The sequence below is a fragment of the Rodentibacter ratti genome, assembly GCF_002000485.1.
Lineage (GTDB): Bacteria > Pseudomonadota > Gammaproteobacteria > Enterobacterales > Pasteurellaceae > Rodentibacter > Rodentibacter ratti.
Genome location: NZ_MLAJ01000001.1, coordinates 1 through 115343, shown reverse-complemented (window position 1 = coordinate 115343; position 115343 = coordinate 1). Strand labels below are relative to the sequence as shown.

Genomic DNA, 115343 nt, shown 5'->3' with positions numbered 1-115343 from the left:
AAATGCTTGTGAAACTTTCTCGCAGGTCGTGTTTTGAACGCTACAATAAATAACGAGTTTGCCTTGTGCTTCTGCATGATTAGGTAAACTGAAACCTAAAAGGGCGCAAAGTGCGGTAAGTTTTAAAGTGTTTTTTAAATGCGCATAATGGGTCATCATGCATCCTTACTTATTTATGAATCAGAGAAAAAAGTAAGTCAGCCCTTGAGGAAGAGAAGATTAGTTTCCTACGTCAGTGCTAACTGCTTCAGGTTCACGGGTATCTCTCAGCGATTTTCGCACCCCGACTAACCAGGTCGAGACTATAAGTGGTAATTTTATCTTTGTAAAGTCTGATCTGATTATTGTTGCTATCGTTGTGATATTAAAAAATAATGTCTATAATAACTGTAAATTTAAACAGATAAAATGATGTTATGGATATTTCTGAATTACTTGATGGTTTGAATGATAAACAACGTGAAGCGGTGACTGCTCCACTTGGCAATCATTTAGTGTTAGCAGGGGCGGGGAGTGGAAAAACCCGTGTATTAAGCCATCGTATTGCCTGGTTGGTGGCGGTGGAAAATATTTCCGAAGGTAGCATTATGGCAGTGACTTTTACCAATAAAGCCGCGGCAGAAATGCGCCACCGTATTCAAACTACACTGAGCCAATATTCCAGCTCTAATTTATTTGGTATGTGGATTGGTACTTTCCATAGTATTGCTCACCGTTTATTGCGCGCCCACCATTTAGATGTCGGGTTACCGCAAGATTTTCAAATTTTAGATTCAGAAGATCAACTTCGTTTAGTGAAACGTTTGTTGAAATTACATAATTTTGATGAAAAAGCCTTTCCGCCAAAACAGGCTTGTTGGTACATCAATAACAAAAAAGATGAAGGCTTACGACCACAAGAAATTGAGGATTTTAATGATCGTCAAGAGCGTGAGTGGATTAAAATTTATCAAATTTACCAAGATACTTGTGATCGTGCTGGATTGGTCGATTTTGCAGAGTTGTTAATTCGTGCTTATGAATTATTTGCTAAAAAACCTTTGATTTTGCAGCGTTATCAACAACGTTTCCAACATATTTTGGTGGATGAATTTCAAGATACCAATAAAATTCAATATCAATGGCTTAAAATTTTTGCAGGACAAACGGGCAAAATCATGATCGTGGGGGATGACGATCAGTCTATCTATGGTTGGCGTGGAGCTCAAGTTGAAAATATCCAAAAATTCCTCAAGGATTTCAACGGGGAAACCATACGTCTTGAGCAAAATTATCGCTCTACCGCCAATATTCTAAATAGTGCGAATGAATTGATCTCCAATAATACGGATCGTCTCGGTAAAAATTTATGGACCGAGGGGGAAAAGGGCGAACCGGTTGGTATTTACGCGGCTTTTAATGAACTTGATGAGGCAAAATTTGTGGCATCTCAAATTCAAGATTGGGTTGAGAAAGGGGGACAATTAGATGATTGTGCGGTGCTTTATCGGAGTAACAGCCAATCCCGTGTGATTGAAGAAGCTTTAATCCGTTGCCAAATTCCTTACCGTATTTATGGTGGCATGCGATTCTTTGAACGACAAGAAATTAAAGATGCGTTGGCTTATTTACGCTTGATCAATAACCGCCAAGATGATGCGGCTTTTGAACGTGTTATCAATACACCGACACGTGGTATTGGCGATCGTACCTTAGATATTTTGAGAAATCTCACCCGTGAGAGACAAATTACCTTATGGCAAGCGATACAGGTCGCTATCCAAGAAAATATGCTCACAGGCCGTGCCAGTACTGCTTTGTTACGTTTCCAAGAGTTGATTAATTCCTTGTCATTGGATACGGCAGAGATGCCGCTTTTTGCCCAAACGGACTTTGTGATTAAACACTCCGGTTTATATGAAATGTATAAACAAGAAAAGGGTGAAAAAGGTGAAGTTCGAATAGAAAACTTGGAAGAGTTGGTTACCGCAACTCGTGAATTTGTGAAACCGGATGATGCCGATGAGATGACGGAACTGACAGCCTTTTTAACCCATGCCTCCCTTGAGGCTGGCGAAGAGCAGGCATCACCACACCAATCTTGTGTGGAAATGATGACACTCCATTCTGCCAAAGGATTAGAGTTTCCACGGGTATTTATGGTGGGAGTAGAAGAAGGGTTATTTCCAAGCTTCCGTTCTTTTGAAGAACCGGGACGGGTGGAAGAAGAGCGTCGCCTAGCTTATGTGGGGATTACCAGAGCGAAGCAAAAACTCACGATTTCTTATGCGGAAAGCCGCCGCTTATACGCAAAAGAAGAACGGCATTTACCTTCCCGTTTTATCGCAGAGTTACCACAAGATTGTATCCAAGAAATTCGTTTACGGGGAACAGTGACACGTGCAATGAATTTAGCCAAAGTCGGATCGCTGGCACAGTCCATAGAAAGTGAAAATGAGTGGAAAATGGGGCAGAAAGTCAAACATGAAAAGTTTGGTTTGGGGACAGTGATCAATGTTGAAGGAAGTGATAATAACACAAGATTACAAATTGCTTTTCAAGCGCAGGGCATCAAGTGGCTCATTGCCCATTTGGCAAAATTGGAGAAAGTGCGTTAGATTTTCTTCCTAATTAAAGAGTGTTTTGATTCAACAATGAAAATTTGTATATTCTGGAAAAGAATGACTAATAGCAATTGGTGATTTGGAAAAATTAGAAAAAGTGCGGTAGAATCCAAGCGCGTTTTATTTTGGGTCTAAAGGATTTATTTTAAAAGTGCGGTGAAAATGACCGCACTTTTCCTTTCTATTACAGAGTGATTGAATGTTTAAATTTATCTTCAAACGAATTTTAATGGTGATTCCGACATTTATCGCTATTACTTTTGTTACCTTTGCCCTTGTGCATTTTATTCCGGGTGATCCGGTAGAGATTATGATGGGCGAACGTGGGCTAACACCTGAGGTTCATCAGCAAATGATGCATCAATTAGGCTTAGATCTTCCCTTGTATCAGCAATATTTCAACTATATTGGTAATGTGATTCAAGGGGATTTTGGTGCATCATTTCGTACCCAACAGCCTGTTCTTACCGAGTTTTTTACCCTTTTTCCCGCTACGGCTGAGTTGGCCTTTTTTGCATTGTTTTGGTCGCTACTCGGTGGCGTGATTCTCGGTACAATCGCTGCGGTAAAAAAAGATAGCTGGATTTCTCATACTGTCACCACACTGTCATTAACCGGGTATTCAATGCCGATTTTTTGGTGGGGCTTAATCCTTATTTTATATGTGTCCCCCTCCCTTGGTTTGCCGCAAGGAGGGCGTTTAGAAAACGATTTTTGGATTGATACTCCAACAGGTTTTATGCTGATTGATACTTGGCTTTCCGGTGTGCCGGGTGCCTTTACCAATGCGGTGAAATCCTTGATTTTACCTGCCATTGTATTAGGCACTATACCGCTTGCCATTATTACAAGGATGACCCGTTCTGCTATGTTGGAAGTGTTAGGTGAAGATTATATTCGCACGGCGAAAGCGAAAGGGCTAAGTTATACCCGCATTGTGATTATACATGCTCTGCGTAATGCGTTGATTCCGGTGGTGACCGTAGTCGGGTTAATTGTTGGTCAACTGCTTTCCGGGGCGGTCTTAACGGAAACCATTTTCTCATGGCCGGGTATTGGAAAATGGATTATTGATGCCATTCATGCTCGGGATTACCCGGTGTTACAAGGCTCGGTTTTAATTATCGCCACGATTATTATTGTGGTGAATTTAACCATTGATTTACTTTACGGCGTGGTGAATCCGCGTATTCGTCATTAATTGTGGGAGAAACAATGACAGACACGATGTCAATATTAGCGCCTCGAACGCCTCTACAAGAATTTTGGTTTTATTTTAAGCAAAATCGAGGCGCACTTATCGGTTTAATTTTTATTTTAATTGTGGCATTGATTAGTTTATTTGCTCCCTATATTGCCCCTTTTGATCCGGCTGAGCAAAATCGAACCGCTTTATTATTACCGCCGGCTTGGTATGACGGTGGCAATGCTGCTTATCTACTTGGCACCGATGATATCGGCCGTGATATTCTTTCTCGCATTATTTATGGCACGAGAATTTCCGTTTTTGCCGGATTTGTTATCGTACTGCTTTCTTGTTTATTAGGCACCAGTTTAGGTTTGGTTGCCGGTTATTATGGTGGGGCATTAGATACGGTTATTGTGCGTTTAATTGACATCATGCTCGCTATTCCCAATTTATTGCTGACGATTGTGGTGGTGTCGATCCTTGAACCTTCTTTAGTGAATGCGACGCTGGCCATTGCGGTGGTTTCCATTCCAAGTTATGTGCGTTTAACCCGTGCTGCGGTGATGAATGAGAAAAATCGTGATTATGTGACCTCATCCAAAGTAGCGGGAGCAGGTGTTTTACGTTTAATGTTTATTGTGATTTTGCCTAATTGTTTAGCACCGCTCATTGTGCAAATGACAATGGGGATTTCTAATGCCATCTTGGAGCTTGCCACCCTTGGTTTCCTTGGTATTGGGGCGAAACCACCGACACCGGAACTCGGCACAATGCTTTCCGAAGCCCGTAGTTTTATGCAGGCGGCGAATTGGTTAGTCACGATTCCGGGCTTAGTGATTTTATCCTTGGTATTGGCATTTAATTTAATGGGTGACGGTTTGCGTGATGCCCTCGATCCAAAACTCAAACAATAGGGGGGCAGAATGGCATTATTAGAAGTAAAAGAACTTTCTGTTCATTTCGGTGAGAAAAAAAACGCCTTTAAAGCCGTAGATCGGGTGAGTTACCAAGTGGAACAAGGTGAAGTGCTCGGCATTGTCGGTGAATCCGGTTCCGGTAAATCAGTGAGTTCTCTTGCGATTATGGGATTAATTGATTATCCAGGAAAAGTTTCGGCAGAATCTTTAGTCTTTGAAGATAAAGATTTATTAACGCTGAGTGACAAAGACAAACGCACCTTGATTGGTGCGGATGTGGCAATGATTTTCCAAGATCCGATGACCAGTCTAAATCCTGCCTATACGGTGGGGTTCCAAATTATGGAAGCGCTCAAAATTCACGAGGGCGGTTCAAAGCAATCACGCCGTGAACGTACGTTAGAACTACTACGTTTGGTTGGCATTCCCGATCCACAATCCCGTATTGATGTTTATCCCCATCAACTTTCAGGTGGAATGAGCCAACGGGTGATGATTGCCATGGCGATTGCCTGTAAGCCAAAATTATTGATTGCCGATGAGCCGACCACGGCATTGGATGTGACGATTCAAGCGCAAATTGTGGATTTATTACTCGATTTACAGAAAAAAGAATGTATGTCGCTCATCTTAATTACCCACGATCTTGCACTCGTTGCCGAAGCAGCACATCGCATTGTGGTGATGTATGCCGGTCAAGTGGTGGAAGAGGGGCGTGCTGAGGATATTTTCCGTGAACCCAAACATCCCTACACACAAGCCTTGTTACGATCTTTGCCTGAGTTTGCCGAAGGTAAATCCCGTTTGCAATCTCTACCCGGTGTTGTGCCGGGGCGTTATGACCGACCAAACGGCTGTTTATTGAATCCTCGTTGTCCTTATGCCACGGAATATTGTCGCCAAGTTGAACCAGAATTACACCACATGGGTGATCGTAAAGTGAAATGCCATACACCCCTGAATATCAATGGTAAACCGACTGAATGGCGTAAAGGAGAATAATCAATGACAAATCATATCAAAGAGAATACCCCTTTACTGAATGCGATAGGGTTAAAAAAATATTATCCGGTTAAAAAAGGTTTCTTTACAAAACCTCAGTTGGTGAAAGCTTTGGACGGTGTTTCTTTCCAACTAGAGCGAGGGAAAACCCTTGCGGTGGTGGGGGAGTCCGGTTGCGGTAAATCCACCTTGGGGCGTTTGCTTGCCATGATTGAACAGCCCACAGAGGGTGAATTGTATTATAACGGACAGAATTTTTTAGAAAATAATTCGGAAACCAAAGCTTTACGCCGTAAGAAAATTCAAATTGTCTTCCAAAATCCTTATGCTTCATTGAACCCACGTAAGAAAATCGGTTCAATTTTGGAAGAGCCGCTTATCATCAATACGAAATTTTCCGCTCAACAACGTAAGGAAAAAGTCCTTTCTATTATGGAAAAAGTGGGGCTACGTCCGGAATTTTATGATCGTTATCCCCATATGTTTTCCGGTGGGCAACGTCAGCGTATTGCCATTGCTCGTGGTTTAATGTTAGAACCGGATATTGTAGTGGCGGATGAACCGGTGTCTGCATTAGATGTTTCTGTGCGGGCACAAGTGCTTAATCTGATGATGGATTTGCAAGATGACTTAGGGCTTTCTTATGTGTTTATTTCCCACGATCTTTCTGTGGTGGAACATATCGCCGATGAAGTGATGGTGATGTATCTTGGCCGTTGTGTGGAAAAAGGCACAACCGCTCAGATTTTTTCTAATCCACAGCATCCTTACACGCAAGCTTTACTTTCGGCGACACCTCGTCTTTCACCTCATTTACGCCGTGAACGTATTAAATTGACTGGGGAATTGCCAAGCCCAATTAACCCGCCAAAAGGCTGTGCTTTTAATCCCCGTTGTTGGAAAGCCACAGAAAAATGTCGTGAAGAAAAACCAACATTATCGCCCTATCCTGATGGTAAGCTCATCGCTTGTTTTCACATTGATTGAGAAAAACAAGAGAAAAATCAACCGCACTTTTGTAAAGTGCGGTTATTTTTTTAGCTATTTTTTTGAGTGTTGCGGAGTTGGAAAAAGGCGAAAATGGTTAATCCAATGAAACCAAGCATTGCGCCGCTAAATCCGATATATTCCAATCCCACATAATTCATGATTTGGCTACCGAATAATGCACCGGCTCCGATGCCCGCATTAAATATGCCGGAATAAATGGCGGTGGCAACATCAGTGGCATCCGGCGCAAGTTTCAGCACCTGCATTTGTAGTGCCAAACCGATACAGGAAATCCCGATTCCCCAAATGAAGGCAAGGGAAAATATTGTGGCAGTATAGTGGGTTGCGTTGAGTAAAAGCGAGAGCGAAGTCATGAATAATATCATTGCGACTAAAATAAATTTTGTGGGCGCAAAGCGGTATAGTCGGCTGAAAAGTAAACTTGCGCTAATCCCTGATAATCCGAACACAAGCAAAATAAGGGTGGCAAGGTTCGGATCGAATTGCCCGATTTGAATCATAAAGGGTTCAACATAAGTATAGGCGGTAAAATGCGCAGAGATGATGATTGCAGTGCTGAGATAAATCCCGATTAATAAGGGGCGCTTGGCAAGTAGCGGTAAACTGGCGAGTGAGCCGGCATTTTTGCTTGGCAGACGAGGTAAAAGTCGGATAAGCAAAAACATCAGGGCGAGCGCAAGGACGGCGATAATGCCAAAAGTGGTTTGCCAGCCGACAAGTTGCCCGACTAAACGTCCGAGGGGTAAACCTAAAATTGTGGCAAGGGACGAACCAATCGCCAGCATTCCGATCGCCTGAGTTTTTTTATTTTTAGGGGCAACTCGCATCACGAGAGAGGCGGTGATAGACCAAAAAATAGAATGGGCTAGTGCGATACACATACGGGCAATCAGTAATACCCAAAAATTCCACGCAATAATAGAGAGGATATGCCCGAAAATGAAAATCGCAAAAAGTTTAATAAGTAAACCTTTTCGTTCCATTTTACCGGTTGCCAGCATTGCCGGCAGAGACAACACTAGCACGGTCCAAGCATAGACTGTCATCATCAGCCCGACTTCTGAGGTTTGCATATTAAAACTTTGTGCAATATCCGTGAGTAATGCGACCGGTACAAATTCGGTCGTATTGAAAATAAAGGCGGCGCAAGCCATGATAATGACACGCCAAGTTTGGATTTTTTCAGCTTGTTGGTAAAAGGACATTATTTCAATTTTTCTTTAATGAGATCTTTTAACTGTTTCCGAAAGTTTTTATTTATTTCCAGTTTGTACTGGGGAGAATAGCAACTACCAAAAAAGCGAATAGGAAGTTTAAGGTTTTGGTACTTTTCATTTGCGGCAGAAAGGTTGAGGTTAATGTCGCATTGCATGGTGTGTAAATCAATCGCACCGTTGCCCTCACCTAAAAGTGCGGGTGTTTTTAGGCTGATTTTATTGACGGTGAATAAATTATTTTCAAGGCTCAGTGATGAAACAAAGCTTTGATAAGGGGTATTCATTGTTTTGCCTTGTAGCAGTTCATCATTGTAATTAATCGGAAAATACTGTGTGGCGAGATCGAGTAAATTTAATCCTAAAAGCTCGCCATCTCGGGCATTAAAATCGAATTTTCCTTGTATTAATTCGGCATTGGAAAAGGCAAGTTGAATATTGAAATCCGTTGTGCCGGTCATGGTATTCGGGAAACTTAGCAAGGTAAGTAAGCGTTCCATTGGGAAATTTTTACCGGAAAATTTGACCGCACTTTTTTCCCCTAAGTTATTGAATTTCAATACGGCTAGACAATCTGTACTACAAGCAGGTTTTATATATGCGATAAGTGCTTTTTGTGTTTTAAAAAAATCTGCATGGACTTCAATATACCCTAGGGTTTGACCATTGAGTTTTGCATTATCAATTTGGATTAAGGATTCTTGATCTTGGCGAAGATCAATATTGGCCTTATTAAATGAGAAATCAAATGTTGTATTTTTTCCATAAATCGGTTTTTCAAGTTCAATCGCGATTCGATTTTGTCCATTAAATGGAATACTTTTTGCCAATAATTTTTTCAGGAAAAAGTCTGAAAAAAACAGGGTTATTTTTGCTGAATTGAGCGAATTTTCACTCAATTTGACTTGATTTATACTGAGCTGTTCAAGTTTTGGCTCACCGATAATTAAAGGTAAAAATGCGAGTTTCCCCTCAATTTGTTTGAGAGAAATCTCGTGATAGTTCAGTTGCTCAATAAAAAAATAAGGTTGAGGAATGAGGTTGAACTCAAGGGATTTTACTTGAATATTGTGTTGGGCTAATTGTTCTGTGAGTTGTGTTTTCGCTTGTTGGAGTTGGATGTAAAAAAAAGCAAAGATCGCAACAAGCACGATCAACAGGCTTATTGCGATCTTTTTCATTTATTTATCCTCATCAATGCGACTTGCCACGGCATTTTGTTGATTGCGATATTTTGCGTCTTTGCGGCTGTTATAAGGGCGGGCTGCATTGCCGCTTAACACTTCAAAACTGAGTGCGCCGATCACCATATTCGGGCGCAAGGCTAAAGGCAGTTTACCGGAGTTGTAAAACTCAAGCACGATTTTGCCTTCCCAACCCGGGTCAATACGGTGTGCGGTGACATGTACCATCAATCCTAAACGTGCAAGGGAAGAGCGTCCATCCAGCCAACCGATAATATTCGCCGGTAATTTGACGGATTCTAACGTCGTCGCTAGGGCCAATACGCCGGGGTGGAGAAAAAATGCCTCGTTATCAGGAATGATAATTTCATCACTCATCACAGATTCTAATTGGGCAGAGACTTCCTCTTTCGGGCCGCTTAAATCAATGTAAGGCGCGGAATGTTCACGAAACACTCGGAAGGAATTACCTAAACGCACATCAATGGTTGCGCCGTTAATTTTACTGTTATCCGGACGGGGGGTTAAAGAAATAATGCCATCGTCAAGATAGCGTTCAATATCGGTATCGCAAAGACGCATAATTTCTCCTACTTTTGATTTAATAAATGAAGAATTTGAGCTTTTAACATATTGATCGCAATACGATTTTTACCGCCACGTGGAATTACAATGTCAGCATATTGCTTAGACGGCTCAATAAATTGTAAGAACATCGGGCGTACTGTTGAGCGATATTGCTCAATAACAGATTGGAGTGAACGACCTCGTTCTTCCATATCACGTTGCAAGCGGCGGATAAAACAAATATCGAGTGGGGTATCCACAAAAACGGAAATATCCGCTAATTGGCGCACTCGTTCATCGGTGAGGAGTAAAATGCCCTCTAAAATCACGATACGTTTAGGGGTGAAATGAGTGGTTTCAGCAGTTCGGGTGTGTTCTACATAGCTATAAACGGGAATATTTACCGCTTTATTGGCTTTTAAATCTTTTAAATGCTGGATGAGTAAATCGCGATCCATTGAGTTGGGGTGATCATAATTGGTTTTTACGCGTTCGCTCATTTCTAAATGGCTTTGGTCTTTATAATAGCTATCTTCTGCAATAATACCGATTTGCTGACAACCTAGTTCGTTACAGAGTTCTTTATGAACAGTGGAGGCAATGGAACTTTTACCTGAGGCAGAAGCGCCGGTAATGGCAATGATGATACAAGATGAATCTGGCATGAATATAACCTGAAGGCTGAGAAAATTCCCTGAATTATAAATAAAAGTGCGGTCAATTTCACCTTTATTTTTCGCTACCAATTTACAAAATTGTGAGGGGCGTCACGGTATTATTTTTCGTTTTCGCGTAGTATTTTATCGTTTTCATCCAGTAGGAGTATTTACTATGAAATTCAATAAAATTTCTCTTTCAATTTCAACCGCTCTTTTAGCGGGCGGTTTAATGATGTCTTCTGCAGTGAACGCTAAGGGACGCTTGGTGGTGTACTGTAGTGCCACGAATATTTTATGTGAAACGACCACGAAAGCTTTTGGTGAAAAATATGATGTGAAAACGTCGTTTATCCGCAATGGTTCGGGCAGTACCTTTGCAAAAGTCGAGGCGGAAAAAAATAATCCGCAAGCGGATGTTTGGTTTGGCGGCACCTTTGATCCACAGGCTCAAGCGGCAGAATTAGGGTTGATTGAACCTTATAAATCTAAACATATTGATGAAATTGTTGAACAGTTCCGCGATCCGGCAAAAACCAAAGGTAATTATGTTTCCGCCATTTATATGGGGATTTTAGGTTTTGGGGTAAATACCGAACGTCTCGCTAAATTAGGCATTAAAGAGGTGCCGAAATGTTGGAAAGATTTAACGGATCCTAAGTTAAAAGGGGAAATCCAAATTGCCGATCCGCAAAGTTCCGGTACGGCTTATACCGCCATCGCCACTTTTGTACAACTTTGGGGTGAAGATAAAGCCTTTGATTTCTTTAAACAATTACATCCGAATGTCTCTCAGTACACTAAATCCGGTATCGCACCATCTCGTAATGCAGCAAGGGGTGAAACGGCAGTGGGGGTTGGTTTCTTACACGATTATGCATTAGAAAAACAACAAGGTGCACCATTAGAATTAATCGTTCCTTGTGAAGGCACCGGCTATGAATTGGGCGGTGTAAGTATCCTTAAGGGTGCTCGTAACCTTGATAATGCCAAACTATTTGTAGATTGGGCGCTTTCTAAAGAAGGGCAGGAGTTAGCATGGAAGAAAGGCGAGTCCTTGCAAATTTTAACCAACACCACAGCAGAACAATCTCCAGTGGCATTTGACCCGACCAAACTCAATTTAATCAATTATAACTTTGAGAAATACGGTGCCACAGAAGAACGTAAACGCCTTATTGAAAAATGGGTTCAAGAGGTTAAATTGGCGAAATAACGTTCTCAAAGTGCGGTGAAAATTCATCAATTTTTGACCGCACTTTTTATTTTTTCCTTTTACTAAAACTAACTATAAGTATGGTCGGGAAAAAATTAGAGAATAGATGGCTTAATTATTTTGGAGGGGATGATGAAAATCTCAAAATTAGCTTTAGTCATTTCTAGTGCTTTGGTGAGTCTTTTTCTTACGCCAAATACGATGGCGGAAGGTCGTTTAACCGTATATTGCAGTGCGCAAAATGCGGTATGTGAAAAGGAAGTGCAGGCTTTTGCAAAGAAATATGATGTAAAAACTTCTTTTATCCGTAATAGCTCGGGCAGTACTTTAGCAAAACTGGAAGCCGAGAAGAATAACCCACAGGCTGATGTGTGGTATGGTGGGCCTTTTGATACGCACGCACAGGCGGCTGAAATGGGGTTACTACAACCTTATCAATCAGAAAATTTACAATATGTGATGCCTCAATTTAAAGACCCCGGCAAACTAAAAGGCAATTATAGTTCAGTGGTTTATATGGGCGTATTAGGGCTGGGGGTTAATACCGAACGCCTTGCTAAACTAGGCATAAAAGAAGTGCCGAAATGTTGGAAAGATTTATTAGATCCACGTTTAAAAAATGAAATTCAAATCGCCGATCCACAAAGTTCGGGAACGGCTTATACCGCCATTGCTACATTTATTCAGCTTTGGGGTGAAGATAAGGCATTTGATTACTTGAAGGAATTGGATAAAAATATTTCTCAATATCCAAAAGCGGGGACGGCACCTTCACGCAATGCAGCTCGTGGAGAAACTGCAATTGGTATTGGTTTTTTACAAAATTATTCCTTTGAAAAAGAAAATGGCGCACCGATTGAATTAGTTGTACCTTGTGAAGGCAGCGGTTACGAATTGGGCGGAGTGAGTGTTGTTAAGAATGCACGGAATGTAGAAAATGCCAAATTGTTTGTAGATTGGGCGTTATCTAAAGAAGCACAGGAATTATCTTGGAGCGAAGCTAAATCCCACCATATTTTAACAAATACGACTGCGGTGGGTTCTCCTTTTGCACAGAAACCACAAGAATTAAACCTGATTAATTATGATTTTGCCACTTATGGCTCCAATGAAGTACGCAGAAGATTAATTGATAAATGGGTGACAGAAGTCAAATTAGCCAAATAGTCTTTCGGAGGTTTTAATGAGAAAGCAGGCGTTTTTAAGTAGAAATTGGTTTTGGATTGCCATTGCATTAGTGGGATTTATTTGTTTACCTTATACCGCACTTTATTATGGACTTTGGGAATCCACATCAGATGAATTGTTGGAGGCTATGGGGTGGGCTGCACCCAATTTAAGTTGGCTATGGTTTGGCAGCTTGTTACTTATGCCTATTGTGTCGTATTGCTTTAAACAAAAGAAACATCAACAAGGTTTGTTTGAATTTCTGCTGGTTTGCACGATTTTTGCTTTTATTTTTGTGTCGGCAACCATCGCTAAAATTAGCCTTGGCTATTCGATTTTTGTGTTAGTTGTGGTGTTGATTGCAATGGCAACAAATGCCTTGGCTAAGATGAAGGTGATGCAAGGTGATAAATTTATTATTGCTTCGCTTATCAGTATTGTACTGATGATTTTCTTCTTTATTGTCTATCCAACGCTCGCCATTTTTATTTCTATGTTTTATGACGGTACTGAGTTTGTACCGACTCAATTCTTAACCATTATTAAACAACCTTATATTGTCCGTATTATTCTCAATTCTTTAAGCGTAGCGGCAACGATTGGTGTGTTGGCGACTTTATTTGGTTTAATTTTTGCCCTTTATACGACGCGTATTGCTAAGCGTACCGCTTTTATCGGTAAAATTTTCTCCATTTTACCTATTGTTACCCCGCCGTTTGTAGTGGGACTGGGCGTGACATTAATGCTTGGGCGTTCAGGTTATGTTACCCAGTTTTTAGTGGAGTATCTTGGTTTTAATAATAACTGGTTATACGGTTTTACAGGGATTGTCATCGCTCATACACTTGCACTGACACCGATGTCTTTTATGATTTTAGAGGGCGCACTCAAATCTGTTCACCCTTCCATTGAAGAAGCCTCATACACCTTGCGTGCAAACCGTTATCAAACTTTCTTCAATATCATTTTTCCGTTATTAAAACCGGCATTAGGGAATTCATTCCTTGTGGTCGCCATTCAATCTTTAGCGGATTTTAGTACGCCGTTGGTGCTTGGTGGCAGTTTTGATGTGATTTCTTCACAAATCTACTTCTTTATTGCAGGATCACAACTTGATTATGCCTCTGCCAGTACATTAGGTAGTTTATTGCTGATTTTCTCGCTATCAATTTTCGTGATTCAGTATTTATGGATTGGTAATCGATCATACGTGACGGTTTCCGGGAAATCCTATCGCGGTGATGTGCAAGATCTGCCAAATCTAATGAAATACGCCATTATGCTGATTTTAGGTTTTTGGGTGTTATTCAATGTGGTTTTATACGGCAGTATTTTCTACGGTAGTTTTACCGCCAACTGGGGCGTGGATTACACTTTAACATTGAAACATTATCTTGCGCTATTTGGTCAAGGGTTTAGTGACGGGGCGTGGCCATCTCTTATCCAAACCGTACTATTTTCTGCGGCAGCGGCGCCGATTACCGCGCTCTTTGGTTTATTGATTGCCTATATTACTGTACGTCGTGATTTTAAAGGTAAGAAAACGCTGGAATTTCTAACCTTACTCTGCTTTGCCGTACCGGGTACGGTGGCGGGGGTATCCTATATTCTTGCGTTTAATAGTGCACCGATTTATATCACAGGAACGGGGTTAATCATCATTCTTTCCATGGTGATGCGTAATATGCCGGTAGGGATGCGAGCTGCGATTGCAGGGCTAGGACAGTTGGATAAATCCCTTGATGAGGCCTCGCTTTCGCTTAAGGGAAGTTCATTTAAAACCCTTGTGTTTATCGTGTTGCCATTGCTTAAACCGGCACTGTTATCCGCATTAGTTACCAGTTTTGTGCGCTCGATGACAACGGTGAGCGCCATCGTATTCCTCGTTACCGCTGACACTCGTGTTGCGACATCCTATATTCTAAATAGGGTAGAGGACGGTGAATACGGCGTAGCGATTGCCTATGGTTCGATTTTAATCGTCGTGATGATGGCGATTATTCTATTCTTCGACTGGATCGTAGGGGATACCCGCATTAGTCGCTCAAAAGCGAAAAAAATGAATTAAACACCGCCCCAAAATGGATAAAAGTGCGGTATAAAAATGAAAAGTTTTTAAAAGGTAGTAAATATGAACAATGATTTTTTAGTATTGAAAAACATCACCAAAGCATTTGGTAAAGCGGTTGTCATCGATAATTTAGATTTAACCATTAAACGTGGCACGATGGTCACTTTGCTTGGTCCGTCCGGCTGCGGTAAAACCACCGTATTAAGATTGGTGGCTGGCTTAGAAAATCCTACATCCGGTCAAATTTTTATTGACGGTGAAGATGTGACGAAATCGTCTATACAAAATCGTGATATTTGTATTGTGTTTCAGTCTTATGCGTTATTTCCCCATATGTCTATTGGCGATAACGTGGGGTATGGCTTAAAAATGCAAGGTGTGAGCAAAGAAGAACGTACTCAACGGGTTAAAGAAGCTTTAGAATTAGTGGATTTAGCCGGTTTTGAAGATCGCTATGTGGATCAAATTTCCGGCGGGCAACAACAGCGTGTGGCATTAGCCCGAGCTTTAGTATTGAAACCAAAAGTATTGTTATTTGACGAGCCATTGAGTAATTTGGATGCGAACCTCCGTCGTTCCATGCGTGAAAAAATCCGAGAGTTGCAACAGCGATTAGGCATTACATCCTTATATGTTACCCATGATCAAACAGAAGCATTCGCCGTCTCTGATGAAGTTATCGTAATGCATAAAGGTAAAATTATGCAGAAAGCACCGGCGAAAGAACTTTATCTTCGTCCAAATTCCCTATTTTTGGCAAATTTTATGGGAGAATCCAGTATTTTCGAAGGGAAATTGCAACAGGATACGGTGGAGATTAACGGTTATCAAATCACCCTCTCTAATGCAGAACAATTTGGTTTGGCAGATGGCGAATGCTTGGTGGGGATTCGTCCTGAAGCTGTTTATTTGAGTGTTGAAGGCACGGATAATCAACGCTGTGAGATTAAAAGTGCGGTCTATATGGGCAACCATTGGGAAGTAGTAGCGATTTGGGCTGGGAAAGAATTACTGGTGAATTGTAAACCGGAAGATTTTAATGCCGAGCTCAAACAAGCCTATGTAAATTTGTCAAAACATGGCATTTTCTTATTGAAGAAAGAATAGTTCATTTTAGTTTATCTAAAAAAGTGCGGTTAATTTTAACCGCACTTTTCCTTTCTAAAGGTGTTTTACACGACGTTTTACTTCTTCTTGTTTCCCCGCATTAAACGGACGGGCATCCGGGCTGCCTAAATAACCGCATACACGACGGGTAACTGACACTTTGCTACTATCGTGATTGCCGCATTTCGGGCAAACAAAACCTTTACTCGTACAGTCAAATTCGCCGGTAAAACCACATTCGTAGCATTCGTCGATAGGTGTATTGGTGCCATAATAAGGGACACGGTCGTAGCTGTAATCCCACACATCTTCCAGCGCTTTTAAGTTGTGTTGAATATTCGGATATTCGCCATAGCAAATAAATCCGCCACTGGCTAAAGGCGGGTAAGGCATTTCAAAATCCAATTTATCGTAAGGATTGACTTTCTTTTCTACATCCAAGTGATAACTGTTGGTGTAGTACCCTTTATCTGTGACACCTTCAATAATGCCAAACTGTTTGGTGTCCAAACGGCAGAAACGATCACATAAATTTTCACTCGGTGTGGAATAGAGGCTAAAGGCATAACCTGTTTCTTTTTGCCATTGTTTCACTGCATGATGCAAATGACGAACAATCTCAATCCCTTTTTCACGCAATTGTTCATCATCAAAAATATGACCTTTTTTATAAAGGGCATTGACGGTTTCATGAATACCAATGTAGCCGAGTGAAATAGAAGCTCGCCCGTTTTTGAAAATTTGAGCCACATTATCATCGGCATTTAAACGTACACCACAAGCACCTTCCATATAAAGAATCGGTGCGACACGGGCTTTGGTATTTTCAAGGCGGGCAATTCTTGTCATTAAGGCTTTTTTGGCGATAGCAAGGCGCTCATCCAAAGTGCGGTAGAATTCCGTTTCATTTTGTGATTCTAAAGCGATACGGGGCAAATTCAGGCTCACCACGCCCAAATTGTTACGCCCATCGTGAATTTCCTTGCCTTGTTCTTCATAAGCCCCTAAGAAACTACGGCAGCCCATTGGTGCTTTGAAAGAGCCTGTTACTTTCACGACTTGATCGTAATTAAGAATATCCGGGTACATCCGTTTAGAGGCACACTCAAGCGCCAACTGTTTAATATCGTAATTCGGATCGCCTTTTGCTTGGTTAAGCCCTTTTTTAATGGTGAACACGAGTTTAGGGAAAACCGGTGTTTTATGGTTTTTACCCAAACCACGAATGCGGTTTTTTAAAATAGATTGTTGAATTAAACGAGCCTGCCAACTTGTGCCTAAACCAAATCCAAAGGTCACAAAAGGGGTTTGCCCATTTGAGGTATGCAAGGTGTTCACTTCATATTCTAGGGACTGAAAGGCATCAAAACATTCTTTTTCAATCAACGCTTTTGCATAGCCTTCTGCATCCGGTATTTGCCATTCTTGCGCATTTTTTAAATGTTTTTCATAGCTGATTTGAACATAGGGCGCCAGCACTTCATCAATGCGATTAATAGTGGTGCCGCCGTAAATATGGCTGGCAACTTGTGCAATGATTTGTGCCGTCACAGCGGTTGCGGTACCAATGGATTTTGGTGGTTCAATTTCAGCATTGCCCATTTTAAACCCTTGGGAGAGCATACCTTTTAAATCCACTAACATACAATTAAACATCGGGAAAAACGGCGCATAGTCTAAATCATGATAATGAATTTCTCCTTTCTCGTGTGCTTCGACCACATCACGTGGCAGGATATGATGTTTGGCGTAATGTTTTGCCACAATACCGGCAAGTAAATCTCGTTGGGTAGGAATGACTTTCGCATCTTTATTCGCATTCTCATTCAACAATTCCACATTACTTTGTTCAATGAGCCCCTCAATTTCTTTAGTGAGTTTGCTGCGTTTTTCACGGGCTAAATCACGATCGTGGCGATATTCAATATAAGCTCGTGCGATTTGAGGATAGCGGCTGGCCATTAATTTATCTTCAACGATTTTTTGAATTTGATTGATGTCGATTCGTTGTTGATGGTGGGTAAAAATCTCGTTTCCCACTTCGTGTCCAATTTGATGACAATAAAATTCATCGTGAATATTGACCGCACTTGCGGCTTTTTTAATCGCCTGGATAATGCGTTGTATCTCAAAATCAGCACGTGAGCCATCACGTTTAATCACACTAAAAGCGTTCATTGTATGCTCCAAAATATAGTATTGTTAAAATGTGATGTATACTATATATAGTTGTAATTATATAATCAACGCACAATATGTGGTGTTTTGTTGGGTTTTATAAATGAAAATCGGAATAGAGTATTGATTTCAAAGGAGAGAATGAGGCGACTATGTATGAGAATTAATCTCAAATAAATGTTATTTTTGTGATCTTGATCAAGATTTTATAGAAAAAGGGGAGAGAAACAAAAAACGGTCGAAAAATCGACCGCACTTTTATTCTAAATTTTTAAAATTATGCGGCAACCATGACCATTGCCGGGCGAATGACACGACCATTTAGCGTATAGCCTTTTTGTAATACCGCCGTAATTTGATTAGATTCAAATCCTTCAGCCGGTTGCATTGAAATGGCTTGGTGTAAATCCGGGTTGAACGTTTCACCTACAACACCAACGGCTTCTACGCCAAAACGACCGACAGTTGAAATGAGTTCTTTTAAAGTAAGTTCTACACCGTCAAATAAAGCCTTTATACTTTCATCTTCCGTATTGGCCGGTGTGGCAAGTGCACGTTCTAAATTATCAATCGTATTTAAAATGTCTTTTGAGAATTTTTCTAAAGCAAATTTATGTGCTTTTTCTACATCTTGTTCAGTACGGCGGCGGATATTATCAATTTCTGCTCGGCTACGAAGTAAAAGATCCTGTTCTTTTTTGGAAGCCTCCTCCACCTGTGTTTTTAGTTGTTCCTCGAGTTCTTGAACTCGTGCAATGGCTTCCTCTAAAGGATCATCAGATTGTACTAGCTCAACTTCTTCCTTTTGAACTTCTTCAATAGGCTCTTTAGTAGTATTAATTTTTTGTTCTTGTTCAGACATTTTGTTCTCCATTAATTCAAAAATTGGCAGTATTTTAGCAAAATTAAAGCGCTATGTAATATAATGGCAAAAATTTTGAATTCAAGGGCGGTTAATATTCCGCTTAAATTGATTAAACATGAACGAACTACATAATTCTTTTAAAATTATTGGCTTAGCAGGAAAACCACGTAATGACGTGAATCTTCAAATGCACAAAAATGTCTATCATTGGTTGACCGAACGTGGTTATCGGGTGTTGGTGGAAAAAGAAGTGGCAGAAAAACTTGAATTGCCTGAACACGCAGCGGCGACATTAGAACAAATTGGACAATCGGCGCAACTTGTGATCGTCATTGGGGGCGACGGTAATATGCTTGGGCGTGCGCGTATCCTTGCAAAATATAATATTCCTCTTATCGGGATTAACCGCGGAAATCTTGGTTTTTTGACAGATATTGATCCTAAAAATGCCTATGCACAATTAGAGGCCTGCTTGGAACGAGGCGAATTTTTTGTGGAAGAACGTTTTCTTTTAGAAGCCCAAATTGAGCGAAATGGTGAAATTGTGGCGAGAGGAAATGCCATCAATGAAGCGGTGATTCATCCGGCAAAAATTGCACACATGATCGATTTCCATGTATATATAAATGATAAATTTGCTTTTTCTCAGCGTTCTGACGGATTAATTGTTTCTACTCCGACCGGTTCGACAGCCTATTCTCTCTCGGCTGGTGGACCTATTTTGACACCCAATTTAAATGCGATTGCTTTGGTGCCAATGTTTCCTCACACCCTCTCATCACGTCCGCTCGTGATTGATGGCGACAGTAAAATTTCTATCCGCTTTGCAGAGCATAATACTTCCCAATTGGAAGTGGGGTGCGATAGCCAGATTGCATTGGATTTTTCGCCGGATGATGTGGTTCATATTGAAAAAAGCGAACATAAATTACGTTTGCTTCATCTAAAAAATTATAATTATTACAATGTATTAAGTACCAAATTAGGTTGGTTAAAAAATTTCTAAATAAAATCTTAAAAAATGCTTTACTGTATATTGATTCAGTATTAATATGACAAACATACAGTAAATAAGGATTTTATTATGCTTACCCAACTTACCATTAATAATTTTGCGATTGTTCGTCAGTTAGATATTGAATTAGCCAAAGGCATGTCTGTGATTACCGGTGAAACCGGTGCCGGTAAATCCATTGCGATTGATGCGTTGGGTTTATGCTTAGGGCAACGTGTCGAAAGTGCGATGGTAAGAGAGGGGCAGGAACGTGCGGAAATTTGTGCGAGCTTTCATCTTGAATCGCATAATCCTGCTTATCATTGGCTGCAAGAACAAGAATTACAAGATTCTGAAAATCCCTCCGAATGTATCTTACGCCGAGTGATCAATGCAGATGGTCGCTCCAAAGCATTTATCAATAGCATGCCTGTTTCTGCGGCTCAACTTAAAGAAATTGGGCAACATTTAATTCATATTAACGGCCAACACGCCTCTCAACTTTTACTCAAAAACGACTACCAACTTCAATTAGTGGACAGCTTTGCCCAACATTCTGATTTGCTCAACCAAATGCGTGACGATTATCGGGCATGGAAAAATTTGCAAACTCAAGTGAAGACATTTCAGCAAAAAATAGCGGAAAATGAATCAAGAAAACAACTGTTGCAATATCAAGTTGAAGAGTTGGATGAGTTTAACCTTCGTCCGAATGAATATCTTGAATTAGAAGAAGAGCAACGCCGTTTATCGAACAGTGAACAGCTTACTCAGCTTTCTCAATCCGCTTTACAAATTTTAAGTGAAAACGAAACGGTGAGTATCGATACCATGCTATATCGTGCTACGCAATATATTGATGAACTTGTCGAACTTGATCCCCGTTATGCCGATGTGCAAAATTTATTGAATGAAGCCTTGATTCAAGTGCAGGAAGCCACAAATGAAGTGCAACATTTGTCATCAAATATTGAACAAGATCCAATGTTATTGCAGGAAATCGAACAGCGTATGGGGCAAGCATTACAGCTGGCAAGAAAACATAATGTAAAACCTGAAGAATTAGTCGAGTGGCATCAAAAATTAAAAGTAGAATTGACCGCACTTTTAGATTTTTCTGAAAGTGAAGAATTACTCATTGCACAAGAAAAAGCGGCGCTCTCCAAAATGCAGGCAACAGCAACGGCATTAACAGCAAGTCGTCAAAAATCAGCTAATGCATTGGCAAAACAAGTGACGGATTCTATTAAACAACTTGCAATGGAAAATGCGGAATTTTATGTAGAAATCAAAACCGATGATGAAAAAATCACCGCTAACGGTGCGGATCAAATTATTTTTACTTTACGCAGTAACTTAGGACAACAACCGCAACCCTTGGCAAAAGTCGCCTCAGGTGGTGAGCTTTCCCGAATTTCATTGGCTGTTCAAGTATTAACTTCAGATCAATCTGCGATTCCTACGCTCATTTTTGATGAAGTAGATGTGGGAATTAGTGGTTCAACCGCAAGTGTTGTAGGGAAATTGTTACGTCAGCTGGGAAATAAATGCCAAGTGCTTTGTGTAACCCATTTACCGCAAGTCGCCTGTTGTGGACATCATCAATTTAATGTCGAAAAATTCACGGTAGAGGGAAAAACGGAAACCAAAATGACCGCACTTTCTCAAGCTGAACGTATTCCGGCGTTGGCTCGTTTATTAGGAGGAAGCCAAGTGACAGAGCTTGCCTTGGCAAATGCGAAAGAAATGTTAGATTCAGTGGTGTAGTAAAAATCGTGGAGAATAAAAGACACAGCTAATTCAGAAATTGCTATAATTCACCGGTTTTTATAATTATTTAGGATGAGGTATGTCATTACAATTCAATATGATCGCCTTATTATTGGTGATCCTGATTATTCTCGGTATTGTAAGTCATAACAGTGCCATCACCATTTCCGCTGCTGTACTGTTGATTATGCAGCAAACTTTTTTATCTGAATATATTCCCTTGGTTGAAAAATATGGTTTAAAAATTGGGATCATCATTTTAACTGCCGGTGTTCTAAGCCCGTTAGTTTCAGGAAAAATCCAATTACCCAACTTGGCGGGTTTACTGAGCTGGAAAATGGCTCTTTCCATTGTTATTGGTGTATTTGTTGCCTGGTTGGCTGGCAAAGGTGTATCGCTAATGGGAGAACAACCGGTGTTAGTAACCGGACTATTAATTGGCACCGTTGCCGGTGTTGCTTTCCTTGGTGGGATTCCGGTTGGACCACTTATTGCCGCTGGTATGTTGGCACTATTACTAGGAAAATGATAAATGAAAAATAAATGGCTATTTATCGCTGCATTAAGCGGTTTTTTCAGTGTGGCTTTGGGAGCATTTGCCGCACATGGTTTGACTCATATTTTGGATGCCAAAGCACTGGAATGGATTGATACCGGTTTGAAATACCAACTATTTCATACTTTAGCGATTTTAGCTGTCGGGCTGTCCGTGTGGCGAAATGATAAATTTGCAAACTTGGCTGCCACGGCATGGACTGTGGGAATGTTGTTGTTCAGCGGTAGTTTATATGCTCTTGCCTTGGGTGTGAGTAAAGGAATTGTCTGGATCACACCGATTGGCGGTACGCTATTTTTAGTTGGTTGGCTCTGCTTGGCTTACGGTAGTATAAAAAGTAAATCAGAATGAAGAAAAGAACGATAAAATCCGAATTTAATCCTTTACAACAATCTCTTTTTTCTCAACTTGATAACCTGATGCTTGTAGAACAGCGTCGGTTATTTTCACGTATTCAGGGTATCGCTAAAATTAAACATCAAGAGGCTCAACAAGCGGTAGCATCGGAAATTGAACAACAAATTCAACAGGCAAAATTGCGTGTTGCGCAGCGTAAAAGTGCGGTCAAAAATCCGATTGTTTTTCCTGAAGATCTCCCGGTTAGCCAACGCAGAACGGAAATTGAAAAACTGCTATCGGCACATCAAGTTATTGTCGTGGCTGGGGAAACGGGATCGGGCAAAACTACACAATTGCCGAAAATGTGCTTGGAGCTGGGATTAGGGCATTTAGGTATGATTGGGCATACCCAGCCCCGCCGCATTGCCGCCCGTTCTGTTGCCACACGCATCGCAGAAGAATTACAAACAGAATTGGGCGATTTGGTGGGGTATAAAGTCCGTTTTAATGACCAAATCAGTGAGAATACCCAAATTAAACTGATGACCGATGGAATTTTGCTGGCGGAAATTCAAACGGATCGTTTTCTTAATCAATATTCCTGTCTAATTATTGATGAAGCCCACGAACGCAGCCTCAATAACGATTTTATTCTCGGTTATCTCAAACAACTTTTGCCACGCCGTCCTGATTTAAAAATTATCATTACTTCCGCCACCATTGATGTGGAACGTTTTTCTAAACATTTCAACCATGCCCCGATCATTGAGGTATCCGGTAGAACCTATCCTGTGGAAGTGCGTTATCGCCCAATTGTTGATGAAGAGGATCAAGATCAGCTACAAGGCATTTTAAATGCAGTGGATGAGCTTCAGGCAGAAGGCAGAGGCGACATTTTAATTTTTATGAATGGTGAGCGGGAAATTCGTGATACGGCAGAAGCGTTACAAAAGCAAAATTTAAAACACACAGAAATTTTACCGCTCTTTGCCCGTCTTTCGACTCAAGAACAAAATAAAATTTTTCATCCTAGCGGATTGAATCGCATCGTCCTTGCAACGAATGTGGCAGAAACTTCTCTCACCGTACCGGGGATTAAATATGTGATTGACCCCGGCACCGCACGGATTTCCCGTTATAGCTACCGAACAAAAGTTCAACGTTTACCGATTGAGCCGATTTCACAGGCTTCCGCTAATCAGCGCAAGGGGCGCTGTGGTCGTGTGAGTGAAGGCATTTGTATTCGTCTTTATTCGGAAGAAGATTTTAATTCTCGCCCGGAATTTACCGATCCGGAAATTCTACGCACGAATCTGGCTTCCGTTATTTTACAAATGTCGGCATTGGGTTTGGATGATATTGAAGCATTTCCCTTTGTTGACGCGCCGGATAGACGGCATATCCAAGACGGCGTGAAATTGTTGGAAGAATTGGGGGCATTTGAAACCATTAAAACAAAGTTTGGCGAAAAACGCCGATTGACCCAAACCGGTCGCCAGCTCGCCCAACTTCCGGTTGATCCCCGTCTGGCAAAAATGTTGTTAAGTGCGGTCAATTTTTCGAGTGTTTATGAAGTGATGGTGATTATTTCTGCACTCTCCATTCAAGATCCTCGTGAACGCCCAATTGAAAAACAGCAAGCGGCAGATGAAAAACATCGCCGCTTTGCCGATAAAAAATCGGATTTTTTGGCATTCTTAAATCTTTGGCACTATATTCAAGAGCAACAAAAAGCACTGAGCAAAAATCAATTTCGACGCCAGTGCCAAAAAGATTTCTTAAATTATTTACGCATCCGAGAGTGGCAGGATATTTATCACCAAATTCGTCTATCGGTGCGTGAAATGGGCTTACCGATTAATTCTGAAAAAGCAGAATATCAGCAAATTCATACCGCACTTTTAAGTGGTTTATTGTCCCACATCGGGCTGAAAGAAGTAGAAAAACAACAGTATCTTGGCGCACGTAATGCCCATTTTGCGATTTTTCCTAACTCTGTCCTTTTCAAAAAACAACCGAAATGGGTGATGGCGGCAGAGTTAGTGGAAACCTCAAAACTTTGGGGTCGCATGGTGGCAGAAATTGAACCTGAATGGATTGAGCCATTGGCAGAGCATTTAGTGAAAAAATCTTATGCCGAGCCTCGCTGGTCAAAGTCAAGAGGGGCTGTGATTGCGGATGAAAAAGTGAGTTTATACGGTGTGCCAATTGTAATGGCAAGGCCGGTAAATTATGGCACTATCGACCCTGTTGTGAGCCGAGAGATTTTTATTCAATCAGCTTTGGTGGAAGGAAATTGGCATACAAAACATCATTTCTTCAAACAAAATCAACGGTTGATTAATGAAATAGAGGAATTGGAACATAAAAGCCGTCGTCGGGACATCTTGGTTGATGAGCGAACCCTTTTTGAATTTTACGATCAACGTATCGGCACAGAGGTGGTATCGCAAAAACATTTTGATACTTGGTGGAAGAAAGTTTCAAAACAGGATGCGGAATTACTGAATTTTGAACGGGCTTTTCTCATAAATGAAGGGGCGGATAAAGTCAGTAAACTGGATTTCCCCAATTTTTGGCATCAGGGGAATCTGAAACTTAAGCTCACTTATCAATTTGAACCGGGAACAGAAGCCGACGGTGTGACAGTACATATTCCGTTGCCATTGCTTAATCAAGTGGAAATGACAGGTTTTGACTGGCAAATTCCGGGGTTACGGGAGGAATTAGTGATCGCTTTGATTAAATCGTTGCCAAAATCATACCGACGTAATTTTGTCCCGGCTCCAAATTATGCTCAGGCTTTTTTAGGTCGTGCTATTCCTTTAGAAAAACCGTTATTGGATACTCTTATCTATGAATTGCGGCGGATGACGGGGGTTACCGTAGAAGCAGAACATTGGAATTGGGCACAGATTCCAAGCCATTTAAAAATGACTTTCCGTGTTATCGATGAAAAAGGAAGGAAAATTGCCGAATGCATGGATTTGGATACGCTCAAATTTGAACTCAAAGAGCGTGTACAAGAAAGCATTGCTGCCGTAGCGGATGATGCCATTGAACAGACAGGTGTGCATATTTGGAATTTTGCTGATTTACCGCAATTTTATGAACAAAAAAAACAAGGTTTCAGCGTGAAGGCGTTTCCTGCTCTGGTGGATGAAAAAGAATCGGTGGGGATCAAACTTTTTGAAACGGAGTTTGAGCAAAAGGTGGCAATGCAGCAAGGGTTACGCCGATTATTACTACTTAATGTCCCTTCACCGATTAAATATCTACACGAAAAATTGCCAAATAAATCCAAACTTGGGCTTTATTTCACGCCTTTTGGACGGGTATTGGATTTAATTGATGATTGCATTGCTTGTGCGGTGGATAAACTCATTATGGATTTTGGTGGTTTTGTCTGGAGCGAAGAGGGCTTTGAAAAATTACGGGATTTTGTGCGTGAAAATTTGAATGATGTGACGGTTGATATTGCACAAAAAGTGGAACAAATTCTCACTTTTAACCATGCATTAAACCAACGTTTAAAAGGCAAAATGGATTTTACTATGGCGTTTGCCCTTTCAGACATTAAATCACAACTGAGTGGTTTGGTGTATCAAGGCTTTGTGCAAAAAAGCGGCTATAATCGTTTGTCGGATTTATTGCGTTATTTACAAGCTATTGATAAACGTATCGACAAACTCACTCAAGATGTAAACCGTGATCGTGCGGCAATGTTACGCGTGGAACAAGTGCAACAAGCCTATCAGCAATTATTGGCAAAATTACCAAAATCCAAACCGATTTCTGATGAAGTGGCAGAAATTCGCTATATGATCGAAGAATTGCGAGTGAGCTTATTTGCCCAGCAGTTGGGTACGAAATATCAAGTATCGGATAAGCGGATTTTGAATTTGATTCAATAGTTTTGATTAACAAATATTTATTTATTCTATGGAGGACATAAAATCATGACAAACAAACAAACAAACAAACAAACAAACAAACAAACAAACAAACAAACAAACAAACAAACAAACAAACAAACAAACAAACAAGACTGTAGCAGTTATTACATCTACCATCGGGCGTGATGAATTGGTTCGTGCGATTGAAAGTGTAAAAGCACAAACTTATCCATGTCGTCATTATATTTTTGTTGATGGTGAACAATTTTCGGAGAAAGTAAAAGGACTTGTTGAGCCTTATCAAGATCTTGTTATTACCTATCTTCCTATGAACACAGGGAAAAATGGTATGGTGAATAGTGGTATTAATGCGATAGCTTCATTTTTGGTTGAAGAAGATATTATTTGTTATTTAGATGATGATAATTGGTACAAACCAAATCATGTTGAAGCTCTTGTTGAAGTGTTAGATAAGGGGGCTGATTTTGCTTATTCATTAAGAGATTTTTACTCCCTAAATGGAGAGGAGTTTATTTGCTCGGATGATTGGGAATCTCTTGGTTATTGGAAACTTAGTAAGCCTGTTGATATAAATATTATTTACTCTGATAAAACATACCCTCTAGTTTTTAATTTTAATAATCAGGAATGTCATATAGATACAAATACTTATGCATTTCCTCGACATTTAGCTATAGAGATATCACGAAGTTGGTATTCGGGAATCCTTAATGACCGACACGTCTATAAAAAATTACAAGAGCTAGGTAAAGTTGGCGTAGGATCTGCTAAATATACTGTGAATTACAGTACTGACTTGACGAAAATGATAAATATACAAGGTAATGAGGAGTTAGAGTCTTTATTAGCAGTGCCGGGAGTGAGAGAGGCCTTGATTAAAAGATTATGTGAAGTAAATATTCAGCATCACGGGAATCGGAAGCCTTGGGCTGAAGAACATTAGTATTATTCATTTGAGAAAAATGCCATGATTGGTGAAGAAACGATCATGGCATTTTATTTTTTGTGAGCCATGTCAAAGTTTCAACAAAAAGTATAAACCTTTTATTTGTTTTATCGTCTTTTGAGCGTATGATTTTTTACCGCAGTATTTGGAGAAAAAGATGTCTGAAATTCAACAGTTTAATCAGCGTGATATTGAAATTCTTAATGAGGACGTCGTGTATGACGGATTTTTCACGCTCAAGAAAATTCAATTTAAACACAAACTTTTTGCCGGTGGTGAAAGTGGAATTGTCACACGCGAATTGCTTATTAAAGGTGCTGCTGCAGCTGTAATTGCTTATGATCCGAAAAAAGATGCGGTGGTGTTGGTCGAGCAGGTTCGTATTGGGGCGGCTTATCATCCTGAGCCAAATCGTTCCCCTTGGTTGTTGGAGTTGATTGCCGGTATGGTGGAAAAAGGTGAACGACCGGAAGATGTTGCTTTACGTGAAAGTGAAGAAGAAGCCGGTGTGAGTGTAACGAATTTAACGCATTGCTTAAGTGTATGGGATAGTCCTGGTGGTGTCGTTGAAAGGATTCATTTATTTGCAGGGAAAGTGGATAGTACAAAAGCAAAAGGGATTCATGGTTTGGCTTGCGAAAATGAAGACATTCGAGTACACGTTATGAAACGTGAACAAGCGTATCATTGGATGTGCGAAGGGAAAATTGATAACAGCATTGCAGTGATGGGTTTGCAATGGCTTCAATTAAATTATGCTCAGTTGCAACAACATTGGCAATGAAGTTAGGAGTCATCTATGAAAAATACGTTTGTCTATCGGACTGAAAAGCCGATGGTGAAATTGTTACAAATTACCGATCCACATTTATTTAAAGATGAAGAAAATGAATTATTGGGTGTGAATACGCAGGCGAGTTTTGCACAGGTTTTGAAAGAAATTCAACAAGAAAATACTGAATTTGATGCCATATTGGCGACAGGTGATTTAGTGCAAGATAGTAGTGATGAGGGATATCAGCGTTTTGTGAACATGGTAAAGCCTTTCGGATTGCCGGTATTTTGGATACCCGGTAATCATGATTTTCAACCCAAAATGGTCGAAAATTTAAATCAACCTCCTATGGAAAAGGCAAAACATATTCTGTTGGGAAAGTATTGGCAGGTTTTATTGCTGGATAGTCAAGTTTACGGCGTGCCTCATGATGAATTGAGTCAATATCAACTGGATTTGTTGAGAACAACATTGGAACAATATCCCGAACGTCATACGTTAATTGTGTTCCATCACCATGTATTGCCAACCAATTCGGCGTGGCTCGATCAGCATAATTTACGTAATTCCCATGATTTATTTGATGTGCTTTCAGACTTCAAAAATGTGAAAGGGATCTTATATGGGCATATTCATCAACAGGTGGATAGCTTTTGGCAGGGTTATCAAGTTATGGCAACACCTTCAACCTGTATTCAATTTAAAGCGGATAGTCAGCATTTTGCCTTGGATGAAGCACAGCCCGGTTGGCGGGAAATTGAATTGCATTCGGATGGTTCGATTGTAACGACGGTGAAACGAATCCGACAGGCAGTATTCTTACCGAATATGCAGGAAGAAGGGTATTAGAGATGATAAAAGTGCGGTCAAAAATGACCGCACTTTTTTACTTGCAAAGACCGCAAGACGTAAATTTTGGCTGGTAAGAATGAGTACAAATTTGTACAATAGACGACTGTTTTTATTGGATTGACTCACAATTGTAGAAAGATGACGCAAAAATTACATATTAAAACTTGGGGCTGCCAGATGAATGAATATGATTCGTCAAAAATGGCGGATTTGTTATTAAGCACCCATGGACTTGAATTGACAGAGATTCCTGAAGAAGCGGATGTATTATTATTAAATACTTGCTCTATCCGTGAAAAGGCGCAAGAAAAAGTATTTCATCAGTTAGGACGCTGGAAAGAACTAAAGAAGAATAATCCAAACTTAGTCATAGGTGTGGGCGGTTGTGTCGCATCACAAGAGGGTGAGCATATTCGTCATCGTGCACCTTATGTAGATATTATTTTCGGGCCGCAAACATTACACCGCTTACCGGAAATGATTAACCAAATTCGTGGTGGTAAAAGCTCGGTAGTGGATGTCAGTTTCCCTGAAATTGAAAAATTCGATCGCCTACCGGAACCTCGTGCGGAAGGGCCGACGGCATTTGTTTCTATTATGGAAGGATGTAACAAATATTGTACTTTCTGTGTAGTGCCTTACACTCGTGGTGAAGAAGTCAGCCGTCCGGTGGATGATGTATTATTTGAAATTGCTCAGTTAGCGGAACAAGGTGTACGCGAAGTCAATTTACTCGGTCAAAATGTGAATGCTTATCGTGGACCGACTCATGATGGTCAGATTTGTAGTTTTGCGGAATTACTTCGTTTAGTGGCTTCCATTGACGGCATTGACCGTTTACGTTTTACCACAAGCCATCCGATTGAATTTACCGATGATATTATTGATGTCTATCGTGATACGCCGGAATTAGTGAGTTTCTTGCATTTGCCGGTTCAATCCGGTTCTGATCGTGTGCTCACAATGATGAAACGTAGCCATACCGCATTAGAATATAAATCCATTATTCGTAAGCTACGTGCAGTCCGTCCCGATATTCAAATCAGCTCGGATTTTATTGTGGGCTTCCCAGGAGAAACCGCAGAAGATTTTGAGCAAACCATGAATCTTATCGCTCAAGTGAATTTTGATATGAGCTTTAGTTTTGTTTATTCCGCCCGTCCGGGAACACCGGCTGCCGATATGCCGGATGATGTGACGGAAGAGGAGAAAAAACAACGCTTATATGTCTTGCAAGAACGTATTAATCAGCAAGCGGCACAATTTAGCCGTCGTATGTTGGGAACAGAGCAACGGGTGCTGGTTGAAGGTCCATCGAAAAAAGACATCATGGAACTTACCGGAAGAACGGAAACGAACCGTATTGTGAATTTCCAAGGTTCGCCTGAGATGATCGGAAAATTTGTTGATGTGAAAATCACTGATGTCTATACCAATTCTCTACGAGGTGAAGTAGTTCGTACTGAAGAGGAAATGGGATTGCGTATTGCGCAATCACCACAAGAAGTGATGAACCGAACACGAAAAGAAGATGAGCTAGGCGTAGGGCGTTATCACGGATAGTTTTAGTAGGCTGGGTTTACCGGCCTTTATTTTGCTTGATGACTTTCCTTTACCCGCCAGTAAGTGGCAAATCGAGGTTTACCGGAATTTGTTAATCCACGGTATTTATAGGTGATAACTGAGCCTACTGCAGGGGGATTTTCGCGTTCTCCTAAATTAAATCCTGAGCCGATTTTAAATTCGCCCCGATGATTTTTACAGGTTAATGATCCCATCACATTTTCAAATTGTCCCTTGCCTTTGTGATGTGCAATCACAGTACATTCTTCATCGTGAGCTGTTTTTAATTTGAGTATTTGTGCACTACGCTTTCTCTCATAGGGGGTATTGGGATTTCTTACTACCACTCCTTCTCCTTGTTGGCTTTCGACTTCTTTTAGAAATTCATACAAGTGGGCTTTATCTCGTACAGGGATTTGTTCGATGATTTGAATATAGGGCGTAGGGTGTGATGAAAGATAAGTTTTTAGTACATTCAACCGTTCAAATAAATTTCCTTCTGCATTCGGCACATCAAATACATATAGCTTGAGTTTTTCCCAATGCTCACCTTTAAAGGATTTAGTGATAGAAGATATTTCTTCAAAGTGATTACGTTCGCTAAACAGTTCACCGTCAATAGCAAAAGGCGGAAAATCTTTGATAAAGTAAGCAGGCGGAGACAGCAGTTGCCCTTGCCGTGTTAATAGTTGTGTGCCATCCCAATAGCTACGAACTCCATCAAGTTTTTCGGACATCACCCATCCTTCCACATTTTGATCTTCATAGTTTTTCAAAAGCATTACATCAATATTGGCATAAGCGGTTATGCTAAAAAATAATATGAAGAGGGTACGGAGTAAGCTCATAAGATTCCTTTTTATTTCTAGGTCAAAATTGGTTAAAGACTAAAAAAGTGCGGTTGCTTTTAAAAGTGTTTTGAGTTTGCTTTGCGATCTTGTTCGAAAAAATAATGTTTAATGAAGCAAAAATGTTGAATATGTATTTCAGTCTAGATAAAAGGCATTATCTGCTATACAATGTTGCGAAAATTTCTCATTTTCTAAAAGGAGCAAAAATGTACTTGGAGCAAATCAAAGCAGAACTTGTGGAAGCACAGGATGTATTAAATAAATTTATTTCAGATGAAAATAACATTAAATTAATTCAGCAGGCGGCACTGTTAATTTCTGACAGTTTCAAACAAGGTGGCAAAGTTTTATCTTGTGGTAATGGCGGTTCACATTGTGATGCCATGCATTTTGCGGAAGAGCTTACGGGGCGCTATCGTGAAAATCGCCCGGGATATCCGGCAATTGCGATTTCTGATGTGAGCCATTTAAGTTGTGTAAGTAATGATTTTGGCTATGATTATGTGTTTTCACGCTATGTTGAAGCGGTAGGGAAAGAAGGCGATGTGTTATTTGGTTTATCCACATCCGGCAATTCTAAAAATGTATTGAATGCGATTGAGGCAGCGAAAGCCAAAGGGATGAAAGTGATTGCGATGACAGGGAAAGACGGTGGAAAAATGGCCGGGCTTGCTGATGTGGAAATTCGTGTACCGCATTTCCGTTATGCGGATCGTATTCAAGAAATTCACATTAAAGTGATCCATATTTTGATGATGCTCATTGAGTTTGAAATGGCAAAAGGCGCCTAAAGTGCGGTCATTTATAGTACTGTTTTGTAAAATCCCAAAATATTTTTGGGATTTTTTATTTTAAAGTATTGCATAAATATGCATAAAAACGTAATATTTGTTCATATTGTAAAGCAAAGAGAATTGAAATGGCTATTCGTGTTAAAAATTTAAACTTTTTCTATGGGGCTTCCCAAGCATTATTTGATATTAATTTGGAGGCGGAAGAAGGGGATACCGTGGTATTACTTGGCCCCAGTGGGGCGGGGAAAAGTACGTTAATCCGAACCTTGAATTTATTAGAAGTGCCGACATCGGGACAACTCAGTATTGCGAATAATGAATTTGATTTATCAAAAGCGACGACCAATCCGAAAGCAATTCGTCAGTTACGTCAAGATGTGGGAATGGTATTTCAACAGTATAATCTGTGGCCGCATTTGACTGTGATTGAAAATTTAATTGAAGCACCGATGAAAGTGCTAGGCGTAAATGAATCAACGGCAAAAGCAGAAGCAATGGAATTATTAAAACGTTTACGCTTGGAAGAATATACTGATCGTTTCCCGCTACATTTATCGGGTGGTCAACAACAACGAGTGGCGATCGCTCGGGCGTTGATGATGAAACCGCAAGTGCTGCTATTTGATGAACCGACGGCAGCGTTGGATCCGGAAATCACTGCGCAAGTGGTAGATATCATTAAGGAATTGCAGCAAACCGGCATTACACAAGTAGTGGTGACGCACGAGGTGAATGTAGCCCAAAAGGTCGCGACAAAAGTGGTATATATGGAACAAGGCAAGATTGTGGAAATGGGATCTGCAGACTGCTTTGAACATCCGCAAACCGAGCAATTTAAACAATATCTTTCCCATTAAGGAATAAGGAGAAATTATGAAAAAATTACTTTTAAGTGCAGTATTATTGGGTTCCGCAGCAATGGCAAATGCACAAGAAATTACTTTTGCGATGGAGCCAAGTTATCCGCCATTTGAATTTACCAATGAAAAAGGTGAGATTATTGGCTTTGATGTTGATGTAGCAAATGCAATTTGTAAAGAAATTCAAGCCACCTGTAAATTTAAAGGCGAGTCGTTTGATGCATTAATCTCAAATTTAAAAGCAAAACGTTTTGATGCGGCGATTTCTGCTATGGATATTACCGAATCTCGCTCAAAACAAGTGTTATTTTCCGATGCTTACTACGACAGTACGGCAAGCTATGTGGCATTTAAAGGTAAGGCTACATTGGAAACGGCAAAAAATATCGGTGTACAAAATGGCACCACTTTCCAACAATATACGGTAGCCGAAACGAAACAATATTCACCAAAGGCTTATACTAGCTTACAAGATGCGATCTTGGATTTAAAAAACGGACGTATCGACATTATTTTCGGTGATACTGCCGTGCTTGCGGATATGATTAATAAAGAACCTGAAATTCAATTTGTCGGTGATAAGGTGACCAATAAAAAATATTTTGGTAATGGTTTAGGCATTGCAATGAATAAATCAAACAAAGCACTCGCTGAAAGTTTGAATAAAGGTTTGGCAGCAATTAAGGCAAATGGTGAATACCAAAAAATCTATGATAAATGGATGACGAAATAATCTATGTTTGCTGATTTTCTTTCTTTAATGTTTACCGCATCCCTAATGACATTAGGGCTTGCGGTTTGTTCCTTAGTGTTTGGTTTGCTATTGAGCGTGGTATTCGCTGTATTGGAAGCAAACCGATTTGTAGGAAAGCCGGTAGCAGTTTTTGTTGCATTATTGCGGGGATTGCCGGAAATTCTTGTCGTACTGCTTGTGTATTTCGGTTCAACTGAAATTGTTGAAATGTTAACCGGAGAATACATTGAGTTTGGTGCATTTGGCTGTGGTGTGTTTGCGTTATCTCTTATTTTTGCCGCTTATGCCTCACAAACTTTACGCGGTGCGATTCAGGCTATCCCTAAAGGTCAGTGGGAATCGGGTGCCGCACTGGGATTGAGCAAAGGTTATACCTTTATTCATATTGTTATGCCGCAGGTTTGGCGTCACGCCTTGCCGGGATTGAGTAACCAATGGCTGGTGCTCCTGAAAGATACTGCATTAATTTCCCTTATCGGTGTTGATGATTTAATGCGTCAAGCTCAATTGATTAATACCAATACCCATCAGCCTTTTACTTGGTATGGAATTGCCGCATTAATTTATTTGGTTGTGACATTAGTAAGTCAGTTCGGTATTCATCGTCTAGAACAACGTTTTACCCGTTTTGAAAGAGGAGTGAAATAATGTTTCAAGAATATTTATCGGTGATTGCACAGGGAATTCCAACGAGTTTGTTACTCACCTTTGTTTCATTATTGATTGCATTTTTTTTAGCGTTGTTCCTCACATTTTTGCTTTCTATGGAAAATAAATGGGTAAAAAGTGCGGTCAATTTATATCTGACTTTGTTTACCGGTACACCATTGCTTGTGCAATTCTTTTTGATTTATGCCGGCCCGGGTCAGTTTGAATGGATAGTGAATAGCCCTTTTTGGCATATATTATCGAATGCTTGGTTTTGTGCCGCATTGGCGTTGGCATTAAACAGTGCAGCTTATTCAACACAATTGTTTCATGGCGCAGTAAAAGCCATTCCAAAGGGACAATGGGAAGGTTGTGCGGCATTAGGTTTAAGCCGTGTGCAAACATTGAAGATTTTGATTCCTTATGCATTAAAGCGGGCATTGCCTTCTTATAGTAACGAAATTATTTTAGTGTTTAAGGGAACCGCATTGGCTTCAACCATCACGATTATGGATATTATGGGGTATGCACGTCAGCTTTACGGTACAGAGTACGATGCTCTCACGATTTATGGTATTGCCGGGGGGATTTATCTTGTGATTACAGGGATCGCAACCTTATTATTGCGTAAACTCGAAAACAAAGTCCTCGCTTTTGAACGTTTAGATGTGAAAAAAGCATAAAGTGCGGTCAATATTTTAAGAGAATTGATGGGTTGCAACGGCAACCCATTTTTTATGATTGGGTAATGAAAGCAGCAATGACGATAAATAAAGCAAAGATACAAAGCCAAATTAAGTGTAATTTGATACTTTTTCGGTTAATTTCCGCATTTTGCAAACGTCTTTCTTCTAATTTTTGCTTATAGATTACGATGTCTTCTGGTTTAAAAGAAAAGCCACAATGCGGGCAACTTTGGGCGTGTTCGCTGATTTTTTGACGACATTCCGGACAGCGGATAAGAGCCATTTCTATTCCTTATTAAGTAAATAATATATTTTGATTTTGTTCTTTGCCGGCTAGATATATTGAATATTCATTCGTACAGTAGTCTATCAGCGAACGATAGAATTACCAAATAAGATCAGTCATTATGACTTGATAGTAGGCATACAATTTTAAAGGTTAGATAAAAAACAGGGCTATTGGGACTCGTTACACTAATACAGTACCTTAAACAGTATTTTTTTACGATGTTTAAAATTTAACTATTAAATGTGATACTCATCACAAAATTATGAGAATTTTGTAAATTAAATTTTTTGTTTATTGAAATTTATCATAAAATACGCTCGCTTGTTCAGAGCGTGATTTCAATAACATAATGATTATTTTTGAGGTGCTTTTATGTTGTGGTTTTTCTTCTGCGTAGCCATTTTGATTCTTGGCTATCTTATTTACGGAAAAATTATTGAAAAAATCTTTGTCATTAATCCTAAGCGTCAAACGCCGGCTTATCAAATCAATGATGGCGTGGATTATATGCCAATGTCTAAAACCAAAATCTGGTTGATTCAATTATTAAATATTGCTGGTACAGGGCCGATTTTCGGACCGATTCTTGGTGCGTTATACGGACCTGTTGCTATGCTTTGGATTGTTATCGGATGTATTTTTGCCGGTGCGGTGCATGACTATTTTTGTGGTATGTTAAGTATTCGTCACGGTGGGGCAACAATGCCTTACTTGGCCGGGAAATTTTTAGGTCGTCCTGTAAAAGTCTTTATCAATGTTCTTGCTTTAGTGCTTTTATTATTGGTTGGGGTGGTATTCGTTGCAAGCCCTGCACAATTAATGGGTACAATTACCATGGATGTTTTAGGGGCTTCTCAAGGCGCATTACAACTGGGTGATGCTGAAGCTGTTCATCAGGCGGTAGAGGCCGGTGGTATAAAAGTATGGGGAATGGATAAAGCAACGGTGGTGGCTGTGTGGACAGTGATTATCTTCGCTTATTATATTCTTGCTACTTTATTACCGATCGATAAAATTATTGGTCGAATTTACCCGCTCTTTGGTGCATTATTGCTCTTTATGTCTGTGGGAATGGTATATGGTTTGGTATCCGCACACTTCAGTGCCGTTGACCCAATTGAATTTTTCCGTACCGTTAATGCCGACGGACAAGGTTTAACTTGGGATAAATTCACACAAAACTTCCAAGTGAAAGGCGATGTACCGATTTGGCCATTGTTATTCTTAACTATCTCTTGTGGTGCATTATCCGGTTTCCACGCAACGCAAACTCCGCTAATGGCACGTTGTGCAGAAAATGAGAGCGAAGGTCGTTTCATTTTCTATGGTGCAATGATTACAGAAGGGATTATTGCATTAGTATGGTGTATGGTCGGACTTGCATTCTATGAAAACCCACAAGCATTACAAGATGCGATTTCTGCAGGTTCTCCGTCTAAAGTCGTATATGACAGCTCATTGCACTTCCTTGGCTTCATCGGCGGTATCTTTGCTGTGCTGGGTGTTGTGGTGCTTCCAATTACATCAGGTGATACGGCGTTCCGTGCGGCACGTTTACAATTAGCTGAAATCTTCAATATTGATCAACGTTCGCTTTCCAAACGTTTAGTGATCGCGATCCCATTGTTCGTATTAGGCTATTTTGTTTCAACGATTGATTTCAGTCTTTTATGGCGTTACTTCACTTGGGCAAACCAAATGACTGCAATGGTAATGTTATGGACTGCAGCAGCGTATTTATATCGTTATCACAAATTCCACTGGGTTGCTTCTATCCCTGCTTGGTTTATTACGACCGTATGTGCGACTTATTTGTACTACAATAAAATTGGTTTCAACTTAGATTATCAATTATCAGTGTACTTAGGTTTCGCAACCACAATTTTATGTATCGTTTTATTCTTCGTCCTATTAAAACCACTAGGTGAGCGTGATGAAGAAGCTTATGTAAATACGACAAACGTCTAGTTTTTCAAAATCTTATAAAATCAAACCGTCCAAGTGAATGCTTGGACGGTTTTTTCTTATCTGAAATTTATCATATTTTATGTATTGGAATTGCTTGCAAGTTTGCTTTATAACCGATAGACTTACACTTTAGTGGTGAAAAGTGGTTTTTTGTGGTGTTTTTTACCAAAATTTTAGTCTTAAAGGGTTAGAACAAATGTTTCGTGGTGCAGTAGCGGTAAATTTAGATTCTAAGGGAAGAATTGCTATCCCGACTCGCTATCGCGCAGAGATCATTGAAAAAAACCAAGGCCAGATGGTTTGCACAGTAGATATTCGTCAACCTTGCCTATTACTTTATCCTTTAGACGAATGGGAAAAAATTGAGCAAAAATTACTCGCATTATCTAACTTTGACCCTAACCAACGCCGTTTACAGCGAGTGATGCTGGGATATGCCACTGAATGTGAAATGGATGCGCAAGGACGTATTTTACTTAGTGGGCCATTACGTCAACACGCAAAATTAGAGAAAGGCTTAATGTTGGTTGGTCAATTGAACAAATTTGAAATTTGGAGCGATACTGAGTGGATCGCACAAATTGATGAAGACATTGCTGTGGCGGGAACAGCCGAATTTGCAATGGACACGAATTTAAATATGCTGTCACTCTAATTAATTTAGAAAAAGAACAGCAGCACTAGCAAGATAGGCGGTGCTTGCACCGCATTATCTTTTTTCAGACTTATTTTATTAACGTTTACGAATATGCAGAATTCCTTTTCTTCGACTGAACACATTACAGTTTTACTCCATGAGGCAGTGGATGGTTTGGCATTGAAAGAAAATGGAATTTATATTGATGGCACTTTTGGGCGGGGGGGACATTCTCGTTTAATTCTTTCAAAACTCTCTCGTCATGGTCGTTTAATTGGTGTTGACCGTGATCATTATGCCATTGCTGAAGCGGAAAAAATTCAAGATCAACGATTTCAAATTGAACACAATAGTTTTTCCCAAATTCCTGAAATTTGTGAAAAATTAGGTTTGGTCGGTAGAGTTGATGGTATTTTGCTTGACCTTGGTGTGTCATCTCCGCAATTAGATGAGGCTGAACGTGGTTTCAGTTTTATGAAAGATGGTCCGCTTGATATGCGGATGGATACGAATCAAGGTTTATCTGCGGCAGAATGGTTAAAAAAGGTTTCTGTAGAAGATTTAACTTGGGTTCTGAAAACTTTCGGTGAAGAACGTTTTGCTAAGCGTATTGCAACCGCAATTGTGGAATATAACAAAAGAGCGGTCAAAAATGGTGATGAATGTTTATCGCGAACAGTGCAACTTGCGGAACTTATTTCACAGGCTGTGCCTTTTAAAGATAAGCATAAACATCCTGCAACCCGTAGTTTTCAAGCAATTCGAATTTTCATTAATTCAGAATTGGATGAGTTAGAAAGTGTATTACATTCAGCATTAGAAATGCTAGCGCCCGAAGGGCGTTTATCGATTATTAGTTTCCATTCTTTAGAAGATCGAATGGTTAAGCATTTTATAAAAAAACAAAGCAGAGGGGAGCCGATTCCAAAAGGTTTGCCATTGCGGGAAGATCAAATTCAACGTACTCAAAAGCTGAAAGCTATAGGCAAAGCAATTCAGCCGTCGGAAGCTGAAATTCAGGCGAATCCTCGCTCTAGAAGTGCAATATTACGCATTGCAGAGAAAATTAGTTAGGGTAAAAAATGTTAGAAAATAATGAACGTTATCCTTTACAGAATCTTTTAGTAGAAGATTTATTTTCAGCAAATAAATTGGTTTCTTTGCTACTTCTATTAATTTTAATTTCTGCTATGTCGACAATTTGGCTAACACACCAAACGCGTGGGCTCATTTCAGAGAATGGTCAATTGGTTTTACAGCATCAAGCCTTACAAGATGAATATCGCAATCTGCAGTTGCAGGAGGCTACTGAGGGCGATAGCACAAGAGTGGAATTTATTGCCATTGGCACATTAAAAATGAAAAGAATCGATAGCGACCAAGAAGTTGTTATTTTGGAATAGAAATAAGTTAGGGTTGAGCAAATGGTTAGATTTAATTCATCAAAAAAATCAAATAAATCTAAGAAAACAATTAGAAAACTCGTTGTACCGACAACAACGGCTATTAAACCCAACAAACCTAAAATGGTGTTTGAAAGATGTTTTATACGCTGGCGTTATTTAATTGCAACAGGTCTTATTTTCTTTGGATTAGGCGCTTTAGTTGCTCGAGCAGCTTATGTCCAAGCAATCAATTCGGATATTCTCTCAGGTGAAGCGGATAAACGCTCTTTACGTAAAGACGAAATTCTTTCGGTTCGCGGTTCGATTTTGGATCGTAACGGTCAGTTGCTGTCTGTAAGTGTACCAATGAGCGCAGTGATTGCCGAACCTAAACGTATTCTTAAAGAAGGCTCGCTTAATGATAAAGAAAGAATCAAAGCTTTAGCAGATGTATTAGGTTTAAGCTATAACGAACTCGTGAAAAAAATTGAGAAAAATCCAAAATCAGGTTTTTTATATTTAGCCCGCCAAGTTGAAGCAGGTAAAGCGCAGTATGTCAAAGAGCTGAAAATTAAAGGGATTAGTTTGGAAAGCGAACCACGTCGTTTCTATCCAAGAGTAGAAGAAACTGCCCATTTGCTCGGTTATACCGATATTGATGGAAATGGAATTGAAGGCATTGAAAAAAGTTTCAACACGATGTTGGTGGGTAAAGATGGTTCCCGTTTAGTTCGAAAAGATAAACGAGGAAATGTGGTTGAACATATTGCCGATCAGAAAAAATACGATGCACAAGATGTAACGCTCAGCATTGATGAAAAATTACAATCTATGGTGTATCGTGAGATCAAAAAAGCGGTAACGGAAAACAAAGCGGAATCCGGTACTGCGGTACTTGTTGATGTGCGTACCGGTGAAGTGCTGGCAATGGCGAATGCGCCTTCCTATAATCCGAACAATCGTGTCGGCGTGAAAGCGGAACTCATGCGAAATCGTGCGATTACCGATGTTTTTGAACCGGGTTCAACAGTAAAACCGTTCGTTGTTTTGACCGCACTTCAGCGTGGTGCTACACAACGTAATGAGGTGATTAATACGGGCTCTTTCACGGTAAGTGGTAAAGAAATTGTGGACGTAGCACCTCGTCCTCAACAAACGTTGGATGAAATTTTAATTAACTCCAGTAACCGTGGGGTAAGCCGTCTCGCATTGCGTATGCCGCCAAGTGCGCTGATGGATACTTATCAAGCGGCGGGATTGGGAAAAGCCACAGATTTAGGCTTGGTTGGTGAACAAGCCGGCGTGTTAAATGCAAATCGCAAACGCTGGGCAGATATTGATCGTGCAACGGTAGCTTATGGATATGGTATCACCGCAACGCCACTACAAATGGCGAGAGCTTATGCAACCTTAGGGAGTTTTGGTATTTATCGTCCGCTTTCTATCACAAAAGTTGATCCGCCAGTGATTGGTCAGCGCGTTTTTTCTGAGAAAACGACAAAAGAAATTGTGAATATGTTAGAAAAAGTGGCGATCAAAAATAAACGTGCGATGGTCGAAGGGTACCGGGTTGGTGTGAAAACCGGTACTGCACGTAAAATCGAAAATGGGCGCTATGTGAATAAATATGTGGCATTTACCGCAGGGATCGCACCAATTAGTGATCCGCGTTATGCGCTTATTATTTTGATTAATGATCCGAAGGCAGGTCAATATTACGGCGGTGCCGTGTCTGCACCGGTGTTCTCTAGCATTATGGGTTATGCTTTACGCACCAATGGTATTGCACCAGATGCGGAACCTACGGATAAAACGGCAAAACGTACGGTTCGTCTTACTTCACGTAAAACAGAACAAAATCATGTGAAACAGGCAAATTAAGGAAAAAATAATGAAAAAATTAACCGCACTTTTTAATTTGCCCTCGCTTCCTGCGGATATTGAAATCAATGAATTAGTTTTAGACAGTCGCAAAGTAAAGTCCGGCGATCTATTTGTTGCGGTAAAAGGGCATCAAGTTGATGCAACGAATTTTATTGAACAGGCAATTTTAGCCGGTGCGAGAGCAGTTATTGCTGAAACCGATGTCATTGATATACATTTAAACATAGAATATCGGCAGCAAAAGCCGGTAATTTATTACTATAATTTGTCAGCCAAGTTATCGGAAATTGCAGATAAGTTTTATGATTCGCCTTCTAAAAAACTCACCCTTGTTGGTGTTACCGGCACAAATGGGAAAACCACAGTATCTCAACTATTAGCACAATGGGTTCAGCATTTAGGTGGTAAACCGGCTGTAATGGGAACGATTGGAAACGGTTTATTAGGGCAAGTTGTTGAGGCAAAAAATACCACCGGTTCCGCCATTGAAATTCAATCTTCCCTTGCTTCTTTTGTTAATCAAGGGGCTGATTTTGCTGCAATTGAAGTTTCTTCTCACGGCTTAGTTCAACATCGTGTAGAAGCATTAGATTTTAATGCTGCAATTTTTACAAATTTAAGCCGTGACCATTTAGATTATCACGGTACGATGGAAGCCTATGCGCAAGCGAAAAAACGTTTTTTCTTTGAATTATCTTCCGATTTGAAAATCTTAAATGTAGATGATCCGATTGGGGCCGAATGGCTGAAAGCACTACCAAATGCCATTGCGGTGAGCTGCGAGGCAAATTATCAAGCAAATTCCAAACAATGGCTCAAAGCGACTTCAGTACGTTTTACTGATGAAGGCACGTTCATAGATTTTTCATCTAGTTGGGGAAACGGCACGTTAAACAGCCCATTAATCGGCGCATTTAATGTGAGTAACTTATTGTTAGTCATGGCGACATTGCTCTCACTAGGTTATTCATTAGAGAGTTTAATCGGTAGCGTTTCCACTTTGCAAGGTGTTTGTGGCAGAATGGAAATGATTAAAGTAACGGGTAAGCCCGCTATTATTGTTGATTATGCCCATACGCCGGATGCATTGGAAAAAGCCCTTGTTGCCGCACGTGAACATTGTAATGGCAAATTATGGTGTGTTTTTGGTTGTGGTGGCGATCGTGACAAAGGTAAACGCCCATTAATGGCAAAAGTTGCCGAGAAACTTTCCGATATGGTCATCGTAACAACAGATAATCCGCGCACAGAAGATCCTGATAAAATTGAAGCGGATATTGTTGCCGGTTTTAGCAATATGGATAAAGTCGGGTTAATTTCTGATCGTGCGCAGGCGATTGAGTTTGCGATTCAAAGTGCGCAGAACAATGATCTCATTTTGATTGCAGGAAAAGGTCACGAGGATTATCAAATTGTAGGGAATGAAGTCTTACATTTTTCTGATCAAGAAACAGCCAAGTTTTATCTAAACCAATAAATTTATTCAATTAATTTATGATTAATTTAACGACGCAACAACTTGCCCAAATTCTTAATGCAAAATTAATCGGGAGTGAGCAGGTTACAATTGAAAACATCAATACGGATACACGTCATCCTGTTCCCAACCATCTGTTTTTTGCCTTAAAAGGCGAAACATTTGATGCCCATCAATATCTCCATCAAGCTATCGAACAAGGTGCGGTAGCTTTAGTTGTTCAACAAGCAGACCCTCATATTTCTATCCCTCAAATTGTAGTAGAAAATACACGTATAGCTTTAGGTCGATTGGCTAAGTGGCTAAGAGAAAAAATTAATCCTAAAGTTGTGGCGATGACGGGCTCTTCCGGAAAAACCACAGTAAAAGAAATGACGGCAAGTATTTTGCAACAAATGGCAGGAAATCCGGATGCGGTGCTTTTTACACAGGGCAATTTTAATAATGATATTGGTGTGCCGCTTACATTGTTGCGTTTGGAAGAAAAACATCGTTTTGCCGTGATTGAGCTTGGGGCAAACCACCAAGGGGAAATTGATTACACCACTCACCTTGCTCAACCGAATGTAGCGCTAGTCAATAATGTTGCCGCGGCACATTTAGAAGGGTTTGGTTCGTTAGAGGGCGTAGCACTGGCTAAGGGTGAGATTTATCGCGGTTTAACTTCCAATGGTGTTGCCATTATCAATGCTGAACATAATCATTTTGATCTTTGGCAAAAAGAAATCGGCGATCATGATATTCAATATTTCAATGGCAAAGATTATACCGCTAAAAATATTCAGTATAATGCGCAGGGGGCAATCTTTACATTAGTTTCTCCACAAGGTGAAATTGAAATTAATCTTCCATATTTGGGTGAACATAATGTAAAAAATGCCTTGGCGGCGACCGCACTTTCCATGAATGTCGGTGCGACGTTGGTCGATGTAAAAAATGGATTGGAACGGCGTTCTCAAGTCAAAGGGCGTTTATTCCCAATTCAAGTCAATGAGAATTTATTATTATTAGATGATACCTACAATGCCAATCAAGATTCCCTTTGTGCGGCAATTGATGTATTGAAATCCTATAACGCCTTTCGTATTTTATGCGTAGGAGATATGAAAGAGCTGGGGGAAAACTCCCTCGAAATTCATCGTCAGGTGGGGCAATATGCCAAAATTGCCGGGCTTGATTTAGTTTGCTCTTTTGGTTATGAAAGTGCGGTCATTTCTGACGCAGTTTTAGGAAAACATTTTACTGATAAAGCGGAAATGGTGGATTTTTTGGTTCCTTTTATTAAGGCGCAATTAAAACAAAATCAACATATCGTTGTGCTTGGCAAAGGCTCTCGCTCAATGAAAATGGAAGATGTGATTTATTCATTAAAGGATAAAATAAAATGTTAGTTTGGCTTGCTGAATTCCTTGTTCGTTATGAAACCGCATTTAATGCAATTTCATACATTACTGTGCGTGCAATTCTTGCATTATTGACCGCACTTTTTATTTCCCTTTGGATTGGTCCAAAAGTAATTAAACGTTTACAAATTTTAAAATTTGGTCAAGAAGTACGTAATGACGGACCGGAAAGCCATTTTGCGAAAAAAGGTACGCCGACTATGGGTGGCGTGATGATTCTTTTTGCGATTGGGATAAGTACATTGTTATGGGCAAATTTAGCCAATCCCTATATTTGGATTTGTTTATTTGTGCTATTTGGCTATGGTGCAATCGGTTTTGTGGATGATTACCGCAAAATTACACGTAAAAACACAGACGGCTTAATTGCGCGCTGGAAATATTTCTGGATGTCCGTTGTCGCACTAGTGGCGATTATTTGGTTATATTGGCTTGGGCATGATACGGATGCAACCCGATTAGTTGTACCGTTTTTCAAAGATATTATGCCACAGTTAGGTTTATTTTATATTGTGTTGTCTTATTTTGTGATTGTGGGAACAGGTAATGCGGTTAATTTAACAGACGGATTAGACGGGTTAGCGATTATGCCGACTGCATTGGTTGCCGGTGCTTTTGCTTTGATCGCATGGGCAACGGGTAATATTAATTTTGCTGAATATTTGCATATCCCTTATATCAAACACAGTTCTGAAGTTGTCGTATTTTGTACAGCGATTGTGGGAGCCGGATTGGGTTTCCTATGGTTCAACACTTATCCGGCACAAGTATTTATGGGGGATGTCGGTTCATTAGCATTGGGCGGTGCATTAGGCGTAGTCGCCATTTTGGTAAGACAGGAATTTTTGCTTGTCATTATGGGAGGCGTATTTGTAGTAGAAGCGCTTTCGGTAATTTTACAAGTCGGTTCCTACAAATTACGCAAACAACGAATTTTCCGAATGGCACCTATTCATCATCATTTTGAATTAAAGGGATGGCCGGAGCCGAGAGTGATTATTCGATTTTGGATTATTTCGTTAATGTTGGTGTTGATGGGGTTAGTGACACTTAAATTGAGATAGTCGGTTTCGCTCTTTCTCTTGAAAGAGCGAGTTCATTTTTCTGTACCCAAATAAAACAATGCAAAAAAGTTAAATATTATTTAAAAAATGCGGTTAAATTTGACAGATAATTCTTATCTACATAAGAAAGTAGATTTCTCATTAAAACGAAAACCGATATAGAAAACAGAATTAGACATTAAAAGTAAAACAAAATGGACAGTTACCAACATAAAACCGTTACAGTCATTGGACTGGGTAAAACCGGCTTGTCGTGTGTTGATTATCTTCAAGCTCAACAGGCAAATATCCGTGTGATTGATACCCGAAAAAATCCGATCGGTGCGGATAAACTTCCTAAAAATATTCCCCTCCATACGGGCAGTTTAAATCAACAATGGTTAAATGAAAGCGATATTATTGTCATCAGTCCGGGGCTTTCGGTAAAAACAGCGGAAATTCAGACCGCACTTTCAGCCGGTGTAGAAGTGGTTGGTGATATCGAATTATTTTGTCGTGCAGCCACAAAACCCATTGTCGCGATAACCGGTTCAAATGGAAAAAGTACCGTGACTACGCTGGTTTATGAAATGGCAAAAGCAGCGGGGCTGAATGTGGGAATGGGTGGAAATATCGGTATTCCTGCACTATCTCTATTGAATGAGGATTATGATCTTTATGTATTGGAACTCTCTAGCTTTCAATTAGAGACAACGTACAGTTTAAAAGCTGCAGCCGCAACGGTATTGAATGTTACAGAAGATCATATGGATCGTTATGTGGGGTTAGACGATTATCGTCAAGCTAAATTGCGTATTTATCATCATGCTGAAACAGCAGTGGTGAATAACGAAGATAAATTGACTTTTGGCGAAGGCGAAAATCAAGGGGAGAAGGTTCTTTCTTTTGCTGAACATAATGCGGATTATTATATCAAAGCAGAAAACGATAAACCGTATTTAATGGCAAAGGATAAAGTGATTTTACCTTGCAATGAAGTTATGCTTGTTGGTCGTCATAATTACATGAACGTTCTTGCGGCAACGGCATTAGCGCAAGCCGTCGGGATAAATTTAGAGGCAATTCGTCGCGCACTTCGACAATTTAGAGGATTGGATCACCGTTTTCAATTAGCCTATCAGGCAAATGGGGTGCGTTGGATTAATGATTCTAAGGCAACCAATGTGGGAAGTACAGTCGCTGCACTAACAGGTTTGGTTGTTGAAGGTAAATTGCACTTGTTATTAGGTGGGGACGGAAAAGGCGCAGATTTTTCTGAATTGGCTGCCCTGATTAATCAACCTCATATTATTTGTTATTGTTTTGGTCGGGATGGCGCGGAATTAGCAAGACTTTCTTCACAAAGCTATTTGTTTGAAACGATGGAGAATGCGATAGATTTTCTACGACCGACATTAAAAGCAGGCGATATGGTATTATTATCACCGGCTTGTGCAAGTCTTGATCAATTCACTTCTTTTGAAAAGCGCGGTGAAGAATTTACTCGTTTAGCACAATTAAATTAAATATAGAGCAATGGAATTTTTTCAAAAAATTAGACAGAATTTTGATAATTGGACCAGAATTACGCCACAGGGGTTATTATATGACCGTGCATTATTCTGGCTTTTTGTAATTTTATTGATCATTGGTTTGATCGCAGTAACTTCTGCATCGATTCCGTACAGCTCAAGATTATTTAATGATGCCTTTTATTTTGCCAAACGTGATGCATTTTATGTGTTTCTCTCGCTCTTAACTTGCTACTTCAGTATGCAAATTTCGACCCAACAATGGGAAAAATGGCATGTTAAAATTTTTTTCTTAGCGATTATATTACTATTTGCCGTGCTCATTATCGGCTCTTCGGTAAATGGTGCAAAACGCTGGATTTCTCTCGGTGTACTTAATTTTCAACCGGCTGAATTTGCTAAATTGGCACTTGCTTGTTTCTTAGCGAGTTATTTTACCCGCCGTTACGATGAAGTGCGGTCAAATAAATTGAGTGCTTTTAAACCCTTTATTGTTATGGGAATAATGGGTGGTTTTCTATTGGCTCAACCGGATTTGGGTAGCACAGTCGTATTATTTGTAATTACTTTTGGGATGCTTTTTATTGTCGGTGCAAACTTCTGGCAATTTATCGGTTTAGTCGTAACCGGCGTATTATTATTTGTATGGTTGGTGCTTTCCGCCTCTTATCGTTTAAAACGTTTTACCGGTTTTTTGGAGCCTTTTAAGGATCCTTATGGTACAGGATTTCAGTTGACTAACTCACTTATGGCATTCGGACGGGGTGAAATTACCGGGGAAGGGCTAGGCAATTCTATCCAAAAACTAGATTATTTGCCGGAAGCACATACTGACTTCATCATGGCGATTATTGGTGAAGAATTCGGATTTATCGGTATTTTTGTCGTCGTCACTTTATTGGGTTTGTTGGTTTTCCGGGCATTAAAAATAGGGCGTGAATCCCTACAATTAGAACAACGTTTCCGCGGTTTTTTTGCTTTCGGTATAAGTTTTTGGATTTTCTTTCAAGGGTTTGTAAATTTAGGGATGGCGCTTGGTATGCTTCCGACAAAAGGTTTGACTTTCCCATTAGTAAGTTACGGCGGCTCAAGTATTATTATTATGTCGGCAACGATTGGTATTTTATTGCGTATTGACCATGAAAACCGTTTACAGCGGGGTGGACAAGCGCGTTTGCGTGATGATTAGGAATAAAAATGAATAAATCCAAAAAATTATTAGTCATGGCCGGCGGTACGGGCGGTCATGTTTTTCCGGCTATTGCGGTGGCTCAAACTTTACAGCAACAAGGCTGGGAAATTTGTTGGCTTGGTACAAAAGATCGTATGGAAGCCAAACTTGTCCCGGAACATGGTATCCCGATTCGTTTTATTCAAATTTCCGGTTTGCGGGGAAAGGGTATTAAAGCCTTATTAAATGCACCTTTTGCGATTTTACGTGCCATATTTCAAGCAAAGAAAATTATCCAAGAGGAAAAGCCAAATGCTGTGTTAGGTATGGGCGGTTATGTTTCCGGACCGGGCGGAGTGGCTGCAAAACTCTGTGGTGTGCCGATAATTTTGCATGAACAAAATGCCGTCGCAGGATTAACCAACAAATGGCTGGCAAAAATCGCTACCCGTGTATTACAAGCTTTTCCTAATGCATTTCCTAATGCGGAGGTTGTCGGTAATCCCGTTCGTCAAGCACTATTTCAAATGCCATCGCCGGAGGAGCGTTTTTCTCATCATGGCGAAAAATTACGTGTACTGGTAGTCGGCGGAAGTCAAGGGGCTCGAGTATTGAATCAAACCCTGCCAAAAGTTGTCTCACAACTAGCAGATAAACTGGAGGTTCGCCATCAAGTCGGGAAGGGCGCAGTAGAAAATGTGACCGCTCTTTATGGCGAAAACGCCTCAAAAGTAAAAATCACCGAATTTATTGATGATATGGCAGAAGCCTATGCCTGGGCGGATGTCGTGATTTGTCGTTCCGGTGCGTTAACGGTGTGCGAACTCGCTGCGGTCGGTACGCCGGCAGTTTTTATCCCCTTCCAACATAAAGATCGGCAACAATATCTTAATGCAAAATATTTGGCCGATGTCGGGGCGGCTAAAATTGTAGAACAAATCGATTTAACGCCGGATATTTTAATTAATTATTTACAGAGTTTTACGCGTGATGAGCTTTTACAGATGGCGGTCAAGGCAAAATCGATGTCAGCCCCATTAGCTGCGCAACGTGTTGCAGATGTGATTATTGAAAACGCAAAATAATAAAATAATGATGTAAAAAACTCTTTGGAATTTGACCGCACTTTTTAAATGGTCAGATATTTTCCAAAAGAGAGAAGGAAATAAGATGAAACATTCTCACGAAGAAATTAGAAAAATTATCCCTGAAATGCGTCGGGTTCAACAAATTCATTTTATTGGTATTGGCGGTGCCGGTATGAGCGGTATTGCCGAAATTCTTTTAAATGAAGGATATCGAATTTCAGGTTCGGATATTGCAGATGGCGTAGTTACCCAACGTCTTGCGCAGGCAGGTGCGAAAGTTTTTATTGGTCATGCCACTGAAAATATTGATGGAGCAAGTGTTGTTGTTGTATCAAGTGCGATTCATGAAGATAATCCTGAATTAGTTGCGGCACAACAAAATCGGATTCCAGTGATCCAACGCGCACAAATGTTAGCGGAAATTATGCGTTTTCGCCACGGTATTGCGGTAGCTGGAACCCACGGAAAAACCACCACAACGGCAATGTTGTCGATGATTTATACGCAAGCAAAATTAGATCCTACGTTTGTAAATGGTGGGTTAGTAAAATCAGCGGGAAAAAATGCCCATCTTGGGGTGAGCCGCTATTTAATCGCAGAAGCAGATGAAAGCGACGCCTCTTTCTTGCATCTACAACCCATGGTTTCTGTTGTGACGAATATTGAGCCGGATCACATGGATACTTATGAAGGCGACTTCGAAAAAATGAAGGCCACGTATGTGAAATTCCTTCATAATCTACCGTTTTACGGCTTAGCGGTGATGTGTGCCGATGATTCAGTGTTGATGGAATTAGCGCCGAAAGTGGGGCGTCAGGTTATTACTTACGGCTTTAGTGAAGAGGCTGATTATCGTATTGAAGATTATGAGCAAATCGGTTTTCAGGGGCATTACAGAGTAATTTGCCCAAATGGGGAATGTATTAATGTGCTGCTAAATGTGCCTGGCAAACACAATGCGTTAAACGCCACTGCGGCATTGGCTGTCGCCAAAGAAGAGGGCATCAATAACGAAGCGATCTTGGAAGCACTTGCAGATTTCCAAGGTGCCGGACGTCGTTTTGATCAACTTGGTGAGTTTATTCGTCCAAATGGAAAAGTGCGTTTAGTCGATGATTATGGCCATCATCCAACTGAAGTAGGGGTAACCATTAAAGCGGCTCGCGAGGGCTGGGGAGATAAACGTATTGTAATGATTTTCCAACCACATCGTTATTCCCGTACCCGTGATTTATTTGATGATTTTGTACAGGTACTTTCACAAGTAGATGCGCTTGTGATGTTAGATGTTTATGCTGCCGGTGAAACGCCGATTGTCGGTGCTGACAGTAAAGCACTGTGCCGTTCAATCCGTAATTTGGGAAAAGTCGATCCTATTTTGGTGTCGGATACCATGCAATTAGGGGAAGTGCTTGATCAAATTATTCAAGACGGTGATTTAATTTTGGCACAAGGGGCGGGGAGTGTGAGCAAAATTTCTCGTAGTTTGGCCGAGGCTTGGAAAAATTAGTGTAGAGTACGAAAGTGTAACTTACACTAATGTGAAAGTTAATTAGGGTGAAGAGGATATAAAATGAATTTAAAACAAGAAAAAATTGCGGTATTGTTAGGTGGTACATCCGCAGAACGTGAAGTTTCTTTAGATTCCGGTAAGGCGGTTTTAGAAGCGCTTATCAGCCAAGGTTATAATGCCCATGCTATTGATCCGCAAGAATATGATGTGATAAACCTTAAAAAAGACGGTTTTGATCGTGTATTTAATATTTTACATGGTCGTGGCGGCGAAGACGGAACCATGCAAGGCTTATTAGAGCAAATCGGTTTACCTTATACCGGCTGTGGCGTAATGGCATCTGCTTTGACGATGGACAAAATGCGTACCAAAATGTTATGGAAAGCTTTTGGTTTACCTGTTGCTGAGATGGAAGTGGTAACTCGTGATAATTTTGCGCAATTAGATCCGCAATTAGTTGTAAAAAAATTGGGGCTACCGTTAATGGTTAAGCCTTCTTTAGAGGGGTCTAGTGTAGGTTTAACAAAAGTTAAAAGCGTAGAAAATTTAAAAAGTGCGGTCGAATTTGCGCTTAAATTTGACAACACTATTTTGATTGAAGAGTGGCTTGCCGGTGATGAATTAACGGTGCCGGTGTTAGATGGTCGGGTATTGCCGGCAGTTCGCATCGTGCCGGAAGGTGAATTTTATGACTATGAGGCAAAATATATTTCTGATAATACACAGTATTTTTGCCCTGCCGGGTTATCCCCTAAACGTGAACAAGAGTTAGCTTTATTGGTGAAACGTGCTTATGATGCAGTGGGCTGCCGTGGTTGGAGCCGTATTGATGTGATGTGTGATGCGAAAGGGGATTTCCGTTTGGTAGAAGTGAATACCAACCCGGGAATGACCAGCCATAGTTTGTTCCCAAAATCGGCTGCAACAGCAGGCATTTCTTTTGAGCAACTTGTTGTGAAAATTCTGGAGTTGAGCGCGCAATGAATGTGCTGAAGCGTAAAAGCACACCAAATACCCGGTATGGTGAAGCAAAGTTTAAATATTTTTTACAACTTCGTTTATTGATCGCCATATTATGTATCGGATTTGGGTATTTTGTTTACTCAAATTGGCAAAATTGGTTAGAGAGTCTTGATTCTAAGCCGATTAGTGCTTATGCGATCGTTGGTAAAACCGAATTTACCGATTATGCAGATGTTCAGGATGTTTTGCTTAAAATGGGAACCTTAAAAGGTTTCTGGGGACAAGATGTTAAAGTTATTCAAGAACAAATTGAAACCTTACCTTGGATAAAAGGTGCGGTGGTTCGTAAAGTTTGGCCAAATCGTTTAAGTATTTGGTTAACTGAATATACTCCTGTTGCTATTTGGAATAAAACTGAGTTTGTTACAAAAGATGGCGTTGTTTTCCAATTACCGATGGAGCGCTTAAAAAATAAAGTGCTGCCTTATTTAGGCGGTCCTGATTATCAGAGTCAAAAAGTGCTTGAGGCGTGGAATCAGATTTATGCTGATTTTAAAGCAAAAAATTTAAATGTAAAAGGTGTGACAATTGATGCTCGCGGTGCGTGGCAAGTTACACTTGATAATGATATAGTGTTGAAATTAGGGCGTGGGGAATGGAAATCAAAACTCGAACGTTTTGTGACAATTTATCCACAAATTGAAGTAGAAGAAGGCAAACGAATTGACTATGTCGATTTACGATATACATCGGGTGCAGCAGTCGGAATGACGGATGAATAAGATTCAATGGGTGTAGTAAAATATGGCAAAAGTGATTGAAACAAAAGCAATTGTTGGACTTGAAGTTGGTACGTCAAAAGTCGTCGCAGTCGTTGGGGAAGTGTTACCGGATGGTGTGGTGAATGTATTGGGTGTGGGGAGCTGTCCTTCAAAGGGGATTGATAGCGGAAGTATTACCGATTTAGATGCGGTTGTAAATTCTATTCAACGTGCTATTGAATCGGCAGAGTCCATGGCTGATTGTCAGATTATGAGTGTCACTTTAGCAATTACCGGTGAACATATTCAAAGTTTAAATGAAAGTGGATTTGTTCCTATTGGCGAGAGTGAGGTGACGCAAGAGGAAATTGATTCTGCCTTACATAATGCAAGCACAATTAAATTGCCTGAAGGTGTTTCTTTATTACATGTTATTCCGCAAGAATATGCAGTGGATCGCCAATTGAATATTAAAAATCCCCTTGGATTACAAGGTGTTCGTTTGAATGCCCATGTACATTTAATCGCTTGTCACCAAGATTGGCAAAATAACTTAAAAAAAGCGGTAGAGCGTTGCGGATTACAAGTAGATAAAGTCGTGTTCTCTGGATTTGCTGCCACCCATTCGGTTTTAACCGAAGATGAGAAGGATCTTGGTGTCTGCTTGATTGATTTCGGTGCAGGTACAATGAATGTGATGGTTTTCACGAATGGCGCTTTACGTTTTAGCAAAGTGATTCCTTATGCCGGAAATATCGTCACAAATGATATTGCTCATGCCTGTACTATTTCACGTGCAGAAGCAGAACGAGTGAAAGTGAACTATGCAAGTGCGGTATATCCGGCACGTTTACACGGCGATAAAAAGATTGAAGTTGCCAGTATTGGCGGTCGTGCTCCCCGTTCTTTAACAACAAGTGATTTATCTTTAATCACTTCCGCACGTTATACGGAACTTCTTGGCGTTGTGAAGGACGAATTAGATAAGCTAAAAACGAATTTAGAAAGTAATCATATTAAATTTGAATTAATTGCCGGTGTTGTTATTACCGGTGGTGGTGCTCAAATTAAAGATTTAAAAGAGTGTGCGATGGATGTGTTTGGTTGCCAAGTAAGAATAGGCAGCCCATTAAACATTACAGGGTTAACGGATTATGTAAATCGCCCACAATATTCAACGGTAATAGGATTGTTGCAGTATAGCCACAGTAATAGCGATGATGATCTGATCGGCAGCGGTGATGATTCTGAAGAAAATATTTTCGGTACAATTTGGTCCGGAATTAAAAAAATCGCAAATAAAGTGCGGTCAGAATTTTGATTATTTTAAATTTTCATCTACAATACGAGACAATTTAACTTTATTAATATGCTAGCAGAGTATTAGCAGAACGGAGAACGCAAATGTTATACCCAGATTATGGTGATTTTGAAGAACAATCAGGTGCACTGATTAAGGTTGTCGGTGTTGGCGGCGGCGGCGGTAATGCTGTAAACCATATGGTTGCCAATATGATTAAGCAAGACATTGGCGGTATTTTTCTTGGTGAGAATACTCTTGATAGCGAAGAACATGGAAAAATTATTTTCTATGCGGTAAATACCGACGCACAAGCATTACGGAAAAGCCAAGTTCAACAAACTGTGCAAATTGGCGGTGCGACCACAAAAGGTCTTGGTGCCGGCGCAAATCCTAATGTGGGTCGTAAGGCTGCAGAAGACGATCAAGAAGAAATCCGTAAAATGCTTGAGGGTGCCGATATGGTCTTTATTGCTGCCGGTATGGGTGGCGGTACCGGTACCGGTGCGGCTCCTATTGTTGCTAAAGTCGCAAAAGAATTGGGTATTTTAACCGTTGCCGTTGTTACTAAGCCATTCGTTTTTGAGGGTAAAAAGCGTATGCAATTCGCTGAATTAGGGATTAAAGATCTTGCTCAATATGTTGATTCAATGATCATTATTCCTAATCAGCAAATTCAAAAAGTTCTCCCTAAAAATGCGACACTAATTGATGCATTTGCTGCAGCAAATGATGTGTTACGTAACTCTGTTATGGGTATTTCAGATATGATTACCTCGCCTGGCATGATTAATGTTGACTTTGCTGATGTGAGAACAGTTATGTCAGAGATGGGGCAAGCGATGATTGGCTTTGGGGCTGCACAAGGAGCTTCTGGTGAAGGTCGAGCTGAAGAAGCAGTGAGAATTGCGGTTCGCAATGATTTACTTGAAAAAGTTGATTTGACTGATGCGAAAGGCATCTTAGTAAATATCTCTGCGGGTATGGATCTTACTCTAGAGGAATTCACTGTTGTTAATGAAACGATTAGCAGTTTTGCTTCAGATGATGCAACTATTGTTATAGGTACAACTTTAGATACCAATATGTCCGATGAAATTCGTGTCACTATCGTTGCAACTGGTTTGGGGAGTAATGATGTGTCTGAAACAACTATTCAGATACAAAAAACGGCTCAATCATTATCACCGCTTCATCAACCGGTAGATGGAAATTCGCACGTAATTCCATTAAGAACGCAAGAGCAACAAACTATTACAACATTTAAACAGCCTGAGCCGATACGTTCTCCAGAGCGAAATCTGCAACCAACAGATTATCGTGGCGGGTTGGAAAGACCAATTACTGAACGTCTATCTTCTTTTAAAAAGTTTGATCCAAACGAAATAGATCAAAATGATAAGTAACAAATAAAATCTTGTTGTGAAACAATAAGGTAGAAAATGATGATTAAACAAAGAACATTAAAACAAAGTGTTAAAGTAACCGGTATTGGTTTGCATAGCGGCAAAAAGGTGACTCTAACATTACGTCCCGCAATGCCAAATACCGGTGTAATTTATTGTCGTACCGATTTAAATCCGCCGGTAACATTCCCGGCAAATGCGGATTCTGTACGTGATACTATGCTTTGTACTGCACTTGTCAATGAGCAGGGCGTTCGTGTTTCAACAGTTGAACACTTAAATGCTGCATTGGCTGGACTTGGTATTGATAATATCATTATTGAAGTAGATGCCCCTGAAATTCCAATTATGGACGGTAGTTCCAGTCCATTTATTTATTTATTATTGGATGCAGGTATCGAAGAACAAAATGCACCGAAGAAATTTATTCGTATCAAACAAAAAGTACGGGTAGAAGATGGCGATAAATGGGCTGAATTTACCCCTTACAATGGTTTTCGTTTAGATTTCACTATTGATTTTGAGCATCCTGCAATTGGTAAAAATGTACGCAACTATGTGATGGATTTTTCTGCCCAAGCATTTGTTCATCAAATTAGTCGTGCGAGAACCTTTGGTTTTATGAAAGATATTGAATATCTTCAATCCCAAGGTTTGGCGCTTGGTGGTAGTTTGGATAATGCAATCGTATTGGATGATTACCGTATTTTAAACGAAGAGGGATTACGTTTTAAAGACGAGTTGGTTCGCCATAAAATGTTAGATGCCATCGGGGATCTTTATATAGCTGGTTATAATATCATTGGTGATTTCAAAGCCTATAAATCAGGTCATGGTCTAAATAATAAACTGCTTAGAGCGGTAATTGCAAATCAGGAAGCCTGGGAATTTGTTACCTTTGAGGATAAGGAGCAAGCACCACATGGATATGTGACACCTGCCCAAGTGTTGATTTAATTGTTTTCGGCTAAAAAGCTATATTTCCTTAAAAGAAGTATAGCTTTTTTATTTTTGTTTGCTCTATAAAGAGCGGTTAATTTAGGATGAGTTTTTTCATGAAAAAATTATTCACAGTTTTACCTTTAGTTTTAACAACATCTGCTGTAATGGCATATGAGCAGGATAAAACTTATCATTTCACACTTCTTCACACTAATGACACTCATGGGCATTTCTGGCCTAATAATAAAGGTGAATATGGCTTCCCAGCACAAAAAACAATTATTAACCGAGTGAAAGCCGAGGTAGAAAAGAAGGGTGGCTCGGTTATTTTACTCAATGCTGGTGATTTCAATACTGGTGTTCCTGAATCTGATATGCAAAATGCCGAGCCGGATATCCAAGCGATGAATGCTATGGGCTATGAGGCGACAGTATTAGGAAATCACGAATTTGATAATCCACTACAAATGCTTGCTATGCAAGAGTCTTGGGCTAACTTTCCATTTTTATCGGCTAATGTGTTAAACAAGAAAACGAATCAACCTCTTGTTAAACCTTATATCGTCTTAGATAAACAAGGGTTAAAAATTGCTGTTGTTGGGTTAACGACAGAGGATACGGCAAAACTTGGTAACCCTGAATATACAGGTAATGTGGTATTTAAAGATCCGACGGAATCCGCAAAGGAAACATTAAAAGCGTTAAATGAAAAGGAAAACCCGGATGTAAAAATTGCATTAACTCACATGGGATATTATTACGATGCACAATATGGCTCCAATGCCCCGGGTGATGTATCGCTTGCTCGCAATTTAGATAAGGGTGCATTTGATATGATTGTAGGCGGGCATAGCCACGATCCGGTTTGTGTGGATGAAAAAGGTGTATGGATTAAAGATTATAAACCAACAGATCCTTGCAAGCCGGACTATCAAAATGGTACTTGGATTATGCAGGCTTATGAGTGGGGAAAATATGTCGGACGTGCGGATTTTGAATTTAAAAATGGAGACTTAAAACTTGTCAGTTATGAGTTAATTCCGGTGAATTTGAAGAAGAAAGTAACAAAAGAAGATGGCAAAACAGAATATGTTAATTATGGTGAAGTCATTCCTCAGGATCCGGAAATGGAAAAATTGTTAAGGGTTTACCAAAATAAAGGGGATGAATTATTGGGGCGTGAGCTGGGAGAATTAAAAGGCAAACTAGAAGGGGCACGTGATGTTATTCGTTTCAAACAAACTAACCTTGGCCATTTAATAGCAGAAGCGCAGCGTGAACGTGCCGGCGCAGATATTGGTATCATGAATTCGGGTGGGATTCGCGACTCTATTCAGCCGGGTAAAGTAACTTATCGCGATATTTTAAAAGTGCATCCATTTGGTAACATTGTGAGCTATGTGGATTTAACAGGTAAAGAATTACTTGATTATTTGAATGTTGTTGCATTAAAAGAAGTTGATTCAGGTGCTTATGCTCAATATTCCGGTATTTCTATGGTGGTAAATAAGGCTGCTCAAAAAGTAGAAAATGTGAAAATTCAAGGTAAACCGTTAGATTTAACGAAAACTTATCGTGTTTCTTTACCAAGTTATAATGCCGCGGGTGGTGATGGTTACCCTGTTGTAACGAAAAATCCTACATTCTTAAATACAGGCTTTATTGATGCTGAAGTGCTCGCTAAATATATTTGGAAACATTCACAAAAGGCGCCGTTTGATGCATCAAAATATGATCCAAAAGATGCCGTGACTTTTAAATAAGGATGATTATGGCTTTAGAATTATCTGAAATACGACAGCAAATTACACAACTGGATCGAAACCTTTTGAAGTTGCTTTCTGAACGTCATCGGTTAGCTTTTGATGTGGCGCGAAGTAAAGAAATTACACAGAAAGCCCTGAGAGATACAGAGCGTGAGCAACAAATTTTAAAAGAACTTATACAATTTGCGGAAAATGAAAATTATCAGCTTGAACCTCAGTATATTACCTCAATTTTCCAAAAGATTATTGAGGATTCCGTATTAACTCAGCAAGTATATTTACAAAATAGATTGAATGAGCAACGCAGTCAAAATTTGCATATCGCTTTTCTGGGTAAGCGAGGTTCTTATTCTAATTTAGCTGCGCGTAGTTATGCTGCTCGTTATCAAAAGCAGTTTATAGAACTCGGTTGCCAGTCATTTGAGCAAGTGTTTGAAAAAGTGAAAAATGGTGAAGCGGATGTCGGCATTCTTCCTTTAGAAAATACCACATCAGGGGCGATTAATGAGGTCTATGATTTGCTTCAACATACGGATCTCTCTCTTGTTGGTGAGCTTGCGTACCCGATTAAACATTGTGTTTTGGTGAACGATGCAACAGATTTGAGTCAAATTGATACTTTATATAGCCATCCACAAGTGATTCAGCAATGTAGCCAGTTTATTCATAGCTTGGATCGTGTTCATATTGAATATTGCGAGAGCAGTTCACATGCGATGCAGTTGGTGTCAAGTTTGAATAAACCAAATATTGCTGCATTGGGTAATGAAGACGGTGGAAAGCTATATGGCCTAAGTGTGTTAAAAACGAATATTGCGAATCAAGAAAATAATATTACCCGCTTTATTGTCGTATCAAGGGAAGCGCACGAAATTTCCCCACAAATTCACACTAAAACCTTATTGTTGATGACTACTCCACAACAAGCAGGTTCTTTGGCTGATGCGCTTTTGATATTTAAAAAATATCAAATTAATATGACAAAGCTTGAATCTCGTCCTATTTACGGTAAACCTTGGGAAGAAATGTTTTATTTGGAAATTGAAGCCAATATTCATCATCCGGATACTCAAGAAGCATTGGACGATTTGAAAAAACATAGTAATTACTTAAAAATTTTAGGTTGCTATCCAAGCGAAATCGTAAAACCCGTGAATATTTAAGAAAAAGAGCGGTCGTAAAAATCAGTATTTTTATGACCGCCTTTTTTATATATTTTCCTTTTAAAGGGATAGTAAATGTAACGATAAGGAGAAAAATTGTCCCTACCCTTGATGAATTTATTTATTAAAATAAACTTTCTTTAACGCCATCTCTAGCCCACGAAATTCGGCTAAACCTTTTAATCGACCAATCGCAGAATAGCCTGGATTGGTTTTTTTATGTAAATCATCAAGCATTTGATGACCGTGATCCGGGCGCATTGGAATTAAACGGGTTTCACCTTTGTCTAATCGACGATATTCTTCGCTTAACAACGCTTTCACTACATTAAACATATCCACGTCCCCCTCTAGGTGAGCGGCCTCATGGAAACTGAGAGGATTATCCTCACGTTGAGTCGAGCGTAAATGAGCAAAATAAATTCTATCGGCAAATTGTTCCGTCATTTTCACTAAATCATTATCAGAACGCACGCCATAGGATCCGGTACACATCGTGAAACCATTGGCAGGTAAAGGTTGGGTTTCTACAAACCATTGCATATCTTCAATAGTTGATACGATTCGTGGTAAACCTAAAATCGGGCGAGGCGGATCATCCGGATGAATCGCCATTCTAATACCAACTTCTTGTGCAACCGGCACGATCTCATTTAAAAAATAAGCCAAGTGGGTGCGGAATTTTTCAGGAGAAATATCTTTATAACGATCTAACTGGCTTTGAAATTCATCCAATGTGTAGCCTTCTTCCGCACCGGGAAGCCCTGCGATAATATTTCGGGTAAGCTGCTGGATTTCTGCATCTGTCATTTGATCGTAGTAGGCTTTTGCTGCGGTGATTTCTTCTTGGTTATAAATACTTTCAGCCCCTGGGCGTTTTAGAATATGAAGCTCAAATGCGGCAAAGGCAATATGATCGAAACGTAGGGCCTTTGAACCATCCGGCAATTCATAAGCCAAATCTGTTCTTGTCCAATCCAAAACCGGCATAAAATTGTAACAAACCGTATCAATGCCACATTGTGATAAATTACGTAAAGTCTGTTTGTAATTATCAATCCATTGTTGATATCTTCCGGTTTGGGTTTTGATTTCTTCATGAACCGGTACACTCTCTACAACAGACCAAGTTAAGCCTGCATTTTCTATTTCAGATTTACGTTTTTCAATTTCTTCAATACTCCAAACTTCACCATTAGGAATGTGATGAAGTGCGGTCACAATACCGGTTGCTCCGGCTTGTCGAATATCGGATAAAGAAACCGGATCTTTTGGTCCATACCAACGCCATGCTTGTTCCATTTTTAAACTCCTCTCATATTTTTAACGATCGACAACAATAGGGCTCATATTAAACAAATAACCGTCAAAATTCGGATCATCTACATCTGATAATTCAAAAAGTTTTTGTTTAACATTTTCTAAATGTTGCCACATTGCTTTTTTTGCCATTGCAGGATCTTTTCTCTGCAAAGCCGTAATAATATTCTCATGATCTTGCAACCAGAGATGGCGATAGCTTTGATTTGGAATGTGAAGATGAAGTCCTTTCCACATTTGGCTATTTGTACGAAGATCCCACAGTGCTTTTTGCATCTGTAGGATGACTTCGTTTTGAGTAATTTCTGCTATGGTGCGATGAAAATCTTCATCTGCAACATAATCTTCATCGCCTTTTTCAAGGGTGCTTCGTTCTCTCGCCAGAATCTCTTTTAGTTTAGTAATATCGGAGCGTGTCGCTTGTAGTGCAGCAAATTCGGCAATACTACTTTCTAATAATTGGCGAGCTTGTAAAAGTTCAAAAGGCCCTACATCTACATTATCCAAAAATTCATCATTGCTTGCTGCCCGTTGTGGTAATGCAATCACGTACACCCCAGAGCCTTTACGAACTTCAACGAGGTTCTCCAATTCAAGCATAATGATAGCTTCTCGAATGACTGTACGGCTTACATCAAAATAATCGGCTAAATCACGTTCGGCAGGTAATTTATCGCCTATTTGATATTGGTGATTATTTAGTTGTTCTTTCAGTTCATTTCCTATTTTTTTATAGGAACGTAAGTCATCGACGTTCATAAGTTTTTCCTAATGTTAATCTAATAAACTCAATTTGTAGTTTGGATTCGTTACCTGACCATTAATGATTAATTTTCGATATTCTTTTTCAGGAAGACGAAAATTAATCTCATGATATTTTGGTAAATAATCACCAGATTTCTCTAAAGTGAGTTCTATTGTTTGATTAGTACATTTCAGATGAATATCTAGTTTCAAGAATTTACCTTTTAAATAGTCGAAACTTTCACCATCATCATCAAAAATAGTGATATTTCTCTCTCCTTGATGAATAAAAGGCATAATTAATAATTCTCGATAATAATCAGATAATGTATTTTTGTGACCTTTTCTTGCCATTGGAATGACACTTCCCGCTCTTAAAAATAATGGAATTCTTTCTAATGGCGCATCAGCTGTGATTTTTTCGCCGCCATTAAACCATTTATGCGTGTAAAAGTCATACCAGCCGGCAAAATTTTGTGGTAAATACACATTACGTATTCTTTGATTAGGTTCAACTACAGACGCAACCAATAAATCTTCACCAAAGAGATAGTCATCATTTTCTTCAAAGGTATTTATATCATGCTCATGGTCAAGAAATGTTGGGCGCAGCATCGGCTCATAATCATGATGTGCTTTCCATAAGGCATTGTACAAATAAGGCATTAAAGAATAGCGTAATTGGATTGCATCACGAATAATATTTGTGACTTCAGGGTACATCCATGGCTCGTTCACTGTTTTGTCATCGTTCCAAGAATGAATTGTGAAACGAGGATGCATCACACCGTTTTGAACCCATCGTACAAATAATTCCGGATCAGGTTTGTTACCCGAAAAACCACCAACATCATGACCCACGTTGTAAAGCGCAGAAAGACTCATACCTAGTCCCATTTTGATGTTATAACGCAGGGTATTCCAACTTGTGCGATTATCTCCTGACCAAGTTTGTACATAGCGATTCATACCCGGAGATCCAGAGCGTGAAATCAAGTATGGACGTTTATTAGGGGCGTGTTCTAACTGTGCCTCGTAAGATGATTTCATCATCAATAACGGTTGTAATGGGCGTAATAATTTAACAGGCATACCTTTTCCAAAGTAATGGCATCTCGCATAGTTATCCCATATTTCAAATTCGTTATTATCATTCCAAGTTGAATCAATACCATAATCGAGCAGTTGTTTTTTTACATTATTTTTCCACCAATTGACGGTATTCATATTTGTAAAATCTAAATGGGATCCCTCGTCATCCCAAAACATCGATCTTTCTGGACGTTCGGATTCGGAATCTTTAATAAATAGTCCCAAGTTCTCTACTTCTTGATAACGTGGATGATCCTGTAATAAACAAGGCTTAATATTGGCGGCTAATTTCATTCCGGCTTCATGAAAGTACTGTGTCATCTTCTCTGGAGCTGGCACTTTGTCATGATTCCAATTAAAAACATAACGTTTTCCATTAATAGATGTATAACCTGAAGAAAGCTGAAATGAGTCACAAGGAATGGCGTGTTTATCACATAAGTCCACAAATTTCTTCAGCTGTTCTTGAGCATCTGGCGCATCGGTATAATGCATCGTTGAACCGCTATACCCTAAGCTCCATTTCGGTCCAAAAATTGTTCCCCCGGTTAGCTGACAATATTTCTTAGTCACATCTAAAATTTTAGGTCCCAAAATTACGTAATAATCTAGGTTGCCGTCTTCTGCTTTGTAGCTACGATAATACGCATGGTAATTATCAATTTCACTGCCTAAAATAAACCAACAAGGAGCAAGATTATCATAATACAGTCCATAACTTACATCTGGGCTATGAGTAATGTAAAAAGGAATATGTTTATAAAGTGGATCGGTATATTCTGCGTTATATCCCATTGCATCAAGATTACGCATTTCAAAGCGACGACCGTGACGATTTAAATTTCCTGTTTTCTCCCCTAAACCGTAATAATGCTCTTCTATATCTCTCTGTAAATAATGTGAGACTTCCGTACTTGAAATTCCCATTAAATAAGCACCGGTTTTTCTATCGGTAAATAATGGTTTCCACTCACCATTTTGCTTATATTCCCATTCTAAATAAAGAGGTTGATGAAGAGTAACTTTCAAAAGTGCGGTTGATATTTCAAGTGTTTTTTCTGTCTGTTTAATATTGTAATCGGGGCAGGAGAACCCTTCTAACGACCATTTATCACGACCTTGCCAATCTACATCCGATTGATTAGGCGCAATAGCCCAAGTATGGGGAAGTTTAAACTCATTATTTCGTGTAAAAGCGATGCGGAATATATCATTCTCTAATACAAAAATATGAAGTTGAAAACCATGTTCACAAGCAATATCAATACGATGATTGTGATTTTTTATAAACTGCCAATTTTTAATCGTTTTCATATTATTTCCCTAATGCACTATTTAATAACCTAATAAAAGTTGTGGTAAGGCCAAACTTAAAGAAGGTACATAAGTAACCAATAACAGCGTTAAAATAAGCATGAAATAGAATGGAAGTAACGGTTTAATGACTTGATTAATTTTAACACCACCAACAGAGCAACCAATAAATAGTGCGCTACCAACAGGAGGAGTACAAATACCGATAGAAAGGTTGAATGCCATTAATATACCGAAATGCACTGGATCCATGCCTAATTCCGTTACGATAGGGAAAAATATTGGGGTGAAAATCAGTAAAGCCGGTGTCATATCCATGAAAACTCCAACCACGAGTAAAATCATATTAATGATTAAAAGAATAATGATTGGATTATCTGAAATATTTAATAACGCATCACTAATAGTGTAAGGAATATCTGCATTAGCCATTGCCCAAGACATCCCCATAGAGGTGCCGATTAAGAGTAAAACAATAGCAGTGGTAACAACAGAATCCAGAATAATTTTTGGCAGCTCTCTGATTTTTACTTCGCGGTAGAAAACGACTGCAAGAATAAGAGTATAGACAACAGCAAATGCAGAGGCTTCCGTTGCAGTGAAAATCCCTCCAATAATTCCTCCCATAATGACAATGATTAGACCAAGACTTGGTAACGCATCAAGTGTTTTTTTCACGGCTTCAGTGCGGGTTGGTTTTGGTGAAACCGGGTACTTTCTTTTTTTCGCAATGACGGCAATAACAACCATAATTGACAATCCCATTAAAATACCGGGAATATAGCCCGCAAGGAACAATGCACCAATGGATGTACCACCTGAAATTAAGGAATAGACAATAAAGGTATTACTTGGAGGAATCAACAAACCGGTAGGGCAAGAGGCGATATTGACTGCTGCTGAGAACGATGGATCATAGCCCTCTTTCTTTTGCAGTGGGGACATAATTCCCCCCATTGCAGCACCTGATGCAACGGCAGAACCTGAAATTGAACCAAACATCATATTTGCTAACACATTTACGTGTGCAAGTGAGCCGGGTAAACGCCCTCCAATGACTTTTGCAAATTCAATCAAGCGAATTGCAATCCCGCCACGGTTCATTATATTACCGGCCAAAATAAAGAAAGGGATAGCAAGTAAAGAGAAACTGTCTAATCCCGATGCCATTTTTTGTGAAATTACAGCAATAGCGGCATCAAATGGAATAGAGAGCATGATAGTAAGGAGTGAGGCTATACCAATAGAAAATGAAATTGGTACACCAATAAAGAGTAAAACAAAGAAACTTGAACAAAGTACAATAATATTTGACCATTCCATTTTATTCTCCTTGGTGATCTAAAGTCGATAATGAAGTTGCGTTCATATTATGAATGTTGTCGATAATATCTCTGATTAAATAAACCAACATAAAGCATCCACTTAAAGGGATAGCAAGGTAAACAAGCCCCATTTGAATCCCAAGCACCGGTGATATTTGACCGTGACTCATGGTATCCACAACAAGCTTGAATCCTCCATAGCACATAATGATTGCAGCAAATACAATACTGATAAAATTAATGAGAAGTTGTAAACGGTTTTGATTAATTGGTGAGTTTTCTAATTTACTTACTAAGAGATCTATCGCAAGGTGTTTCTTTTGCCCTAATGCATAGGCTGCGCCCATCAATCCTACCCAAATAAAGAGAAAACGAGCGATCTCATCAGTGTAAGTACTAGGAGTGTTAAGGATGTAACGAGATAAAACTTGCCAGACAACACAACATACTAAAAATGAGCTCAAAGCAATACAAAGTGTTGATAAAGCCCAGTTCATCGCAGATATGAATTTATTCATAAGTGGTTCCTCTATTTATCTTTAAGTTAAATTGGTAAACCAATTATGGGTCAAAATCATTTTTCTTCAAGTTTTTTTATTTAAAATCGTGATCTGGATCACCAATTTAGAATAATTGGATTGACCACTTGTTTTTTTTCGGTCTATTATCTTTGCAACATCCGAGCTGTTAGAGGATGCTCTTCAATTTATTATCTATGGGAGATACATTATGCAAATCAAAAAAAATATTCTTTCTTGTGCATTAGTTTTGGCATTGTCTGCCGGAGTGTCGTTTTCAGCCTCAGCAAAAACGGTACTAAAATTAAGTCATAACAATGACAAGACTCATCCTGTACATATCTCAATGCAATATATGGCGGATGAGGTAAAGAAATTGACTAACGGTGAAGTCGTCGTTCGTATTTATCCGAATAGTCAGCTTGGAACACAACGCGAATCAATGGAATTATTACAATCCGGTTCACTTGATATGGCGAAGTCAAATGCAAGTGAATTAGAAGCCTTTGAACCTTCTTATGGTGCATACAATATTCCTTACCTTTTCCATGATGCGGATCATTATTATCGAACACTACTTGATCCTGAAGTAGGACAAAAAATTCTTGATTCATCAAAAGGCAAAGGGTTTATTGGCTTGACCTACTATGATGGTGGTGCTCGTAGTTTTTATGCTGATAAACCTATCAAATCTCCTGCTGATCTTAAAGGCATGAAAATTCGTGTTCAACCAAGTCCAACAGCTGTTGAAATGATGAAATTAATGGGGGCTTCACCAACGCCTTTGGCTTATGGCGAACTCTATACCGCCTTGCAACAAAAAGTGGTAGATGGAGCTGAAAATAACCAAACAGCGTTGACATTAGCTCGTCATGGTGAAGTAGCAAAATATTTTAGTGAAGATGAACATACAATGATTCCGGATGTTCTCGTTATTGGTCAAAAATCTTGGGATAAACTAACACCAGAACAGCAGCAGGCACTTAAAAAAGCAGCGGATGATTCTATGATGTATCACAAAGACTTATGGCAGAAAATGATTGCTGAAACGACCCAAGAAGCGAAAGATAAATTGGGGGTGGAATTTGTGAAAGTGGATAAACAACCATTTATTGATGCAACGAAAAGTATGCATGATGCAGCCAAAGCCAATCCTTTACTTAAAGATTACATAGAACGTATCGATAGCTTAATCAACAAATAATTAAGATGAAAAGGATACGTCCCATCGTATCCTTTCCTTTCTTTTTAGGATCACTATGAAAAAAATTGCATTTATCGGCGAATGTATGATTGAACTGAATGGTAAGCCATTTGGTGAAATGTGGCAAAGTTATGGTGGTGATACGCTAAATTCCGCCACTTATCTAAGTCGAATTAGCGCTCCAAATGATATCCAGGTTCATTATGTTTCCGCATTAGGTACGGATAACTTAAGTTCACAAATGTGTCGTCGTTGGCAAGCAGACCGCATTTATACGAATTGGGTATTAAAATATGAAAATCGTCAACCCGGGCTATACCTTATCCAACTTGATGAACAAGGCGAGCGTACCTTTCTTTATTGGCGTAATCAATCAGCGGCGCACTATATGGTGCAACATCCTGATTTTCATCAAGTTTTAACCGAGCTTCAACAAGTAGATATGATCTATTTGAGCGGTATTTCACTTGCAATCTTACCGAAAAATGACCGCACTTTTTTAATTGAGCAGTTACGAGAATTAACTAAATTAGGTGTGGAAATCGCATTTGATAGCAATTTTCGCCCCAAATTATGGGATTCATTCAAGGATGCCCGGGATTGTTATTCTCAGCTATTACCGCATGTTAGCTTAGCATTGGTTACCTTTGATGATGAACAATTACTATGGGGAGATGACAACGAGCAAGCCACACGAACACGTTTGCATCAAATTGGCATACCAAAAGTAATTGTAAAGAGCGGTCAAAATGGTGCTTATTTTTCAGATTCTCAATCACACCAATATGGACAAGTTATACCTGAAAAGATACGAAATGTTGTTGATACAACATCGGCGGGAGATTCCTTCAACGCTGGATTTTTAAACGGTTATTTACGCAATAAACCGATCAATATTTGTTGTCAGCAAGGTAATCGTGTTGCCGGAATCGTGATTCAACACAAAGGCGCGATTATTGATAAGCACGCCACATCCCATCTTCTATCTGAATTTAATTAACGGAGTATTAATATGAACATTGCAACTAACCATCATCTAGAAAATAAAGTCATAGTCATTACCGGTGCCGGTGGTATATTGTGTGCCTTTCTAGCAAAACAACTCGCTTATACTAAAGCAAATATTGCTCTACTTGATATTAATTTTGAAGCCGCTGACAAAGTTGCACAAGAAATTAACCAATCAGGAGGTCGTGCCAAAGCTTATAAAACAAATGTTTTGGAGCTTGAAAATATTAAGGAAGTACGGGATCAAATTGCGTCTGATTTCGGCACTTGTGACATTTTAATCAATGGTGCAGGTGGTAATAACCCTAAGGCAACGACAGATAATGAGTTTCATCAGTTTAATCTAAATGAAACGACCAAAACTTTTTTTGATCTCGATAAAACAGGGATTGAATTTGTTTTTAACCTCAATTATTTGGGAACATTATTACCTACCCAAGTATTTGCAAAAGATATGCTCGGGAAAAAAGGCGCAAATATTATCAATATTTCCAGTATGAATGCCTTTACACCGCTCACAAAAATCCCTGCTTACTCTGGTGCAAAAGCTGCAATTAGTAATTTCACACAATGGCTTGCTGTCTATTTTTCAAAAGTGGGTATTCGCTGTAATGCTATTGCACCGGGCTTTTTAATCAGCAATCAAAATCGTGCTTTATTATTTGATGCGGAAGGAAAACCTACTGCTCGTGCAAATAAAATTCTGACGAATACTCCAATGGAACGTTTTGGAGAACCGGAAGAATTGCTCGGCGCTTTATTATTCTTGATTGATGATAACTACTCCAGTTTTGTGAATGGTGTTGTTATACCCGTTGATGGCGGGTTCTCTGCTTATAGTGGGGTATAGGAGAATAACATGAAACAATTTATGGACGAAGATTTCCTACTTTCAACAAATACGGCAAAAGTGCTTTATCATGACTATGCCAAATACCAACCTATTTTTGATTATCACTGCCACTTAAATCCAAGGGAAATCGCTGAGAACCGTCAGTTTAAAGATTTGGCTGAAATTTGGTTAGAAGGCGATCACTATAAATGGCGTGCATTGCGTACTGCAGGTATCCCGGAAGAATTGATTACAGGTAAAGCAGAGAATTATCAAAAATATTTAGCTTGGGCAAAAACCGTTCCGCTTTGTATTGGTAATCCGATTTACCATTGGACGCATTTAGAGTTACGTCGTCCTTTCGGTATTACAAATACGCTGTTTAATCCACAAAATGCGGATAAAATCTGGCATCAATGTAATGAAATGTTGCAACAGCCTGAATTTTCAGCCCGTGGCATTATGCAGCAAATGAATGTGAAATTGGCAGGTACAACCGATGATCCTATTGATTCGTTAGAATATCATCAAGCTATCAAAGATGATGACAGTTTTGATATTGATGTTGTACCAAGTTGGCGCCCGGATAAAGTTTTTAAAATTGAATTACCACAATTTAATGATTATTTGCTTCAATTAAGCGAAGTTACTGATGTGGATATTCACACCTTTGCTGACCTACAAAAAGCACTGTTAAAACGATTAGAGTACTTTGACGCACATGGCTGTAAATCAGCTGATCATGGTATAGAAATTGTACGTTTTGCCCCTATTCCTGATGAATCCGTGCTTAATGCAATTCTTCAAAAACGCTTGCAAAATCAACCGCTCTTGGAGGAAGAAATCGCTCAATTCAGCACCGCTATTTTGGTTTGGTTGGCGGCAGAATATTGTAAACGTCAATGGGTGATGCAAATGCATATTGGTGCAATCCGTAATAATAACAGCAGAATGTTTGCTTTACTGGGGGCAGATAGTGGATTTGATTCTATTGGTGACCGCACCTATGCAGAATCACTTTCCCGTTTATTGGATGCAATGGATCGCCAAAATCAACTACCTAAAACTATCCTATACTGCTTAAATCCGCGTGATAACGAGATGATTGCCAGTATGATCGGCAATTTCCAAACCGGTGGCGTTGCAGGAAAAATCCAATTTGGTTCTGGTTGGTGGTTCAATGATCAAAAAGATGGTATGGAGCGTCAGTTACAGCAGCTTTCACAGTTAGGCTTATTAAGTCAATTTGTCGGTATGCTAACCGATTCTCGCAGTTTCTTATCCTATACGCGTCATGAATATTTCCGACGTATTTTATGTGAAATGGTCGGAAAATGGGTAGAGAACGGCGAAGCGCCAAATGATATGCCTTTGTTAAGCAAAATGATTGAAAATATCTGCTTTAATAATGCTAAACATTATTTTAAATAGAGGAAAATTATGTCATACACAACCAATCAAATCATCGAAAAACTCCGTCAGTTTAGGGTTGTTCCTGTGATTGCACTAGACAATGCGGAGGATATTTTACCATTAGCCGATGCCTTGGCTGAAAATGGTTTACCGGTGGCGGAAATTACTTTCCGTTCTGATGCGGCGGCAGAGGCAATTCGTCTATTACGCACGCATAAACCGGATTTTTTAATCGCAGCTGGGACGGTTTTAACCGCTGACCAGGTGGTTTCAGCTAAAAATAGTGGCGCTGATTTTGTAGTCACACCGGGATTTAATCCAAAAATTGTGAAATTATGCCAAGATTTGAATTTTCCCATTACACCCGGAGTGAATAATCCAATGTCCATTGAAGCAGCATTGGAAGTGGGAATTACAGCTGTGAAATTTTTCCCAGCTGAAGCCTCCGGAGGCGTGAAAATGATTAAAGCCCTACTTGGACCTTATGGACAATTACAAATTATGCCAACCGGTGGTATCGGGTTACATAATATTAACGATTATCTCGCTATTCCTAATATCGTAGCTTGTGGCGGTTCTTGGTTTGTGGAGAAACAATTAATCCAGTCAAAAAACTGGGATGAGATTGGACGTTTAGTCAGGGAAGTGATTGATTTAACAAGATAAAATGAGATACCAAAGGAAAAGTGCGGTCATAAAAATTATTGTTTTTTACCGCACTTTTTATCATTATGCCTTTTTCAAAAACTCGGATTTCAACATAATCTTGCCACAATCGACATTATGATCGCCCTTGGCTAAACGGATATTTTTGAATTTTGTGCCTTTTTTCAAAACCTCAGACGAGCCTTTCAATTTGAGATCTTTAATTAAAAGTACATCATCACCGTCTGCAAGTAAGTTACCATTACTGTCTTTCACAATAAGTTGATCATCATCTGTTTCAACGGGTTCTGTGCCATTCCATTCATAGCTGCAGTCCGGACAAACAAAATTGACAGAATCATGATAGACATATTCACTATGGCATTTTGGGCAAGCCGGCATTTGTTCCATTGGTTTTATCCTTTTTTATTTAATCACAATAGGCGTGCAAGTATAGCAAAAATAGGATGTTCACAAAAGTGCGGTTATTTTGGGATAATTTTTTAAAGGAAGTGAGAAGCAACGTTTTGTTGTATCTTTTTGTTTGGCAAATTATATTTTTTGTTAGCTGAAAGCTTATATTGCTGGGGTGGTGCGCATTATATTCACTTGGAGGACTGCACTTATAAAAATATAAAACCAGCTATGAAGCTGGTTTTATTCGTTTAGACAAGTTTAGTTTAAGTCATCGATGACAACATAAATTTGAGAAACCGGGCCGTGGACGCCGACAACTTTGATTAGCTCAATATCTGCAGTAGCACTTGGACCGGAAATAATATTAATGCATGATGGCATACGTTCTCCGGCTAATGCTTTTTCATGAAGAACTTGGGCTAACTGAGCGACACGAGGGAGTACCGCACTTTTACGAATAACGACAATTGATTTTTCAGGTAATAAACTTGTTGAGCGGCCATTTTCCTTAGAGGAAAATAAGACAACGCCGCCTGATTCTGCAAGCCCATATTCACCATGTACGATACCAATATTTGCCTTGGCTGATTTTATGATATTTTCATCACCATTATCATAATCCCACAGGTAACTGTCGAATGTGTTTTTTACAGCGCTAATAATACCTAGATCTTCAAGACGGGAATCATGGTTCAGTACGATACTACCACCACCATATTTTTCACAGACATCTAAGATCGCTTTTGTAACGTTTTCTTCCGTTGTTTCAACGATATCCACTAATAAAACTTTAGCGAAATTCATAAATTCATCACAAAGCTCACTTTGGGATAAATGTGTTAAGCGAGTCAAAGGATAGTCATTTAACGGCTCTTCCATTGGGGTTGGCTCTAGTTGTCGAGCTCTGCCCATTTTATTTGCAAGTTTGTTTAAGAAATTTTCTCTGTTTTCTAAATTCATTGTTATTAATTCCTTTGTCTGAATTATTTCCGTTTTGCAAACCACTCACGGAAACTTTCGCCATCGCTGGTCGGTAAATCACGTGCTTTTGTCCATTCACCTAATGCACCCATTTTAATAGGCGGTTTTCCGTTTTTGATAAACGTACTTATAACTTTTGCCCCTACTTTAACGCCCATATTCCAAATGCTAGGGTGAGAGTTGGCAAATGTGAAGCCTTTAATTTCCAATTGCTCGATTTTTGGCGTAATACCTTGATCTACCATTTTTTCACGATGTTTAAGAATAAGTTGTGCTAATGGAATTTTAACAGGACAAACACTGTTACAAGCATTACAGAGCGAACAAGCGTAAGGTAATTCTTTAAATTCTTTGTAACCACCCAGAAGAGGGGAAATAACCGCTCCTATTGGACCCGGGTAAATTGAACCATAACCATGTCCCCCGATTTGACGATAAGCCGGGCAGGTGTTGAGACAGGCTCCACAGCGAATACAGCGTAAAACTTCTTTAAATTCACTTTCTAAAATGGCCGAACGTCCATTATCGACAATCACTAAATGGAAATCTTCCGGACCATCCGCTTCACCTTCTAGACGAGGGCCGGTGAGCCAAGTATTGTAGGCGGTTAATTTTGCGCCTACGGCACTACGGCAGAGCATTGTGATTAGAACATCAACTTCTTTAAAGGTTGGTGCAATGCGTTCCATCCCCATTACAGCAATATGTGTTTTCGGTACGGTGGTGGCTAAACGTAAGTTTCCTTCATTGGTCACTAAACAAACCGAACCTGTTTCCGGTACAGCAAAATTACAACCTGAAATTCCAATATCTGCCTTTAAGAAATCTTCTCGTAAAACTTTACGGATAAATGCATTCATTTCTTCCGGTTGTTCGCTGCCTTCATAGCCCAATACTTCATGTAACTCTTTACGAATACGGTGGCGATCTTTATGGATAGCTGGTACAACAATATGTGACGGCTTATCGCCAACGATTTGAAGTAAATATTCACCGAGATCTGTTTCAACGACTTTTATTCCCTCGGTTTCTAAAACGGAGTTTAAACCGATTTCTTCTGTTACCATTGATTTTGATTTAACAATGGTTTTGGCTTTTTTCTCTAAGGCAACTTTACGGATATAAGCACTTGCTTCTTCAGCCGTTTCTGCGAAAAAAACATGTCCTCCATTTTGAGTCACTTTTTCACTTAATTGATATAGATAGGCATCTAAATTAGCTAAAACATGATTGCGGAATTGTTTAGACAGATCACGCCATTCTTCCCAATGCCCTAACTCATCAACCATTTTTTGACGGTTAGCACCAATGGTTTCCTGAGCCTTGATTACCGCTTTACGCATGATTTCATTGTGAATCTGTTGTTCGACACGCTCTTTAAAAGGAAGGTTGCTGGTTTGTAAATGGGACATATTAAACTTCTCCTTGTTGCATTAGCACTTCTGCAATATGCATAACTTTTACTTTTTTACCTTCACGTTGTAAGCGCCCGTTAATATTAATTAAACAGCTCACATCGGCACCAATTAGATAATCGGGTTCAACCTCGGTAATATTTTTTACTTTCTCTGTAACCATTTCGCCGGAAATTTCAGCCATTTTAACTGAAAATGTTCCACCAAAACCGCAACAAGTTTGTTGATTGTGAATTGGAAGAAGTTCTAAACCTTTTACGTTGCGAAGCAAAGCGAGAGGCTCATCGACAATACCGAGTTTACGGCTTAAGCTACAAGAAGGATGATAAACTGCTTTACCCGTTAATGTTGCGCCGATATCAGTTTTTCCTAGAACATTGACGATAAAATCCGTGAGATCATAAAAGCGTTTGGATACATTTTCTGCGCGTTTTGCCCATTCGGTTTCACCAAATCGGTTAAAATATTCAGGATAATATTTAATCGCAGAGACACAAGACCCGGCAGGTGCAACAATCGGGTGATCATTGACTTCAAAGGTTTCAACCAAATTTTTCATTCCTGCTAGCGCCTGTTTGGTATAGCCGCTGTTTATAGCTGGTTGCCCACAACAACCTTGCTTTTCAAGGAAAATGACATTGCACCCCAATTTTTCGAGCAAGAGAACGGTGTTTTTGGCAACACCGGCCTTCACAACATCTGCAATGCAGGTTACATAAAAATTTACATTCATTTGATATGCCTATTAAAAATTAAGAATAAGAAAAAATCGTATTTATAATACTATTACAGTATAAAAGGAAGTATAAATACTTCCTTCTAGATTGAGTAAAATATGTAATAAATGTAGTGATATTTCTCTATATTAAACGTTAAAAAACATTGGAATAATAGTTAATGCCACTACCGCTGCAATAACGCCATACATAAACATTGGTATGACAGTTTTCTTAATAATTGCACCTTCTTGGTTTTGAATATTTAATACCGAGTTTACTGCAACGATATTGTTAATACAAACCATGTTACCCATTGCACCACCAACAGATTGTAATGCGAGAATCAGACTTGTCGATAAACCTGTAATTTCTGCAGTTGATAATTGTACACTACCAAAAGTTAAGTTTGAGACGGTATTAGAACCGGAGAAGAATGCTCCCACCGCACCTAAGTAAGAAGCGAAGATAGTCCAATATTCTCCGGTTGCTTGAGCAAAGCTTTTACCAATAATTTTAACCATTGATGCATCACCGCCAACCAACATCAGGTTCACCATGATTAACGCCCCGATCAGCGCATAAAATGGGTTTCTCGATTGTTTCAAACTACCGATAAAAATTTCCTTGGTTTTTTGAGCGTTCATTGTAAATAACGGTACGCAAATTAAAACAGTAACAATAAATGGAATTAAAGCAGGAACATAAAGTAATTTATAGCTGGCATTTACATTAGTCCCAAAAATTTCTTTTAAGCTGAAAATTAAGCCTTTACTGATTTCAAATTGTCCGAGAGAACCAAGTTGTAACGCAAACCAAGTTGTTGCGTCATTCATCATTGCCTTAAATGGTAACTGTTGAATACGGGTGACGATTAAAAATAAAATCAATAAACCGGTTGGCAACAAGGCTTTTGCTATCTCTTTACCATTTACTCCCGTACTGCTTAATGTATTTTCTACTTTCGCTAAACCAATGCCTTTATTGGCTACAAATACGGAAATAAACATACCAATCGCACCACCGACTAAAGATGGGAACTCATAGTTTATTTGTGCAAGGAAGAAATAAGGAATCACGCACGCAAAAATACTAATATAAATAAACACAATATTTTGGCGGATTTCTTTTCCTGATACGATAAAACGTAATGCAATAAGTGGAATGACTAATGCGGCAAAGGCATGAATGGTTGCGGTAATTGAACCAATTTCAAGAATTTGACTCTCTGCCAAATTTAGTGGGCCAAATCCGAACCAAGTTGGTGTACCTACTGCGCCAAAAGAGACGGGAACAGAGTTCATAATTAATGCTAAAACAGCCACTTTTATTGGATTAAATCCTAAACCAACAAGAATTGGTGCGGCAATTGCAGCAGGGGTACCAAAACCACTGGCACCTTCAATCATAAAAGCAAATGCCCAGCCGATAATCATTATTTGTGCGACCGGGTTAGGATTTATTTCGCCTAACCATTTACGCAAGGTGTTGGTTACACCGGATGCTTCTGAAAAACGGTTAAATAGAATCGCACCAAAAATAACTGTAATGGGCGTTTGTACTGCAATGATTGCAGAGGCAATATTGGCACTGACTGTGGAGATATCGGTACCAAAGTAAATAAGTTGAATAATCAGCACAACCACGGCAATCCAAGGGAGAGCAACATAAGAAGGAAGTGCATTGCGTTTTACCATTAGATAAATGAGTAAAACAATTGGAAAGATACTAAGAAAAAGAGCCATAGGATTCCTTATATAGGTAGGGTTTCTTTAAGTTTGTTATTTTAACGGTGATGAATTGTAAATAAGTTATTGGATAAATAAAGCGAAATGTTGAAAATTTGTGACTTTGATCATAAAAATTACTCAAATATGAGTAAGTATATAAAAAAAGTGCAGTAAATTTTTACTGCACTTTTTAGTTCTTTTAACAATTATTTATTGTTTACGCCAGCTTGTACCGGTTGGTCCGTCTTCTAGCACAATACCCATCGCATTTAAGGCATTTCTCGCCTCATCTGCGGCAGCCCAGTTTTTGGCGGCTCTGGCTTCATTACGTTGTTGGATTAATTCCTCGATTTTAGCGACTTCATCGTCGTCAGAACCGGCTTGTAAAAAGCTTTCCGGATCTTGTTCTAACAACCCTAAAATTTGAGCTAATTTTCGTAATTGTGCGGCGAGTCCATTGGCTTTTCCAATATCTTCCGATTTTAATTTATTCACTTCACGTGCCATTTCAAATAACACAGAAATGGCATTGGGTGTGTTGAAATCATCGTCCATCGCTTCACGGAATGCTTCAACAAAATTTTCTCCGCCAAAAGCGACCGCACTTTGATCTGTTCCCCGCAAGGCGGTATATAACCGTTCCAATGCACCATGGGCTAAATTTAGATTTTCTTCACTATAATTGAGCTGGCTGCGGTAGTGAGCGGATAATAAGAAATAGCGTACGGTTTCCGCATCATAATGGTCGAGTACATCACGAATGGTGAAGAAATTGCCAAGAGATTTCGACATTTTTTCTTTATCCACCATAATCATACCGGAGTGAATCCAATAATTGACATAATCGCCACCGTGCGCACAGCAAGATTGAGCAATTTCATTTTCATGGTGAGGGAACATTAAATCAGAACCACCGCCGTGAATATCAAAATGTTCGCCTAATTGTTTACTATTCATTGCCGAACATTCAATATGCCAGCCCGGACGACCCGCGCCCCAAGGGGATTGCCAGCTTGGTTCGTTCGGTTTTGACATTTTCCACAACACAAAGTCCATCGGATTTTTTTTCACATCGGAGATATCAACCCGTGCGCCCGCTTGTAATTGTTCTAAATCTTGACGGGATAATTGACCGTATTCTTGGAAGCTTTCCACATCGAACATCACATCGCCGTTTTGCGCCACATAAGCGTGCCCCCGTTCAATTAATTTTTCAACAATTTCAATGATTTCAGGAATATGATGGGTTGCACGAGGTTCACAATCCGGGCGTAAAATATTTAACGCATCGAAATCTTTGTACATTTCTAGCACCATACGATCCACCAATTGTTCACAGGTTTCTTGATTTTCTAAGGCGCGTTTAATGATTTTATCGTCCACATCGGTAATATTGCGTACATAGGTTAAATCATAGCCTAAATAACGCAGATAACGGGCGATCACATCAAAGCACACAAAGGTGCGACCATGTCCGATATGGCATAAATCATAGACGGTTACACCACACACATACATCCCCACTTGATTGGCGTGGATTGGTTTAAAAATTTCTTTTTCTCGGGTTAGGGTATTGAAAATTTTTAGCATTTTTTTCTCGGCTTAAAATTGATAGTGAAACTGACCGCACTTTTATAGCACTTATTGCTTATTTATGGAATAATGGCAGCCTTTAAATTTCATAGGGAAATCAAAATGGTTATTTTGCACACAAATTTTGGCGATATTAAACTGGCATTAAATGCGGAAAAAGCGCCAATCACAGTCGAAAATTTCTTAACTTATTGTAAAAACGGCTTTTATGATAACACAATTTTCCACCGTGTTATTGACGGATTTATGATCCAAGGTGGCGGTATGGAAAGCGGAATGAAAGAGAAAAGCACCAATGCGCCGATCCAAAACGAAGCGGCAAACGGATTGAGCAATAAACGTGGTACCATTGCTATGGCTCGCACTTCCGACCCTCATTCCGCTACGGCACAATTTTTCATTAATGTAGCGGATAACAGCTTTCTCGATCACCGTTCTAAAGAAATGTTTGGCAAAACAGTGGTGCAAGAATGGGGTTATGCGGTATTTGGCGAAGTGGTGGAAGGCATGGATGTGGTGGACAAAATCAAAGGTGTGAAAACCGGTAATAAAGGTTTCCACCAAGATGTGCCGAAAGACGATGTGGTGATTCATTCTGTTACCGTAGAATAATGAAAGAAACCTGAGCGTTGTCTCAGGTTTTCTCTTTCCATTTCAAAGCGATATATTATGCCTTTTTTCGATACTCACACCCACCTTGATTATTTGCAGCAATTTACCGGTGAGCCACTTTCACAATTAGTGGAAAATGCCAAGCAGGCCGGTGTAGAGAAAATGCTGATTGTGGCGGTATTGGCACGGGATTTTAAAACTATCCAAAAAATGACCGCACTTTATCCAGAAAATTTATATTATGGGTTGGGTTTACATCCGCTTTATATTAAAGAACACTCGGAAACGGATTTATCGGTTTTGGAACAGGCCTTAGTTCAGCGTGATAAAAGTGCGACGGCTGTGGCGGAAATTGGTTTGGAGCGTGCGATCCCCGATTTATTGACAGATGAACTTTGGCAAAAACAATGTCATTTTTTTGAAAGTCAGCTTTATCTTGCGAAGCAATTTGCCTTACCCGTGAATATTCACAGCCGAAAAGCTCACGATCAAGTGTTTACTTTTTTGAAGCGTATTTCATTGCCCAAATATGGTGTGATACATGGTTTTGCCGGTAGTTATGAGCAAGCTAAACGGTTTGTGGATCTGGGCTATAAAATTGGTGTGGGCGGTACGATTACTTATCAACGGGCAAATAAAACCCGCCAAGCGATTGCAAAATTACCCTTAGAGGCATTGGTGTTGGAAACCGATAGCCCAGATATGCCAGTGTTTGGCTTCCAAGGGCAACCGAATCGCCCTGAACGGATTATGGAAAGTTTTAAGGCATTGTGCTTGCTACGCAATGAGTCGGCAGAATTAATCCAGCAAATTATGTGGGAAAATAGCACAAAGCTATTTGGCTAAAGTTTAAAACGATGAATAATCTGATTAGCCGATCCCCGCCAGAGCAGGCTTGGGTCGGCTTTTTCTTGTTCAAATTTTCCATCAATGAGGACATCAATATAGGGGAGTATGGCACGCTGATTTTCATCCAACTCTGCTAATGTGTAACCTGTCCACACCCAAATATCTTTGTCGGGGCATTCACGTTTTACCCGTTGCACGAAAGGCAAAAGGGTTTCTAGGTTGCGGGGATGGAGAGGGTCGCCACCGGATAGCGTTAAACCTTGGCGTTTGATACGGGTATCTTTTAAATCATTGATAATTTGTTGTGCCATGGCTTCGTCAAAGCGTACGCCTGCACTAAATGACCAGCTTTTTTGGTTATAACAGCCCTTGCAACCATGGGTACAACCGCTCACAAAAAGGGTACAACGCGTGCCTTCGCCATTTACCACATCAACGGGGTAATATTGTAAATAGTTCATTATGCCAATTCCTGAAAAGTGCGGTTTAAATTCTCGTCAAATTCATCATTCTCTGCAATTAATCTTTGCAATGACCCTTTAATTCTTGCATAATAGCGCGCAATCGCATTGCGATTTCAATGGAAACCTTTTCGGTCTCTCGCAACGGTGTCCGGTTTACTCGGTCAGGTTCGGAAGAAAGCAGCCAAAGTCGGAAGTGCTGTGTGCCGAGAAGAAGCTGGGAAGGTTTCCGCCCAACTTCCTTTCTAGACACGTTCGACTAATCGTTTGAAAAATCCCTCTTCTTTTTTGATTAAACTTTCGTAATCGCCCTGCTCAATGAGTTTGCCCTCATCAATTACACAAATTTTGTCAAATTGCTCAAGTGCGGTTAGACGATGGGTCACCATAATCAGGGTTTTATTTTCCGTATGCTGTAAAATTAAGCGTAAAATTTGACGTTCGGTTTCACGATCAAGCCCTTCTGTTGGTTCATCGAGTAATAAAATCGGGGCATGATTTAATAAAATTCGGGCAATGCCTAAACGACGTTGTTCACCACCGGAAAGGGGGCGGCCTCCGTCACCCAACCAAAGATCCAATCCCTCCGGTTGGGTTAATAATTTGCCTAATCCCACTTGATTGAGTACCTCGATCATTTTTTCGTCGGAAATTTTGTCGTGGCTGGCAAACTGTAAATTTTGACGCAAACTATCGCTGAATACGTGTACCCGTTGGGTGAGAAAACAAAATTGCTCACGCAGGGTTTGCTCGGCGTAACCGGAAATTGGTTTATTTGCAAGCAAAAGTTCGCCTTGGTTGGGATCATAGTTGCGAACCAATAATTGAAGTAATGTGGATTTACCACTGCCGGTTTTGCCAAGAATCGCAATTTTTTGTCCTTGTTCCAAATCAAGTGTGAGGTTATCCAACGCAAGATTTTCGCTTTCAGGATAGGTAAAGCTTAAATTCTTGGCTGAAATTAACCGCACTTGTGGCTCAAATTTTTCCTCACCGTGAAATTCAACAAGTGGTTTTTGTTCAATAATCTCTGTCACCCGTTCAGCCGCTGCTATCACCTGTCCGATATGTAAAAAAGCGGCACCTAAAGGCATAATAATTTCAAAGGCGGCAAGGGCGGCAAAGGTGAATAAAGCAATAAAAGCCGTACGATATTCGTCCACCCCAAAATCCGCTTGGCTACCGAACCATAGCATAGCACAAATGAGCAAGCCATTGAGAAAGAGGGCAAGTGCGGTGGAAAATCCGCCTAATTTTGCTTCTTTTTCTTGGGTGGCTTGCCAATGTTTTTCTGTGCTTGCCATTTTCGCTTTGATTTGATTTTCGGCGTTAAACAGTAAAAGCTCCGCTTGGGCTTGGATAAATTCTAAGAATTGTGTGCGATATGTGGCTCGGGCTTGTACTAAAGGTTTGCCGAATTGTTGACCTAAGCGATAGAAAATAGCTGGAATAAGTACTAATAATATCAGCAAAACGATGCCTAACCCTAATGCAAGGGGGGCATGAATAAAGCTTAAACCAATCGTCATCACTATAATCACAAATGCCGCACTGAAAAAAGGCGCAAGTAGGCGTAAATAAAGACTGTCGAGTGTATCCACATCCGACACTAGGCGATTTAATAACTCGCTGTTGCGATAACGGTTCAGCACCGCAGGGCTTAAGGGAATGATTTTTTCAAAGACCTGTACACGTAAATTTGCCAGAACACGGAAAGTGGCATCATGTGTGACAAGTTTTTCAAAATAACGGGTGACGGTGCGTCCGATGGCTAACCCCCGCACGCTGGCGGAAGGATAAAAAAAGTTAAACAGCGTACCGAGCCCCGCAATAGCGGTAGCCGCCAAGAACCAGCCTGAAAGCGTGAGCAAACCCATACTGGAGGCGAGCCCTAAAATCATCAAAATTAAACCTAAAATTAAGGGCAATTTAGCGAATGCAAATAAACGTATAAAAGGCAGTAATGCACGCATTATTGAATATCCTCTTGTCGTTGTGCGAGTAATTCGGCAAAAAAGCCGTGGGCTTTGAGCTGTGAAAAGTCGCCTTGTTGCAAAATATCACCTTGTTGCATCACAAAAATTTGATCGCATTGTTTGAGATCTTCAATACGATGGGTAATCATCAATGTGGTTTGATAGCAACTGATGTCGTTTAACGCTTGTAAAACTAAGTTTTCCGATTGAGCATCAAGGCTTGCAGTGGGTTCATCAAGGAGAAGCAATTTGCCTTTGCGTAATAATGCCCGTGTAATGGCAAGACGTTGTGCTTGTCCCACAGAAATCCCCAATCCCCCGTCTTTGATTTCATAATCTAAGCCGAGTTTGTCCGTAAATGTTTTGGCTTGTGCCAAGGTTAAAGAGCGGTCAATTTCTTCATCGTTTGCTTGAATATCGCCAAGTAACAGATTCTCTTTGATTGTACCTTGTAGCAATAAAGGGTTTTGCCCCACCCAAGCAATTTGCTTACGCCATTTTGTCAGATTGCTTTCACGCAGTTCTTGTCCGTTAATTTTTAATGAACCCTCATAAGGAAGAAAACCGAGGATGACATTCATTAAAGAGCTTTTGCCCGCACCGCTTTGCCCCACCAAGGCGACATTATGATTAGGGGGAATATGGAAGCTGAGCGGTTTTGTCAGCGGTGTGCCTTGAGTAGAAAGCACCACGACATTTTCAGCTCGAATTTCCACCGCACTTTCTGTGGGAATATTCTTATCCTGTTGATGAGTAATAAGGTAGTCTGTTTCTAAAAAATCTACAATAGCGTCGGCAGCACCGATACCGGCGGCTCGGTCGTGATAGTAAGTGCCGAGATCACGAAGGGGTTGATAAAACTCAGGTGCCAGAATCAAACAGAAAAAACCGGTAAAGAGGGTGAGCGAGGTACTGTAAGTGCCAAATTCAATTTGCCCGAGATAGCTAAAGCCGAAATAAACTGCCATCAGGGCAATAGAAATCGAGGTGAAAAACTCGAGTACTGCGGAAGATAAAAAGGCGATTTTAAGCACATCCATGGTGGTTGCACGAAAATCTTCCGTGGTGTTTTTGATATGCTCGGTTTGTTCTAAAGTGCGGTTAAAAAGGCGCAAGGTTTCAAGTCCACGTAGGCGATCTAAAAACTGTGCACTTAAACGGGCGAGAGTCGCCATATTTTTTTGATTACTATCCGCCGCCGCAATCCCTACCAAAATCATAAAAGCCGGTACCAGTGGGGCGGTGAGCATTAAAATTAAACCGGCAGCCCAGTTGAGTGGAAATACCGCAATTAAAATGACAATGGGAAGGATCACAGAAAGACTTTGTTGCGGTAGAAAACGGGCGTAGAAATTGTGCAAATTTTCCACTTGTTCCAACATAATACTTGCCCAGCTGCCCGCCGGTTTTTGATTAATGGTGGCAGGACCGACAAGGTGGATTTTATCCAGAATTTTTTGACGAATATGGCACCGTAATTGGCGGCCACTTTCAAAACCTATTTTTTCTCTTCCCCACAAAATGATCGCTCGCAAGGAAAAGCAGAAAATTAAGCCAATAAAATAAGGGATAAGCTCACCCGACGGCACATTTTGCATAATGAGCTTATCAAGTAGGAGCGCAAGAAAATAGGTTTGTATCACTAAAATGAGCGATGAAACGGTCGCAAGAGCAATATTGGCTCGCATCAATTTTTTAATAGGTTCTTGTTGGGTGCGTAGCCATTTTTGTAAATATTTTTGGCGAAGTTTATCCATAGGTTTTTATTCGTCCCAAGTCGGGGAAGGTCGATTTGTGCGTGGGGCTGTGAGCAAGCCACGCACAATGATGAGTTGCCGCTGTGCTAAATCTTACTTAGCACAGCTTAGGATTTATTTTTGCGAATCCAGATAACGTTCGGCATCCAGTGCCGCCATACAACCTGTACCGGCAGAAGTAATGGCTTGGCGATAGTTATGATCCATCACATCACCGGCAGCAAACACGCCTTCCACCGAGGTGGCGGTCGCATTACCTTCAAGACCGGATTTTACCACAATGTAGCCATTGTTTAATTCAAGCTGACCTTGGAAGATTTCCGTATTCGGCGAATGGCCGATTGCCACGAATAAACCGTCAATATTGAGATCTTCTTTTGTACCGTCTTTGGTATTTTGTAAGCGTAAGCCGGTCACCCCCATATTGTCGCCCAATACTTCGTCTAAAGTGCGGTCGGTATGGAGTACGATTTTTCCTTCTTCCACTTTTTTGTATAAGCGGTCGATTAAGATTTTTTCCGCACGGAAGGTATCACGACGGTGGATTAAGTGAACACAACTTGAAATATTGGCTAAGTAGAGCGCTTCTTCTACTGCTGTGTTGCCACCGCCAATCACGGCAACGGGTTTGTTACGATAGAAAAAACCATCACAGGTGGCACAGGCGGAAACACCACGACCTTTATAATGTTCTTCAGAAGGCAGACCTAAATAGCGAGCTGACGCACCGGTGGCGATAATTAACGCATCACAGGTGAAATTTTGTACATCACCATAAAGTTTGAACGGACGAGAGGCTAAATCCACGCGGTTAATATGATCGAACACAATTTCCGTATCGAATTTTTCTGCGTGTTGCAACATACGTTGCATTAAACCGGAGCCTGTGGTTTCACCAAAATCTCCCGGCCAGTTTTCGATTTCATCGGTGGTGGTGAGCTGACCGCCTTGTTGTAAACCGGTGACTAACACCGGGTTTAAATTGGCACGAGCGGCATAAATTGCCGCAGTATAACCGGCAGGGCCGGAACCTAAAATTAACAGTTTGGCGTGTTTGGTATCTGACATAAAGTATCCTTTCTTAATATATTGAAATAATTTGATTTTATAAGCGACACACATAGTGTGCCCCTATAAATAAACCTAAAATCAAGTTTTTGTCACAGCGATATAATACTGTATTTAATAGAGCAGAGAGTAAAGTAACCGACGGAATTTATTGGTGAGCGGATCCGTATTCCCCATTGCACTTAAAATAGATAAAAATTGTTGTTTTACTTCGCCATTTTGGGTGTTTAAATCCGCTTTTAAAAGATCAAAAAGAAGGCTAAGCGCTTCTTCATCTCTGCCCGCTTGATGTAATTGTACGGCAAGTTTAATGGCAATGTCCGGCGTTGGATTCTTCGCATAATCCGCTGTTAATTGCTGAATTTCCGGCGTGTCTGCTGCTTGAATTAACAATTCAACTTGGGCTTGTAATCCCTGCCAACGACTATCCCGATCTTGCAACGGAATCTGATCTAAAATCTCTTTTGCTGGTTCGGTTTTTTTCATCGCAATATAGGTTTCCGCATAGAGTAGGGCAATATCGCTGTTTTTCTTATCGGAAAGCTCCCATGCCTCTTTTAATAGCGGCAATGCGGCATCATAATTTTCTACCTGTAAGAAATCTAAGGCTTGATGAAATTTAAGCTCTTCCTCTTTGGGTAAAATCACACTTAAACGTTGTAAAAGCGAGGCTTGATCTAATACGCCGGGAAAAGCGTCCAATGCTTGTGCTTCTTTGAATAAATAAGTGGTTGGCAAGGCTTGAATCCGAAATTGTGCGGCAATCATTTGTTCACTTTCACAATTCACTTTGCCGAGTATAAATTGCCCTTGATATTGCTCTGCGACTCGCTCCAACAACACTAAAAAATCGGCAGATTCTTTATGACTCGGTGCATAGAAGTTCATCACAAGTGGTTTTTCAAGAGATTGTTGAAGAATCTCAGTAAGATTTTGTTCATTCACTTCAACAGTAAACGGAAAATCAGCCATTGTTCGTCCTTGTTCGGAAAAATAATGGCTGATTTTAACAAAGTGCGGTCAATTTTAGAAATGTTTTACAAATCGACCACGTTTTAAATTAAAGAATGATACTGCCGATAAGGGCGATGATAAATCCCACTACACCAATTGAGGTTTCAAGTAATGTCCAAGTTTTTAATGTGGTTTTGGTATCCATCTCTAGGAAACGGCTCATTAGCCAGAAGCCAGAGTCGTTTACATGAGATAGGACAGTTGCACCGGAAGCAATAGCAATCACAATAAAGCAGAGATCGAATTGGCTTAAATCGGTAGCGGCAGCGACTGTTGGCGAAATTAGAGCAGCAGCTGTAGTAAGTGCAACGGTAGCAGAACCTTGTGCAACACGCATGACCATTGCAATAACGAAAGCCGCAACGATGATTGGCATACCGGTATCCGATAGCATAGCGGATAATACATCGCCAATACCACTAGCACGTAGCACGCCGCCAAACATTCCACCTGCACCGGTCACTAAGACGATTGAACAGATTGGGCCAAGCGCGTTGTCACAGATTTTTTCGATTTGTTCGTAACTGCGTTGATCTTTAAGCAATAAAATTGCCACGATCAATGTGATTAATAATGCAATCGGTGTTTTACCGATTAAACGGAGCGATTGCACCCAAGTTTGTGAACCATCGATGACTTTTGCCACGCTTAACGTATTCAAACCCGTGTCAAATAAAATAAGAATAATTGGGAGCAATAAAACGGTCATCACACGGGCAAAACTTGGTGGATTTTGCACGGAAGTGTCGCTAATTGCTACTGCGTTTAGGAACGCTTTTGGTAAATCGACATGGACTTTTTTACTGATAAACATACTAAATAAATAAGTCCCAATGTACCAAGTTGGAATAGCGCAAATTAAACCGACAATAACTAATAACCCAATGTTGACACCAAGTAGATCACCGGAAGCAACAGGACCAGGATGAGGAGGCAGGAAAGCGTGCATCACGGCAAATGCCCCAGCTGCAGGGAAAGCATAGCGTAATACCGAACCGCCAAAACGTTTTGCCACACTAAACACGATAGGTAACATCACGACTAAACCGGCATCGAAGAAAATAGGGAAACCGAATAACAGTGAGGCTATACCTAATGCAAATGGAGCTTTTTTCTCGCCAAATTTGTTAATCAACGTATCCGCAAGTACCTTAGCCCCACCGGTAATTTCTAGTAGACGCCCGATCATTGCACCTAACCCGACAAGGAGAGCCACAGAGGCGAGAGTGTTACCAAACCCACCAAGCAGGGTTGGTAAAATTTTTTCGACCGGAATACCGGAAGCAAGTGCGGTAAGTAAACTGACAATAATTAATGCCACAAATGCGTGGACTTTAAATTTAATAATAAGTAAAAGCAGCAATAAAATTGCTGTAATCATGATTACGATAAGCATAAAGATCCCTCCAAATGGATTGTTACCCGTAACATACCTGTAATTCTTAGTTTGGTAAATAATAAGTTTTTAAAATTGTGATCTTTATCACGTTATTTTTATAAAACCAGAGGTTTAGTTTTTTTAGACTAATTTATTTGTGATCTTGATCACAAAACAGAATGTTACCAGTAACAATTCGGCAAAATTCTTATATGATTAAAGAAAATTTTGTGAGGTAAGTTATGAGCAAAGGAAAAAGTTTTATCTTGATGGGGGTTTCAAGTACGGGAAAAACATCCGTTGGAACTGTAGTGGCGCATCGTTTAGGCATTAAATTAATTGATGGTGATGATCTTCATCCCCGTGCCAATATTATCAAAATGGGGGAAGGGCAACCTTTGAATGATGAGGATCGCGCACCTTGGCTGGAGCGGATTCGTGATGCAGCATTTAGTCTTGAACGTAAAAGTGAAGTGGGCATTATTGTTTGTTCGGCATTGAAAAAGCAATACCGCGATTTGATTCGAGAGGGGAATGAGAACGTCAAATTCCTATTCTTGGAAGGTTCTTTTGATTTGGTGCTTGAGCGGATGAAACAACGCCAAGGGCATTATATGAAAACGGACATGTTAAAAAGCCAGTTTGACACCCTTGAAGTGCCGCAAGAAGACGAGCCGGATGTGATTCATATTGATATTGACGGCAGTTTTGAAACTGTGGTGGAGCGTTGCATTCAGGCGTTAAAGCCGCTGCTTTGATGAAAAAAGTGCGGTCATTTTTAATCGCATTTTTTACACACTTTCACCAAGATGGATTTTAAATCCCAGATCAATCGTTGTTTCGGTTAAAGGGGCGCTGTTCAACCTTGCTAAGAGCTCTTGAGCAGCGACTTTACCGATTTCTAAACGAGGTGTGATGACGGTTGCCAGTTGAGGGTTAACGGAAAAGCCCACATCATGTCCGTGAAATCCTGCAATGGCAATTTGTTTAGGTACATCAATCCCCAAACGCTGGCATTCAAATAGCGCACCAATCGCCAAGTCGTCATTGGTGCAGAAAATACCGTTGGTGTCGGGGTGTTTTTCAAGAATTTGACGAAGCTGTTTTCCACCTAGTGTAAAAGACGAAGGCTCTTCGGTGATTAAACTATAGGGTTCAAGCCCGTATTTTTTCATCGCCTGTTCATAGCCTTGCATTTTCAGTTGGGTTCTTCTGTCCATTCGCGCGGTGAAATACACAATATTTTTATATCCCCTGGTAATCATGGTTTCCACCATGGTTTGAGCGGCCGCCACGTTATCGAAACCGATGGCTTGTTGAATGCCCGTTTGTGTACTATCCATAATTTCCACAACGGGAATATTTGCCACCTCAATCATTTTGAGGGTGCGTAAGGAATGGTAGTTTTCCGATAAAATCAGCCCATCCACATGATAAGAAAGTAAACTTTCAATCCGTTCTTCTTCTTTTTTCACGCTATAACCGTAATGCGCTAACATCGTTTGGTAACCGGCTTGATCCAGAATAAGCTCAATGCCTTTTAATACATCGGCAAAAACATGATTGGTTAAGGAAGGAAGCAGCACGCCAATCGCTTTGCTTTTGGCATTGGAGAGTATTTCAGGGGCTCGGTTAGGAATATAACCAAATTGCTCAATGGCCTCAGCGATTCGGGTTTGAGTCTCTTGTGCAACAGAATTAGGGTTACGCAAATAACGGCTTACCGTCATTTTGGTGATACCAAGGTGATTGGCAATATCCTGTAAGGTGGGGCGTTTGTGTTTCATTGAAATTAAGATTAAATCATGCTTGGGGTGCAGTATAACAAAAACATTTGATTTTTTGACCGCACTTTTCATTGAAAAAGGGTATAATTCTGCTCAAATTTATGGAAAAGGGATAGTGTATGGTGGATGACGTTCGTTTAACACAATACAGTCACGGCGCAGGTTGAGGCTGTAAAATTTCGCCTAAGGTGTTAGGGACAATTTTACAAACACAACTCGAAAATTTTGTCGATCCTCATTTGTTGGTGGGCAATGACACCGCAGATGATGCGGCAGTGTACGATTTGGGAAATGGAACTGCAATTATCAGTACCACAGACTTTTTCATGCCGATTGTTGATGATCCTTTTGATTTTGGGCGTATTGCAGCAACCAATGCGATTAGCGATATTTTTGCGATGGGGGGAAAGCCGATTATGGCGATTGCAATTTTGGGTTTCCCTATCAATAAATTACCGGCAGAGGTGGCACAAAAAATTGTGGATGGTGGGCGATTCGCCTGTCATCAAGCGGGGATTTCTCTTGCCGGCGGACATTCCATTGACGCACCGGAACCCATTTTTGGTTTGGCAGTCACTGGGGTGATCAATACGGAAAAAGTGAAACGAAACGCCTCGGCCGAGGCGGGGAGTAAGCTCTATTTAACCAAACCTTTGGGCATTGGGGTGCTCACCACTGCAGAGAAAAAAGGTAAATTAAAACCTGAACATCAAGGATTGGCGACGGCAGCAATGTGTCAAATGAATATTATCGGCAGCCAATTTTCCGAAGTGGATGGGGTCTCTGCCATGACAGATGTGACGGGCTTTGGCTTACTCGGTCATTTACTTGAAATCTGTGAAGGTTCAAACCTCAATGCCGAGTTGTTTTTCGATAAAATTCCGACCCTTGAGGGCGTATCGAACTATATTTCCGAGGGTTGCGTACCGGGTGGCACGACACGTAATTATGAAAGCTACGGGTATAAAGTGGGCACATTGACGGATTATCAAAAAGCCGTGTTATGTGATCCGCAAACCTCCGGTGGTTTATTGGTGGCGGTTAAACCGAAAAGTGAGCAGGATATCCTGGCGATCGCACAAACAGCGGGCGTTGATATTTATGAAATCGGCGTGCTGAAAGCGAGAGATAAAGAAAAAGGCATTTTTGTTGAGGTGGGTGAGTAAAAAAGCGTGGGGAAATCCACGCTTTTTTTATGCCAGTTTTTGTAAAATTAAATTACCCATCATTTCAATATGAGCCGGTTCGGCATTCAGCGCGGGAATATATTGGTAAGATTCTCCGCCGTTGTGGAGAAAGTTCTCACGGTTTTCTTCATCAATTTCTTCAATGGTTTCCAAACAATCCACCGAAAAACCGGGGCAAACCACGGCAATTTTACGGATACCTTGCGCACTTGCAGAAACTAAAAATTCATCGGTGTAAGGTTGTAACCATTCTTCACGTCCAAAACGGGATTGAAAGGTCATTCCCCATTGGTTTTCTGTTAAACCGAGTTTATCAACAATGGCAAGAGTGGTTTCTTTACAATGTTGGCGATAATAATCACCTTGGTTTTCATAGCTCAATGGAATTCCATGATAGGAAAACAATAAAAACTCATCAGATTTTAACCGCACTTTGATAGATTGCACTAAGGCACCAATATAGTGTTTATCCAAATGATAGGAATGGATAAACTCAAAAGGCGGTATATTGCGAGTGTGTTTGAGTGCGTTGGCAAAAACATCCAATAAAGCACCGGTAGTCGTGCTGGAATATTGTGGATAAAGCGGTAACACAATAATTTTTTCAACCTGATTTTCCAGCAATTTTTCCACCGCACTTTGCATAGAAGGGTTGCCGTATGTCATGGCAATTTCGACTTGTGCATTGATATTTTTTGCTAATAAATAGGCTTGTAAAGCTTCTTGCTGCTGTGTGGTGATGGCAAGTAGTGGTGAGCCTTGTTCTGTCCAAATCGCCTGATAATTTTTGGCAACTCGTTTAGAACGAGGGGGAAGAATGAGGAATTTAAGTAAAGGCCACCACTTCCAACGGGGTAAATCAACGACACGAGGATCTGTCAAAAAAGGCCATAAATAACGGGAAACTGCCGTTGGGGTGGGTTCATCAGGGGTGCCTAAATTGGCTAAAATTACACCAATTTTTTTTGTTATTGTCATAAATTTATAATAGAAAGCGTTAATCTTGAAACGCAGCAAAGTTTATCCTGTTCATTTCGGATGTCAATTTGCCAAACATGGGTATTTCGACTTAAATTGATAGGCATAGCCTTTGCTGTGACTTTACCTTCTCTTACCGGGCGAAGATGATTGGCATTAATATCTAAGCCTACCACGGCTTTTCCTTCCTCAACGCAGAGAAAACCGGCGAGAGAACCTACAGTTTCCGCTAATGCAACAGAAACTCCACCGTGTAATAGGCCGAAAGGCTGCGTAGTGCGATTATCCACCGGCATTGTGGCTTCCAGCCAATCTTCGCCGAAAGCAGAAATTTCAATGCCAAGATGACCAACGGCACAGTTTTTCCCCATTTCATTAAGTTGTGGGAGGGTAAAGGTTTTTTTCCAAATCATTTTTATCCTTATTAGTAAATATAGAAGAATGCTATTTCATCACTTCCAATAACGCTTGAACGGGATGTTTTAGCTGCGCTTGTTCATAACGTTTCACTTGGCTACGGCAAGAATAGCCGGTTGCTAAACAAAAGTGCGGATCTTTTCCGTGAAGTTTTTTACGCCATGAAATATCGTAAATGTCACGGCTCATGGTTTGGTTTTGCACCTCATGGCCAAATACCCCTGCCATACCGCAACAGCCCACTTTTTCGACTGTTAATTGTTGTCCGAATTTTTCAAAAATTTGCTGCCATTCTTTCGGACTATTCGGCATAAATGTGGATTCCGTACAATGTGGAAATAAATGCCAATCAAAAGTGCGGTCGGTTTTTGGCAAGTTTTCTAATACGCCTGAATCCAGTTGGTTTTTGAGCCACTCATGGGCGGTCAGTACATGGAAATCTCCTCGCTGTGCCTGCAGCGCCTCTTTATACTCATCACGATAAGAAAGCACAATGGCGGGATCTACCCCAACCAACGGCACACTTAATTTGGCAACACGATTAAGAAATTCCGCTTGGTTTTTTGCTGTTTTGGCAAAACGTTTCAAAAAACCTTTAACATGCATCGCTTTGCCGTTGGGTTTGAAAGGGAGAAGAATTGGGTTAAAGCCCAGTTTTTGTGTCAATGCGACAAAATCCCGCACCACTTTCGCATCGTAATAAGAAGTATAAGGATCTTGCACGATCAGTAAAACTTTCTCTTTTTCCACCGCACTTAGCTGTTCTAAGGCTTCTAGCGGTTTGCCTTGATAGCCGATTTCCACAAGCTGCTGTTGTAAATTTGGGGTGGAAAGTAGCGGTAAATCTGTCATGCCAATGGTTTTTTTTACTAGCCTTTGGGTGGTTTTTAATTGAGTAAAGTAATTGAAAAATTTGGCTTGTTTCGCCATATAGGGGGCGGCAAGTTCCAAATTTGCTACGATATGATCTTTTACCGGACGCAAATAACGACTGTGGTAAAAATGGAAAAATTTTGCACGGAAACTCGGCACATCAATTTTTATCGGACATTGGCTGGCACAGGCTTTGCAGGCAAGGCAGGTATCCATTGCGGCTTTGACTTCATGGGAAAAATCATATTCTCCCCGCCATTTTTGCACACTATGGCGGATTTTGGCGACAAGTGCGGTCAATTTCACGTCATTTTTTTGAAAATCAAGTTGTTCCGGCGAGATGTTTTCATTGGCTAATAAACGTAGCCATTCTCGCACCATAGCAGCACGCCCTTTCGGGGAAAACACACGGTTTTTACTCACTTTCATTGAAGGGCACATAATGCTGTGTTCATCAAAATTAAAACAAAGCCCATTACCGTTGCAATTCATTGCACCTTTAAATTCATTCCGTATTTGAAGCGGAATTTGGCGATCGTAGTCAGCCCGCATTGGTGACAAAATGGAGTAGAGTTCATCTTCAGAACCTAAAGGCGTGCAGATTTTTCCTGGGTTTAGACGATTATGGGGATCAAATAAAAATTTGATGTAACGGAGTTCATTCCAAAGTTCCGGTGTGAAGAATTTTTCGCCGTAGTGGGAACGCACACCTTTACCGTGTTCCCCCCACAATAAACCGCCATATTTGATAGTGAGTTCAGCCACTTCATCTGAAATTTGTTTGAAAAGTTTGACTTGTTCTTTATCGCACAAATCCAACGCAGGGCGAACGTGTAATACGCCGGCATCCACGTGGCCGAACATACCGTATTGTAAATGGTGACGATCTAATAAAGCACGAAATTCGCTGATGTAATCGGCAAGATGTTCCGGTGGAACACAGGTGTCTTCCACAAAAGGAATAGGTTTCGCCGCCCCTTTGGCATTGCCTAGCAGACCTACGGCTTTTTTACGCATCGCATAAATGCGTTCGATAGAAGGGAGATCGTGGCAAATTTGATAGCCAATAATGTGATCCTGCTGTTGGGCGATTTTTTCATCCAATGCCTGACAAAGTGCGGTCACTTGGCGGTGAATTTTTTCCTGATTATTACCGGCATATTCCACAATATTTAAACCTAGGATAGGGCGGTTTTCTTCTTCGGTTAAAAGCTCGCTGACCGAGTGCCAAATAATATCTTGTTTAGCAAGGTCTAAAACTTTGGAATCAATGGTTTCTACTGAAAGGGCATTGGCTTTCACCATAAAAGGCGCATTGCGTAGTGCTGCATCGAAAGAGCTATATTTTATATTAATGAGGGTGCGGTACTGCGGAATAGGCAATAGATTCAATTTGGCTTCGCAAATAAAGGCAAGAGAGCCCTCAGAGCCGGTAAGCAAACGAGTGAGATTAAATTCGCTTTCATCTTCATTGAACACATTTTTTAAATCATAGCCGGTTAAAAAGCGATTAAGTTGAGGTAAATCGTTAATGATACTTTCGCGTTTTTCTTTGCAACGTTGTGCGATGGTTTGGTAGAGCGTTTTGGCGGTTTCATTTAAGCCAAGAGAATCAATATTATCGAAAATAGACTGAGATTTGACCGCACTGGTATCCAATATTTCACCATTCATCAAAACACTGCGTAATGCGAGGACATGATTTGAGGTTTTACCGTATTGCAGTGAGCCTTGTCCTGAGGCATCGGTGTTAATCATCCCGCCCAGTGTGGCACGATTACTGGTGGAAAGCTCCGGAGCAAAGAATAAACCGTAAGGTTTTAAAAATTGATTGAGTTGATCTTTCACCACGCCTGCTTGCACACGAACCCAGCGTTCTTCTACGTTGAGTTCTAAAATGGCCGTCATATGGCGAGACATATCAACAATAATATTGTGGTTAAGAGATTGACCGTTCGTTCCGGTGCCGCCGCCACGTGGTGTAAAAGTGAATGCTTGATATGCGGGCAGATTTGCCAGTTTTGTGAGACGCACAATATCTGCCACTGTTTTTGGGAACAAAATGGCTTGCGGCAGTTGTTGATACACACTATTGTCAGTGGCGAGGCTTAAGCGATCGGCATAATTTGTTGCGATATCACCTTCAAAATGTTGTTTTTTTAGTTCTATAAGGTAGTGTCGGATGCTTTCATCAAGTTGTGGTGCGTTAGAGAGACGAGGTAGCATAGTATTATTCACAAAATAGAAAAAAGAATGGGGTTGATGATATATGATGTCAAAAAGAATGTCGATTTTTGCAGGGGGATTTAGTAAGAAAACCGAAACAATAATGTAAAATAGAGTAAATTATTAGTGAACAAACATTCATTTTTTGTATTGATTGTTCAAAAAGTAGACGAAAAGGGTAAAAAAAGTTTGATCTTTGAGTTTTTTATAGGATAATAATCCCACTTTTGAACGTTCCTTTGGCGATACAAAGGAATTGAATTTGTCAAAAGGATAGATATAGGGCAAATTCAAAACCCTAGTTAAGCAATGTTTAGAGTGTTACTTAATTTATAAAGTTCACGATAGACAAGGAAACTTTTCTTATTTTTATCAATCGATGACTAAATAGAGGACATCAAAATGAAAAAAACTGCAATCGCATTAGTAGTAGCTGGTTTAGCAGCAACTTCAGTAGCTCAAGCAGCTCCACAAGAAAACACTTTCTATGTTGGTGCTAAAGCAGGTTGGGCATCTTTCCATGATGGTTTAAAACAATTTGACTCAAAATATGTTGGTCATACAGATGGTTTCGGTGTTAACCGTAATTCTGTAACTTACGGTGTTTTCGGTGGTTACCAAATTTTAAATCGTGACAACTTAGGTTTAGCAGTAGAATTAGGTTACGATGATTTCGGTCGTGCTAAATTCTCTAAAAACGAAAAAGTTGTTTCAAAACACACTAACCACGGTGCACACTTAAGCTTAAAAGGTAGCTATGGTTTAGGTGGCTTAGTGTCAGCTTTAGAAGGTTTAGATTTATATGGCCGTGCTGGTGCAGCGTTAGTGCGTTCTGACTACAAAAATGCTAAAGGTGTTACAGATAGCGCTTGGGATGGTGTTCGTGCACACAGCTTAAAAGTATCTCCAGTATTTGCTGCTGGTGTTGAATACGCATTACCTTCATTACCTGAATTAGCATTACGTGTTGAATATCAATGGTTAACTTCTGTTGGTAAAGATAACAAAATTGCAGAAGATAAAGACTATACTCCATGGATCGGTTCTGTAACTGCTGGTTTATCTTACCGTTTCGGTCAAGGTGCTCCGGTTGTTGCGCCTGAAGTTGTAAGCAAAACTTTCAACTTAAATTCTGATGTTACTTTCGCTTTCGGTAAAGCAAACTTAAAACCACAAGCACAAGCAACTTTAGACGGTATCTATGGTGAAATCGCACAAGTAAATAGTGCTAAAGTAGCTGTTGCAGGTTATACAGACCGCATCGGTAAAGATGCAGCAAACTTAAAATTATCACAACGTCGTGCAGACTCTGTCGCTAACTACTTAGTGGCTAAAGGTGTTGCAGCACAAGACATTACTGCAACTGGTTACGGTGAAGCTAACCCAGTTACTGGTGCAACTTGTGACGCGGTTAAAGGTCGTAAAGCTCTTATCGCTTGTTTAGCGCCAGACCGTCGTGTTGAAATCGCAGTTAATGGTACTAAATAATTTTATTTAGTTATCCATTAATGGATTAAATAGAAAAAGACCTAAACTTCGGTTTAGGTCTTTTCTTTTAATAAGACGAATTTTCAAAATTTTATTAATAGGAAAATTATCATGAAGAAATGGCTTGTAATTATTCTTGTAGCAGTGGTTGCTGGATTTACTTTAATGTCTAGTTATAATGGTTTGGTTAAAGCTGAAGAGGAAATTGATTCTGTATGGGCGAATGTTGAATCCTCATATCAACGCCGTGCCGATCTCATTCCTAATTTAGTGAATACTGTGAAAGGTCAAGCAAACTTTGAACAACAAACTTTAACTAATGTGATCGAAGCACGAGCAAAAGCAACACAAACTAAAATTGATCCCGCCAATATGACAGAAGAACAACTTGCACAATTCCAACAGGATCAAAATCAAGTAGGCTCGGCATTATCCAGATTGCTTGTTACTGTTGAACAATATCCACAGTTAAAAGCCCATGAGGGATTTATGAATTTACAAGCGCAGTTGGAAGGAACTGAGAACCGTATTAATGTTGCGCGTAATAAATTTAATGATACAGCTCGAGTATATAACCAAAAAGTACGTCAATTCCCAACAAAATTTGCCGCATTAATTTTTGGGTTTAAGGAAAAACCTTATTTTAAATCTGCATCTGGTGCTGAAAATGCGCCTACTGTGAATTTTAATTAAGGTAGAAATGATGAGATTCTTTTCAAGGATTCCTGTCGATATAAAACAAATAGAGGCGGCGATTGTCCGCCTTGAAAATGAAAGTTCGGCGGAGCTACGTGTTTATATAGAGCGAAAATTACCTAAAACTTCAGAAGGATTATCAGCAGTAGAACGTGCTTTGCAAGTGTTTGATGAACTTGAAATGCATATGACTTCCGCACAAAACTCAGTATTGATTTACGTGGGATATAAGGATCATCTTTGTGCGATAATTGGGGACAGAGGGATTCATCAATTCGTTAATGAGGCTTATTGGCAGCAGCAATGTGATTTAATGATTGAGCAATTTAAGTTAAAGGCTTACACAAAAGGTATTGTAGAGGCAATTGAGCGCATTGCCGATACTTTAAAGGCGCATTTCCCTATTCAACCGGATGACAAAAATGAATTATCAAATGAGGTGATTATTCATGACTAAACTTTTGCAAATATTGAAAAGTGCGGTTGTTTTTATCTTCGTTTTTTGGAGCACTTTTGCTGCAGCCGCACAGTTTCCGCCTATACCAAATCCTTTCCGTTATGTGAATGATTACACGAACACGCTTTCCCCCCAACAACAGCAAATTCTTGAAAATAAACTGATATCTTATGGTAATGCGACCAGCTCACAAATTGCTGTTGTGCTTGTTCCGACTACCGGTGAATATGAAATTGCGGATTATGCGTTTGCTTTAGGCGATAAGTGGGGAATTGGGCGCAAGCAACTGAACAATGGTGTCTTGATGCTGATTGCCAAAAATGATCGTAAAGTGTTTATTGCGACTGGGCAAGGATTAGAAGGCGTATTGCCCGATGCATTCTTATCACAAGTAATTCGCAATGCTATCTTACCTCAATTCAAGCAAGCTCAGTATGCACAAGGTATTAACGATGGTCTGAATGATATTATTGCCGCAAGCCAAGGGGAATATGGCGCTTATCAAATGGAAGAGAGTGAGTTTGATAAATTCATTCCTTTTATTATGGTGTTAGTATTTATTGCCTTTGTGGTGTTTGGTGAATATCAATATCACAAAGATGAAATTTATATCAGCCCAAATCAGCGTGATCAATTGAACCGAATTGTGCGTCAATCAACATTATCCCGTCGTCGTGGAGGAGGCTCCGGTTTTTGCGGAGGATTTGGTGGCGGATTCGGCGGTGGCGGCTCATCGGGGGGCGGTTTTGGCGGAGGAGGATTTGGTGGCGGTGGTGCCGGCGGAAGTTGGTAAACCTGACATAATCACTCAAGTTCTAATTTGTGATACCTCTAACTTATGTTAGAATGCACACCTACATTTTTTATGGGGAACATTATGGAAACGTTAGACAAAATCAAAAAACAAATCAGCGAAAACCCAATTTTAATTTATATGAAAGGTTCACCGAAATTGCCTTCTTGTGGTTTTTCCGCCCGTGCATCGGAGGCATTAATGAACTGTAAAGTACCTTTTGGTTATGTGGACATTCTTCAGCATCCGGATATTCGTGCTGAATTACCTGCTTACGCTAATTGGCCAACTTTCCCACAATTATGGGTTGAAGGCGAATTAATAGGAGGGTGCGATATCATGTTAGAAATGTATCAAGCCGGTGAGTTACAAACTTTATTAAGTGAAGTGGCAGCAAAACACCAGGCTTAATCTTCTGTTTCTGAAACCCGCTTATGCGGGTTTCTTTTTGTTTAAATTTTGTGATCAAACTAACAGTTTTGTTTTAAGGTGCTTGTGTATTTTTTAAAGTTTATATAGACTTTGAGCCTTAGTCGGGGTGCTAACATTGTTAGGCTGAGAGATACCCGTGAACCTGAAACAGATAATGCTGGCGTAGGAAACTAACTCTTTTCATTAGGCTGTTTCTTCATTTCTATTTTTATAAGGACAGTATAATGAAGAAAATAATCCTCATTTCAACCGCACTTTTTGCCTCCTCTATATTTGCGCAAACTACTGCACAACCACTTACCGTTTATACTTACGACTCTTTTAGTGCTGACTGGAGCGCAGGGCCAAAGGTAAAAGCGGGGTTTGAGAAGCAATTTCCTCAATGCCAATTAAACTATGTGGCTTTTGATAACAATGGCACTTTATTTAATCGTGTCCGTTTAGAAGGGAAAAAAATTAAAGCAGATGTGGTGCTAGGCTTAGATCACCATCAAATGGATGAAGCAAAAAAATTAGCGATGTTTGAGCCTAATCAAGTTGATCTCAGTAAATTGGCTTTACCCATAAAATGGGATGATCGCACATTCTTGCCTTTTGATTTTGCAAAATATGCGTTTATTTACGACAAGAATAAATTAACTAATCCGCCAAAAAGTCTGAAAGAGTTGATTGAACGTAAGGATTTAAAAGTTCTGTATCAAGATCCCCGTACCAGCAGTATCGGGCGTGGTTTATTACTTTGGGTAAACGCACTCTATCCGCAAGCCGAAGCACAAAATGTATGGAAAGCCTTATCTGAACACACGGTAACAGTGACAAAAGGTTGGACTGAAGCTTATGGCGCATTCTTAAAAGGAGAGGGCGATCTCGTGCTAAGTACAAACACTTCGCCAATTTATCATATCCTTTCTGAACAAAAAGATAACTATATGGCAACGGAGTTTAGTGAAGGCGGCGTATTACAAGTAGAAGTGGTGGCTAAAGTGGCTAACCGCAATAATGTTTGTGCGGATTATTTTCTTGGTTATCTGATTTCACCGGAAGCGCAAGCCGATATTGCGAAAAATAACGTAATGTTACCTGTTATTGACAGCCCTATCGAAAGTCATATTGATGAGTTAAAGAAACATACCCAAAACTCACCGGTATTGGATACCTCAACAATCACGGGTGATCAATTAAAAACTTGGATCAACCAATGGCAAAAAGCGCTTTCTAAATAATACAGAATGATATCGCTGTTTTTTCATCCGCATTTCCGTCCTCGTCATTATATTGGCGGAAGTGCGGTCATTTTTTTCATTGTTTTGCTTTATACCACATCGCTTTCTGCAGTATTTTCTGTTGGTGGAAATTATTCTTGGGAAGCGTTCAAGCAAGACGATTATTTACACCAGGTTGTCTTTTTTAGTTTCGGACAAGCCTTTTTATCGGCGCTACTTTCCGTGCTGATCGGCGCATTGTTTGGCCGTGCGCTTTTTTATCAATCTTTCTTAGGGAAACACCTTATACAGCGCTTACTTTCCCTGACTTTTGTATTGCCGGCTCTGTTGGCGATCTTTGGCTTACTCGGAATTTATGGCACGACGGGCTGGTTAAGCCAACTCATGCAATGGTTGGGGATTCATTGGAAACCGACCATTTATGGACTGAACGGCATATTAATTGCACATCTATTTTTTAATATTCCCCTTGCGGCGAGGGTAACACTGCAAGCCTTGCAAGCGATTCCCGTAGAACAACATCAATTAGCCGCACAATTAAATATTAAAAGTTGGCAATTTTTTCGTTTAATTGAAATACCTTATCTTAAAAACTCGATTTTGCCGACTTTTGTGCTTATTTTTATGCTGTGTTTTACCAGTTTTACTATCGTGCTTTCTCTTGGCGGAGGTCCACAAAATAGCACTTTGGAAGTCGCTATTTATCAAGCTATTTTCTTTGAATTTGATTTTCCTAAAGCTGCTTTGTTTGCCTTGATTCAATTTGTTTTTTGCTTTGTATTGTTTGGTTTATCCCAAATTTTTGCCAAACCACCGGAAACCAATCTTTCCCAACGCTATATTTGGCAGATGCCCCCTTCAAGTGCGGTCAAAATTTTGAATATTTTTGTGTTGTTTAGCGTATGTTTATTTCTTTTCATGCCATTAGTGAATATTGTCGTGGAAGGTTTGACAGCCCGTGAATGGTTTAGTTTTTGGCAAGATCCCCAATTATGGAAAGCGTTAATCTATTCAATTTCTATGGCACCGATTTCGGGTGCATTAGCGATAGTATTTTCTTTTTTATTACTTTTACTTTCCCGTCAGCTACAATGGCTTCATTTTCCTGTGTTTGCAACACTTATTCAAACCGGCGGCATGATGATTTTAGCGATTCCAACATTAATTCTTGCGGTGGGATTGTTTTTACTTTTGCAGGAAATAGATTTTACTAATATACATTTATTTTTTATTGTCGTACTGTGTAATGCGTTAGCGGCAATGCCTTTTGTGATTCGCATTTTAAATCCCCCAATGATGCAAGAAGCTATGCAGTATTATGAAAAACTATGTTTATCATTAAATCTTATAGGGTGGCAACGTTTTAAATTAATTGAATATCCTTTATTAAAAGCACCGTTAAAATACACGTTTGCTTTGGCGACAACGCTTTCTTTAGGGGATTTTACCGCTATTGCGTTATTTGGTAGCCCGGATTTTACCTCTTTACCACACTTGCTCTATCAACAAATCGGGCAATATCGGAATCAAGAAGCGGCGATCACAGCGTTGATTTTACTTAGCCTGTGCCTTGCATTATTTATGTTTATTGAGCGTAATAGGGGAAACAATGATTAAATTAAAACAAGTGAAATTTAATTATCAATCTATGCCGATGAAATTTGATTTACATATTGCGAGGCAAGAAAAAGTTGCAATTATCGGTGAGAGTGGGGCAGGGAAAAGTACCTTATTAAATTTGATCGCCGGTTTTGATTATGCCAGTGAGGGCGAAATCTGGCTTAACGGTGAAAATCACACAAGAAGCGCACCTTATGAACGCCCTGTTTCGATGTTGTTTCAAGAAAATAATTTGTTCACACATTTGACCGTTGCGGAAAATATTGCATTAGGTTTAAAACCGAATTTGTCTCTTTCAAGAGAAGAGAAAATACGGATTGAACAGGCGGCAAGTGCGGTCAATTTACAGGATTTTTTAACGAGAAAATCAACCGCACTTTCCGGTGGACAAAAACAACGTGTTGCATTGGCACGTTGTTTGTTACGCGATAAACCTATTTTATTATTAGATGAGCCTTTCTCTGCACTTGATCCGCAATTGCGTATGGAAATGTTAAAGTTGATCGACCAGTTATGTAATGAAAAGATGCTAACCTTGCTGCTTGTTACGCACCAGCCGAAAGAATTAGAAGGGCATATTGATCGTATTATTCATATTCATCAAGGACAAAATTTATAGGAAAAATTATGACAACCACACAATCTGTTCAATTAAGTGAAATTACGCCTCATCCCTCAGTGGAGTATTGGTCTGTTTGTAAAGTAGAGGCATTATATGAAACCCCTTTTTTAGAATTGATTTATCGTGCTGCGCAAGTGCATCGTGAACATTTCAATCCGCAGGCAATTCAACTTTCAACATTGATGTCTATAAAAACCGGTGGTTGTCCGGAAGATTGTGGTTATTGTCCGCAATCAGCACGTTACCAAACCGGTGTGCAAAATCAGCAATTATTGGATGTAGATGAAGTTATTGCCAAAGCCAAAATCGCAAAATCCCGTGGTGCAGGGCGATTTTGTATGGGGGCGGCATGGCGAGGGCCAAAACCTAAAGATATGGAAAAAGTAACGCAAATTATTAAGGCAGTAAAAGATCTTGGCTTAGAGACTTGTGGTACTTTTGGATTGTTGCAAGATGGAATGGCAGAAGAATTGAAAGAGGCAGGGTTAGATTATTATAATCATAATCTCGATACTGCTCCGGAAAATTATCATGAGGTCATCAGTACACGTCGTTTTGATGATCGCTTAAGTACCCTAGGTAAAGTGCGTAAAGCGGGTTTAAAAGTTTGTTGTGGTGGTATTGTGGGGATGAATGAAACCCGTAAAGAACGAGCCGGACTGATTGCCAGCCTTGCAAATTTAGATCCTCAACCTGAATCGGTTCCCATTAATCAATTAGTCAAAGTAGAGGGGACTCCTCTTGCGGAGGCTGAAGATTTGGACTGGACGGAATTTGTTCGTACTATTGCTGTTGCAAGAATTACCATGCCAAAAAGTTATGTTCGCTTATCGGCAGGACGTCAAGGTATGACAGAAGAAATGCAGGCGATGTGTTTTATGGCTGGCGCCAATTCTATTTTCTATGGTGATAAATTGCTTGTTACCGGTAACCCGGAAGAAGATGGTGATCAATTACTTATGGCAAAACTCGACCTTGAACCGGAAACAGAAGAAAATCGGAAAGTTCTTGAGATAGAATAGCGATTATAAAAAAGTGCGGTTAATTTTAACCGCACTTTGAGTTTTTAGTATTACGTAGCAGTTGCACAAACCTGAATTTGTTTATTTAGTGATAATCCTCGTTTTTAGTTATTTTCTGGATTCGAATTCCGCTAATGCTTCGTCAAATTGTTCGGCAACAAGTGGATGCACAGGAGCGAATACAGAGGAGCTGAGCGTAATAAATGAGCAAACTAAGAAACCCGGGATAATTTCATAAAGTTGAGATAAATCATCCCAGCCTAAGAATTTCATTAATGGACTCCAAATAACAACGGTTACTGCACCTGATAACATTCCCCATAATGCTGCTTTAGAACTAATATTACGATTAAAGAGTGAGAGAATGACGACAGGGCCGAATGCCGCACCGAAGCCTGCCCAAGCATAAGATACCAATCCCATTACTTTAGAGTTCGGATCTTGAGCGATGATAATGGCCACGACAGAAATGACTAATACCATTAATCGACCAACCCATACTAATTCTTGGCTCGATGCATTTTTACGGAAAAAACCTTTGTAGAAATCTTCAGTAATTGCGGCTGAACACATTAATAATTGAGCTGAAAGTGTACTCATCACTGCCGCTAAAATTGCAGATAATACAACGCCAACAACCCACGGATTAAACATGACTTTTGAAAGCTCAATAAAGATAGATTCTGCATTCTCGAGAGGGATATTTTGGTGAGTGAAATAAGCTAAACCGAAGTACCCTACCGATACTGCCCCTCCCAGACAGAGGAACATCCACACAATACCGATTGTACGTGCTTTATTAAGTGCTGACACAGAATCTGCCGCCATGAAACGGGCCAAAATGTGTGGTTGTCCAAAATAGCCTAACCCCCAAGCAAGAGCAGAAATAACGCCAATTCCCGATACATTGTGTAACCAGTTGCTATATGGAATGTTTGTTGCAGCAGATTTAGCCTCTAATGCTGCGTTGATTTCGTCCCATCCAATATTGACGAATGCCATCACCGGCGCAAGAATGAGTGCAAAAATCATTAAAGAGGCTTGGATAGTATCACTCCAAGACACGGCTAAGTAACCACCGATAAAGGTATAAGCAATTGTTGCGATTGCACCTAACCAAAGGGCAGTGTAATAATCTAATCCAAGTAAACTTTGGAACAATTTTGCGCCTGCGACGACACCGGAAGCACAGTAAATTGTGAAGAAAAATAAAATAATGGAAGATGAAATGATTTTTAACGTTTTCTTTTGACGTGGGAATCGTTGGGCGAAGAATTCCGGTAAAGTAAGAGCATTATTATATTTTTCAGTGAAAATACGTAAACGACCTGCGACAATTTTGTAGTTTAGAAATGCGCCGACGGTTAGTCCAACAGCAATCCATGCTTCGGATAAGCCAGAGAGGTAAATTGCACCTGGCAATCCCATTAAGAGCCAACCTGACATATCGGAAGCTCCGGCGGACATTGCGGTTACGAAACTTCCCATTTTTCGTCCGCCAAGTATGTAATCGTCAAAGTTTTGAGTGGAACGATAAGCATACAAACCGATGCCTAAAATTACCAATAAATACAAGCCGAATGTGATGTAAATCTGCATAGCTTTACTCCTGTTATAAGGTACTAGTCCATGTAGGGGATTTATTCTGTCATTTTAGATATAACTTATTGTGACTGAATCAACCCCATTCTACAAAGGGCGTTATTGTCGCTTGTTAATCATAAAAAGAAAACAAAGATTGTGATTTTTTTACAGACTTTTTAAATCAATGTTCCTCTGCTGCCATTAATGATGTATTTCCGCCTGCTGCCGTTGTGTTATAGCTACGGGAGAATTCATCGTATAAAGGTAATAAATCTTGTGTTGTACGCCAGTCGAAACATTTAAAAATCGCTTTACTGTTTTCAGCTAACCATAGGCGGCGTTGTGTATCAAGTGCGGTTAAATAGATACCTTTTTGGCAATATCCGAGTTTAGTATCAACTCGAATGCCGGTTTGCTGACTTTGGGCAAGCGGGTGACTTGGCTCTACCAGAACACTGAAACCGGCTGATAATAATTTTTCTGCCGCAGCTTGAGAAGCAGATAAATCGCCATTAAGGATTGCGACCTCACAAGGTAAATAAGCAAGGCTGTTATGTTCGCCGGTAATACTTTCCAATACCGGTTTAGATTGTGGGAGACTGTTTTCATCACCAAATTGACTGTAATAATTTGGTGTACGGGTTAAGCGTTGCAGATAAAATTCTCCTCCTGCTTTAGGTCCTGTGCCGGATAAACCATGCCCGCCGAATGGTTGTACTCCCACGACAGCCCCCACGATATTTCGGTTAATATAGAAATTGCCGCAATTGAGGTGTTTTTCCACGAAATTCATTTGTTTACTAATTCGGCTGTGGCAGCCCCCGGTGAGGGCATAGCCTTTTTTGTTTACCTCATCAAGTACGGTAACGAGTTCATCTTTGCGATAACGAATGATGTGAAGAATTGGGCCGAATACTTCTCTTTGTAGTTGATTGAGATTGTCCAATAGATAAATGGATGGGGCGATAAAATGTCCGCCTTCCAGCACATCCAGTTCAGTATAAGATAGCGCTACCTTACGCATATTAGCTTGATGATTGAGTAAGTTTTGTTTTGCCTCTTCGTCAATGACTGGACCAATATCTGTTTCAAGTAAACGAGGATCACCAAGACTTAATTCTTTCATGGCTTCGCTAATCATTCGATAGTATTGATCGGCAATTTCTTCCTGTAATAACAGAATCCGGAGAGCAGAGCAGCGTTGACCGGCTGAGTCAAAAGCGGAACTTAATACATCTGCTACCACTTGCTCCGGTAGAGCGGAGCTATCGACTACCAGTACATTTTGCCCGCCTGTTTCCGCAATCAAAACAGGATCATTATCGGCAACGGCTAAACGTTTTTCGATAAGTTTTGCCACTTCAGTTGAACCGGTGAATACTACTCCGTCAAATGGTTGTTGAACGAGTGCCGCACCAAGATCACCTGCGCCTAATACAAGTTGTAAAGTTTCTGTTGGAACGCCGGCTTGGTGCAGTAATTTTACTGCAGCATAAGCAATGAGTGAGGTTTGTTCTGCCGGTTTGGCAATCACCGCATTACCGGCTGTGAGAGAAGCGGCAATTTGACCGGTAAAGATTGCTAATGGGAAATTCCAAGGGGAAATACAAAGCACTTTGCCACGAGCTTCACCAAGTCTATCGATAGCGGCTAAATGTTCGAGTTGGTTGGCATAATAACGGAGAAAATCAACGGCTTCCCGAAGTTCTGCAATGGCATTTGTTAATGTTTTACCTGCTTCAATCATTGCTAATTTCATCAATAATCCATGATTTTCTTCATAGAGATCAGCCGCTTTACGTAAAACATTGGCTTTTTCAACCGCACTTTGTGTGTTCCAGTTTAGGTTGTTGGCGGCTGAAAATACGGTTTGTGCTTGATCAATTTCTAAGAAACGTATTTCTCCCACTGTTTCTGCTAGTTTGGCAGGATTTTTCACATGCTGTATGGCTTGTTGAGTCGGATTGGTCAGCACAGTAATTGATTCTGCATTTTCAATTTGTGCATTATTTAAGGCTTGCTCAAGTTTTCCCAATACCAGCTCATTGGTTAAGTCAAAACCGGCAGAATTAAGACGATCGCGAAATAATTCAAGGGGTTTACGTACCAGTTTATTTGGTTCGCCATTGGATTTACTGTAAAGTTTCCACGGCGGTGTGACTAACTGAGAAACAGGAATGCTTTCATCCACTAATTGATGGACAAAGGAGGAGTTGGCTCCATTTTCAAGTAAACGGCGGACAAGATAAGCAAGCAAGGTTTCATGAGTACCGACAGGCGTATAAACCCGTACTTGTTGGTTGAAGTTTTCATTACCCACGATATTATCGTAAAGATTTTCACCCATACCGTATAAGCACTGAAACTCAAATTTTTTTCCTTGTCCGAGTTCATAAATGGTACACATTGTTAGCACGTTATGAGTAGCAAACTGGGGGTAAATGACATCCTGTGCAGCCAACAATTTTTTGGCGCAAGCAACATAGGCAATATCAGTATGATTTTTACGGGTGAAAAGTGGGAAATCATCTAAACCGTCAGTTTGTGCCCATTTGATTTCACTATCCCAGTAAGCACCTTTGACTAGTCGTATCATCAAATAATGTTGTTTTTCACGGGCAAGATTGATCAAGTAATCTAAAACATAAGGGCAGCGTTTGGAGTAGCTTTGCACAACAAAACCAATACCTTTATAGTCTTTGAGTTCCGGCTCATCAAGTAATTTTTCGATTAAATCCAGAGAGAGTTCGAGGCGATTGGCTTCTTCTGCATCAATATTCACACTAATGTTGTATTTTTGTGCTGTTAAGAAGAGTTGTTTTACTCGAGGATAAAGCTCATTCATTGTGCGATCATATTTGGCTCGATTATATTTAGGATGAATAGCGGAAAGTTTCACTGAAATACTATTACCATTGTAAATATTTCGATCAACGGCATTTTTTCCGACTTCTTCAATGGCATGTAAATAATCGTTGAAGTAACGATCCGCATCGGTCGCAGTCATAGCCGCTTCGCCCAGCATATCGAATGAAAAGGTAAATCCTTTTTGGTAGCGGGGTTGGATATGTTTCAGCGCTTCATGTATATTTATGCCTGCGACAAATTGTTTCCCTATAATCTGCATAGACTTCACCATGATTTGACGCATGACCGGTGCAGCAAAACGGGAAAAGAGATTTTTTAGGTTGTTATTGAGTTGGGTTTCTGTAAGATTCTCACTAACTTTTCTTCCGAACATCAAGCCATAACTGGCGGCATTAATGAAAAAAGATTTTGAATTGCCTAGGTGAGATTGCCAATTACCATCTTGTAATTTTTCGTAGATGAGGTCATCACGGGTTTTATCATCAGGGATACGTAGTAAGGCTTCTGCCAAGCACATCAATGCCACACCTTCCTCTGAACTTAGCGAAAACTCTTCCATCAACGCGTCTGCACCATATTGTTTTTGTTTAATATGACGTAATTTATTAATGAGCTTGGTCGCATGATCCGTAATACGTTTTTCTTGTTCTTCAGTTAAATCAAGTGTTTCCATTAGCTGATCAACCGCCGTTTTTTCGTCAAGACGATAATTTTCTGTAATGATTCGACGTGCGGGAGAGTAAGTTTTAGAGAGTGAAATAGACATTTGATAATCCTTTGTTTCAGTTGTGTTACAAGATTATTTATTAAAAGTAAGTCTATTTGAACAAAATGTAAACAAGAGCTTTTTAGATTTGTGAGTAATATCACAGAAAAAATGTGGATTAGAAAAGAATATAAAAAAATCCTCTTATTTGAGGTAAATAAGAGGATTTAGGAATGATTAAAGATGTTGGTTGATGAAGTTAGCTAACGGACCTTTTGGTAAAGCGCCGACTTGTGTTGCAACAACCTCACCATTTTTCATTAAAAGTAAAGTAGGGATACTGCGTACACCGAATTGACCGGCAACAAGTTGATTTTCATCAACATTGATTTTTACGATTTTTGCTTTTCCGGCAAATTCCGGGGCAAGCTCATCCAATACCGGTGCAATCATTTTGCAAGGACCACACCATGGTGCCCAAAAATCAACTAATACCGGGATATCAGAACGTAATACATCTGCTTCAAATGTCGCATCGGTTGTGTGTAATACTTGGCTCATTTTTATTTCCTTTGTTGTGAATAATGCCTTTATGTAAGGGCATATTGTTAAATTACAAGTGCGGTCAGAATAACACGAGTTTTTTTAAAGTACAGTTATTAATTTAATTACTCAAAACTAAGAGGGGAAAACCAAATTTTCGCAAGGTTTACCTGATTTTAGTTTATATACATTGGCAAGTGTAATATCTGCAATACTGGTTAAAGCTTCTTCCGTTAAGAATGCCTGATGACCGGTAAGGAGTACATTATGGCACGAAGAAAGACGGCGGAATACATCATCTTGAATAACTTCATTAGATTTATCTTCAAAGAATAAATCGCGTTCATTTTCATAGACATCCATACCCAATGCACCTATTTTACGCTGTTTGAGGGCATCAATTGCTGCAGGCGTGTCAATCAGAGAGCCTCGGCTTGTATTTATGATCATGACGCCATCTTTCATCTTTGCAAAGGCTTCACGATTGAGCAAATGATAATTTTCCGGCGTAGCGGGACAATGTAAAGTAATCACATGAGATTTTTCATAGAGCTCGTCAAGTTCAACATATTTTGCACCAAGCTCCTCAGCAACAGGGTTTTTAAAAGGATCATAAGCAAGAATATGCATACCAAATCCTTTTAAAATACGCATAACGGCAATCCCAATTTTACCTGTACCTATCACGCCCACTGTTCGTCCGTGCATATTAAATCCAATAAGCCCTTCTAAAGAAAAATTGGCTTCACGGGTGCGCTGATAAGCACGATGAATTCGGCGATTAAGTGTCATCATTAAGCCGACGGTATGTTCTGCCACGGCTTCAGGGGAATAAGCCGGCACACGAACGACTTGAAGTCCAAGATCTTGTGCAGCCTTCAAATCCACGTTATTGAAACCGGCACAACGCAAAGCAATGGTTTTTACGCCAAGTGCGGCTAATTTTTCCAACACTTTTCGACTCCCGTCATCATTGACAAAAATACAAACCACCTCACAATGTTCTGCCAGACGGGCTGTGCTTTCATTCAACATGAAGTCGAAAAATTCAAGATCAAAACCGTATTTTGCATTGATTAATTCAAAGTATTTACGGTCATAGTTCTTTGTGCTGTAAACTGCAATTTTCATCTTGCCTCCAAGAGGGTTATTTCAAATGAAAAAATGCCTGAAGTAAATCCGCTTTGATGTCTTCTACATTTTCGATACCCACTGAAAAACGTAATAAAGTATTCGTGATACCGCGAGCTACACGTTCTGTTTCTGGAATGTCCATGTGGGTTTGAGTTGCCGGATAAGTGATAAAACTTTCAGTTCCACCAAGGCTTTCCGCAAAGGTGATGAGCTTGATGGATTTTAAAAAAGTATTGATCCAATTTTCATCTTTTAAACGGAAAGAAAGCATTCCCCCCTTGTTTGGATAAAGAACGGAATCAACCTGCGGTTGGGATTTTAAAAATTCAGCGATGGCTTGCGCATTTTCTTGGTGGCGTTTCATACGTAGAGAGAGGGTTTTCATTCCACGAACCGTCAACCATGAGTCAAAAGGCGAAAGCACTGCACCGGCGCCATTTTGAATATAAGCGATACGTTCACAAAGTTCTTGACCTTTTGCCACGATCAGACCAACAAGCACATCATTATGACCGGCAATATATTTAGTACCGCTGTGAATAACAATATCTGCCCCTAAATCCAGCGGGCGGGAAAGTACGGGGGTTAAGAAAGTATTATCGACGATCAACATTAATTGATGTTTTTTGGCGAGTTTCGCAATTTCCGCTACATCGCATTCTTCCATTAGTGGATTAGACGGCGTTTCGATAAAAATCGCTTTGGTATTGGGAGTAATGGCTGCTTCAATCTCCTCAGCAGAAGCGGTATTGACATAAACGGGTTTTACACTATTGTTATTTTTGTAAGAAAAATCTAAAAGACGGTAAGTTCCGCCATAAACATCGCTGGAAACAATCCACTCATCCGGCGCAGTAAAAAGGCTCATTAGCACTTGGATTGCCGCCATGCCCGATGAAAATGCAAAACCCTGATCACCGTTTTCTAATTGGGCGATAGTGTTTTCTAACACTGAGCGGGTTGGATTTTTTGTGCGAGTATAATCAAATCCAGTACTCTCACCAATGCCATGATGCCCGTATGCCGTAGAAAGAAAAATTGGCGTAGAAACTGCACCGGTACGTTCATCGCTGCGATTACCGGCTTGAGCAAGTAGGGTATCAATTGTATATTGTTGTGTTGTCATAATATCCTCGAAAATAATTTAAAAAGTGACCGCACTTTTTATGAAAAAAGAATGAAAGCATTTTGGCATAAAGCCTACAGTGATAAAAGAAGAAATTAAGAGATAGCAGTAAATTTCATTTTTTCATCATTTATTGTAAATAATTTAAACGAAATGCAGTTTTTTTAGACGGTTAAGATTTTTTTTAAGATCTATGATTGACAGCGTTTAAAATTTCCGTAAAATGCGCACCACTAACAGCGAATGCGGGAATAGCTCAGTTGGTAGAGCACGACCTTGCCAAGGTCGGGGTCGCGAGTTCGAGCCTCGTTTCCCGCTCCAATTACTGGCGTGTTAGCAAAGCGGTTATGCACTGGATTGCAAATCCATGTAGCTCGGTTCGACTCCGGGACACGCCTCCATAATACGCTATAAGTTAGTTAGATTAGTTTGCCCGAGTGGTGGAATCGGTAGACACAAGGGATTTAAAATCCCTCGCCTTTCGAGGCGTGCCAGTTCAAGTCTGGCTTCGGGCACCATCTAATAGCTGCTAACTATTCGCTGAAAAACTTCTTTAATATCCTATTCTTAGGGTCGTTAGCTCAGTCGGTAGAGCAGCGGACTTTTAATCCGTTGGTCGAAGGTTCGAATCCTTCACGACCCACCATCTATTTATCTTCAACTCTCTATTGTAAAAGTCTAATAGTCCTTAACTTTTTTGATTTTGGTGATTAGGTGAGGAACTATGAGTTTCTTTCTCTATTTAAAAAATGTATATCGTTATCGTTGTCTGTACTTACTATAGTATAGGTACTGTTCGGTAAATGCTCGAAAAGCAAATTGAACTCAGATAGTGAACATTGGCAAAACAGTTGTTTTCGAGCTGATAAACTCACCAAGAATAGTAAAGAAGGGGAGTTAACCCTTGAGGCGGCAAATGTAAATCCAAAATGAGGGTAACCCACAATAGTCCATTACAGCCAAAATGAATTATTTATCTATGAATTACTAGAAAAAAATTTATTTTAATAAAAAGTCCAATGAATTATTTATTTTCTAATTCATCCAATACATTTTCTTTTGCTGCATTTAAATATTGAATCATTGACCAAACCGTTAAAATAGCCGCTACATAAAGTAAAATGATTGCTAAAATCTCCATATAAATATTATAACGCCATAATAAACCGCCTAGGGCAAGCATTTGGGAAGTGGTTTTAACTTTTCCTAACCAAGAAACGGCTACTTTGTTTCGTTCGCCTAATTCAGCCATCCATTCACGCAAGGCTGAGATGATAATTTCACGGGAAATCATAATAATTGCCGGAATTGTGATCCAAAATGTGTGCTGATTTTCCACAATGAGGACAAGTGCGGCGACCACCATGACTTTATCCGCTACCGGATCTAAAAATGCACCAAAACGGGTGGTTTGTTTCCATTTGCGGGCAAGGTAGCCATCAAGCCAGTCAGTGACTCCCGCAATAAAGAAAATAAGAGTCGTGATAAAGGGGGCCGATTCAATAGGTAAATAAAATGTGATCACAAAAAAAGGGATCAGAATGACACGAAAAATTGTCAGGAAAATAGGAATATTAAATCTCATAGAAAATTAACCGCACTTTGGTTATGGATAGAGCTATTCTAAAGGATCTCTAAATATAAAAAAAGCCACATAATGTGGCTTTATTATAAAGGTTTAGTAAAGATTATAGTTTGTCAGCATTTTGTTTTAAATACTTAGCCACACCATCAGGGCTGTTTTCCATACCTTCTTTACCTTTTTCCCATTGTGCAGGACAAACATCACCATGTTCTTCATGGAATTGTAAGGCATCAACCATACGTAGCATTTCATCAATATTACGACCTAACGGAAGATCATTAACGATTTGGTGGCGAACAATACCGTCTTTGTCAATTAAGAATGAAGCACGTAATGCCACACCTTCAATTGGATGTTCAATACCATAGGCTCGGGCGATTTCGTGTTTAATATCTGCCGCTAATACATATTTTACCGGGCCTATACCACCATTTTCAGTTGGAGTATTACGCCATGCATTGTGGGTAAATTCAGAGTCAATTGATACACCAACCACTTCAACGCCACGTTTTTTGAACTCTTCATAACGGTGATCGAATGCGATTAATTCGGAAGGACATACGAAAGTGAAATCTAATGGATAGAAGAAAATTACCGCTGCTTTTCCTTCAACATGTTTTTTGAAGTTAAAATTATCAACAATTTCACCATTGCCTAAAACTGCAGATGAAGTAAAATCTGGAGCTTGGCGAGTTACTAATACCATAGTCATTATCCCCTTTAATAAAAGTTAATAAAAATTTGCTGATGCAAAAATGCACCTACATATTGTAGAAGATTTGACCGCACTTTTACAGCTGTTTTTATTTGTATTAAATTGATATTGTCTAAGTAAGGTGAAATTTATGGCAAAAAATCATTCATTATCAACGACACTTATTCATGCCGGACGCAATAGACGTTTTACCCAAGGCGCAGTGAACCCGGTGATTCAACGGGCATCTTCACTTGTTTTTGACACCATTTCGGATAAAAAACACTGCACCAAAAATCGTTATAAAGGTGAATTGTTTTATGGTCGTCGGGGTACGCTCACACATTTTGCACTGCAAGATTTAATGTGTGAAATGGAAGGTGGGGCAGGGTGTTATCTTTATCCTTGCGGTGCGGCTGCGGTGACGAATGCGATTTTGTCTTTTGTGAAAAGTGGTGATCATATTTTGATGAGTGGTGCTGCCTATGAGCCGACACAAGATTTCTGCAATATTATTTTAAAAAAGATGCAGATTGATACCACCTATTATGATCCTTTGATTGGTGGGAATATTGCACAATTAATTCAACCGAATACTAAAGTGCTTTTTTTAGAATCTCCGAGTTCGATCACGATGGAAGTACCGGATATTCCGGCTATTGTAAATGCGGTCCGTGCGGTAAACCCTGAAATTGTGATTATGATTGATAACACTTGGGGGGGCGGTGTGCTGTTCAAAGCCTTAGAGTATGGCATTGATATTTCTATTCAGGCGGGCACGAAATATTTGGTGGGGCATTCGGATGTGATGATAGGCACTGCAGTGGCAAATGAGCGTACCTGGGATCAGCTACGTGAGCATTCGTATTTAATGGGGCAAATGGTCGATGCGGATTCGGCTTATACTACGGCAAGAGGAATTCGCACTTTAGCGGTGCGACTAAAACAGCATTATGAAAGCAGCATCAAAATCGCAAAATGGTTGAGCGAACAGCCACAAGTGAAAGCCGTTTATCATCCGGCTTTGCCAAGTTGCCCGGGACATGAATTTTTCCAACGTGATTTTAATGGCGCGAGCGGTTTATTTTCCTTTGAATTAACTCAACGTTTAACGGATGAACAAGTTGCCCAATTTATGGATCATTTCAAACTATTCACTATGGCATATTCATGGGGGGGCTTTGAATCCTTAATTTTATGCAATCAACCGGAAGAAATTGCCAAAATTCGCCCGAATATCACAAGAAAACTGACGGGCTCGTTAATTCGTGTACATATTGGTTTTGAAGAGGTTGATGAGCTTATCGCTGATTTAAAAGCCGGATTTGAACGAATCGCTTAATGTTTTTTTCCATCATACAAACTTTCAAAGGGCTTAATAAAATAAGCCCTTGTTTACTCATTCTTTGAGTTGATCTATCATATTTTCCGTTTTTTAGTACAGTAAGAGAACATAATGAAACATATTCATATTTTAGGCATTTGCGGCACATTTATGGGCGGCGTAGCGATGATCGCTAAACAAATGGGCTATAAAGTGACCGGTTCGGATACCAATGTTTATCCGCCTATGAGCACCTTTTTACAAGAACAAGGCATTGATATTATTCCCAATTATGATGTGGAACAACTCCAACCGACACCGGATATGGTGATTATCGGAAATGCGCTAAAACGTGGTAATCCTTGCGTGGAGTATGTACTGGAAAATCGTTTACCTTATACTTCCGGTCCGCAATGGTTGCATGATAATTTATTAAGAAATCGTTGGGTCTTGGCGGTTTCCGGTACGCATGGCAAAACGACTACAACCGGTATGCTGACTTGGATCTTAGAACAAAACGGTTTGAAACCCGGTTTTTTAATTGGTGGTATTGCCGGTAATTTTGGGACTTCCGCCCGTTTAGGAGAAAGCAATTTCTTTGTGATTGAGGCAGATGAATATGATACGGCGTTTTTTGATAAACGTTCTAAATTTGTGCATTACAATCCTAAAACCTTAATTATCAATAATATCAGCTTTGACCATGCGGATATTTTTGATGATCTGAAAGCGATTCAACGCCAGTTCCATCATATGATTCGTACTATTCCGGCAAGTGGGCGTATTCTTTCTTTTGCCGATGAACAAAGCGTAAAAGACACTTTAGCTATGGGCTCTTGGTCTGAGCAACAATTTATCGGGGAAGATAAGGAATGGTTTGCAGAACGTATCACAACGGATGCTTCTCATTTTGCGGTATTCCATCATGGCAAAAAAGTCTCTGAAGTGAAATGGAATGTGGTCGGTGTGCATAATATGCATAATGCATTAATGGCAATAGCCGCCGCATATCATGCAGGTGTTTCGGTAGAAAAAGCTTGTGAAGCCTTAGGCTCTTTTATTAATGCAAAACGTCGCCTAGAAGTGAAAGGTGAAGTGAAGGGGATCACCGTTTATGATGACTTTGCTCATCACCCCGAAGCGATTTTAGCTACTTTAACAGCGTTGCGTGATAAAGTCGGTGGAGGGGTTCGAATTCTTGCGGTATTAGAACCCCGATCAAATACCATGAAAATGGGCGTGCATAAAGATGAAATTGCTCCAGCGCTAGGGCGGGCCGATGTGGTCTTTATGCTACAGCCGGATAATATCCCTTGGGAAGTGGCTGAAATTGCTGCGCAATGTGTGCAACCGGCATATTGGACAGCCAATCTTGATAAATTAGTGGATATGATCGTGGCGGAAGCACAACCTACGGATCATATTTTGGTAATGTCAAATGGGAGTTTTGGCGGTATTCATCAAAAGATTTTAGATAAACTAAAATAATTTTTCGATTAAAGTGCGGTTGGAAAATGATGGGTTTTTCCGGTATTATGTAGCAGCTGCACAAAGATTTAACCGATTAAAAGTCTTACAATCCCCATTGAAATTTTAACTCAATGGGGATTTTATTATGTCAGAAACCTACCTT

Annotated in this window: 99 protein-coding genes, 4 tRNA genes, 1 other RNA gene and 2 riboswitches (1 of these 106 running past the window's edge); of the genes, 67 read left to right on the top strand and 37 right to left on the bottom strand. The window is 40.0% G+C overall.

Annotated elements, in window-relative coordinates:
* Positions 1-156 carry the start of an ABC transporter substrate-binding protein gene (locus BKG94_RS00520; RefSeq protein ID WP_077433182.1) on the bottom strand. The gene continues 885 nt to the left of window position 1, outside the view, so only the first 156 of its 1041 coding nucleotides appear in the window; it begins with the start codon at positions 154-156; the stop codon falls past the left edge of the window.
* 51 nt (positions 157-207) lie between these two features.
* Positions 208-296: riboswitch (TPP riboswitch) on the bottom strand.
* A gap of 120 nt (positions 297-416) precedes the next feature.
* Between BKG94_RS00520 and uvrD the strand changes: the two genes are divergently transcribed.
* From uvrD to BKG94_RS00495, 5 genes are all read left to right on the top strand, one after another.
* A complete protein-coding gene (gene uvrD / locus BKG94_RS00515) occupies positions 417-2597 on the top strand; it encodes a DNA helicase II (RefSeq protein ID WP_077433180.1) in 2181 nt (726 codons plus the stop codon).
* A 205-nt stretch (positions 2598-2802) separates the two neighbouring features.
* Positions 2803-3804, top strand: a complete 1002-nt coding sequence (locus BKG94_RS00510) for an ABC transporter permease subunit (protein WP_077433178.1) — start codon at positions 2803-2805, stop codon at positions 3802-3804.
* Positions 3805-3818: 14 nt separating this feature from the next.
* Entirely contained in the window at positions 3819-4706 is an 888-nt protein-coding gene (locus tag BKG94_RS00505; protein ID WP_077433176.1) for an ABC transporter permease subunit, read from the top strand.
* A gap of 9 nt (positions 4707-4715) precedes the next feature.
* Entirely contained in the window at positions 4716-5711 is a 996-nt protein-coding gene (gene dppD / locus BKG94_RS00500; RefSeq protein WP_077433174.1) for a dipeptide ABC transporter ATP-binding protein, read from the top strand.
* 3 nt (positions 5712-5714) lie between these two features.
* Positions 5715-6698, top strand: a complete 984-nt coding sequence (locus tag BKG94_RS00495; protein WP_077433172.1) for a peptide ABC transporter ATP-binding protein — start codon at positions 5715-5717, stop codon at positions 6696-6698.
* A gap of 50 nt (positions 6699-6748) precedes the next feature.
* Here the strand turns inward: BKG94_RS00495 and BKG94_RS00490 are convergent, their stop codons facing one another.
* From BKG94_RS00490 to udk, 4 genes are read right to left on the bottom strand one after another with little or no spacing between them, the layout of a single operon-like run.
* Positions 6749-7927: a sugar transporter gene (locus BKG94_RS00490; protein ID WP_077433170.1), complete on the bottom strand. Its 1179-nt coding sequence runs from the start codon at positions 7925-7927 to the stop codon at positions 6749-6751.
* Positions 7927-9117 (bottom strand): AsmA-like C-terminal region-containing protein, encoded by a 1191-nt coding sequence (locus BKG94_RS00485; protein WP_077433168.1) that lies wholly within the window; start codon positions 9115-9117, stop codon positions 7927-7929. The genes BKG94_RS00490 and BKG94_RS00485 overlap by 1 nt, the downstream gene beginning before the upstream one ends.
* On the bottom strand, positions 9118-9702 hold the full coding sequence (gene dcd / locus BKG94_RS00480; protein WP_077433166.1) for a dCTP deaminase: 585 nt from the start codon (positions 9700-9702) through the stop codon (positions 9118-9120).
* A gap of 8 nt (positions 9703-9710) precedes the next feature.
* Positions 9711-10352, bottom strand: coding sequence for a uridine kinase (gene udk / locus BKG94_RS00475; RefSeq protein ID WP_077433164.1), 642 nt, complete (start codon positions 10350-10352; stop codon positions 9711-9713).
* 166 nt (positions 10353-10518) lie between these two features.
* Here udk and BKG94_RS00470 point away from each other — a divergent pair, with 166 nt between their 5' ends.
* The 4 genes from BKG94_RS00470 to fbpC all read left to right on the top strand — a co-directional run bounded on the left by BKG94_RS00470 (position 10519) and on the right by fbpC (position 15904).
* Complete coding sequence (locus BKG94_RS00470) at positions 10519-11559, top strand: ABC transporter substrate-binding protein (protein ID WP_077433162.1); 1041 nt, start codon at positions 10519-10521, stop codon at positions 11557-11559.
* Between the two features lie 132 nt (positions 11560-11691).
* On the top strand, positions 11692-12726 hold the full coding sequence (locus BKG94_RS00465) for an ABC transporter substrate-binding protein (RefSeq protein WP_077433160.1): 1035 nt from the start codon (positions 11692-11694) through the stop codon (positions 12724-12726).
* A 16-nt stretch (positions 12727-12742) separates the two neighbouring features.
* The gene (locus BKG94_RS00460; RefSeq protein ID WP_077433158.1) at positions 12743-14794 is read left to right on the top strand and encodes an ABC transporter permease; all 2052 of its coding nucleotides are present in this window, start codon (positions 12743-12745) and stop codon (positions 14792-14794) included.
* A gap of 63 nt (positions 14795-14857) precedes the next feature.
* Complete coding sequence (gene fbpC / locus BKG94_RS00455; RefSeq protein WP_077433156.1) at positions 14858-15904, top strand: ferric ABC transporter ATP-binding protein; 1047 nt, start codon at positions 14858-14860, stop codon at positions 15902-15904.
* A gap of 54 nt (positions 15905-15958) precedes the next feature.
* On the opposite strand, the gene nrdD is transcribed toward fbpC, so the two are convergent.
* Together nrdD and grpE are read right to left on the bottom strand one after the other, a co-directional pair.
* Positions 15959-18082, bottom strand: coding sequence for an anaerobic ribonucleoside-triphosphate reductase (nrdD, locus tag BKG94_RS00450; protein ID WP_077433154.1), 2124 nt, complete (start codon positions 18080-18082; stop codon positions 15959-15961).
* Positions 18083-18359: 277 nt separating this feature from the next.
* A complete protein-coding gene (gene grpE / locus BKG94_RS00445) occupies positions 18360-18944 on the bottom strand; it encodes a nucleotide exchange factor GrpE (RefSeq protein WP_077433152.1) in 585 nt (194 codons plus the stop codon).
* 118 nt (positions 18945-19062) lie between these two features.
* Here grpE and BKG94_RS00440 point away from each other — a divergent pair, with 118 nt between their 5' ends.
* The 9 genes from BKG94_RS00440 (at position 19063) to miaB (ending at position 30659) form a co-directional block, all read left to right on the top strand.
* A complete protein-coding gene (locus BKG94_RS00440) occupies positions 19063-19953 on the top strand; it encodes an NAD(+) kinase (protein ID WP_077433150.1) in 891 nt (296 codons plus the stop codon).
* Between the two features lie 78 nt (positions 19954-20031).
* Positions 20032-21708 carry a DNA repair protein RecN gene (gene recN, locus BKG94_RS00435; protein ID WP_077433148.1) on the top strand — a complete coding sequence of 559 codons (1677 nt, stop codon included), beginning with the start codon at positions 20032-20034 and terminating at the stop codon, positions 21706-21708.
* Between the two features lie 82 nt (positions 21709-21790).
* Entirely contained in the window at positions 21791-22240 is a 450-nt protein-coding gene (locus BKG94_RS00430) for a DUF441 domain-containing protein (protein ID WP_077433146.1), read from the top strand.
* Between the two features lie 3 nt (positions 22241-22243).
* Positions 22244-22618 carry a DUF423 domain-containing protein gene (locus BKG94_RS00425; protein ID WP_077433144.1) on the top strand — a complete coding sequence of 125 codons (375 nt, stop codon included), beginning with the start codon at positions 22244-22246 and terminating at the stop codon, positions 22616-22618.
* Positions 22615-26520, top strand: a complete 3906-nt coding sequence (hrpA, locus tag BKG94_RS00420; protein ID WP_077433142.1) for an ATP-dependent RNA helicase HrpA — start codon at positions 22615-22617, stop codon at positions 26518-26520. Before BKG94_RS00425 ends, hrpA begins: the two co-directional genes overlap by 4 nt.
* 172 nt (positions 26521-26692) lie before the next feature.
* Entirely contained in the window at positions 26693-27466 is a 774-nt protein-coding gene (locus BKG94_RS00415) for a glycosyltransferase family 2 protein (RefSeq protein ID WP_077433277.1), read from the top strand.
* 160 nt (positions 27467-27626) lie between these two features.
* Positions 27627-28253, top strand: coding sequence for an ADP-ribose diphosphatase (nudF, locus tag BKG94_RS00410; protein WP_077433140.1), 627 nt, complete (start codon positions 27627-27629; stop codon positions 28251-28253).
* A 15-nt stretch (positions 28254-28268) separates the two neighbouring features.
* Positions 28269-29093 (top strand): 3',5'-cyclic-AMP phosphodiesterase, encoded by an 825-nt coding sequence (gene cpdA / locus BKG94_RS00405; protein WP_077433138.1) that lies wholly within the window; start codon positions 28269-28271, stop codon positions 29091-29093.
* 141 nt (positions 29094-29234) lie between these two features.
* A complete protein-coding gene (gene miaB, locus BKG94_RS00400; protein WP_077433136.1) occupies positions 29235-30659 on the top strand; it encodes a tRNA (N6-isopentenyl adenosine(37)-C2)-methylthiotransferase MiaB in 1425 nt (474 codons plus the stop codon).
* Between the two features lie 26 nt (positions 30660-30685).
* Here miaB and BKG94_RS00395 read toward each other — a convergent pair whose 3' ends face one another.
* Complete coding sequence (locus BKG94_RS00395) at positions 30686-31507, bottom strand: DNA ligase (RefSeq protein ID WP_077433134.1); 822 nt, start codon at positions 31505-31507, stop codon at positions 30686-30688.
* 209 nt (positions 31508-31716) lie between these two features.
* On the opposite strand from BKG94_RS00395, the gene lpcA reads away from it, so the two are divergent.
* The 5 genes from lpcA to artM all read left to right on the top strand — a co-directional run bounded on the left by lpcA (position 31717) and on the right by artM (position 35249).
* Positions 31717-32301, top strand: coding sequence for a D-sedoheptulose 7-phosphate isomerase (gene lpcA / locus BKG94_RS00390; protein ID WP_077433132.1), 585 nt, complete (start codon positions 31717-31719; stop codon positions 32299-32301).
* Between the two features lie 128 nt (positions 32302-32429).
* Entirely contained in the window at positions 32430-33161 is a 732-nt protein-coding gene (gene artP / locus BKG94_RS00385; RefSeq protein WP_077433130.1) for an arginine ABC transporter ATP-binding protein ArtP, read from the top strand.
* A 16-nt stretch (positions 33162-33177) separates the two neighbouring features.
* Positions 33178-33897, top strand: coding sequence for a lysine/arginine/ornithine ABC transporter substrate-binding protein (locus tag BKG94_RS00380; RefSeq protein WP_077433128.1), 720 nt, complete (start codon positions 33178-33180; stop codon positions 33895-33897).
* A 3-nt stretch (positions 33898-33900) separates the two neighbouring features.
* Complete coding sequence (gene artQ / locus BKG94_RS00375) at positions 33901-34566, top strand: arginine ABC transporter permease ArtQ (RefSeq protein WP_077433126.1); 666 nt, start codon at positions 33901-33903, stop codon at positions 34564-34566.
* Complete coding sequence (artM, locus tag BKG94_RS00370) at positions 34566-35249, top strand: arginine ABC transporter permease ArtM (RefSeq protein ID WP_077433124.1); 684 nt, start codon at positions 34566-34568, stop codon at positions 35247-35249. The genes artQ and artM overlap by 1 nt, the downstream gene beginning before the upstream one ends.
* A gap of 52 nt (positions 35250-35301) precedes the next feature.
* Here artM and BKG94_RS00365 read toward each other — a convergent pair whose 3' ends face one another.
* Positions 35302-35535 carry a zinc ribbon domain-containing protein gene (locus BKG94_RS00365; protein ID WP_077433122.1) on the bottom strand — a complete coding sequence of 78 codons (234 nt, stop codon included), beginning with the start codon at positions 35533-35535 and terminating at the stop codon, positions 35302-35304.
* A gap of 378 nt (positions 35536-35913) precedes the next feature.
* On the opposite strand from BKG94_RS00365, the gene BKG94_RS00360 reads away from it, so the two are divergent.
* From BKG94_RS00360 to BKG94_RS00270, 19 genes are all read left to right on the top strand, one after another.
* On the top strand, positions 35914-37509 hold the full coding sequence (locus BKG94_RS00360; protein ID WP_077433120.1) for a carbon starvation CstA family protein: 1596 nt from the start codon (positions 35914-35916) through the stop codon (positions 37507-37509).
* A gap of 196 nt (positions 37510-37705) precedes the next feature.
* Positions 37706-38164 carry a division/cell wall cluster transcriptional repressor MraZ gene (gene mraZ / locus BKG94_RS00355; protein ID WP_077433118.1) on the top strand — a complete coding sequence of 153 codons (459 nt, stop codon included), beginning with the start codon at positions 37706-37708 and terminating at the stop codon, positions 38162-38164.
* 93 nt (positions 38165-38257) lie between these two features.
* Complete coding sequence (gene rsmH, locus BKG94_RS00350) at positions 38258-39220, top strand: 16S rRNA (cytosine(1402)-N(4))-methyltransferase RsmH (protein WP_077433116.1); 963 nt, start codon at positions 38258-38260, stop codon at positions 39218-39220.
* An 8-nt stretch (positions 39221-39228) separates the two neighbouring features.
* Positions 39229-39549 (top strand): cell division protein FtsL, encoded by a 321-nt coding sequence (gene ftsL / locus BKG94_RS00345; protein WP_077433114.1) that lies wholly within the window; start codon positions 39229-39231, stop codon positions 39547-39549.
* 21 nt (positions 39550-39570) lie between these two features.
* Positions 39571-41412: a peptidoglycan glycosyltransferase FtsI gene (ftsI, locus tag BKG94_RS00340; protein WP_077433112.1), complete on the top strand. Its 1842-nt coding sequence runs from the start codon at positions 39571-39573 to the stop codon at positions 41410-41412.
* Positions 41413-41422: 10 nt separating this feature from the next.
* Positions 41423-42892 carry a UDP-N-acetylmuramoyl-L-alanyl-D-glutamate--2,6-diaminopimelate ligase gene (murE, locus tag BKG94_RS00335; RefSeq protein ID WP_077433110.1) on the top strand — a complete coding sequence of 490 codons (1470 nt, stop codon included), beginning with the start codon at positions 41423-41425 and terminating at the stop codon, positions 42890-42892.
* A 17-nt stretch (positions 42893-42909) separates the two neighbouring features.
* Positions 42910-44283, top strand: a complete 1374-nt coding sequence (murF, locus tag BKG94_RS00330; protein ID WP_077433108.1) for a UDP-N-acetylmuramoyl-tripeptide--D-alanyl-D-alanine ligase — start codon at positions 42910-42912, stop codon at positions 44281-44283.
* Positions 44277-45359, top strand: a complete 1083-nt coding sequence (gene mraY / locus BKG94_RS00325) for a phospho-N-acetylmuramoyl-pentapeptide-transferase (protein WP_077433106.1) — start codon at positions 44277-44279, stop codon at positions 45357-45359. Before murF ends, mraY begins: the two co-directional genes overlap by 7 nt.
* A 194-nt stretch (positions 45360-45553) precedes the next feature.
* A complete protein-coding gene (murD, locus tag BKG94_RS00320; protein ID WP_077433104.1) occupies positions 45554-46864 on the top strand; it encodes a UDP-N-acetylmuramoyl-L-alanine--D-glutamate ligase in 1311 nt (436 codons plus the stop codon).
* A gap of 10 nt (positions 46865-46874) precedes the next feature.
* Positions 46875-48059 carry a putative lipid II flippase FtsW gene (gene ftsW / locus BKG94_RS00315; RefSeq protein WP_077433102.1) on the top strand — a complete coding sequence of 395 codons (1185 nt, stop codon included), beginning with the start codon at positions 46875-46877 and terminating at the stop codon, positions 48057-48059.
* Between the two features lie 8 nt (positions 48060-48067).
* Positions 48068-49126: an undecaprenyldiphospho-muramoylpentapeptide beta-N-acetylglucosaminyltransferase gene (murG, locus tag BKG94_RS00310; RefSeq protein WP_077433100.1), complete on the top strand. Its 1059-nt coding sequence runs from the start codon at positions 48068-48070 to the stop codon at positions 49124-49126.
* Between the two features lie 85 nt (positions 49127-49211).
* Positions 49212-50639: a UDP-N-acetylmuramate--L-alanine ligase gene (gene murC / locus BKG94_RS00305; protein ID WP_077433098.1), complete on the top strand. Its 1428-nt coding sequence runs from the start codon at positions 49212-49214 to the stop codon at positions 50637-50639.
* Between the two features lie 63 nt (positions 50640-50702).
* Positions 50703-51626 carry a D-alanine--D-alanine ligase gene (locus BKG94_RS00300; RefSeq protein ID WP_077433096.1) on the top strand — a complete coding sequence of 308 codons (924 nt, stop codon included), beginning with the start codon at positions 50703-50705 and terminating at the stop codon, positions 51624-51626.
* Entirely contained in the window at positions 51623-52387 is a 765-nt protein-coding gene (locus BKG94_RS00295; protein ID WP_077433094.1) for a cell division protein FtsQ/DivIB, read from the top strand. The genes BKG94_RS00300 and BKG94_RS00295 overlap by 4 nt, the downstream gene beginning before the upstream one ends.
* Before the next feature lie 22 nt (positions 52388-52409).
* Complete coding sequence (gene ftsA, locus BKG94_RS00290; protein ID WP_077433092.1) at positions 52410-53687, top strand: cell division protein FtsA; 1278 nt, start codon at positions 52410-52412, stop codon at positions 53685-53687.
* An 83-nt stretch (positions 53688-53770) separates the two neighbouring features.
* A complete protein-coding gene (ftsZ, locus tag BKG94_RS00285) occupies positions 53771-55072 on the top strand; it encodes a cell division protein FtsZ (RefSeq protein WP_077433090.1) in 1302 nt (433 codons plus the stop codon).
* Between the two features lie 39 nt (positions 55073-55111).
* The gene (gene lpxC / locus BKG94_RS00280) at positions 55112-56029 is read left to right on the top strand and encodes a UDP-3-O-acyl-N-acetylglucosamine deacetylase (protein ID WP_077433275.1); all 918 of its coding nucleotides are present in this window, start codon (positions 55112-55114) and stop codon (positions 56027-56029) included.
* Between the two features lie 98 nt (positions 56030-56127).
* Positions 56128-57777, top strand: a complete 1650-nt coding sequence (gene ushA / locus BKG94_RS00275) for a bifunctional UDP-sugar hydrolase/5'-nucleotidase UshA (protein ID WP_077433088.1) — start codon at positions 56128-56130, stop codon at positions 57775-57777.
* A gap of 8 nt (positions 57778-57785) precedes the next feature.
* Positions 57786-58943: a chorismate mutase gene (locus BKG94_RS00270; RefSeq protein WP_077433086.1), complete on the top strand. Its 1158-nt coding sequence runs from the start codon at positions 57786-57788 to the stop codon at positions 58941-58943.
* A 117-nt stretch (positions 58944-59060) separates the two neighbouring features.
* On the opposite strand, the gene uxuA is transcribed toward BKG94_RS00270, so the two are convergent.
* Genes uxuA through BKG94_RS00245 form a run of 5 tightly spaced genes read right to left on the bottom strand, consistent with a single transcriptional unit; the run spans position 59061 to position 65256 of the window.
* A complete protein-coding gene (gene uxuA, locus BKG94_RS00265) occupies positions 59061-60245 on the bottom strand; it encodes a mannonate dehydratase (RefSeq protein WP_077433084.1) in 1185 nt (394 codons plus the stop codon).
* A 21-nt stretch (positions 60246-60266) separates the two neighbouring features.
* Complete coding sequence (locus BKG94_RS00260) at positions 60267-61022, bottom strand: FCD domain-containing protein (RefSeq protein WP_077433082.1); 756 nt, start codon at positions 61020-61022, stop codon at positions 60267-60269.
* Between the two features lie 15 nt (positions 61023-61037).
* Complete coding sequence (locus BKG94_RS00255) at positions 61038-63413, bottom strand: glycoside hydrolase family 31 protein (protein ID WP_077433080.1); 2376 nt, start codon at positions 63411-63413, stop codon at positions 61038-61040.
* Between the two features lie 21 nt (positions 63414-63434).
* The gene (locus BKG94_RS00250) at positions 63435-64736 is read right to left on the bottom strand and encodes a TRAP transporter large permease (RefSeq protein ID WP_077433078.1); all 1302 of its coding nucleotides are present in this window, start codon (positions 64734-64736) and stop codon (positions 63435-63437) included.
* Position 64737: 1 nt separating this feature from the next.
* Positions 64738-65256 carry a TRAP transporter small permease gene (locus tag BKG94_RS00245; RefSeq protein WP_077433076.1) on the bottom strand — a complete coding sequence of 173 codons (519 nt, stop codon included), beginning with the start codon at positions 65254-65256 and terminating at the stop codon, positions 64738-64740.
* 211 nt (positions 65257-65467) lie between these two features.
* On the opposite strand from BKG94_RS00245, the gene BKG94_RS00240 reads away from it, so the two are divergent.
* From BKG94_RS00240 to BKG94_RS00220, 5 genes are read left to right on the top strand one after another with little or no spacing between them, the layout of a single operon-like run.
* Positions 65468-66460, top strand: coding sequence for a TRAP transporter substrate-binding protein (locus BKG94_RS00240; protein WP_077433074.1), 993 nt, complete (start codon positions 65468-65470; stop codon positions 66458-66460).
* Positions 66461-66515: 55 nt separating this feature from the next.
* A complete protein-coding gene (locus BKG94_RS00235; RefSeq protein WP_077433072.1) occupies positions 66516-67460 on the top strand; it encodes a sugar kinase in 945 nt (314 codons plus the stop codon).
* Positions 67461-67472: 12 nt separating this feature from the next.
* Positions 67473-68318, top strand: a complete 846-nt coding sequence (locus tag BKG94_RS00230; RefSeq protein WP_077433070.1) for an SDR family oxidoreductase — start codon at positions 67473-67475, stop codon at positions 68316-68318.
* A gap of 9 nt (positions 68319-68327) precedes the next feature.
* Positions 68328-69731, top strand: a complete 1404-nt coding sequence (uxaC, locus tag BKG94_RS00225) for a glucuronate isomerase (protein ID WP_077433068.1) — start codon at positions 68328-68330, stop codon at positions 69729-69731.
* Between the two features lie 9 nt (positions 69732-69740).
* Positions 69741-70379: a bifunctional 4-hydroxy-2-oxoglutarate aldolase/2-dehydro-3-deoxy-phosphogluconate aldolase gene (locus BKG94_RS00220; RefSeq protein WP_077433066.1), complete on the top strand. Its 639-nt coding sequence runs from the start codon at positions 69741-69743 to the stop codon at positions 70377-70379.
* Between the two features lie 63 nt (positions 70380-70442).
* Here the strand turns inward: BKG94_RS00220 and BKG94_RS00215 are convergent, their stop codons facing one another.
* The 6 genes from BKG94_RS00215 to cysS all read right to left on the bottom strand — a co-directional run bounded on the left by BKG94_RS00215 (position 70443) and on the right by cysS (position 77207).
* The gene (locus BKG94_RS00215; protein ID WP_077433064.1) at positions 70443-70769 is read right to left on the bottom strand and encodes a zinc ribbon domain-containing protein YjdM; all 327 of its coding nucleotides are present in this window, start codon (positions 70767-70769) and stop codon (positions 70443-70445) included.
* 264 nt (positions 70770-71033) lie between these two features.
* Complete coding sequence (locus BKG94_RS00210) at positions 71034-71735, bottom strand: LutC/YkgG family protein (protein WP_077433062.1); 702 nt, start codon at positions 71733-71735, stop codon at positions 71034-71036.
* A gap of 23 nt (positions 71736-71758) precedes the next feature.
* Complete coding sequence (locus BKG94_RS00205; RefSeq protein WP_077433060.1) at positions 71759-73168, bottom strand: LutB/LldF family L-lactate oxidation iron-sulfur protein; 1410 nt, start codon at positions 73166-73168, stop codon at positions 71759-71761.
* Position 73169: 1 nt separating this feature from the next.
* Complete coding sequence (locus tag BKG94_RS00200) at positions 73170-73904, bottom strand: (Fe-S)-binding protein (RefSeq protein WP_077433058.1); 735 nt, start codon at positions 73902-73904, stop codon at positions 73170-73172.
* Between the two features lie 132 nt (positions 73905-74036).
* Entirely contained in the window at positions 74037-75632 is a 1596-nt protein-coding gene (locus tag BKG94_RS00195) for a lactate permease LctP family transporter (protein WP_077433056.1), read from the bottom strand.
* Between the two features lie 195 nt (positions 75633-75827).
* Positions 75828-77207, bottom strand: a complete 1380-nt coding sequence (gene cysS / locus BKG94_RS00190; protein ID WP_077433054.1) for a cysteine--tRNA ligase — start codon at positions 77205-77207, stop codon at positions 75828-75830.
* Between the two features lie 105 nt (positions 77208-77312).
* Between cysS and BKG94_RS00185 the strand changes: the two genes are divergently transcribed.
* Together BKG94_RS00185 and BKG94_RS00180 are read left to right on the top strand one after the other, a co-directional pair.
* A complete protein-coding gene (locus tag BKG94_RS00185) occupies positions 77313-77822 on the top strand; it encodes a peptidylprolyl isomerase (RefSeq protein ID WP_077433052.1) in 510 nt (169 codons plus the stop codon).
* A gap of 57 nt (positions 77823-77879) precedes the next feature.
* On the top strand, positions 77880-78668 hold the full coding sequence (locus tag BKG94_RS00180) for a TatD family hydrolase (RefSeq protein WP_077433050.1): 789 nt from the start codon (positions 77880-77882) through the stop codon (positions 78666-78668).
* Here BKG94_RS00180 and nrdG read toward each other — a convergent pair.
* The gene (nrdG, locus tag BKG94_RS00175; protein WP_077433048.1) at positions 78665-79132 is read right to left on the bottom strand and encodes an anaerobic ribonucleoside-triphosphate reductase-activating protein; all 468 of its coding nucleotides are present in this window, start codon (positions 79130-79132) and stop codon (positions 78665-78667) included. The two genes, BKG94_RS00180 and nrdG, sit on opposite strands and share 4 nt — an antisense overlap.
* 128 nt (positions 79133-79260) lie before the next feature.
* Here nrdG and ffs point away from each other — a divergent pair.
* An RNA gene (gene ffs / locus BKG94_RS00170) (signal recognition particle sRNA small type) lies at positions 79261-79359 on the top strand.
* Between the two features lie 18 nt (positions 79360-79377).
* Here ffs and cydC read toward each other — a convergent pair.
* The 5 genes from cydC to BKG94_RS00145 form a co-directional block, all read right to left on the bottom strand.
* Positions 79378-81105, bottom strand: coding sequence for a heme ABC transporter ATP-binding protein/permease CydC (gene cydC, locus BKG94_RS00165; RefSeq protein WP_077433046.1), 1728 nt, complete (start codon positions 81103-81105; stop codon positions 79378-79380).
* A complete protein-coding gene (gene cydD, locus BKG94_RS00160) occupies positions 81105-82865 on the bottom strand; it encodes a heme ABC transporter permease/ATP-binding protein CydD (protein ID WP_077433044.1) in 1761 nt (586 codons plus the stop codon). The genes cydC and cydD overlap by 1 nt, the downstream gene beginning before the upstream one ends.
* Before the next feature lie 114 nt (positions 82866-82979).
* A complete protein-coding gene (gene trxB / locus BKG94_RS00155) occupies positions 82980-83933 on the bottom strand; it encodes a thioredoxin-disulfide reductase (RefSeq protein WP_077433042.1) in 954 nt (317 codons plus the stop codon).
* Between the two features lie 114 nt (positions 83934-84047).
* Positions 84048-84905, bottom strand: coding sequence for a co-chaperone YbbN (locus tag BKG94_RS00150; RefSeq protein WP_077433040.1), 858 nt, complete (start codon positions 84903-84905; stop codon positions 84048-84050).
* An 88-nt stretch (positions 84906-84993) separates the two neighbouring features.
* On the bottom strand, positions 84994-86343 hold the full coding sequence (locus BKG94_RS00145; RefSeq protein WP_077433038.1) for a GntP family permease: 1350 nt from the start codon (positions 86341-86343) through the stop codon (positions 84994-84996).
* A gap of 224 nt (positions 86344-86567) precedes the next feature.
* On the opposite strand from BKG94_RS00145, the gene BKG94_RS00140 reads away from it, so the two are divergent.
* Positions 86568-87083, top strand: coding sequence for a gluconokinase (locus BKG94_RS00140; protein ID WP_077433036.1), 516 nt, complete (start codon positions 86568-86570; stop codon positions 87081-87083).
* A 33-nt stretch (positions 87084-87116) separates the two neighbouring features.
* Here the strand turns inward: BKG94_RS00140 and gntR are convergent, their stop codons facing one another.
* Positions 87117-88112, bottom strand: a complete 996-nt coding sequence (gene gntR / locus BKG94_RS00135; RefSeq protein ID WP_077433273.1) for a gluconate operon transcriptional repressor GntR — start codon at positions 88110-88112, stop codon at positions 87117-87119.
* Positions 88113-88231: 119 nt separating this feature from the next.
* Between gntR and selD the strand changes: the two genes are divergently transcribed.
* A complete protein-coding gene (gene selD / locus BKG94_RS00130; protein ID WP_083730703.1) occupies positions 88232-89278 on the top strand; it encodes a selenide, water dikinase SelD in 1047 nt (348 codons plus the stop codon).
* Between the two features lie 27 nt (positions 89279-89305).
* Here the strand turns inward: selD and hemH are convergent, their stop codons facing one another.
* Genes hemH through ydiJ form a run of 3 tightly spaced genes read right to left on the bottom strand, consistent with a single transcriptional unit; the run spans position 89306 to position 93793 of the window.
* Entirely contained in the window at positions 89306-90277 is a 972-nt protein-coding gene (gene hemH / locus BKG94_RS00125) for a ferrochelatase (protein ID WP_077433032.1), read from the bottom strand.
* The gene (locus tag BKG94_RS00120; protein WP_077433030.1) at positions 90274-90690 is read right to left on the bottom strand and encodes a hotdog fold thioesterase; all 417 of its coding nucleotides are present in this window, start codon (positions 90688-90690) and stop codon (positions 90274-90276) included. Before BKG94_RS00120 ends, hemH begins: the two co-directional genes overlap by 4 nt.
* Before the next feature lie 31 nt (positions 90691-90721).
* Complete coding sequence (ydiJ, locus tag BKG94_RS00115) at positions 90722-93793, bottom strand: D-2-hydroxyglutarate dehydrogenase YdiJ (protein WP_077433028.1); 3072 nt, start codon at positions 93791-93793, stop codon at positions 90722-90724.
* A 402-nt stretch (positions 93794-94195) separates the two neighbouring features.
* Here ydiJ and ompA point away from each other — a divergent pair, with 402 nt between their 5' ends.
* The 9 genes from ompA to bioB all read left to right on the top strand — a co-directional run bounded on the left by ompA (position 94196) and on the right by bioB (position 102146).
* Positions 94196-95281 carry a porin OmpA gene (ompA, locus tag BKG94_RS00110; protein WP_077433026.1) on the top strand — a complete coding sequence of 362 codons (1086 nt, stop codon included), beginning with the start codon at positions 94196-94198 and terminating at the stop codon, positions 95279-95281.
* A gap of 111 nt (positions 95282-95392) precedes the next feature.
* Complete coding sequence (locus BKG94_RS00105) at positions 95393-95974, top strand: LemA family protein (RefSeq protein ID WP_077433024.1); 582 nt, start codon at positions 95393-95395, stop codon at positions 95972-95974.
* Between the two features lie 10 nt (positions 95975-95984).
* The gene (locus BKG94_RS00100) at positions 95985-96434 is read left to right on the top strand and encodes a TPM domain-containing protein (RefSeq protein ID WP_077433022.1); all 450 of its coding nucleotides are present in this window, start codon (positions 95985-95987) and stop codon (positions 96432-96434) included.
* The gene (locus BKG94_RS00095) at positions 96427-97227 is read left to right on the top strand and encodes a TPM domain-containing protein (protein WP_077433020.1); all 801 of its coding nucleotides are present in this window, start codon (positions 96427-96429) and stop codon (positions 97225-97227) included. The genes BKG94_RS00100 and BKG94_RS00095 overlap by 8 nt, the downstream gene beginning before the upstream one ends.
* Positions 97228-97311: 84 nt before the next feature.
* On the top strand, positions 97312-97638 hold the full coding sequence (gene grxD / locus BKG94_RS00090) for a Grx4 family monothiol glutaredoxin (RefSeq protein ID WP_077433018.1): 327 nt from the start codon (positions 97312-97314) through the stop codon (positions 97636-97638).
* A gap of 113 nt (positions 97639-97751) precedes the next feature.
* Positions 97752-97845, top strand: a riboswitch (TPP riboswitch).
* A gap of 38 nt (positions 97846-97883) precedes the next feature.
* The gene (thiB, locus tag BKG94_RS00085; RefSeq protein WP_077433016.1) at positions 97884-98882 is read left to right on the top strand and encodes a thiamine ABC transporter substrate binding subunit; all 999 of its coding nucleotides are present in this window, start codon (positions 97884-97886) and stop codon (positions 98880-98882) included.
* 6 nt (positions 98883-98888) lie between these two features.
* Positions 98889-100499 (top strand): thiamine/thiamine pyrophosphate ABC transporter permease ThiP, encoded by a 1611-nt coding sequence (gene thiP / locus BKG94_RS00080; RefSeq protein ID WP_077433014.1) that lies wholly within the window; start codon positions 98889-98891, stop codon positions 100497-100499.
* Positions 100492-101121: a thiamine ABC transporter ATP-binding protein gene (gene thiQ / locus BKG94_RS00075; protein ID WP_077433012.1), complete on the top strand. Its 630-nt coding sequence runs from the start codon at positions 100492-100494 to the stop codon at positions 101119-101121. The genes thiP and thiQ overlap by 8 nt, the downstream gene beginning before the upstream one ends.
* A gap of 8 nt (positions 101122-101129) precedes the next feature.
* Complete coding sequence (gene bioB / locus BKG94_RS00070; protein ID WP_077433010.1) at positions 101130-102146, top strand: biotin synthase BioB; 1017 nt, start codon at positions 101130-101132, stop codon at positions 102144-102146.
* A 108-nt stretch (positions 102147-102254) separates the two neighbouring features.
* Here bioB and putP read toward each other — a convergent pair whose 3' ends face one another.
* The 5 genes from putP to BKG94_RS00045 all read right to left on the bottom strand — a co-directional run bounded on the left by putP (position 102255) and on the right by BKG94_RS00045 (position 110107).
* A complete protein-coding gene (gene putP / locus BKG94_RS00065) occupies positions 102255-103745 on the bottom strand; it encodes a sodium/proline symporter PutP (RefSeq protein WP_077433008.1) in 1491 nt (496 codons plus the stop codon).
* A 166-nt stretch (positions 103746-103911) separates the two neighbouring features.
* Positions 103912-107364 carry a bifunctional proline dehydrogenase/L-glutamate gamma-semialdehyde dehydrogenase PutA gene (gene putA, locus BKG94_RS00060; RefSeq protein WP_077433006.1) on the bottom strand — a complete coding sequence of 1151 codons (3453 nt, stop codon included), beginning with the start codon at positions 107362-107364 and terminating at the stop codon, positions 103912-103914.
* Positions 107365-107541: 177 nt separating this feature from the next.
* Entirely contained in the window at positions 107542-107865 is a 324-nt protein-coding gene (gene trxA / locus BKG94_RS00055) for a thioredoxin TrxA (RefSeq protein ID WP_077433004.1), read from the bottom strand.
* 117 nt (positions 107866-107982) lie between these two features.
* Positions 107983-108978 (bottom strand): 2-hydroxyacid dehydrogenase, encoded by a 996-nt coding sequence (locus BKG94_RS00050; protein ID WP_077433002.1) that lies wholly within the window; start codon positions 108976-108978, stop codon positions 107983-107985.
* Positions 108979-108994: 16 nt separating this feature from the next.
* Positions 108995-110107, bottom strand: a complete 1113-nt coding sequence (locus BKG94_RS00045; RefSeq protein ID WP_077433000.1) for a methionine biosynthesis PLP-dependent protein — start codon at positions 110105-110107, stop codon at positions 108995-108997.
* Positions 110108-110352: 245 nt separating this feature from the next.
* Between BKG94_RS00045 and BKG94_RS00040 the strand changes: the two genes are divergently transcribed.
* The 4 genes from BKG94_RS00040 to BKG94_RS00025 all read left to right on the top strand — a co-directional run bounded on the left by BKG94_RS00040 (position 110353) and on the right by BKG94_RS00025 (position 110753).
* A tRNA-Gly gene (locus BKG94_RS00040) sits at positions 110353-110428 on the top strand.
* A 6-nt stretch (positions 110429-110434) separates the two neighbouring features.
* Positions 110435-110508: transfer RNA gene (locus BKG94_RS00035), tRNA-Cys, on the top strand.
* Positions 110509-110538: 30 nt separating this feature from the next.
* Positions 110539-110625 (top strand) — tRNA-Leu (locus BKG94_RS00030).
* 52 nt (positions 110626-110677) lie between these two features.
* Positions 110678-110753 (top strand) — tRNA-Lys (locus tag BKG94_RS00025).
* 378 nt (positions 110754-111131) lie between these two features.
* On the opposite strand, the gene pgsA is transcribed toward BKG94_RS00025, so the two are convergent.
* Together pgsA and BKG94_RS00015 are read right to left on the bottom strand one after the other, a co-directional pair.
* Entirely contained in the window at positions 111132-111692 is a 561-nt protein-coding gene (gene pgsA, locus BKG94_RS00020) for a CDP-diacylglycerol--glycerol-3-phosphate 3-phosphatidyltransferase (RefSeq protein ID WP_077432998.1), read from the bottom strand.
* A 103-nt stretch (positions 111693-111795) separates the two neighbouring features.
* On the bottom strand, positions 111796-112398 hold the full coding sequence (locus BKG94_RS00015; RefSeq protein ID WP_077432996.1) for a peroxiredoxin C: 603 nt from the start codon (positions 112396-112398) through the stop codon (positions 111796-111798).
* Positions 112399-112537: 139 nt separating this feature from the next.
* On the opposite strand from BKG94_RS00015, the gene metC reads away from it, so the two are divergent.
* Complete coding sequence (metC, locus tag BKG94_RS00010) at positions 112538-113728, top strand: cystathionine beta-lyase (protein ID WP_077432994.1); 1191 nt, start codon at positions 112538-112540, stop codon at positions 113726-113728.
* 114 nt (positions 113729-113842) lie between these two features.
* On the top strand, positions 113843-115198 hold the full coding sequence (gene mpl / locus BKG94_RS00005; protein ID WP_077432992.1) for a UDP-N-acetylmuramate:L-alanyl-gamma-D-glutamyl-meso-diaminopimelate ligase: 1356 nt from the start codon (positions 113843-113845) through the stop codon (positions 115196-115198).
* The last annotated feature ends 145 nt before the right edge of the window (positions 115199-115343 follow it).

Bases quoted from the DNA above. Each gene is read 5' to 3' on its own strand.
- BKG94_RS00440 (WP_077433150.1), top strand. From the start codon at position 19,063: ATGAACGAACTACATAATTCTTTTAAAATTATTGGCTTAGCAGGAAAA.
- mpl (WP_077432992.1), top strand. From the start codon at position 113,843: ATGAAACATATTCATATTTTAGGCATTTGCGGCACATTTATGGGCGGC.
- hrpA (WP_077433142.1), top strand. From the start codon at position 22,615: ATGAAGAAAAGAACGATAAAATCCGAATTTAATCCTTTACAACAATCT.
- BKG94_RS00360 (WP_077433120.1), top strand. From the start codon at position 35,914: ATGTTGTGGTTTTTCTTCTGCGTAGCCATTTTGATTCTTGGCTATCTT.
- BKG94_RS00380 (WP_077433128.1), top strand. From the start codon at position 33,178: ATGAAAAAATTACTTTTAAGTGCAGTATTATTGGGTTCCGCAGCAATG.
- BKG94_RS00180 (WP_077433050.1), top strand. From the start codon at position 77,880: ATGCCTTTTTTCGATACTCACACCCACCTTGATTATTTGCAGCAATTT.
- nrdD (WP_077433154.1), bottom strand. From the start codon at position 18,082: ATGAACGCTTTTAGTGTGATTAAACGTGATGGCTCACGTGCTGATTTT.
- ftsA (WP_077433092.1), top strand. From the start codon at position 52,410: ATGGCAAAAGTGATTGAAACAAAAGCAATTGTTGGACTTGAAGTTGGT.
- BKG94_RS00395 (WP_077433134.1), bottom strand. From the start codon at position 31,507: ATGAGCTTACTCCGTACCCTCTTCATATTATTTTTTAGCATAACCGCT.
- BKG94_RS00465 (WP_077433160.1), top strand. From the start codon at position 11,692: ATGAAAATCTCAAAATTAGCTTTAGTCATTTCTAGTGCTTTGGTGAGT.
- uxaC (WP_077433068.1), top strand. From the start codon at position 68,328: ATGAAACAATTTATGGACGAAGATTTCCTACTTTCAACAAATACGGCA.
- putA (WP_077433006.1), bottom strand. From the start codon at position 107,364: ATGTCTATTTCACTCTCTAAAACTTACTCTCCCGCACGTCGAATCATT.
- BKG94_RS00490 (WP_077433170.1), bottom strand. From the start codon at position 7,927: ATGTCCTTTTACCAACAAGCTGAAAAAATCCAAACTTGGCGTGTCATT.
- trxA (WP_077433004.1), bottom strand. From the start codon at position 107,865: ATGAGCCAAGTATTACACACAACCGATGCGACATTTGAAGCAGATGTA.
- cydC (WP_077433046.1), bottom strand. From the start codon at position 81,105: ATGCGTGCATTACTGCCTTTTATACGTTTATTTGCATTCGCTAAATTG.
- BKG94_RS00215 (WP_077433064.1), bottom strand. From the start codon at position 70,769: ATGGAACAAATGCCGGCTTGCCCAAAATGCCATAGTGAATATGTCTAT.
- grxD (WP_077433018.1), top strand. From the start codon at position 97,312: ATGGAAACGTTAGACAAAATCAAAAAACAAATCAGCGAAAACCCAATT.
- grpE (WP_077433152.1), bottom strand. From the start codon at position 18,944: ATGTCTGAACAAGAACAAAAAATTAATACTACTAAAGAGCCTATTGAA.
- nrdG (WP_077433048.1), bottom strand. From the start codon at position 79,132: ATGAACTATTTACAATATTACCCCGTTGATGTGGTAAATGGCGAAGGC.
- artQ (WP_077433126.1), top strand. From the start codon at position 33,901: ATGTTTGCTGATTTTCTTTCTTTAATGTTTACCGCATCCCTAATGACA.
- ftsL (WP_077433114.1), top strand. From the start codon at position 39,229: ATGTTAGAAAATAATGAACGTTATCCTTTACAGAATCTTTTAGTAGAA.
- BKG94_RS00300 (WP_077433096.1), top strand. From the start codon at position 50,703: ATGAATTTAAAACAAGAAAAAATTGCGGTATTGTTAGGTGGTACATCC.
- BKG94_RS00105 (WP_077433024.1), top strand. From the start codon at position 95,393: ATGAAGAAATGGCTTGTAATTATTCTTGTAGCAGTGGTTGCTGGATTT.
- BKG94_RS00260 (WP_077433082.1), bottom strand. From the start codon at position 61,022: ATGAACGTCGATGACTTACGTTCCTATAAAAAAATAGGAAATGAACTG.
- gntR (WP_077433273.1), bottom strand. From the start codon at position 88,112: ATGAAACACAAACGCCCCACCTTACAGGATATTGCCAATCACCTTGGT.
- BKG94_RS00200 (WP_077433058.1), bottom strand. From the start codon at position 73,904: ATGAATGTAAATTTTTATGTAACCTGCATTGCAGATGTTGTGAAGGCC.
- BKG94_RS00470 (WP_077433162.1), top strand. From the start codon at position 10,519: ATGAAATTCAATAAAATTTCTCTTTCAATTTCAACCGCTCTTTTAGCG.
- thiQ (WP_077433012.1), top strand. From the start codon at position 100,492: ATGATTAAATTAAAACAAGTGAAATTTAATTATCAATCTATGCCGATG.
- murF (WP_077433108.1), top strand. From the start codon at position 42,910: ATGATTAATTTAACGACGCAACAACTTGCCCAAATTCTTAATGCAAAA.
- uvrD (WP_077433180.1), top strand. From the start codon at position 417: ATGGATATTTCTGAATTACTTGATGGTTTGAATGATAAACAACGTGAA.
- murE (WP_077433110.1), top strand. From the start codon at position 41,423: ATGAAAAAATTAACCGCACTTTTTAATTTGCCCTCGCTTCCTGCGGAT.
- artM (WP_077433124.1), top strand. From the start codon at position 34,566: ATGTTTCAAGAATATTTATCGGTGATTGCACAGGGAATTCCAACGAGT.
- BKG94_RS00095 (WP_077433020.1), top strand. From the start codon at position 96,427: ATGACTAAACTTTTGCAAATATTGAAAAGTGCGGTTGTTTTTATCTTC.
- BKG94_RS00220 (WP_077433066.1), top strand. From the start codon at position 69,741: ATGTCATACACAACCAATCAAATCATCGAAAAACTCCGTCAGTTTAGG.
- ydiJ (WP_077433028.1), bottom strand. From the start codon at position 93,793: ATGCTACCTCGTCTCTCTAACGCACCACAACTTGATGAAAGCATCCGA.
- lpxC (WP_077433275.1), top strand. From the start codon at position 55,112: ATGATTAAACAAAGAACATTAAAACAAAGTGTTAAAGTAACCGGTATT.
- BKG94_RS00230 (WP_077433070.1), top strand. From the start codon at position 67,473: ATGAACATTGCAACTAACCATCATCTAGAAAATAAAGTCATAGTCATT.
- ftsI (WP_077433112.1), top strand. From the start codon at position 39,571: ATGGTTAGATTTAATTCATCAAAAAAATCAAATAAATCTAAGAAAACA.
- BKG94_RS00245 (WP_077433076.1), bottom strand. From the start codon at position 65,256: ATGAATAAATTCATATCTGCGATGAACTGGGCTTTATCAACACTTTGT.
- BKG94_RS00270 (WP_077433086.1), top strand. From the start codon at position 57,786: ATGGCTTTAGAATTATCTGAAATACGACAGCAAATTACACAACTGGAT.
- lpcA (WP_077433132.1), top strand. From the start codon at position 31,717: ATGTACTTGGAGCAAATCAAAGCAGAACTTGTGGAAGCACAGGATGTA.
- trxB (WP_077433042.1), bottom strand. From the start codon at position 83,933: ATGTCAGATACCAAACACGCCAAACTGTTAATTTTAGGTTCCGGCCCT.
- ompA (WP_077433026.1), top strand. From the start codon at position 94,196: ATGAAAAAAACTGCAATCGCATTAGTAGTAGCTGGTTTAGCAGCAACT.
- BKG94_RS00430 (WP_077433146.1), top strand. From the start codon at position 21,791: ATGTCATTACAATTCAATATGATCGCCTTATTATTGGTGATCCTGATT.
- putP (WP_077433008.1), bottom strand. From the start codon at position 103,745: ATGCAGATTTACATCACATTCGGCTTGTATTTATTGGTAATTTTAGGC.
- BKG94_RS00485 (WP_077433168.1), bottom strand. From the start codon at position 9,117: ATGAAAAAGATCGCAATAAGCCTGTTGATCGTGCTTGTTGCGATCTTT.
- artP (WP_077433130.1), top strand. From the start codon at position 32,430: ATGGCTATTCGTGTTAAAAATTTAAACTTTTTCTATGGGGCTTCCCAA.
- BKG94_RS00140 (WP_077433036.1), top strand. From the start codon at position 86,568: ATGAGCAAAGGAAAAAGTTTTATCTTGATGGGGGTTTCAAGTACGGGA.
- BKG94_RS00145 (WP_077433038.1), bottom strand. From the start codon at position 86,343: ATGCTTATCGTAATCATGATTACAGCAATTTTATTGCTGCTTTTACTT.
- ushA (WP_077433088.1), top strand. From the start codon at position 56,128: ATGAAAAAATTATTCACAGTTTTACCTTTAGTTTTAACAACATCTGCT.
- mraZ (WP_077433118.1), top strand. From the start codon at position 37,706: ATGTTTCGTGGTGCAGTAGCGGTAAATTTAGATTCTAAGGGAAGAATT.
- cysS (WP_077433054.1), bottom strand. From the start codon at position 77,207: ATGCTAAAAATTTTCAATACCCTAACCCGAGAAAAAGAAATTTTTAAA.
- BKG94_RS00205 (WP_077433060.1), bottom strand. From the start codon at position 73,168: ATGTCCCATTTACAAACCAGCAACCTTCCTTTTAAAGAGCGTGTCGAA.
- pgsA (WP_077432998.1), bottom strand. From the start codon at position 111,692: ATGAGATTTAATATTCCTATTTTCCTGACAATTTTTCGTGTCATTCTG.
- dcd (WP_077433166.1), bottom strand. From the start codon at position 9,702: ATGCGTCTTTGCGATACCGATATTGAACGCTATCTTGACGATGGCATT.
- BKG94_RS00250 (WP_077433078.1), bottom strand. From the start codon at position 64,736: ATGGAATGGTCAAATATTATTGTACTTTGTTCAAGTTTCTTTGTTTTA.
- BKG94_RS00235 (WP_077433072.1), top strand. From the start codon at position 66,516: ATGAAAAAAATTGCATTTATCGGCGAATGTATGATTGAACTGAATGGT.
- miaB (WP_077433136.1), top strand. From the start codon at position 29,235: ATGACGCAAAAATTACATATTAAAACTTGGGGCTGCCAGATGAATGAA.
- murC (WP_077433098.1), top strand. From the start codon at position 49,212: ATGAAACATTCTCACGAAGAAATTAGAAAAATTATCCCTGAAATGCGT.
- BKG94_RS00050 (WP_077433002.1), bottom strand. From the start codon at position 108,978: ATGAAAATTGCAGTTTACAGCACAAAGAACTATGACCGTAAATACTTT.
- thiB (WP_077433016.1), top strand. From the start codon at position 97,884: ATGAAGAAAATAATCCTCATTTCAACCGCACTTTTTGCCTCCTCTATA.
- thiP (WP_077433014.1), top strand. From the start codon at position 98,889: ATGATATCGCTGTTTTTTCATCCGCATTTCCGTCCTCGTCATTATATT.
- nudF (WP_077433140.1), top strand. From the start codon at position 27,627: ATGTCTGAAATTCAACAGTTTAATCAGCGTGATATTGAAATTCTTAAT.
- BKG94_RS00045 (WP_077433000.1), bottom strand. From the start codon at position 110,107: ATGACAACACAACAATATACAATTGATACCCTACTTGCTCAAGCCGGT.
- cydD (WP_077433044.1), bottom strand. From the start codon at position 82,865: ATGGATAAACTTCGCCAAAAATATTTACAAAAATGGCTACGCACCCAA.
- hemH (WP_077433032.1), bottom strand. From the start codon at position 90,277: ATGACAATAACAAAAAAAATTGGTGTAATTTTAGCCAATTTAGGCACC.
- BKG94_RS00295 (WP_077433094.1), top strand. From the start codon at position 51,623: ATGAATGTGCTGAAGCGTAAAAGCACACCAAATACCCGGTATGGTGAA.
- BKG94_RS00495 (WP_077433172.1), top strand. From the start codon at position 5,715: ATGACAAATCATATCAAAGAGAATACCCCTTTACTGAATGCGATAGGG.
- rsmH (WP_077433116.1), top strand. From the start codon at position 38,258: ATGCAGAATTCCTTTTCTTCGACTGAACACATTACAGTTTTACTCCAT.
- recN (WP_077433148.1), top strand. From the start codon at position 20,032: ATGCTTACCCAACTTACCATTAATAATTTTGCGATTGTTCGTCAGTTA.
- BKG94_RS00255 (WP_077433080.1), bottom strand. From the start codon at position 63,413: ATGAAAACGATTAAAAATTGGCAGTTTATAAAAAATCACAATCATCGT.
- BKG94_RS00015 (WP_077432996.1), bottom strand. From the start codon at position 112,398: ATGGTATTAGTAACTCGCCAAGCTCCAGATTTTACTTCATCTGCAGTT.
- BKG94_RS00150 (WP_077433040.1), bottom strand. From the start codon at position 84,905: ATGGCTGATTTTCCGTTTACTGTTGAAGTGAATGAACAAAATCTTACT.
- cpdA (WP_077433138.1), top strand. From the start codon at position 28,269: ATGAAAAATACGTTTGTCTATCGGACTGAAAAGCCGATGGTGAAATTG.
- BKG94_RS00195 (WP_077433056.1), bottom strand. From the start codon at position 75,632: ATGGCTCTTTTTCTTAGTATCTTTCCAATTGTTTTACTCATTTATCTA.
- BKG94_RS00240 (WP_077433074.1), top strand. From the start codon at position 65,468: ATGCAAATCAAAAAAAATATTCTTTCTTGTGCATTAGTTTTGGCATTG.
- murD (WP_077433104.1), top strand. From the start codon at position 45,554: ATGGACAGTTACCAACATAAAACCGTTACAGTCATTGGACTGGGTAAA.
- uxuA (WP_077433084.1), bottom strand. From the start codon at position 60,245: ATGGAACAAGCATGGCGTTGGTATGGACCAAAAGATCCGGTTTCTTTA.
- mraY (WP_077433106.1), top strand. From the start codon at position 44,277: ATGTTAGTTTGGCTTGCTGAATTCCTTGTTCGTTATGAAACCGCATTT.
- metC (WP_077432994.1), top strand. From the start codon at position 112,538: ATGGCAAAAAATCATTCATTATCAACGACACTTATTCATGCCGGACGC.
- BKG94_RS00185 (WP_077433052.1), top strand. From the start codon at position 77,313: ATGGTTATTTTGCACACAAATTTTGGCGATATTAAACTGGCATTAAAT.
- ftsW (WP_077433102.1), top strand. From the start codon at position 46,875: ATGGAATTTTTTCAAAAAATTAGACAGAATTTTGATAATTGGACCAGA.
- ftsZ (WP_077433090.1), top strand. From the start codon at position 53,771: ATGTTATACCCAGATTATGGTGATTTTGAAGAACAATCAGGTGCACTG.
- fbpC (WP_077433156.1), top strand. From the start codon at position 14,858: ATGAACAATGATTTTTTAGTATTGAAAAACATCACCAAAGCATTTGGT.
- BKG94_RS00100 (WP_077433022.1), top strand. From the start codon at position 95,985: ATGAGATTCTTTTCAAGGATTCCTGTCGATATAAAACAAATAGAGGCG.
- BKG94_RS00210 (WP_077433062.1), bottom strand. From the start codon at position 71,735: ATGAATTTAGAAAACAGAGAAAATTTCTTAAACAAACTTGCAAATAAA.
- BKG94_RS00120 (WP_077433030.1), bottom strand. From the start codon at position 90,690: ATGATTTGGAAAAAAACCTTTACCCTCCCACAACTTAATGAAATGGGG.
- BKG94_RS00425 (WP_077433144.1), top strand. From the start codon at position 22,244: ATGAAAAATAAATGGCTATTTATCGCTGCATTAAGCGGTTTTTTCAGT.
- BKG94_RS00505 (WP_077433176.1), top strand. From the start codon at position 3,819: ATGACAGACACGATGTCAATATTAGCGCCTCGAACGCCTCTACAAGAA.
- bioB (WP_077433010.1), top strand. From the start codon at position 101,130: ATGACAACCACACAATCTGTTCAATTAAGTGAAATTACGCCTCATCCC.
- dppD (WP_077433174.1), top strand. From the start codon at position 4,716: ATGGCATTATTAGAAGTAAAAGAACTTTCTGTTCATTTCGGTGAGAAA.
- BKG94_RS00460 (WP_077433158.1), top strand. From the start codon at position 12,743: ATGAGAAAGCAGGCGTTTTTAAGTAGAAATTGGTTTTGGATTGCCATT.
- BKG94_RS00510 (WP_077433178.1), top strand. From the start codon at position 2,803: ATGTTTAAATTTATCTTCAAACGAATTTTAATGGTGATTCCGACATTT.
- BKG94_RS00365 (WP_077433122.1), bottom strand. From the start codon at position 35,535: ATGGCTCTTATCCGCTGTCCGGAATGTCGTCAAAAAATCAGCGAACAC.
- udk (WP_077433164.1), bottom strand. From the start codon at position 10,352: ATGCCAGATTCATCTTGTATCATCATTGCCATTACCGGCGCTTCTGCC.
- murG (WP_077433100.1), top strand. From the start codon at position 48,068: ATGAATAAATCCAAAAAATTATTAGTCATGGCCGGCGGTACGGGCGGT.